The organism is Brucella pseudintermedia (assembly GCF_008932435.1).
GTDB classification, from domain to species: Bacteria; Pseudomonadota; Alphaproteobacteria; order Rhizobiales; family Rhizobiaceae; genus Brucella; species Brucella pseudintermedia.
Genome location: NZ_WBWE01000002.1, coordinates 173,015 through 285,951, shown reverse-complemented (window position 1 = coordinate 285,951; position 112,937 = coordinate 173,015). Strand labels below are relative to the sequence as shown.

The window sequence follows — 112,937 nt, the reverse complement described above, 5'->3', positions numbered from 1 at the left end:
TGCTGCGCTATATGTCGGAAGCCTACAATATGCTCGTTGAAGGCGTTCCTGCCGCGATGATCGAAAATGCCGCCCGCATGGCCGGCATGCCGGTCGGTCCGCTGGCGCTCAACGACGAAACGGCCATCGACCTGTCGCAGAAAATCCTGAAAGCAACGCTTGCCGATCTGGGCGAGAAGGCTGTCGATCTGCGCCATGTGGAACTGGTGGACAGGCTTGTCAACGAGTTCGACCGCAAGGGCCGCAAGAACGGCAAGGGCTTCTACGACTATCCGGCAAAGCCTGCCAAGAAGCATCTGTGGCCGGGCCTGAAAGACCTCTATCCGCAGCAGAACCCGGACAAGATCGACGTGAAGGAGCTTAAAGAGCGCTTCCTCGTCACCATCGCTCTGGAAGCTGCCCGCGTGATGGAAGAAGGCATCGTCACCGATCCGCGTGAAGCCGATGTCGGCTCCATCCTCGCCTTCGGTTTCGCGCCTTATACGGGCGGCACGCTTTCCTATATCGACGGCATGGGCGCGAAGAAATTCGTCAAGCTCGCCAAGGAATTGCAGAAGAAATACGGCCAGCAGTTCAAGGCGCCGAAGCTTCTGCTCGACATGGCCGAGAACGGTGAAAGCTTCTATCAGCGCTTCAACCCGTACAAGACGGAAACGAAGAAGGCAGCTTAAGCGCAATTCTTCGCAAGAACATGGGGCGCGGCATGTTTCATGCCGCGCTTTTGTTTGCGCTTCCCGGCACTGCTGAATTGCACCCCACGCGAATAAGAAAATTTTCCCTGTCAATTCAGCCGTCTTGCGCAATTCGCGCTTTTTCGATAGGTTGAAGCTGAAGATGGGACAGAAAATTAGGTTTAAAATCCTTTAAAGCATATCTCCTGACGGGGCTGTTCAGGAAGATATGTCGGAACCTGCGTGGCGGATCATGACTATGTTTTCTCACGAGAGCGTGTGGGCGGCCATTGATGCTTTGGCCGAACGCCATTCCCTCAGCGCGTCCGGCTTGGCGCGCCGTGCGGGGCTGGACCCCACGACCTTCAACAAATCCAAACGCTATGCCGCCGATGGACGCGCGCGCTGGCCTTCGACGGAATCACTCGCCAAGGTGATGGAGGCAACCGGTTCGACCTTCGATGAATTCACACGGCTCATTCAGGGTGAAAACCGCACGCCGCAATTCGGAGACTATACGCAGGACATGCAGTCGATCCCGCTGCTTGGCATGGCCGAAGCGGGGGCGGGCGGCTATTTCGACGATGCCGGTTTTCCGGCAGGGCAGGGCTGGGACATCGTGGAATTTCCCGCCAGCACGGGAGAAGGCGTGTATGCGCTGGAGGTTTCGGGCGACTCCATGTTGCCCCTTTACCGCGATGGCGATACGCTGATCGTTGCACCCAATGCCGCCATTCGCCGGGGCGATCGGGTGGTGGTGCGAACGAAGGACGGAGAAGTGATGGCCAAGATCCTGCACCGCCAGACACCGCGAACAATTGAGCTTCATTCGCTCAATCCCGAACATCCGAACCGCATTTTCGAGTCGAGGGATATCGAATGGGTCGCCCGCATTTTGTGGGCGAGCCAGTAATGGCGCAATCGCAGGACAGAAGCCATGCGCGCGCCGTTTTCGGCGGACTGGCGGGACTGACAGGCACGGTTCTGGTCGCGGCCTTCGTGGCGCCGTTCTATGGCGCGCTGGACCGTCCGGTTGTCGTCATCGATTCCGGTGACGCACAGACGAAGTCCGGTACAGGCAACGGCATCGTCGTCGAACAGTTCGACTATAACGAGCCGGGAACCTCGCCTGAAACCGGCAATACGCCGGAGGGAACGCCATCGCAACAGGGGCAGACTGGTCCCACCGATAGTCAGGCGTCGAAGCCGGGCCAACCAAACGATCAGGCTGATGATGGAGATATGGAACGCGAAGCGCCGCGCCCGCCGCTGAGCGATCTCGGCCTTGCTTCCACACCCAAACCGCCGGAGCCACCGGCACCGGCCACGCCTGTCGATGCGGGCGAGCAGATGCAGCTTTTGCAGCGTCCTGTCGCCGTGGCCGCAGGTCGACTGGAAAGCCAGGGCCGCACGATCGAGTTGCAAGGCATTGAAATCGTGCCCGTTGAACAAACCTGCCAGACCGCTTCCGGCGAAAGCTGGCCGTGCGGCATGCAGGCGCGCACTGCCTTCCGGCAGTGGCTGCGTTCCCGCGCTATCATGTGCCGCCTGCCCGAAAATGACAGCGGTGCGGCGGTCGCGACCGAATGCACGCTTGGCAATGAAGATGCCGCCGCGTGGCTGGTCACCAATGGCTGGGCAAAGGCTGTCCCCGGCAGCGCCTATGAGGAGGCAGGCCGCAAGGCCGTGGAAGCACGCCTTGGGATTTTCGGCGACAAGCCTGATACGTCTCTGCCCAATCCGGAACCCGGCAGCAGCGATATGATGGATAATCCTTCGCCGCTGGCCCCGGAACCGGAACCGCAGCCGTCTTCGCCGTCCCCGCAGCCGCTGGACGGTTTTCCACCCGCGCCACCCGCACAATAGAACGAGACGAACTTGCGCATTTCCAATGATTTAAGCAAAACAGGAAATGCTCCAAGTCAAACCATTGTCCCGCTCAGGCGGCAACCGAGCCTTATCCTACCGTGTCGAAAGGTCGGGCTTGAGCTTTCTGGACCCTCGTCCTTCGACAGGCTCAGGGATGATGCGACGCTTCGCTCTGCGCGTCGGTGAGGCTGTGCAAGACAATAAGGGCGGCTCGAAGCCGCCCTTATTTTTAATTTCATTGCTCAGGGGCAGAGCGTGCCTTACGCCAGTTCGCCAGCCAGCGCCTTTTTGATCAGTGCGCGGGTTTCATCGATGCCGTAAAGCGCGACGAATGAGCCGAAACGTGGTCCGCGCTCCTGACCGATCAGCACTTCATAGAGCATCTGGAAGAAGGAAACCGAAACGCCGGGGCCACCTTCCGGGCTCTTCTTGCTGTGGTCCTGATAGCGCTCGATGGCGCGGGCGACATCGAGAATAGCGTTCTGGATGTCATTGCCATCGGTGCCAGAAGGCAGGGTTGCAAGCTTCGCATCCAGCGCTTCGAGTGCGCCGCGTTCCACATCGTCCGGTGCGCGGAACTGCTTGGTCGGCTTCACGAAATCGTTGAAGTAACGGATCGCATAGCCGACGAGCGCGTCGAGTTCGGGATTGTTTTCCGGCGTGACGCCCGGCACGTGCCGCGAGATGAAGCCCCACAGTACAGAGGGATTTTCGGCATTCGATGCACTGACCAGATTGAGCATCAGCGCAAAAGTGACCGGCAGGTTCACCTTCGGCGGATTGCCGTAATGAATGTGCCAGACCGGATTGTTCAGCCGATCCTTCCATTCCTGACGCTCAAAGGCCGAAAGATAGCTGAAATATTCGTCCACTGCCTTCGGGATGACATCGAAATAGAGCCGCTTGGCGGTCTTCGGCTTCTGGAAATTGTAAAGCGCAAGGCTTTCGGTCGGCGCATAGGCCAGCCATTCGTCGATGGAAATGCCGTTGCCCTTGGACTTGGAAATCTTCTGGCCAAGCTGGTCTAGGAACAGTTCATAGACGAAATGTTCGGGCGCGCGCCCGCCGAGGATTTCGCAGATGCGGTCATAAACGCCCGCATTGGTCTGATGATCCTTGCCGAACATTTCGAAATCGACGCCAAGCGCCGCCCAGCGCATGCCGAAATCCGGCTTCCATTGCAGCTTCACATTGCCGCCCGTGACGGACAGGGTGGTCTCAACGCCGTCCTCATCGTCAAAGGTGATTGTGCCAGCCTTGGCATCCACGCGCTTCATCGGCACGTAAAGCACGCGGCCGGACTTGGGCGAAATCGGCAGGAACGGGCTGTAGGTCGCCTGGCGCTCTTCGCCCAATGTCGGCAGCATTACTTTCATGATGTCGTCATAGCGCTCGACGGCCTTGAGCAGCACGGCATCGAACTTGCCCGACTTGTAATAGTCGGTGGCACTCGCAAATTCGTAGTCGAAGCCGAAAGTGTCGAGGAACCGGCACAGCATGGCGTTGTTATGGTCGGCAAAGCTCTTGTAATCGCCGCCGAACGGGTTCGGGACGGCGGAAAGCGGCATTTGCAGATAGGGTTCGAGGGCTGCCCTGTCCGGCACATTGTCCGGGATCTTGCGCATGCCGTCGAGATCGTCGGAAAAGCAGATGAGGCGTGTCTTGACCTTGTCTTCGGTCAGGACGCGGAACGCATGGCGCACCATGGAGGTGCGCGCCACTTCGCCAAACGTGCCGATATGCGGCAGGCCGGACGGGCCATAGCCGGTCTCGAAGATCACCGTTTCGGGCAGGCCGGTCTTCTCGTAGCGCTTGAGGATTTTCTTCGCTTCTTCAAAGGGCCATGCTTTCGCTTCCGCAGCCGCCGCGGTCAGTTCCGGGGTCAGCGTGATTTCGGGAAGGCGGTGCGAAGTCATGATTTGATCCTGATATCCTGTGAAGGGCTTTATTCTTTGAAAACGATGCGCGAAATGCGCGCCCCTGCTCTATGGCGCGGCAACCCCGTGCCGTCAACGGTCAGCGCCGAATTTCCTTGCGTAACCGCGTGAGGCTTCCTAATTTTCCCGTCAATTCCAATGAAATGATGATTCCGATCATGCTGTACAGGAGTAGCCCGATGAAAAAGATCACGCCGCAGGATGCGCTCGTCTACATCATGATCACAACTTCTGCGGCAGACACGACAATGACCGATGCCGAACTGTCGTCCATTGGCAATGTCGTTTCCCGCCTGCCGGTCTTTCACGGTTTTGACAAGGAGCGCCTGCCGAAACTCGCCAGCGACTGCTATGCGCTTCTGGCGGATGAGGACGGGCTGGAAAAAATCCTCGATCTCGCGCATGACGCATTGCCGGAGCGCCTCTATGACACGGCCTATGCGCTGGCCGTCGAGGTGGCTGCCGCTGATCTGCATGTGGAGCAGGAAGAGCTTGAATTCCTCCAGATGCTGCGTGACCGCTGGACGCTGGATGAACTGACCGTTGCCGCCATCGAGCGCAGCGCCCGCGTGCGCTTCCGCAAGCTCGATCCTGCTGTCTAGAACAACATTCCTGCTTCCGGACATGCAAAACGGGCGGAAAATCCGCCCGTTTCTATTTGTTCGGGAAAATCAGCACACGACGGGGAGCAGTCGTGCCTTGCGCCTTTCCAAGGCCGCACGCATGATGCGCGCAGCTTCTGCGAATGTAGGCGTTTCCTTCCAGTGTTCGGCATGAATGATACCGGTCGGAACGATATCTTTCAGCGCTTCCAGCGTGTGGCGCGGCACCATATCGGTGCAGTTCCACAGGCGGCGGAAAACGACGCTGATCCGTGTCACCTTGCCGTTGACCTGAACGGACGGCTCGGTCGTTTCGAGTGTCCAATTCTCATAGGCATCGACTGCATCCTGAAATGCATGATGCAGATAGATCGGTGCGTGACCGTCATGAAGCGGGGGCAGCAAACTCGACATTTCTGTTTCCTCTCTTCCAATATGGTTCAATTTTGGAACGCATCCCGAAATGTGTGAAACGGTGTTCGGAACAGGACGCGCGGTAAAATGCACTTCAAACAAGAGTCATGAATTGCTCTTCAGCGGTCTATGTGTGCCGTGCGAAAGGGAAGTTCACGAAGTACGACAACACATAATTAACCATGATCTACGGAGGGAACCCCGTTTGACAAGAGGCGATTTTCTTTAATTCAGATTTTAACGGAAAAATAATTCAAACGCATAGGTTGAATTACTGCAAAGGCAAGCTAGCCAATCTTTGAAATATTATTTTTACTTGACGGTTACAAATGCCGGAAAGCGAAGTGTTTTTCGGCATTTATTGTCACCGTAACAGATTTTGATCCTGTCATTTGAAGGTGACTGATATAGAAATGCGAACTAACCGACATGAGATCGCGAGGCACGGGATATGGCGCAACTGGTTCTGTCGCGCAGGGCTTTTCTGGCGGGATCGACCGCTTTGGCTGCTGTTGCCGTCTGGCCGCGAGGGTCGAAGGCGGCAAGTCATGCGCAGAAAGGCGGGCGGCTGGTCGTGGCCGCGGATTCAGAGCCGCGCAATCTCAATCCGGCTATCGTGGCATCCAACGGCGTCTTCTTCGTCGCAAGCAAGGTGATCGAGCCTCTGGCGGAAGCGTCCTTCGAGGGCGAAAACGGTCTCGCTCCGCGGCTTGCCACAGGCTGGGAGGGTTCCGCTGACGGGCTGACGGCGACGTTCCACTTACGCGATGGCGTCAAATGGCATGACGGCAAGCCATTCACATCGGCGGATGTGGCCTTTTCGGCGATGGAAGTCTGGAAACCGCTGCAAAATCTTGGCCGTGTCGTGTTCAAGGCGCTGGACAAGGTGGAAACGCCGGATGATCTCACGGCTATCTTCCATTTCTCCGAGCCAACGCCTTTCCAGCTTGTTCGCAATGCCCTGCCGGCGCTGACCGCGGTGCTGCCGAAACACGTTTTTGCAGGCACCGACATCATGGCCAATCCGGCCAATGAAAAGCTCGTTGGCACAGGCCCGTTCAAATATGCCGAGCACAAGACCGGCGAATATTACCGGCTGGCGCGCAACGACGATTATTGGGGCGAAGGCGAGCCCCATCTGGACGAGATCATCTATCGTGTACTGCCGGATCGGGCGGCAGCGGCGGGTGCGCTGGAGGCGGAAGAGATCGACCTCGCCGCCTTTTCCGCCGTGCCGCTTGCCGATCTGGACCGCATCTCGAAAGTTCCGGGCCTTACCGTCATCTCCAAGGGCTATGAGGCGCTGACCTATCAGCTGGTGGTGGAGATCAACCATCGCCGCAAGGAGCTGGCGGACCTGAAGGTCAGGCAGGCAATCGCGCACGCCATCGACCGCGATTTTGTGGTGAAGACGATTTTCCTTGGCTATGCCAAGTCCTCGACCGGTCCCGTGCCGCGCTATGACAGCCAGTTCTATACCGATGACGTGCCGTCCTATCCGTTCGACGTCGCAAAGGCGAATGCGCTGCTGGACGAGGCCGGTTACAAGCGAGGCAAGGACGGCACGCGCTTCACGCTCAGGCTTCTTCCTGCGCCTTATTTCAACGAAACCAAGCAGTTCGGCGATTATCTGCGGCAGGCGCTTGCCGCCATCGGCATCGATGCGCGCATCGTCAACAATGATTCCGCTGCGCATCAGAAGGCGGTTTATACCGACCATGATTTCGATCTGGCCATCGCGCCCACGGTTTATCGCGGCGATCCGGCCATATCGACCACAATTCTGGTGGAAAGCGGCATCCCCGCAGGCGTGCCGTTCTCCAATCAGGGCGGCTATGCCAATGGGGAACTGGACGCGCTGATCGCCAAAGCGGCGCGTGAGATCGATGAGAAAAAGCGCACGGCGCTCTATCATCAGTTCCAGCAGATGGTGGAGGCGGATTTGCCGCTCATCAATGTCGCGGAATGGGGTTTCATCACGGTTGCCAGCGACCGGGTGAAGAATGTTTCCAACAATCCGCGCTGGGCTGTTTCCAATTGGGCGGATACCTGGCTGGAACAGTGACGAACCTCCCGGATTGATTGTATCCTGCCATTGTGAAACAGATTCTGGCCCTTTTCCGCAAACGACTGGCCGGCAGCATTATCGTGCTGCTGATTGTCATTGTCGGCTGCTTTTTCATGTTGGAAAGCGCGCCGGGCGATGCCGTCGACGCCTATGCCGTGACATTCGGCGGCGATGCGGCGACGATTGCGGAAATGCGGGCGCGCTGGGGGCTGGATCAGTCGGTCTGGCATCGGCTCGGGGCCTATCTGGCCGCGCTTGCGCAGGGTAATCTCGGCTGGTCCGTCAGTTTCAACCGGCCCATTCTTGATATTATACTGGAACGTCTGCCCAACACGCTGCTTCTGATGGGCGCGGCGACAGCCTTGTCTTTTGCCGTGGGGTCTCTCCTCGGTATCGTTGCCGGTGCCAGACCCGGAAGCTTTCGCGACCGGTTCCTTTCCGTGGCATCGCTGGTCCTTTATGCGATCCCCGGTTTCTGGCTGGCGCTCGTGCTGGTCATCCTGTTTTCGATCCGGCTGCGCTGGCTGCCGTCGAGCGGCATTGAAACAATCGCCTCCGGCAAGCACGGGCTGGCGCGGGCAGGCGACATTGCCGTTCATCTGGTGCTGCCGGTCGTTTCGCTGGCGGTCATCTATCTGGCGCTTTACCTGCGGGTGATGCGCGCCGCCATGGCCGATATATGGCGCATGGATTTCGTGCGGGCCTTGCGGGCAAGGGGTATTTCGCATTCGCGCATTGTCCTGCGCCATGTGGCGCGCAATGCATTTCTGCCGCTTGTGACCGTGCTTGGCTTGCAGGCCGCATCCATGCTCGGCGGCAGCGTGGTGATCGAAAGCGTCTTCGCGGTGCCGGGGCTGGGACGGCTGGCGCAGGAGGCCGTCGCAAGCCGCGACACGCCGCTTCTGCTCGGTGTTATTCTGGCCAGCGCTATCATGGTGATCGTGGTCAATTTCCTGATCGACCTGATCTATCTCTGGCTCGACCCGCGTATCGCGACCGGAGGCGGCAGGGCGTGAGTCACTCGAAACGTTATTTTAGAACGGGTGAAGGTATAACGGGCGCAATCCTGCTGGCCCTGCTTGTGCTCGCGGCACTTATCGCGCCTCTACTCTTTCCCGGCGATCCGTTAAGCATTGTCTCGACGCCGCTGGTACAACCTTTTGAAAATACCGACTTTATTTTCGGAACAGACCGGCTTGGACGCGATGTCTTGTCCGGGATTTTCTATGGTGCGCGCACCTCGCTTCTCGTCGGGCTGGCTGCGGCCCTGGCTTCGATCATTCTCGGCAGCATCGTCGGAACGCTGGCCGGTTTTGCGGGCGGTATCGTCGATGAAGTGCTGATGCGTATCACCGAAGCCTTCCAGACCGTTCCGGGTTTCCTGCTGGCGCTGGCTCTGGTCAGCATTGCCGGGCCGTCGCTGCCGGTGCTGATCGCCGCAATCGCCCTTTCAAGCTGGACGCAGGCGGCGCGCCTCACACGCGGGCAGGTGCTTTCCATCCGCGAAAGCGACTATGTGGCGTCAGCCCGCGTCATCGGCATGCATCCCATGGAAATCGCTTTTCGCCAGATTTTACCCAATGCCCTGCCGCCGGTGCTGGCGCTGGCGCCTGTCATCGTCGCTTCAGCCATTTTGATCGAAGCGGCCTTGTCCTTTCTGGGCCTCAGCGATCTCAACCGCGTGAGCTGGGGCGGCATGATCGCCGAAGGGCGCGCGGTCCTGCGGTCCGCGCCATGGCTTTCCATCCTGCCGGGGCTGGCGCTGGCATTGACTGTCGTTGGCGTCTATCTGACGGGCGAAGGGCTGACGAATAGTCTGTCGCGGCGCGAGGTGCAGTCATGAGCAGCCTTGTCCGCCTTGAAAAACTCTCCGTATCCTACGGCAGCGAACCCGCGCTGGAGAATATCGATCTCGATATAGGGAAGGGCGAAACGCTGGCGATCATTGGTGAAAGCGGCTCGGGCAAAAGCACGCTGGCGCTGGCCTTGGCCTCGCTCCTGCCGGGCAATGCACGCCTGTCGGGCAACTTCCACTGGGCGGATGGCAAGCCGAGACCGGGGCGCGACATAGGCTTCGTGTTTCAGGACCCGGCATCGAGCTTCGATCCGCTGATGACGGTCGGCGCGCAGCTTGTCGAGACTATTCGCGCCCATGCGAACATCGACAGGCTGGCGGCGAAAACCAAAGCAATAAGCCTTTTGCAGCGTGTCCATATTCCGCAGCCGGAGGCCAGCTTCGCACGCTATCCGCATCAGTTTTCCGGCGGGCAGAAGCAACGCATCGCGATTGCGCTCGCCATTGCCGCCAGTCCGCGCCTGCTGATCGCGGACGAGCCGACAAGCGCGCTCGATACGATTGTCCAGAAGGAGATTGTCTCGCTCCTGCGCGAATTGGTGCGCGAAGACGGCATGACGCTGATCTTCATCACCCATGACATCGCTTTGGCATCGGGACTGGCCGACCGCATTGCTGTTTTCCGTCGGGGAAAGCTGGTGGAACTCGGCCCGGCACGAAATATCGTCTCCAACCCGCAAACGGATTATACAAAAGCGCTCATTGCCGCTGTGCCGGTGCTGGAGGCGGCCCATGGCTGAGCCGCTTTTGAAAGCTGACGATCTCATCCTGCGCTATGGCGACACCCCCGCGCTCAATGGCGTCAGCCTCGCGATTGAGCGCGGCGAAACGCTGGCGCTGGTGGGGCCGTCAGGCAGCGGCAAGTCCACGCTGGCGCGCGCGGTTTTGCGGCTTCACCCGCTTGAAAGCGGCGCAATCCGCTTTGAAGGCAGCGACTGGCTGGCGCTCAACGGTGCCGAACTTCGCAAGGCACGGGCGCGCATGCAAATGGTGTTTCAGGACCCGCTTTCAGCCTTCAATCCGCGTGCGAGCGTTCATGATCTTTTGCGCGAGCCGCTGCGCATTCACGGGCTGAAGCGCGATATTGCTAGCCTTCTGCAAACGGTCGGGCTCGATCCGGCGCTGGCGCGGCGCGGCGTTCATGAGATTTCCGGCGGGCAGCGCCAGCGTGTGGCGATTGCACGCGCGCTTGCAACCAAGCCGTCGCTGGTCGTGCTGGACGAGGCGGTTTCGGCGCTCGATGTCACTGTGCGCAGCGCCATTCTCAACCTGTTGCGGGACCTACAGAAAACCGAGCGGACGGCCTATCTCTTCATCACGCACGATCTGGCGGTTGCGGCACAGATGGCGGATCGCATCGCGGTGATGGAGCGCGGGCGGATTGTCGAATGCCGCCCCACGCAGGAATTGATAACGGCACCGCAAGCGCCTGTCACACAGGCGCTGATCGAAGCGGTGCCGCGTCTGTTTGTTTAAGCCTTGCCCAGTTCCACCGAACGCTTGCGGGCAGCTTCCACGGCTTCCGCAACCAGCGTCTTGAGGCGGTCGCCGCCCATCAAAACCTCAAGCGCCGCCGCCGTGGTGCCGTTCGGGCTTGTCACCTGTTCGCGCAGTTTTGACGGCGTGTCGGTGCTGGCATCTGCCAGAGCGCCAGCGCCCATCACCGTTTGCATGGCAAGCAGTGCCGCCGTTTCACGCGGCAGGCCAGCCGTCACACCGGCCTCAGTCAGCGCCTCGATGAAGTGGAACACATAGGCCGGGCCGGAACCTGAAACGGCAGTCACGGCATCCATCAGCGCTTCATCGTTCACGCTTGCGACCTTGCCGGATGTTTCAAGCAGGCGCGCGATAAAAGCTTCGTCTTCATCGCTTACATTGGCGTTCTTGTAGGTAACGAGCATTCCCTTGCCGATGGCGGCGGGCGTGTTGGGCATGCAGCGCAGCACGGCTGCGTCCTGACCGAGTTGGCTTTCAAAAAGCGCGACCGGAATGCCTGCTGCGACGCTGACGAAAGTGGCAGCGGATGCAAAACGCTTATAGGCAGGCAGAACCTGTGCCATGACCTGCGGCTTGACGGCCACGAGAACCATGCGCGGCTTCAGATCGCCGGGCAGGGCGTCAGCATCGGCAAAGGCATGGACGCCAGCGCCAGCAGCGCGATCGCGAAGCGCTTCCGTCGGCTCCACGACGTAAACGTCCTTCGCCTTGAGGATGCCGCTATCGAGCCAGCCCTTGAGCATGGCGAAGCCCATATTGCCGCAACCGACCAGAATTACCGTGTCATGCATATTGATCGTTCCACCCTTGGAGTTCGTTTGGAGCATGGTATAGCGCCGCCTCGCCGCGCTGTGCAAGCATATGCGGCCTATCCACGTGTTTCTAAGGTTAAATCATTGATCCACCAGCCTGTATCGCGCAGTATGAGCCGGAATTGAGTGGATTTTCGGAGGGGACGAATGGACGCGGCTTTGACAACGGGCGTGCCGCCAGCCGAAGCTTTTGGCCATGTCCGCATCATCATAGGCATGATCCTCGGCCTGTGCGTTTCCCGCCTTCTGACGGGGCTGGCGCGGTTCATCCAGCATCCCGGCAAGCAGAGGATTTATCCCGTCCATCTGGCGTGGGTCGGTTTCATCCTGCTTTCGGTCATTCATTTCTGGTGGTTCGAGTTCGGCTTGCGAACCATTCAGCTCTGGACTTTCGAGAAATATCTCTTCGTGATCTTTTATGCCGGCCTTTATTTCCTGCTCTGCACGCTGCTCTTTCCCGACAGCATGGAGGAATATACCGGCTACCGCGATTACTTCATTTCCCGGCGCAAGTGGTTCTTCGGCATTCTGGCCTTGGTCTATGTGGCCGACTTCATCGATACGCTGTTGAAAGGCGCCGATCACTACCGGGTTTACGGGATCGAATATCCCATTCAGGTTGCCTGCTTCATCCTGTTCAGCCTGATCGCCGTGTTATGGGACAACAGGCGCTATCATGCGGTTTTTGCGGCCGTTGCGCTGGTTTACCAGATCACGTTCACCCTGCGCCACTTCGCGACCTTGAGTTAGAGCATTTTCGAGCCAAAAGTGTGAAACGTCTACGCGGGGAAATCAGTTCATTGGACTGATTTCTTATCCCGCTTCGATGCGTTGGATAATGCGGCAAAACAAATGGATAGAGCGGCTCTGTTTTCACCGGAACCGCTTTACGACTGTCGCTCTGCATTGCGCCGGGTTTCACCGTCCACGATTTCGCGGAACTGGCGCAGCAGCGGGTGGCGGGCGGTCTGCCTGACGCCGTAGCCCAGATTGAAAGCATAGTCGAAATCCGGCGGGTTCAGCCCGATATTGTGCTGCAGCATGGTCTCAAGCTTGTCGAAGCCCTTGGCGAATATCGCTTCCGGTGAACTGCCTTCGTTATAGTCCGCCCAAAGCTCCATGATTTCGTTACGCAGATCATCCGGCAGCGGCGCGCACAGTGTCAGGAGATCGGCTCTTTCACGCGCGGCGCGCCCGTCATCGGCGGATTGATGGATGGCAGGTACGTCGCCGGAAATCGCCTCGCCCAGATCGTGGACGATGCACATCTTGATGAGTTTCAGCCGGTCGCAATCGCCCAGTTCCCGGTCGAACAGCGACACCAGCAGGCAAAGCCGCCAGCTATGTTCGGCGGTACTTTCCGGTCGGCCTTGGGAGGTATGACCGGAACGTAACGTGCTTTTCAGCCGTTCCGCATTCTGGATAAATCGGATGATGCCGCTAAGCCGGTCTGGATCGATGGCGTATTCCGCTTCGGCGTTCACGCTGGCCTCCTGATTTATCTGCGTGAATCAACGCATATAATTGCAATTTTAACGGTTTATTTGCCATGATAAATATTAATCTGGATCAATAACTTCGGTGCAAGCGGGACGGAACGATGGTGGAGAAGGACACAAGGGCAAGACGTACGGCTGCCCGCCCGCTGCTGGCCTATGCGCCGGAATTTCTTGAGCCGGTTCCCTCGTCCCGCCTTTTCCAGAATGACGAAGAGCGCGAACATCAAAGGCGCCGCGAGGAATTGCTTCGCCGCAAGCAGGAACTGTTGGAAGCCGGATACGCGGGCGCGATTGATCCGAAGGCCGATATGCAAAGCCGGATGCACGCCGTGCGTGACGCATTGCAGGCCAATCTCGACAGCGCGGCGGCGAGCGCGCAACCTGCGGCGGATGCTTCCGCGAAGCCTGAAAGCGAGCCGGTGAAATTGCCTCGCCGGAAGCGGCGTTGGGGGCTTCTGGCCGGTTTCACGCTACTGGGCGGAATTGTTGCAACAACATATGCCTTTCTCGTGCCGCCCCAATATGCGGCGACGGCTTCCATGCAGGTTTTTCCGCCCGAACGGCGCAGCGAAATTGCCTCGAATGTTGTTCTGGAACGTGCTGCGCAGTTGGCGCGCATAACGCGCGCGGAGGATCTGGGCCGGCCTTCACTTCAGGAGGAATTGCGCGCCCGCCTCAACAGGTTGCTGCCTGAGGATTTGCAAAGGCCAGCGTCAAAGGCCTCCGGTGTTGATTTGCTGCGCCAGCGCCTCGATTTCACGCAGGCGCTCGACAGCGGCACGGTGAATGTCGAGGCTACAGCAGACAGGCCGGAAACGGCGGCGCTTCTGGCCAATGCGGTTGCGCAGGCGTTTCGCGATCATCTGCAAGGCGGCGCTCCATTGAGCGCGGCTGAAGGCGATCTTCCGGCGCGCCTGCAAAGTCTGGAGGCGGATGCCGAAGCGGCGCGACAGGCGGCAACGGCCTTTCGTGTCAGCCGCGACTTTGGCAATGACGACAACAAGGCCGCCCTTCAACGCGAGTTTGCCTACAGCAAGGCCGAGACAGCGCGGATCGCCGCGGAGGCAAACCGCCTGAATGGAGCGAATGCCGCGAGCCTTGTCCGCGAAGGCGTGCCGGAAAGCATGCGTTCCGGTCCACTTGGCGCGCTGGTGGAGCGCTATCGCGCCGCAGGGCAGGGGACCGAAGCAAAGCAAATCGAGGCGGAGATCGACAAGGAGATTTCCAGCCAGCGCAGCGCCTTGCAGGCCGATCTTAAGAATGCGGTCGAACGCGAGCAGAAAGCCGCCGCCGCCATTGCCGGTTTCGGCTCCGCACCCGCGACGGATGAAGACAAGGCCCGCCTGCAAATGCTTGAGCGCGATGCAGCGGCAAAGCAGGCGCTGTTTGAAGATTTGCAGATGCGCGCGGCGCGGGGTGAGCCTGCCTCGACCGGCTCGGCGGCGACAGTGCGGATTGTCGCGCCTGCCATTGCTGAACCGCACCCGCGCAGTCTCCCGCCGCAATGGATCATCGCTGTCGGATTTGGGGGCGGTTTCCTTCTGGGTCTCCTTTCCATGGCGCTGGCCGGTCGCGAGCCCCGCCCGTCATCAAAGGCGGAGGCCGAGCCGGAAGAGGTTCTCGAAACCTATGGCGAGACCCGTCTTGCCGCCGTGATCCGCGAAGCCAATGCGCGCTGGGAAGCCGAGAATGACGGTGCCAGCCGACCCCGGGAAAATTCGGCCATCGGTCGCGCCATCGATGAGGTGCGTTCATCCCGCGCCTCGCGGCTCTGACATCTGAAATTTCATAAAATCCTGCCAGAAATCCTGCATTGTCGCGCATTCGCCAATTGTCATCGGGCGTCATGACGCTTATGGGCATGTGTGCGGAAAATATGTCGTGTATCTCCCAGACAATCACGAAAGAACGGAGCGCTCGCTATGGCCCAATTGATTGATGGCAAGAAGCTCGCCGAGGATGTGGTTTCCACGGTGAAGACCGAAACCGAAAAGCTCGTGGCCGCAACCGGCATCGTGCCCGGCATTGCAGTGGTGATTGTCGGCGAAGACCCGGCAAGCCAGGTCTATGTCGCCTCCAAGAGCCGCAAGGCCAAGGAGTGCGGCTTTCACTCCGTTCAGCATGATCTGCCGGAAACGGCATCGGAGCGGGAACTTCTCGACCTGATCGAGAGCCTGAACAACGATCCCGCCATCCATGGCATTCTGGTGCAGTTGCCGCTGCCCAAGCACATTGATGCAGGCCGGGTGATCCAGACCATCTCGCCAGACAAGGATGTCGACGGCTTCCATTTCATCAATGTCGGAAAGCTCGGCACCGGCGAGGTTGAAACGGCTTTCGTTCCCTGCACGCCAGCAGGCGCGATGATCATGATCGAGCGCGTCCATGGCCGCGATCTTTCGGGGCTCAATGCTGTGGTGATCGGGCGTTCCAACATTGTCGGCAAGCCGATGTTCAATCTTCTGCTCGCCGCTAATGCGACGGTTACGGTTGCTCACAGCCGCACGAAGGACCTGCCCGCAATTGCCCGCACGGCGGACATTCTGGTGGCAGCGGTCGGGCGTCCGCAAATGATCAAGGGCGATTGGGTCAAGCCGGGCGCAACGGTGATCGATGTCGGTGTCAATCGCATTCCGGCACCGGAACGGGGCGAAGGCAAGACGCGGCTGGTTGGCGATGTCGATTTCGCGGAAGCCGAAAAGGTCGCCGGAGCAATCACGCCGGTCCCAGGTGGCGTCGGTCCGATGACCATTGCCCTGCTGATGGCAAACACGCTCACCTCGGCTTGCCGCACTGCTGGCGTGAAAAAGCCAGTTTTTTGACACAATTGAGCTGCGCTTTTTGCGCAGTTTCATTCCGGTTTTGATGGTTTGAAGGGCAAAACAGCTAAAATCGCTGTTTTGCCTTAATTTTATTCGGGCGTTTTCAGAATACCGAAGCGCCTTCGTCAGCCCGCCCGGCGATCTGGCGGAAGGCGCGGAACAATTCGCGTCCCATGCCATGTTCATTGCCGGAAAGATCAGGGCGATCCTCGCCGCGATCGTTCAGCAGGGCGATATTGGCCAAAACCTCCAGCGTACCATTGACGGCATCGAGGCGGATAACATCGCCATCGCGGATTTTTCCGATGACACCGCCATCGAGCGCTTCCGGCGTGACATGGATGGCGGAAGGCACCTTGCCGGATGCCCCCGACAGACGGCCGTCAGTGACAAGGGCAACGCGCTGGCCGCGATCCTGCAAGATGCCGAGGACGGTCATCAGCTTGTGCAGTTCCGGCATGCCATTGGCTTTCGGACCCTGATAGCGGACCACGGCGATGAAATCGCCGGTCAGTTCGCCAGCCTTGAACGCGGCCTGCATTTCCGCCTGATCGTTGAAGACCTTGGCGGGTGCCTCAATGACCTGACGCTCCGGCTTCACGGCGGAAACCTTGATGATCGCATTGCCGATATTGCCGGTCAGAACCTTGATGCCGCCGGTCGGCTGGAACGGCGCATGGATCTTGGCCAGAACCTTGTCGTCGCCGCTTTTTTCCGGCACCGGCTCACGCAAGACATTGCCGTCAGCGCCAAGCTTCGGTTCGATGGCATAAGGCCGCAGGCCTTCGCCCCAGACGGTGCGCACATCCTCATGCAGAATGCCGCCATCGAGCAATTCACGGATCAGGAAACCCATGCCGCCAGCGGCATGAAAATGGTTCACATCGGCAAGGCCGTTCGGATAGACACGCGCCAGAAGCGGCACCACATCCGAAATCTCCGAAATATCATGCCATGTCAGCTTGATGCCGGCGGCAGCGGCCATGGCGATCAGATGGATGGTATGGTTGGTGGAACCGCCGGTCGCATTGAGACCGATGACGCCATTGACGAAGGAACGCTCGTCCAGCATTTCGCCGACCGGCGTATATTCATTGCCGCAGGCGGTGATGGCCAGCGCGCGCTTGGCCGCCTCGCGGGTCAGCGCATCGCGCAGCGGCGTGCCCGGATTGATGAAGGATGCGCCCGGCAGGTGCAGCCCCATGATTTCCATCAGCATCTGGTTGGAATTGGCCGTGCCGTAGAAAGTACAGGTGCCGGGACCGTGATAGGATTTGGACTCCGATTCCAGCAGTTCGGCGCGCCCGACCTTGCCTTCCGCATAAAGCTGGCGGGTCTTGGCCTTTTCGTCATTGGGCAAGCCGCTGGTCATCGGTCCGGCAGGCACGAACACGGCGGGCAGGTGGCCGAAGGTCAAGGCACCGATGATGAGGCCCGGCACGATCTTGTCGCAGACGCCGAGATAGACGGCGGCATCGAACATATCGTGCGACAGGCCGACAGCGGTTGCCATCGCGATGACTTCGCGGGAGAACAGCGACAGTTCCATGCCCGCGAACCCTTGCGTCACGCCATCGCACATGGCGGGCACGCCGCCTGCAACCTGCGCCACGCCGCCCGCTTCGCGCGCCGCCTGCTTGATGAGCTGCGGAAAGGTTTCAAACGGCTGATGCGCCGACAGCATGTCATTATAGGCAGTGATGATGCCGAGGTTCGGAACTTCGTCGCCAGTCAGCGCTGCCTTGTCATGCGGGCCGCAGGCGGCAAAGCCATGGGCGAGATTGGCGCAGCCAAGGACGGCGCGTTTCGGCTTGTTTGAAGCTGCCTCGCGAACCCGACTGAGATAGGCCTCTCTGGTCGGCTTGGAACGTTCGCGAATGCGTGCGGTGATTTCCTGTATGCGTTTATGTGCGGACTGCATGGGCATGGGTATCACCTGTGCCAATCTGGCCTGTTGGAAATGCTCTATCTCTTTGTTTTTACGCGCATCTTGTCCGAAAACCGTTTCACGCTCTTCGGGATGCGCCTCAGCTTGTCCAATAAAGCTGGACGGGGGTGCGGGCATGATGGAAGACAGCCCGAACTGGCATTTCATTCTCGTCATCGCCGGAAAGCGCCTTTTCCAGCGTTGACTGCTTGGCGGCGCCTTCGATGTGCAGCACCAGCATGTCGGCTCCTGCGATGAGCGGCAGGGTCAGCGTCAGGCGCTTTTCACCGGCGCTCTCGGCATGGATCGGCAGCACGAGCGCGCGCGTTGCCGGATCGATCGCCTGATCGAGCCGGTCGGCATCGGGAAAGAAGGATGCGGTATGACCGTCATTGCCCATGCCGAGCACCACCACATCAAAAGGCTGGCGCAGCGCATCGATGCGGCTGGCGGCGGCAAGCGCCGCCGTTTCAACCGTCGCCGCCGGATTGTAGAGGCCGACAAACCGGGCGACGCCCGCATGGTCGCGCAGAAGATGCTCGCGCACCAGCCTTTCGTTGGAACGGTCGCTTTCGACCGGCACGAAACGCTCGTCCACGAGGGTGATCGTGACGAGGTTCCAGTCGATCATCTTGCGGGAAAGCACCTCGAACAGCTTGAGCGGCGTGGTGCCGCCGGAGACGGCGAGGGTGGCCTGACCCCGCTCGGCGATGGCGGCATTCAGCTTGTTCGCAATGGCTTCGGAGAGCGCCTGCGCCAGTTCCGTTCCGCTGGTGAAATCATGCCGTTCGATGCTCATTCCATTCCTTTCCATGCAAAAACTAGAGGCTCTCGTGCCATGTGCGCCCGTCACGCTCGATAAGCGCGATGGAGGACGAGGGGCCCCATGTTCCTGCTGTGTAACCCTGAACGGGCTGGCTGTTCAAATCCCATCCCTGAAGGATCGGATCGACCCAGCGCCATGCGGCTTCCACTTCGTCGCGGCGCATGAAAAGCGTCTGGTTGCCGCGAACGACGTCCATGATGAGGCGTTCATAGGCATCCGGATTGCGTTCGCTGAAGGATTCGGCAAAGGTCATGTCCAGCGGCACGTGGCGCAGGCGCATGCCACCCGGACCCGGATCCTTGATCATCAGCCATTGCTTCACGCCTTCATCGGGCTGGAGGCGGATGACGAGCTGGTTGGCCATCACCTTGCCGGCGCTTTCACCGAAGATGGAATGCGGGATCGGCTTGAAGGTAACGACGATTTCCGAAACGCGCGTGGCAAGCCGCTTGCCGGTGCGCAGGTAGAACGGCACGCCCGCCCAGCGCCAGTTGGCGATTTCCGCCTTCAGCGCCACAAAGGTTTCGGTATTGCTGGTGTCGCTTTCCAGATCTTCCAGATAACCGCGTACCGGACCGCCTGCGGAGGCTCCGGCGCGATACTGGCCGCGCACCGTCACGTCCTCGACATTGAGATTGGTGATCGGCTTCAGGGAGCGCAGAACCTTGACCTTTTCGTCATGGACGGCGTCGGCTTCAATCGATGAAGGCGGCTCCATTGCAACGAGGCAAAGAAGCTGGAGAATATGGTTCTGCACCATATCGCGCAGCGCGCCCGCCTTGTCGTAATAGCCTGCGCGCCCTTCCAGGCCGACGGCTTCGGCGACGGTGATCTGCACATGGTCGATATGGGCGGAGTTCCACAGCGGCTCATAAAGCGCATTGGCAAAGCGCAGCGCCATCAGGTTCTGCACGGTTTCCTTGCCCAGATAATGGTCGATGCGGAAAATCTGGTCCTCGCGGAAAACGCTGCCCAGCGTATCGTTGAGCGCCATGGCGGATTCCAGATCGCGGCCAATCGGCTTTTCCACGATGATGCGCGTGTCGCGGGTGATGAGACCATGCGCCTTCAGGCGCGTGGCGATGTCACCGAAAAGCGTCGGGCTGACGGCGAGATAGAAAGCGCGGATTTTTTCCGGCTTCTTGCCGATCAGGGTCTTGAGCGCATCCCAGCCTTCTTCGGACTTGGCATCGACAGCCACATAGCTGAGGCGGGCGAGAAAGCTGTCGACTTCCTTCTCGTCGACTTCCTCTGGCTTCACATGCTCATGGATGGCATTGCGTGCAAACTGTCGGTATTCGTCATCCGTCATGGCGCTGCGCGATGCGCCGATGATGCGCGTCGGGTCGGTGAGCTGGCCTGCACGCTGACGCTGATATAGCGCCGGGATGAGCTTGCGCTCGGCAAGATCGCCGGAACCGCCGAACACGATGCAGTCGAAGGGCTCTACCGGAATTGTCTGGCTGGTCATCTATCGCTCTCTCTTCTTGCGCAAATCAGTCTGCCTGCGGGCAGCATGCGATTTTAACGCTGCCCTTGTCTATTATCTAATCGATTTAAATTCAACAGTCGCAATGCCGCAATCGCACGAAATTGAAGCAATCCAAGACAATATTCCCGGATTGGGAACATTTGGCTTGTTCCCATTCTGGGAATAGACTATCTTGCGCTTCATGCAGATCATCGCTCGCAAAACCCTGAGGGACTTCTGGATCAGGCATCCACAAGCCGAGACACCTTTGGTTGTTTGGTTTTCTCTTGTGAGCAAGGCGCATTGGACCGGCCCAGCCGACATCAAGAAGATGTTTGGTTCGACAGTTGATTTCGTAGCGGACAATCGTGTCATCTTTGATATCGCCGGGAACAAATATCGCCTGATCGTTCATGTCGCTTATCCATTCGGGCGCGTGCTCGTGAAATTTGTCGGCACGCACAAGGAATATGAGCGCATCAATCCGGAGACAGTGTGATGGAAAATATTCGTCCGATCAAAACTGAAGCTGATTATGAATGGGCGCTGGCGGAAATTGCCGGATATTTTGACAAGTTGCCGGAAGCCGGCTCGCCGGAAGCCGATCGGTTTGACGTGTTGTCGGCGCTCGTTGAAACCTATGAACGCGAACAGTTTCCGATCCCGCTGGCGGGGCCGATAGAAACGATCACGGCATATATGCAGATGCATGGGCTGAATCAGTCCGCTTTTGCAGGGGTGATAGGATCGCGGTCCCGGGCATCGGAAATTCTCAATCGGCGCAGGGCGCTCAATATGGACATGGCCTATAAGATCAATCGTGCGTGGGGTATCCCCGCCGAGATATTGCTCCAGCCTTATCATCTTGCCAGCTCGCGCACAGATGCCGCCTAAGCGCGCAGGCGCGTGCCGCTTTTTGACAGACTCTGAGATCGAATTGCACTCGACGGAAGGGTGACAAAGCAGATAGAGCTGCCAGCTCGAATGAGCGGAATTGAATCGGATTTCTGGGTTTCGGAGCCAGCCCCAATTACGAATAGATTTACGAGATTATGCCAAAGGAGAATGACATGAAGAGGCTGCAAGACAAGGTCGCAATCATCACCGGTGCCGGTTCGGGCTTCGGTTCAGGCATGGCGCGCCGTTTTGCAGCCGAAGGCGCCAGGGTCGTTCTCGCAGATGTGAATGTGAAGCGTGTCGAGGACGAGCTTGCCGATATCGGCAAGAACAGCCTTTCCGTGCAGGCCGATGTTTCGCGCAAGGACGACATGGAGCGCGTGGCGCGCACGGCCTTCGAGGCGTTCGGCCGCATCGACATCATGGTCAACAATGCCGGTTTCACGCATCGCAACATGCCTCTGACGGAAGTGACGGAGGACAGTTTCGATCTGATCGCCGCGGTGAATATGAAGGCGCTTTATTATTCCAGCCAGATCGTTGTGCCGATCATGGAGCATCAGGGCGGCGGCGTCATCATCAATACGGCTTCGGCAACTGCGCTGCGCCCTCGCAAGGGGCTTGTCTGGTACAGCGCCTCCAAGGGATGGATCATCAGCGCGACCAAGGCGATGGCGCTGGAACTGGCGGAGAAGAATATCCGCGTCAACTGCATTTGCCCCGCCGAAAGCGACGGAGAGGCATTGAAGCTGTTTCTGGCGGAGGACACGCCGGAGGCGCGCGCAGCGCTGAAACGCACCATTCCGCTCGACCGTTTTTCGACGCCGGCGGATGTGGCGGAAGCCGCACTCTGGCTGGCCTCCGACGCCGCCTCCATGGTGACGGGGACGGCGCTCAATGTCGATGGCGGTTATTCGATCTAGCCATCGGCTTCGGCAAGGAAGTCATCAAATATGGCTTCCAGCCGCCTGTGCCGTTCGGCTGCCATAAGCTTTCCGGTTTCCGTCTTGAAACCGGAGGCGAGGCTGAACAGCTTGGTGCGGAAATGATCGAGCGCGAAGCGCTTGTCGTCCAGCGGACGGTTTTCGGCATGGGGATCGCGCCAGTCGTAAAGCGCGCTGCCCATGCGGCCCGCAATGTAGAAACAGCGTGCCGCGCCAATGACGCCTATCGCGTCGAGACGGTCGGCGTCCTGCAATATCTTCGCTTCCGTCGTGACAGGCTCGATATTGGCCGAAAAGCTGTGCGCCTCGATGACATGTGCGGCAAGGCCGATGCTCTCTTCATTCCAGCCAAGGCTGTGTAGCAGCATTGATGCCTTCTCCGCCGCCAGACGCGAAGCGCGATTTCTGTCAGGCGAGTTTTTCTCCACGCTCACGCAATCGTGCAACAGGGCGGCGGCGCACAGCACTTCCGCGTCGCCGCCTTCCCGACGCTGGATTGCGGCTGCATTTTTCCAGACGCGGGCAAGGTGAGAAAGGTCATGCGATCCATCCTCACCGTGTTCAAGCGCATGGGGCAGAAGCCTTTCCGCAAGCATTTCGAAAGGCGCGAAAATATGGGCTGTCATGCTGGTTCCACCATGGCGTTGGGGATTCGGACGATGACGGAAACTACGGGTTCTTGCGCAGGATGGTCCAGTTATAAATTGCGCCGAGCGCCATGATCAGGCATGTGCCGAGGAACACGGAACGCATGCCGAAGTGGCCGCCGACGAAGCCGCCTGCCACTGGCCCGGCAACCTGCCCGACATATTGGGCCGAGACGGAAAGCCCAAGCACGCCGCCCGCCACGCGGTCGGGGACGTTGTGTCTTATGACGCTGCTGATGCAGGGCAGAAGCCCGCCCAGCGCCAGCCCCATCAGAAAGCGCAGGCCGATCAGTTGCCAAGCTTGCGTCACAAAAGCCTGCGGGATCAAAAGCAGTGCGGAAACCGAAAGCGCCCCGATGATGACGCGTGTGTGGCCGATGCGGTCGGCAAGGCGGCCCAATCGCGAGGATGACAGGATGCTGCCGAGCGCTGCCGCAGCCATCACCACGCCGGAAATCAGCGTCACTTTCGTCTGGTCGTCCATCAACTGGATAACGTAGACGGTGATGATCGGCTCTATCGACATATTGGCGAAAAGCAGCAGCATCCCCGTCACCAGCATGGCGATGACCGGTTTCCGGTTGGGAATAGCGCTCCAGATCGATTCCGCCTTCTGTTCCTGCGTCGGCTTTGGCGGCTTGCGTTCTTCGCGAATGAGGAAAGTCGTGGCCAGAAATGTGAGAAAGATCACGCCGCCCGCCAGCCAGAAGGTTGCGCGGATGCCGATCAGCGGCGGCAAGGCGCCGCCGAGCAGCGGGCCCGCCAGATTGCCCGCCATGATGCCCGCCGAAAGCGCGCCCAGCGCCCAGCCGGTCTTGTCCTTCGGCGTCTGCGTGGCGACGAGGATCATCGATCCGGACGAATAGCCGCCCGCAATGCCCACAAACAGGCGCAACGCCACCAGTTGCCACACGCTCGTCACCATGCCGATCAGCGACATGGCGATGGCCATGCCGAGGCTGGCGCGGATCAGCATGAGCTTGCGCCCGTAACGATCGCCGAGCTTGCCCCAGAGCGGCGCGACGAAGGCTGCTGCCAGAAAGGTCGCGCCATAGGCGATGCCCGACCACTGCACGATGGCCGCGTGATCGACGACGCCAAGCTGTTCCACATAAAGCGGGAGGAAGGGCAGGAGCAGCGACATGGCAATGAGCGTCGTGAACGAACCAATGAGGCAGATCAAAAGGTTCTGCTTCCAGTAGCGTTCGGGGCTGTCCTGGGCCGTTTCATTTCCGGCAGCGGCTTGGGCGGTACTCATATCATGTCTCGCGGTTGCAATGTATTCCGTTTTGGGATACCAAATTGGTATGCATGAGTGCGCCTGTTGACGCCGCTTGTCAATCGGGGTGCGGGTTTAAAACGGAGAATGGTCGCCAATGTCACAGATGAGGCAGGTTGAAACGCAGCTTCGCGACATGATCCTCGGGCTGGAACTGGGACCGGGCGAGCGTTTGACCGAGCGCTGGATCGAGGCGCAGTTTGCCGCCTCGCGCACCCCGATCCGGGCCGCACTTCTGCGGCTGGAGGCGGAAGGACTGATTTGCCGCGAAGGGCGCGGCTGGACGGTTTCGCCGATCAATCTTGGTGAAATCGAGCAGATCGGCGTCTACCGCGAGGCGCTGGAAATCGCCGCTTTGAAGCTCACCTGCGCGCTTGAGGATCGCAGCGGCGTGGAGCCGATCACGGCCATGCTGGACAGTTGCGATGCCGACACCTCACGCGAGGAATGGCACCGTATCGGCATGGATTTTCATATTGAACTGGCGCGGCTTTCCGGCAATGAGTTTCTCAGCCGTGGCGTGCGCGATGCCATGCAGCGCCTCTCACGGGCGCGCTGGCTGGAGGTGCGCGACGAGGCGGCGCTTGCCCGCGCGTGGGGCGAACACCGCGCCATTCTCGACGCGGTGCGCGAAGGAGACGCCGACAAGGCGACGGGTCTGATGAGCGCGCATCTGGACGGTAGCCGCAGCCGTCTGGTCAGCAATCTGCACGAGGATCGGCGCGGCCTCAAGGCGCGCGGCTTTGCCGTCATCAGCGCGTGATATGATCGTCACCATTCGGGCAGCTTATGCCCGTCCCGCGAATAATATTGCGTGCGCCCATCGCCGATGCCAATATCGCGCAGGAGATATTCCGGCGAATGCTCGGTGATGACGAGGTGGGTGCGCTTGCGTGAAAACAGGCGGGCGAACAGCGTGCTCCAGCCGCTTTTCGGGCCATGGCCGGCTGGCAACACGGTAGCGGCCGCGCAGGCAGAATCGAGCTTTTTCATGATCTTACCTATCGGATGAAGCGGCCGTGGGAGCCAGCCGCTCGTTAAACTCTGCCTATAGCTATGCGCCTGAAAACCTTTGTTTTCCAATTGAACATCGATTAGTGTGCATAAGGAGGACTTATGCATCATGACGACAGCGCTTCCCCCTTTATCGGCCATTCGCGTTTTTGAATCCGCTGCCCGCCATGCAAGTTTCACCCGCGCGGCGGCGGAGCTGGGCATGACGCAGGCTGCCGTCAGCTATCAGATCAAATTGTTGGAGGAGCGTGTCGGCGCGCCCCTGTTTCTGCGTTTGCCGCGACAGGTGGAACTGACCGAACTTGGCAAGCAGCTTGCCCCCGCGATCACGGAGGCATTCGAGACGATGCGCAATGCCTTTGCCAGCCTGCGGGAGGATGCAGAGGGTACGCTGTCGATCAGCGTTCTCGCCACTTTTGCCGCCAACTGGTTGGCGCATCGGCTTGGCTCGTTCCAGATGCGGCACCCGTCGCTCGCGGTCAGGCTCGACACGTCCGACAGCGTGATCGATTTCGCGACGACCAATGTGGACATCGCGATCAGAAGCGGCTTCGGCAAATGGCCGGGTCTGGAAGCGCATCAGCTCATCAAGGCGAGTTTCACGCCGATGTTGAGCCCGGCTCTGGCTGCGACCATCGGTGGAGTGAAGGAGCCTGCCGACCTGCTGCGGCTCAAGATCATCGACGCAAGCGATCCCTGGTGGAAGATCTGGTTCAAGGCGGCGGGGATCGAAAACCCGCAATTAAAGGGCAACACGCAGAACCGGCTGGGCGCGCAGCATATTGAAGGGCGGGCGACGGTCGCGGGGCAAGGTGTCGGCATCCTCACGCCCGCTTTCCACCAGATGGAAATCGCCACCGGCCAGCTCATCCAGCCTTTCGACATTCTTGGCGACGATGGCCGCGCTTACTGGCTGGTCTATCCGAAATCCCGTCGCAACACGCCAAAGATCCGCGCATTCAGGGAATGGATATTGAGCGAACTCGACTGCGGATAGCGTTTAAGAAATGCATTTGATTTTGCAATGCGCTCAAAATTTTTTTCCGCCGCATGTCACATTCGGCAATTTTGTCTCGTCATGTCTGTCGAAACCCCTTGAACCGAAAGGACGATAATCATGACCGCTTTGTTCAACCCGTTCAACGCTGCGCCTGCGACGATGAATTCCTGGATGACCGCTTCGATGGCAATCGCCTCCAGTTTGGAAACGAGCCTGATCGAACTTGTCAAAATCCGCTCATCCCAGATCAACGCCTGCGCCAATTGCATCAATATGCACACGGTCGAGGCACGCTCGAAGGGCGAGACCGAACAGCGCATCTATTTGCTGTCGGCCTGGCGGGAAGCGCCGTGCTATTCCGAGCGCGAACGTGCGGCGCTGGGATGGGTCGACGCGCTCACCCGCCTATCGCAAGGCCACGACCTGGAAGAAGCGCGCAGCGCCATGCAGGCACATTTCACGGAAGAGGAGCAGGTGAACCTTACGCTGATGATCAACATCATCAATGGATGGAACCGCATTGCGGTCGGCTTCGACCTTTGGTTCGACCCGCAAACCAAACAAGTTGTGGCAAAGGCAGCCGCATGATGGTCGACATATCCCCGCAAGGCGATGCAGCCGAAAGCTTCGATCCGCTGCGCCCGAAACTGATCCGCGTTGCCTATCGCATGTTGGGTTCGGTCGCCGATGCGGAGGATATGGTGCAGGAAGCGTTCATCCGATGGATGAACGCCGACCGCAGCGCGGTGCGCGAGCCGGAAGCTTTTTTGCGCCGCGTTGTTACGCGCCTGTGCCTCGATTTTCTGAAATCCGGGCGCAACCGGCGCGAAACCTATTTCGGGCCATGGATTCCCGATCCGGTGGTCGAAGAGGAAGCGGATGATGACGTCACGCTGCCGCTCATGCTGGCGCTGGAACGTCTGTCGCCGCTGGAGCGCGCCGCGTTCCTGCTGCACGATGTCTTCGGGCTGGATTTCGACGAGATAGCAAGGACCATCCAGCGGGATGCGGCCGCCTGCCGCCAGCTTGCGGCGCGTGCGCGAAAGCATGTGCGCGAGGAGCGTCCTCGCTTTCAGGTCGATAGGCAACGCGGGCTCGAGCTGGCACAGGCTTTTTTCACGGCGTCGCGCAGCGGTGACATGAAGCTGCTCGGCACCATGCTCGCCGCAGATGTGCACATGCACGCCGATGGCGGCGGCAAGCGTCCGGCTTTCCCGAAGCCCGTGTTCGGTTTCAGCGAGGTGATGAAAATTCACGAGAAGCTGGCGGACTATTTTCGCGGCAACCAGTCGACGCTGCTGCGCACGGTTTTCATCAACGGCTTGCCCGGCTTCATAACGCGCGAGGCCGATGGAGAAATCCAGACGACGGCTCTCGATATGGAAGATGGCCGGATTGTCGGGATCTATGTCGTGCGCAATCCCGACAAGCTGAAGCATCTGAATTGAGCATTGTCTGACCGGATTTTGCTTGGATAAATGACGATTTGGAGTGCCCATCCGGTGAATTGGATCGGCACTCCAAATTTCCGTGTTGCGCGCAACCTTAAAAACCGTTCAGGCTTGTCGGGTTGCGCTCCACGTGATCGAGCATTTCAGAGGGTCCACGTCCCGGCAAGCCGGGGCGCTCCACTCTTTAACTTACCTTTTTGAGCGTGCTCGTATCCTTGTGCGCAAAAGGTTTTCCATAAACATTCAAATTCGTCGTTTGACTATATTGAAGTTTGTCTTTGGAGAAATCCATGTCTATGGAGAATTTCAACGTATTGTCATTGTTCAGCATGTAGTTGGATTCCGCGATGCCTTGATCTTTTGTTTCAAGCGTCATCACATCGCCGGCTTTTCCTTCCGCTACAACGCATACGGCTCTTGGGATGCAAAAAGAATTGTACACCACGTCATTCTTTTTATCATAAATCAAATATCCCCTTTGATCATGAAACTTGGCGCCATCCTTTTTGCGAAATACTTCCTGCTTGTAATAAAGTGCAGTCAGGGATTGATCGCTGGCATTCGTGGCACCTGCGGCCGGTTCGAATGTGAAAACTTCATAGTAGGGTTCCACGGCCACGCCGCCCTTGCCAACGGGGGATTGCGCCTGGCCGGGGGCCACGTCGACGCCGCCAGTTTCTTCCGTCTTCCACGTGCCGACGAGCTTTGCCAATGGGCCAAGATCCAGGCCGTCTACTATTGTGCCGCTTGTTGGGGCGGGGGCCATATCTTCAGCATATGAAGGTAGAGTTGAAGCTGAAAAAGACACAGCTAATAAAGCAACAGAAAGTCTAAACATTGTTTTTCCTCAAATAGGCGTAGTTCTAAATAATTTTCTTAACGATATAAATATTAGTTCTGTGATATACGGTGCCGTTCACTTAGAAATATTCTAATAAAATGTCAACAGGACGCGAATTGACTATTTCGTGAGCGTTCGGGTGCCGATCTGGTCGAAAAAGATCGGCAATCCTTGTTTTGACGCCCATTTCAAAAGACGCACGGGCCTGCAGATTCACCCGATCAGGTAGCGGCAAAGACCTGCGGCGCCGATGCCGATCAGGACGGTTGGCAGCATGGAAAAGCGCGTTGCGGCGAAGATCGTGATTGCAAGCGCGATGAGGTCGGCTGGCTTGTCCGAAACGAAATCGGGCGCGATGACCGAGATCAGAACACAGCCCGGTGCTGCTTCCATCACCGCCGTTGCCCGTTTGCCAAGCGTGCGGTTGCGCAGCAGCACATAGCCGCCAATGCGGGTGAGATAGGTGACGCTTGCCATCAAAACGATGGTGAGAACGGCGAGTGGGTCGATCATTCTTCACCTGCCAGCAGATAGGCTGCAACGAGACCGGACAAGGCACCGGCGGCGACATACCAGGCCCCGGGAACAGTGAGATAGGTGAGCGCGGCGACCACAAGGCTGACCAGCCACGGGCGCGCTGCCGCAAAACCTTTCCACATGCCCGCCAGCAGAACGAGAAACACCGCCGGAAACGCCATGTCGAAACCGTAGGGCCGCAGGTCCCCCATCATCGGGCCGAAGGCAGCGCCAAGCGTGGTGAAAACCACCCAGGCGAGGTAGAAAGGTATGGCGACGCCCGCATAGAAGGTGAGGCTCATCGCAGGATTGACGCCTTTCGACTGGCGGCGTTTCGCATCGGCAAGTCCGAGCGCCCAGCTTTCATCGCACATCAGAAACAGGCTCGCGAAAGCCTTGCGCTTGGGCAGGTGGCGGATGAACGGTGCCAGAGCGGCGCCCATCAGCAGGTGGCGGCTGTTGACCAGAAAGGTGATCGCAACGATGAGGAGGACATGCGGCGGCGAGGTCCAGAGCTGGATGGCCGCGAATTCCGACCCGCCTGCAAAGTTCAGCCCGGTCATCAGCGGCACTTCCACGATGCTGAGGCCCTTTTGCGCGGCCTGCGCGCCCAGAACCAGCGCATAGGGAATGATGCCAAGCAGAACCGGAAGACCGGCAGCGGCCCCGCGACGGAATTCCGAGCCGCGCCCGGATCTGCTCTTTTGAGGCGCATAGGCCTGTGAAATATCCATAAAATTTCCGTTGGCTGGCCGGTAGTCGGCTGCCCCTTTCCAGAGCATTTCCAGCAAAAGTGCGAAGCGGTTTTGCGTTGGATAATGCGATAAAACAAAAGGTTAGAGCCGTTCCGGCGACTCCGTTTTAACCGGAACCGCTCCAAGTCTCTTGCCCGTTTGCTTGAGAAGTTTCGCAAGTATAACCAATCTCTTACGCAATTTGGTTGCGAATTAGGCCTGCTTGCTTCAATCTTTGGCAGAAAATGCCAGAGATACCGCTATAAATGGAATTGAGCGCCAATGAAGCTGGATGAGATCGACAAACGGATTCTGCGCGTGCTGCAACGCGATGGCCGCATCGCCAATAATGACCTAGCACGCGAGGTCGGCCTGTCGCCTTCACCCTGCTTGCGACGGGTGAAGCTGCTGGAGGAGGCGGGCGTGATCGACCGCTATGTCGCGGTGCTGAACCCGGCCAAGGTCGGCAAGGGGCTGACCTTTTTCACCCGCATCCGGCTGGACCAGCAGGACGAGGAAACGCTGCAGACCTTCGCCAAGGAAATCTTGAAGCTGCCGCAGGTGCTCGAATGCTATTTCATGCTTGGCGACTACGATGCGATGATCCGGGTGGTTGCGGCGGATATCGAGGATTACCGCCGCTTCCAGTCGGAATATCTAAGCCGCATCAAGGGCGTCCAGAACCTGAAGACCGACGTGCCGAGCCAGACGGTCAAGCAGACTTCCGAAATGCCCCTGTAGCCTCGTCTGCTGTCCGGTTTTTCGCAATGACCGGATCGGGCTGCGCCAGTTCCTCATTGACCTGATCTGCCAGCGCGAAGAAACGTCTTCGCATCTTTGAGGCATAGGGATTGGCGTGCTCGATGGCCTGAAACACTTCCGGCGCATCGTAGCGCACCATGTCGACCGCCTGCATCAGAAGATCGAAGCTTTTTGTCGTCATGCGGGTGGGCAATGGTTCCATCCGCACCAGAACCCTTGCGATAAGATGTGTCAGGCCCTGCGCCATCGCCGCTTCACGGTCATGGTCTTCCGGTGTCGTCATGATGACATTGAGGGAAAGGTGCTTTTTCAGGAAGGCTGCAACCCGGTGGAACCGCGTGCCGCGCACCGGGCAGACGGCGATTTTCAGCCCGGCAATGCCGTCGCGCGCACTCTGCGGACCGAAAAGCGGATGGGTGGCGACAATATCGACATGCACGGGCAGGCCGCGCCGCATGATATCGGCAGGCCCGACTTTCACCGAACCGACATCGAGAACAAGCGCGCCGGGGCGCACGTGCGGCGCAATCGCCTCCACGACGCTTTCGAGCGTTGCGACCGGCGTTGCGAGGATAACGATATCGCACCGGGCGGCCTGTTCCATCGAGGCCGGGGTGACGCCATGGATATGCGCCGTCTGTTCAAGGTTCGCGGCGGGATCATAGGCATAGAACTGGAAATACGGGTTCAGATAGCGGGCGATAAGCTGCCCGAACGCACCAAAGCCGATAATGCCAATTTTCGTATGCTGATTTCTGTCGCGAGACATGGACTGACCTCTTAAGGGCCGCATGGCCAGAGGCGCTGTCCTTGAAACTCAACCGCTGGCGATGCAGCGGTTGAACTATGACAAAGCAAACCCGCCGCTATGTGAGCGGGGCGTAATAAGACCGGGTGCTGATGAGTGCTTTGTTCATGCCGTCTTGCTATTCCTGCCTTGAACGGATGTCAACACCGTCTATTTCAGATAGGCGCGAACCACATCGACAAGCTCGCCCGCGCCTTCGTCGCGCTCCTTCTGCGGAAGGGCGCCATCGGCCACATGCATCAGAATGTGATCTTCGATCACTTCCGCCATCAGCCCGTTGACCGCGCCGCGAACGCCCGCGATCACCTGCATAACCTCAGCGCAGCCCTTCTCGTCCTCGAGCATCCGTTCCACGCCCTCAAGCTGGCCGCGAATGCGGCGCACGCGGTTGATGAGCTTCTGCTTTTCACGGATCGTGTGGGTCATGGATGCTCCTGAAATCTGGACGGTCAGGCGGTTCGCGGTTCCACCTCCACCGTCACATGCGACAAATCATGGATGGCTGCAAGCTTGTTCCGGTAATAGGACGGCGCTTGCGGCTGTTCCGCGATGATGGAAACGATGGCGCCGTGATGGCCCGGCCCAAGCTGCCAGACATGCAGGTCGGCTATTTCGCCGCCCTCGCGGACGATGATTTCGGCTATCTCCTGCGGCAGGTCCTCGTCTTCCGGCAGATAGTCGAGCAGGGTGGAGCCGGTGTCCTTTATCAGGCCCCATGACCAGTTTGCGATCACCAGCGCGCCGACGATGCCTATCGCCGGATCAAGCCAGAGCCAGCCGTAAAGACTGCCCAGCAGAAGCGCCGCAATGGCAAGCACCGATGTCAGCGCATCGGCGAGCACATGCATATAGGCGGCGCGCAGGTTCTGGTCATGGCTGTGATCATGGTGGTGGTGGTCGTGATGGTGCGAATGATCGTCCCTGAGAAGCCAGGCACAGACCAGATTGACGATCAAACCGATGACGGCGACCAGAATGGCTTCGTGAAAGTCGATGTCGACCGGCGCGCTGAAGCGCCAGAAGCTTTCCCAGCCGATCAGAAGCGCGATCAGCGCCAGAACGATGGCGCTGGCAAAACCCGCCAGATCGCCGAGCTTGCCGGTGCCGAAGGTAAAGCGCGCATTATGCGCGTGCCTGCGCGCATAGAGATAGGCCAGCGCCGCGATCAGCATCGCCGCCGCATGGGTGGACATATGCCAGCCATCGGCGGTCAGCGCCATGGAGCCGTAGAGATTTCCGGCGGTGATCTCGATTATCATCATCGTCACCGTGATGGCGATCACCATCCAGGTCCGCTTTTCGTTGCGCTGGTGATTTTCTCCCAGAAAGAAATGATCGTGCCGGGATGACAGTCGATGCCCGTTATGATCCGGATGGTGATGTGTGCTCATGAAACGATCCTCTATTAGAATAGAGGGGTATACTATTTTCAGATGCGCGGCAAATCACACTTTTGCAAGCTCGTTTAGCCTCGATCAGCAGGAACGACCGTGCGCAATGTCTTTGAACGGCAGAAATACTCACCTTTCGAGGTAAGGCTTACGCCTATTCGGGAAGCCCGATGGACTGATTGCCGGAATCTGTTCGGAGCCGGCATCAGCTAAGATTGCCGACATCGGAGCGCATCCCGAAAAGTGTGAAACGGTTTTCGGAAAAGATGCGCGTCAAAATAAACACTAGAGCGCCAACTGATCCAATCAGATCGAAACGCGCTCTAACGTGGGGCAAAGTATCGAAGCGCCGCAAATCCGGCAACGCGGAACGACGCTTCAGATTTTGAAGCTGCGCATCGTGCTTTGCCAGAATCCACGCTGATTTTCGGGCCGATGCCGTAACGATAAAAGCGGAGGGATTCATGTCTTCAGAAAAGAACGGGCATTCGCCGCGCAGTCGGGCGCGACGGCATTTTCTGGGCCTCACGGCTGCCACCGCCGCCAGGGCCGCGGCGCTGGGCGTGTTTGCTTCAGCAATGTGGACACGCCCGTCACAAGCGCTCGGCACGAAATGGTGGCATGGCGGCGGACATGGCGGTCACGGCGGCGGAGCCAATTGCCTCCTGAAAGGAACGCTGATCGAAACACCCGGCGGCCCGGTGGCGGTGGAGGCTTTGTCGGTTGGCGATCTCGTGACCACGGTTCGAGGCGACGCCCGTCCGGTCAAATGGGTCGGCTGGCAGAGCCACAGAAAGGGCGGCGCAGAATGGAGCGAGAGCGTGATGCCGATCCGCGTCAAGCGCCATGCCATCGACGGTAAAACCCCGCAGCGCGACCTTTATCTTTCGCCCAACCATGCGCTGCTCATCGATGGCGTGCTGATCCGCGTGAAGGATCTGGTCAACGGCCAGAGCATAGCGCGCGTGTCGATGGACAAGCCGATCGACTATTACAACATCGTTCTCGACGGTCATGATGCCGTGCTGGCAGAAGGGGCTGCCGTCGAGACTTATTTGATGCGCGGCGACAGCTACAAGAGCTTCACCAATTTTGCCGAGTATCGGGAACTTTATCCGGAGGAAGCCAATATCATCATGCAGCCCTGTGCGCCGCTGATGGGCTATGAAGGCGCCCGTCAGCACATACATGCGCTGTTGTGCATGAGCGGCATTCTTCCCGTGCGGGACGTGGTTGAGGAAACCTATCAGCGTCTGGCCGCGAAGGCAGGTGCAAGCGTAGCGTAGAACATGAAGCACCGGACGATGATAAGAATGGCGGGGTGCAGACTGCACCTCGCCTTTTTCATGAAAGAAGGCTGACCTAAATTCTGTCCATCAATGCATACCATGACAGGGCAAGGAACAGGAGCGGCGAGCGGAAGGTGCGACCACCGGGGAAGGCGGGAATGCGCAGTTCCTCGAACAGTTTCAGCCTGTCGCGATTGCCTGTCAGCGTTTCCGCGTAAAGCGTGCCCATGTAGTTGGCCAGCATGACCCCATGGCCGGAATAGCCGCCTGCGGAAATGACGCCGGGCATGACCTCGCGCACAAAAGGCTGGCGCGGCATGGTGATGCCAACCGAACCGCCCCATGCATGGGTGATCTCGACCTTGTCCAGCGCCGGGTAAATTTCGGCGATCTGACGGCGGATATGCGTGCTGATGTCGCGCGGATTGTCGGCGGTATAGGCCTCACGCCCGCCGAACAGCAGCCTGCCGTCTTTTGAGCGGCGGAAATAGCGCACCACAAAGCGGGAATCGTCGACGGATTCACCGCCCGGAATAACCGGGCTGTCGTCGCCCAGCGGCACCGTTGCGCCGATGAAGGAGCGGATCGGCATGACATGCGATGCGCTGAGCGGCTCCAGCAGCCCGCCATAAGCATTGACGGCGATGAAGGCGTTTTTCGCGACGATGGTTCCGCGATTGGTTTCGACCTCGACCCGCCCGCTTGCCGTGCTGATTTTGGTGGCTCTTGTGTCTTCAAACAGCTTCGCCCCCGCTGCATGGGCGGCTTTTGCCGTCCCGACGAGCAATTTCAGCGGATGAATATGGCCGGTGCCTGCATCATAGACACCGCCATGATAGCGCTGCGAACCGAGCAGGCGCGCCGTTTCCTCACGATCGAGCAGGCGCAGGTGCGGATAGTTGAAGCGGCTTGCCATCAGCTCGACATGACGCTCATAGGACTTCAGATAGCGCGGCTTGTGCACGACTGAAATCTGGCCGGGCACATATTCCATGTCGATCCCGTGCTCGTCCGCAAAAGCGAGAAGGTGAGCCTTGGCTTCTTCCGCCACGTCGAACAGCGCCTTGGCGCGCTCGAAGCCATATTCGGCTTCCAGCTCCTCGGCCCATGTGCGCTGGCCGGTGCCGAACTGCCCGCCATTGCGGCCCGATGCGCCATCACCGAACCGGGCGCCATCGATCAGAACCACATCTGCGCCTTGCCTTGCCAGATGATAGGCCGCTGAAAGCCCCGTATATCCGCCGCCGATGACGACGATATCGGCCTGCCGCGACCCATCCATTTCGGGATATTGCGGGCGGTCCGGAACGGTCGCCTCGTACCAGGAATAGCCGGGCGAGATTGGGGACTGGTAGGGCATTGGCGATTCCGTTTCAAGGGAGTAGGGAATAGGGGAGTAGGTCAGGTTTCCGATAGTTTACGGATCAGAAGTCGTAACAGCTTTCCGACGCTTTCACTCTTGGTCATTATGGGTTCCATTTTTTCGCTTCTGATGAAGCCCAACCTTTCAGCAATGAGCAAGTGAGTTTCCATTTCTTTCAAGGAACCTTGAGCGATACGCAGAAACTGCTGATAGGAACCGCGCGTATCGCGGCCATATCCCTCCGCGATATTGGCCGGAATAGAAACGGCAGCACGCCGAACCTGACTGGTAAGGCCATAAGCCTCTTCTTTCGGCCAGGTTTCAGTCGATTGGTATATAGCCGTCACGAGCTCCATTGCTTGCTGCCACACAAGTATATCGCGATAAGAATTGATTGCCACAGCCACGCCCCCGCATATCTGCTTACTCCCTTACTCCCTTACTCCCTTACTCCCTTAAACGTTCAACAACAAAAACTCGCGTTCCCACGGGCTGATCACTTCCATGAAGGTTTCGAACTCGGCGCGTTTGATGGCGGCATAGGTGGTGACGAAGGAGTTGCCGAAGAGGTTGCGCAGTTCGGCGTCTTCCTCGAAAAGCTCCACCGCGTCGATCAGGCCGCGGGGCAGCTCGACTTCCTTTGTGTTGACGCTGGTGGTCGCGGGCTGTTCCGGCTCGATCTTGTTCACAAGGCCGATCAGCCCGCAGGCAAGCGACGCAGCAAGGGCAAGGTAGGGGTTGGCGTCGGAAGAGGGGATGCGGTTTTCCACGCGGCGTCCATTTGGGTCGGAGCGCGGCACGCGGAACGCAGTCGTGCGGTTGTCATAGCCCCATTTGACGTTGACGGGCGCAGAAGCGTCCGGCGTCAGGCGTCGGTAAGAGTTGACGTAAGGGGCGAACATGACGAGCGCATTCGGCACATGGCGCTGCATGCCGCCGATGAAATTGCGGAAGGCTTCGCTTTCGCCGCCATCCTCATTGGTGAAGATGTTGCGCCCGGTCTTCTTGTCCACGATGGACTGATGGATATGCATCGCCGATCCCGGCTGGCCCTGAATGGGCTTCGCCATGAAGGTGGCATACATATCGTGTTTCAGCGCCGCCTCGCGGATCGTGCGCTTGAACATGAACACCTGATCGGCCAGTTCCACCGGGTCGCCATGGCGCAGGTTGATTTCAAGCTGGCCCGCGCCTTCCTCATGGATCAGCGTGTCGATCTCGAGGCCCTGACCTTCGGAGAAGTGGTAGATATCGTCGATCAGTTCGTCGAATTCGTTAACGCCCGCGATCGAATAGCCCTGACCGCCGCCGATGGCGCGGCCCGACCGGCCGACGGGCGGTGTCAGCGGATAATCGGGGTCGGGATTCTTGCGCACCAGATAGAATTCGATTTCCGGCGCCACGACCGGCTTCAATCCGCGCTTGTTATAGGCGGCAACCACATTGCGCAGCACATTGCGCGGAGTGAATTCGACCGCGCGCCCGTCCTGATATACGAGATCGCAGATGACCTGCGCCGTCGGATCGGATTCCCACGGCACAGCCGAAAGGGTCGAGAGATCCGGCATCAGCTTCAGGTCGCCGTCATCTTCCGGATAGTGGAAGCCGTAGCCGTCTTCCGGATAATCGCCGGAAATCGTCGTCATGAAGACGGCGGAAGGCAATGCCAGCGAGGTATTGGAGGTGAATTTCTTCGACGGCATCATCTTGCCGCGGGCCACCCCCGCCTGATCGGGGGTAATGCATTCGATGTCTTCGATGTCGCGCCAGGCAAGCCATTCGGTCGCCTGCTTCCAGTTCTTCACACCGCGAAGAGATTTGACATAGGCAGGCGTACGGCGACGCGGCGCGCGCGTAACCTTCTTTTCCGTCGTATCAGCAGACATCCATCACCAGAAAATGATTTCGATAACGGCATGATAGCTGTGACCGGTCACAATGACAAATGGGACAAATAGGCTGGCCAAGCTTTTGTGTGCGCCATCGCAGAAAGCGCACACAAAGAAAATCCATCTATCAGAGGCCGAAATGGCCCTTGAGCGCGGGCACGTTCGCGACCAGTTGGTCAATCAGTTGCGGGTCGTGATCGCGCACATAGTTGATCACCTGTCCGCCTGCTTCGGTGATCTGGTCGCTGGAAAGGCCGCTCGAGCGAAGCGTGGCCGCAGCCTTCAGAAGCGCGCTCATCTTTTCGCCAGCCACATTGTCCATCAGGCCCGACAGCGCGCCCATGATGCCGCCGGTGCTGTTGGCAAGCACGTCGTGGGCGCTGGCGAGTTGCTGCGCATCCGGCAGGAGCGCGAAAATCTTGTTGCCGATTTCCGGAGCGCTGTGCTGCAGCACCGAAAATACCGAACCGGCAAGCTTCTCGGCAAGCTGCGGATCGATGTTGATCTTTGTGGCGATACTGTCGATGAGTGATTGAATTGACATGATTGGTCTCGTGTTTCTCGCCCCGCAAGGCAGCTTTACCGATGCCCCGGAAAGAATGCGGTCCTTCCGGGGCATCGGGCAGGATCACGATGGGCCGTCCCGCGTCAATGCTCAAAGCGCGGCTTTGTCAGGATTGGATGAATTTTCCGTCAAGAATTGCCTACGGGCCAGCGGCGGTGGCGCTGCCAGCCCGAAGCCTACGCCGGGTTTAAAAAACCCCCGACTGGCGGGGCCAGCCGGGGAGGTCAGTTGAGGAAATCCGACCATAAAACGAGTGGTATATCAAGTCCGTTCATCGCGTAACTTTGTGTTCGGACATTCTGTCGCTGCCAAATACCGAAGTGTGTGAACATGGCGGCGACGGCGATGGTCGAAGGCATCATGATTGCTGGTTGGTGACGATAACGGGGATGAGCAAGTCTCCCCAGTTGCCGTCGCCGCCCCCGTGCTGCCGAAGGCACACAAAATGAATGAACATGGCGGCGACGGCGATGGTTGAGAGCATCACGATTGCTGGTTGGTGACGATGACCGGGATCAAGAGATCGCCCCAGTTGCCGTCGCCGACCCCGTGCTGCCGAAGGCACACAAAATGAATGAACATGGCGGCGACGGCGATAGTCGAAGGCATCATGACTGCTGGTTGGTGACGATGACGGGGATCAAGAGATCGCCCCAGTTGCCGTCGCCGCCATGATGCCGGGCCGAGCGGACCAGTTCCACGGAGACGCCTGCCTCGACCGCCTTCATGACGGTGTAGTTGAGGCGATGCAGATCGTTGGCGAGCATGCGGATAACGGTCTGCTGATCCGTGGTCATGCTTGAAGATTGTTCTTCTGCTCTTTCCTTGACGCGTGCTGGCGAATTCATGGAACTGTTCCTCCTTTTATTTGTCTTTCGACTGCTACTCGGCAGCCGGTCTGAACTGTGCTGTTTCAGTCGATTCCTTCATGGCGGTGGTCGAAGACTGGCCGCCGGTGATTGCGAGCGACACGGCATCGAAATAGCCGGTGCCGACTTCGCGCTGGTGCTTGGTCGCGGTGTAGCCGTTGGCTTCGGCTGCAAATTCCGCCTCTTGCAGCTCGGAATAGGCCGCCATCTGCCGATCCTTGTAACCGCGCGCCAGTTCGAACATGCCGTAGTTGAGCTGGTGGAAACCGGCCAGCGTGATGAACTGGAACTTGTAGCCCATCGCGCCCAGCTCACGCTGGAACTTGGCAATCGTCGCGTCGTCGAGATTCTTCTTCCAGTTGAACGACGGCGAGCAGTTATAGGCGAGCTTCTTGCCCGGATGCGCCTTGTGCACGGCTTCCGCAAAGCGGCGGGCCTGTTCGAGATCGGGCTTGGATGTTTCCATCCAGATCAGATCGCAATAGGGCGCATAGGCAATCGCGCGGGCGATGCACGGCTCGATGCCGTTCTTCACCTGATAGAAGCCTTCCGCCGTGCGGCCCGCATCGTAATCGACGAAGGGCTGGTCGCGCTCGTCGATATCCGAGGTCAGAAGCTTGGCGGCTTCCGCATCCGTGCGGGCGATGATCAGCGTCGGCGTGCCCATGATGTCGGCTGCCAGACGCGCCGCATTGAGGTTGCGGATATGCGCCGCAGTCGGGATCAGGACCTTGCCGCCAAGATGGCCGCACTTCTTTTCCGAAGCGAGCTGGTCTTCATAGTGAACGCCGGCGGCGCCTGCCTCGATGAAGGCCTTCATGATTTCAAATGCGTTGAGCGGCCCGCCAAAGCCCGCTTCCGCATCGGCAACGATGGGGGCAAACCAGGTGTCGACCGAAAGTCCCTTGCCTTCGGCGGTTTCGATCTGGTCGGCGCGCTGCAAGGTCCTGTTGATGCGCTTGGCCAGTTCCGGGGCGGCATTGGCCGGATAGAGCGACTGGTCTGGATACATAGCCGAAGCCGTATTGGCGTCGGCAGCAACCTGCCAGCCGGAGAGGTAGATCGCCTTCAAGCCGGCGCGAACCATCTGCATGGCCTGATTGCCGGAAAGCGCGCCAAGCGCATTGACGAAATCTTCCTCGTGGATCAGCTGCCAGAGGCGGTTGGCTCCCATCTCGGCCAGCGAATATTTGATCTCCACCGAACCGCGCAGCCTTTTTACGTCCTCGGCTGTATGCGCACGCTGGATGCCGTCAAAGCGGCCCTTTGGTGCCGAAGGAATAAGGCTGTAAAAATCTGTCATTTCGGTGTCTCCTCACACTTTGAACTGGTTCGGAAGAGCAATTTGTCTGCGCTCTTTCTGTGACCAGATTTACAATTGCGATTAGATAGTGGCCAGAAAAACTAACAAAACCGCCGAATAATTGAGGTAATCCTGTCGAGGTTTTGACCAGGTGGCGCTGTAAATTTGTAAATCTTGTCAATGTTCGGATTTGCCGCTACTTTGTCATGAGTTGTAAAGATCGGGAGGGTGAGTTGAGCGAACGCAAGATATTTGCCGGGCCGCGCATCAGGCGCATCCGTAACGAACGCGCTTTGACCCAGACGGCCATGGCTGAGGCGCTCGGCATCTCGCCATCCTATCTGAACCTGATCGAGCGCAACCAGCGGCCCTTGACGGTGCAGCTACTTTTAAAGCTTGCCAGCGTCTATAAGCTCGACCTCGACAGCCTTCAGGCCGAAAGCGGCTCCACGATCGCGGGTCTGAAGGAAGTGTTTTCCGATCCGCTTCTGACCGGCGAATTGCCCGGCGATCAGGAACTGGTCGAAATCGGCGAGGCGGCACCCAATGCCGCTGTCGGCATCATGAAGCTTTACCGCGCCTATCGAGAGCAACAGCAGCGCCTGTCCGACCTGTCGCAATTGCTCTCGCATGAGGGAAGCGGGGCGGAACTCTCCGCCACGCGACTGCCGCTCGATGAAGTGCGCGATGTGATGGCGCGCCGGCCTAACCATTATCCGCGCATCGAGGAAGAGGCCGAGAGCTTTTACACGCTGCTCAAGCCGGATGGCGAGTTGGCGACTGCATTGAAGGACTGGCTGCGCCGCGAGCATGGCATCACGGTTCGTTCGCTGCCGGTTGCCACAATGCCGAACTGGCGCAGGCGCTATGACCGGCATTCGCAGCGACTTTTCATTTCCGAGCGCCTGTCGCCTTTCGATCAGTTGCAGGAAATTGCCATGGAGGCAGCACTTGTCCGCATGCAGGTGGTGATCGGCGCGGAAACGGAAGGGCTGAAATTGTCATCGGGCGAAGCAAAACGCATCGCCCGGTTCGAACTGGCGCGTTATGCGGCGCAGGCCTTGATGATGCCCTATCGCCAGTTTCGCGATGCGGCGGTGCGGGCGCGTTACGATGTCGATGTGCTGCGCACGCGCTTCGGTGTTTCTTTCCAGCAGGCGGCAAACCGGCTCACGACCTTGCAGCGGCAGGGCGCAAGCGCGCTGCCCTTCTTCGTGATGGAAATCGACCATGCGGGTAACCGGCTGCGTGTCGCGGGCGCGGAAGGCTTTCCGGTTCGCTTCGGCGGGCAGTGCCCGAAACTGCCGGTCTATGCGGCTTTTGCGCAGGCCGGTCAGGTGTTGGTTGAGCCGGTGGAATTGCCGGATGGCTCCGCTTTCCTGACTATCGCCCGCACGCTGGAAGGGCCGCAGGGCGCGTTCAGCGAGCGCCCGCGCCGCACGGCGCTGCTGCTTGGCTGCGCGCTGGAGGCGGGGGGCGACACGGTTTACGGCGCCTCGCTGTCAAAGGCGGGCAACACGGAAATCGGTCCGGCCTGTCGCCTGTGCGAACGGCAAGGCTGCATCACCCGCGCCGAACCACCGCTGACGCGCCCGCTGGGGCTGGACGAGATGGTGGCGGGGCTTTCCGCCTTCGACTTCCAGTAGGGCGCGATATTTCGGTTTCTGGCCTGCACATGGCGTGGCCCATCGCTCCTCGGGAGCCTCCGAGTAGCAATTTTTATGTTCGTCCCGTCATGAGCCTGTTGACGAACGCTGTGCAATCTAAAAAAGTGCAATAAAGAAACAGTATATCCACCTTGAACCTGCACCGGAATTTATCGTGCAGATTGGAGCATATGATGGGGATCAAATCCTTCCTTCTGGCAACGACTGTCGTGACGGGCTTTGTCGCAGCCGCCACATTTTCCGCGAGCGCGCAGGAGCGGGTGGTCAATATCTACAACTGGTCGGATTATATCGACCCCCAGATTCTTGAAGATTTCAAAAAAGAGACCGGCATCAACTTTGTCTATGACAATTATGACTCCAACGAAATTCTGGAAACCAAGCTTCTGGCCGGCGGCAGCGGCTATGACGTTGTAGTGCCATCGGGCGAATTTCTCGGACGCCAGATTCCGGCCGGCGTATTCCTGAAACTCGACAAGGACAAGCTGCCGAACCTCAAGAACATGTGGGACGAAATCTCCACCCGCGCGGCAACCTACGATCCGGGCAACGAATATTCCGTCAACTATATGTGGGGCACGACGGGCATCGGCTACAACAAGGCCAAGATCAAGGAAGCGCTCGGCACCGACACGATTGACTCCTGGGCCGTTCTTTTCGATCCGGAACAGTCGGCGAAGCTCAAGGATTGCGGCATCTATCTGCTTGATTCTGCCAGCGAAATGCTGCGCCCGGCATTGAATTATCTGGGTCTCGACCCGAATTCGCCGTCGCCGGACGATCTGCAGAAGGCGCAGGATCTCTATCTCAAGATCCGCCCGAACATCCGCAAGTTCCACTCGTCGGAATATATCAACGCGCTGGCCAATGGCGATATCTGCATGGCCGTCGGCTATTCGGGCGACATCTTCCAGGCGCGCGACCGCGCCGAAAAGGCAAAGCAGGGCGTCGAGATCGGCTATTCGATCCCGAAGGAAGGCGCGCTGATCTGGTTCGACCAGATGGCAATCCCGGCCGATGCCAAGCACGTGCCGGAAGCGCTTGAATTCATAAACTACATGATGCGCCCGGAAGTGGCGGCCAAGGCTTCGAACTATGTCTTCTATGCCAATGGCAACAAGGCGTCGCAGGAATTCATCGACAAGGAAATCCTTGACGATCCGGAAATCTATCCGACCGAGGAAGTCATGAAGAAGCTGTTCGTGCCCACGCCTTACGATACCAAGACCCAGCGCGTGGTGACCCGCGCCTGGACCAAGATCGTCACAGGCCAGTAACACCTGCCGAGGGCAGGCCCGGTGAAATCGTGAAGAGCGGCTCGCTGTTTATCAGGGGGCCGCTTTCAATCTTGTAACAGCATATCGATGCAGGTTCCGGCAGGCTTATAGGGGAACGGAATGGAATCTTTTGGCAGTTTTCGCCGCAAGTTTGCGCCTTGGAACGATCCGGCAGCCAAGCCCTTCATTTCTTTTGAGAATGTGACAAAGATCTTCGGCGACTTCACTGCCGTTGACGACCTGTCGCTCAATGTTTTCAATCGCGAGTTCTTCGCGCTGCTGGGCGCTTCGGGCTGCGGCAAGACCACGCTGATGCGGATGCTGGCGGGCTTCGAGGAGCCGACCTCCGGCCGCATCACGCTCGACGGTCAGGACATGCGCGGCATCCCGCCCTATAAGCGCCCCGTCAACATGATGTTCCAGTCCTATGCGCTGTTTCCGCATATGACGGTGGAGAAGAATATCGCCTTCGGCCTGAAGCAGGACGGCATGGCGAAATCGGAAATCGATGCGCGCGTAGCTGAAATGCTGAAACTCGTGAAGCTGGAGCAATATGGCAAGCGCAAGCCGCACCAGCTTTCCGGAGGCCAGCGCCAGCGCGTGGCGCTTGCCCGTTCGGTGGCCAAGCGCCCGAAGGTGCTGCTGCTGGACGAACCGCTTGGCGCGCTGGACAAGAAGCTGCGCGAGGAAACCCAGTTCGAGCTAATGGATTTGCAGGTCAAGCTCGGCATGACCTTCATGGTCGTCACCCACGATCAGGAAGAAGCCATGACCATGTCCGACCGTATCGCGGTGATGGACAAGGGACGCATCAAGCAGGTGGCGACGCCAGCCGAGGTATATGAAGCGCCGCGCTCCAAATTCGTGGCCGACTTCATCGGCAATGTGAACATCATTGAAGGCGAGGTGGTGAAAGCCGCCAACGGCGAGGCTGAGATCGCCACGGAAAAATTCGGCTTCCACATTCAGACCGAGACCCGCGAAGAGCTGACGCCCGGCCAGAAGGTCTGGTATGCGGTGCGCCCGGAAAAGACGCGGATCACGCGCGAAAAGCCGGAGGACGCGTCAGTCAATGCGGTGGAAGGCGAGCTTTGGGATATCGCCTATTTCGGCGACATGACGGTGTTTCATGTGCGGCTGGACAATGGCCGCACAATCAAGGCCGCAAGCCTCAATGCCGTGCGCAGGACCGAAAATCCGCTGACCTATGACGAGCGCGTCTGGGTTTCCTTCGATACCGACGCCGGTCTGGTGCTCACAGCGTGAGGATTGCCCCATGCAGAAGCTGATTGCTTCCATTGCCAGCCGTCTCGTCATCGCGGTGCCGTATCTCTGGCTGCTGGTATTCTTCCTCGTCCCGTTCTTCATCGTCTTCAAGATTTCGCTGTCGGAAGTCGCGATGGCGGTGCCAGCCTATGCGCCGACTTTTGATCTCGCGCAAGGATTTGCGGCGACATGGGAAAAAATCAAACAGCTTTCGTTCGCCAATTATCTGTGGCTGCTGGATGATCCGCTTTATTACAAAGCCTATCTGTCGAGTGTCCGCATAGCGGCGATTTCTACCTTTCTGACATTGCTGGTGGCCTATCCGATGGCCTATGGCATGGCGCGTGCGCCGGCAACGATCCGTCCGACGCTCCTGATGCTGGTGATCCTGCCGTTCTGGACGTCGTTTCTGATCCGCGTCTATGCTTGGATCGGGATTTTGAAGCCGGAAGGCCTGCTCAACCAGTTTCTGATGTGGCTCAATATCATCGATACGCCGCTCAACATTCTCAATACCGATACGGCCATCTTCATTGGTATCGTCTATTCCTATCTGCCATTCATGGTTCTGCCGATCTATTCCTCGCTGGAAAAGATGGACTATTCGCTTATCGAAGCGGCGCAGGATCTCGGCTGCACACCGTTTGCGGCCTTCTGGAAAATCACGTTCCCGCTGTCGCTGGCTGGCGTGCTGGCTGGTTGCTTCCTCGTGTTCATTCCGGCTGTGGGCGAATTCGTGATCCCGGATCTTCTCGGCGGGTCGCAGACCCTGATGATCGGCAAGACGATCTGGAGCGAGTTCTTCTCCAATCGCGACTGGCCGGTCTCGTCGGCGGTGGCCGTGGTGCTGCTGATCCTGCTGATCGTTCCCATCGTGATCTTCCAGCAGGTGCAGGCGCGGGCACAGGAAAAGGAAAAATAGGATGCAGAACAACTGGTCCCGCTTCAATATTGCATCGGTGGCTCTGGGCTTTGCGTTCCTCTATTTGCCCATCGTGCTTCTCGTTATCTATTCGTTCAACGAATCCCGGCTGGTCACGGTCTGGGCGGGTTTCTCGACCAAATGGTATGTGGAGCTTTTTCGCAATCAGGCGCTGATGGATGCCGCGTGGGTGACGATCCGTGTCGGCCTTCTGTCGGCAACGATTGCCACTGTCCTGGGTACGCTCGCAGCGCTGGCGCTGACGCGCTACACGCGCTTTCGCGGGCGCATCCTGTTTTCCGGCATGGTCTATGCCCCGCTCGTCATGCCCGATGTCATCACCGGCCTTTCGCTGCTTCTGTTGTTCGTCGCGATGAATTTCGACCGCGGCTTCTGGACGGTGACGCTCGCGCATATCACCTTTTCGATGTGTTTCGTAGCGGTCGTCGTGCAGTCACGTCTGGTGAGCTTCGACCGCTCGCTGGAGGAAGCGGCGATGGACCTCGGCGCACCGCCTGTCACGACTTTCATGAAAGTGACGTTGCCGGTGATCCTTCCCGCCGTGGTTTCCGGCTGGATGCTGGCTTTCACCCTGTCGCTCGACGATCTGGTGATCGCAAGCTTCACCTCCGGCCCGGGGGCGACGACGCTGCCGATGAAAATCTACAGTCAGGTGCGCCTTGGCGTCACGCCGGAAATCAACGCGATCTGTACGATCCTGATTGCGCTGGTCACCACGGGCGTCATCGTCGCATCCATCGTCAACAAGCGCCGCGAAGTGCAGCGCCGCCGAGATGAGCAGGCGGCATTCCGTCTGGGGTAAAGGGGAAGGGGTTTACTGCCCCGTTCCCATGGATGATGGCGAGATAAACGGCCTGTCCCACGAGCCGCCCACGAAGAAATTGAGCGGCGGCTTTGCGGGCGGGGCTTCGGCAGGCGACTGACCGTTCTGATCACCCGTGCCGCCTTCCTGCTGCTGTTGCGGCTGGCCGTTCGGAAAGACAACCTCACCGCTCAGCGCCAGGCTGCGATCCACAAATGGCACGATGCCTGCCAGCGTCAGCGTTCCGTCGGAGGTGTCGAGACGCGCATTTTCAAGCGTCGCCACACCATCGGAAAGATTGGCCTTCACATCCAGACGATTGAAGGCAAGCGCCACATTTTCCTTGCGTTCAAGCGCGAAAAAACGCTGGCTTTGCGCCTTGGAGAGAAAATCCTGCACGGCAAAACCCTGCATCTGGCCGTTGTTGAGCTGGATGGAAACGTTGCCCTGCGCGCTGGTCAGAAGGCCGGACCAACGATTGACCGGGCCTTTCATGAACAGGGAAACATTGCCCTTGCCGCTCACGAAGGGCTTCTCGAAGCCCATTGCGGTGAAGAATTGGGCGCTGTCGATATCCGAAGCGTTGAAGCGCAATTCGCCGCTCGCGCTTTTCAGGTCGCGTACGATCTGCACATTGGCCTGCATGATGCCGTTGAAGGCCTTGGCGTCGCCGATGTCGAAGATAGCGCGGCCGCCGCGTATCTGCACGGCAGCCGCCACGCCCGTCATATTAACCGGCCCCGCCGTGGCGTTCTGCGCGGAAAGACGCAGATCGACTTCGGCACGATCGATGAAGCTCGTGTCGACCAGTTCCCGGTCTGGATTGTCACGCTCGCTCGGCGAACGCGCGGCGCTGTCGGGAAGCGGAATGAAGGCTGAAAACAGGCGGCGAAGATCCAGCTTGTCGAAAGCCAGAGTGCCCGTCACCGCCGGTTGCGCCTGTTCCAGCCCGATTTCGATCACGCCCTTGGCAGGGCTGTCATTGGCGGTCATCTCCACGTCAGCGAATTTGAGCCGTTTCGGTGTCGCGGTGATGGCGGATTCCAGCGAAAACGCGCCGATCTCCGCGCTGCCCGCGACAGGCGGGAGGCTAAGCCAGCGCACTGCGCCGCTGAGTGACGGGGTTTTGCCGGTCAGGGCACCCTCGAAAAACCGGTCCTTGGAGATATTGGCCTTGCCCTGAAAAGTCAGGCTCAATGGATTGGAGGTGAGGCTTGCGGTCACATCCGATGTGCCGCCCGCCAGGAGCGGCAGCGCCTGCGCGGCGGTCAGGCTGAACTGCGAAGTCTCGTCACGCCATCTGGCACTGCCTTTCAGCGTCGCGGCGCTGGACGTACGCGGCCATTCCAATGTTGCGCTGACATTGGTTATCTGCTCGTCGCTGGTGATTTCCGGTTCGCTGCCCGGTCGGTTGAAGGCAATCGTTCCGTCGCGAACCACGACGCGACCAAAAGGCTGCGAAGCCTGCTGCGCGGCGAGCGCATTGCCGCCGGAACCGCTTTGCTGCAATGCCCGCTGCGCGCGGATCGCGGTGCCAAGGCGTCCGTTGGAATTGGCGATGGCGTCGAGGAGCTGCGAGAAATTCGCGACCGGCCCGTCGAGGTTGACGTGCGGCCGGACGATCTGCGTTTCGGAAAACGAGATATGTCCCATGATGGCGTCAAGCGGCGAAAGTTCCACATCGATACGGTCGGCGCTCATGAGCGGCTTCTGGCCCTGATCGGTGAGCTTGCTGAGCGTCACGCCGTTCAGGGAGGCGCGCAGAACAGGGAATACTTTCAGGCGAGGCGCTTGCTTGAGTTCAACGCTGTAACCAGTCCAGGCGCTGATTTCCTGAGCAACGCGGATACGGATGGCATCGGTGGACACGATGAAAGGCACCACAGCCAGCAAGGTTGCTGCAGCCGCGGCGCAGAGAATGACGAGCGCAATTATGAGGCGCGTAAATCGGGGCCAGCGCATCAACCATCCAATCAGTGAAACAAGGTTACGGTGTAAACTAGAGTATTTTTCAGTCAAATGGAAAGATGGGATGCCGCATAAATGCGGCGAAAACAAAGAGATAGGGTGCGCTTTGAAGGGTTGTGGCGCCCGAGAAGGGCGGCAAACGCCGAATGGTTAATCAATTGCTGCGCGGAAAATTAACCCTGATTTTACAGAGGCTACCAAGATGTAAACCCGAAACCAAGAATTTAAGCCCTTGTTAACCGGCTTCACGCGATAAGGAATGCAACACCTGAGTGATGATCGAGCTGCCGTTTCCGGTGCTCCGTTGCGAATTGCTTTTGTGTCCTTTTGTCTCTGAGATTCCGATAGCGCCGGTTCGTCCGGCGCTTTTTTTTGCCCACGCAGGGGCATGGGAATCTTCCGGAGGGAAGGTCAGTCAGCCAGAACGCGGGTGGGCGGAAAGGCGATCTCGACCACCGTTCCGTGGCCCGGCGTGGAATCGATGGCAAATTGCGCCCGATTTGCTTCCACCATGGCTTTGGTCAGCGGCAGGCCCAGGCCGGTGCCTTCGCTGCGCCAGTCCCTGGCGCTTTCAGCCTTGCGGCGTTCCAGCGCGTTGACCTGCCGGAAGGGTTTCAGAGCCTGCTCGACCTCGGATTTGGTCATGCCGATGCCGGTATCGCGCACCCGCATCACGACATCGCCGTTCAATTCGTAGCTTGTCGACACGATTACCTGACCGCCCGGCGCGGTGAAGCGCACCGCGTTGGACAGAAGGTTCAGTGCAACCTGCTTGATCGAGCGCGCATCGGCAACAATGTCGGGCAGGTTGGACTGGAAACTGGAGCGGATGATGACGCGCTCGCGGTTGGCCTGCGGCTGCATCAGCGCTATGGCTTCCGCAATGGCATCGTTGAGCGACACCGCTTCAAACTGCATGTCGAGAGCGCCGGCTTCGATCTTCGAGATGTCGAGCAGGTCATTGACCAGCGCCAGCACATGATTGCCGGAACGATTGATGTCGCGCAGATAATCCCGATAACGGTCATTGCCGATAGGACCGAACTTCTCGTCAGCCATCAGTTCCGAAAAGCCGATGATCGCATTGAGCGGCGTGCGGATTTCGTGGCTGATGCGCGCCAGAAATTCGGTCTTCTGGCTCGAGGCTCGCTCGGCCTCCTTGCGTGCATTGGTCAGTTCTTCTTCGGTGCGCTTCCACTGCGTGATGTCACGCAGCACGGCGCAGAACCCGCGCGTATGCGGCAGTTTGCCGATGGTCATGAACAGCGGAATGAACCCGCCCTTTGCTTCACGGCCAATCACCTCGCGCCCATCGTTGAGAACGCTCAGCACGCCGTTGCCGGAAAGACCGTGCAGATAGTCCATCGCCGCGCGCTGGCTTTCGATGGCAAACAGCATGGAGAAGAACTTGCCTTCCGTCTCCTCGCGATCATAGCCGAAAAGGGCCGAGGCCGAATGGTTCATGGAGCGGATGCGGCCTTCCGGGTCGATGAGGACAACGCCGTCGGTCGCCGTGTCGAGAATGGTCTTCAGTTCCTCGACATGATCGGCAAGCGCCTGCTTCTCGTCGTCCGTATCCATCGCAACCGGCGTTTCAGCCGGAGCGGCGGTTTCGGCCAAGGCCGGTGCGGCCGGTGTCGCCGCAGGCATCAGGCTTAGCATGAGTGCACGGCCATCACGCCAGGCAATGGCATTGAGGTGTGCATCGACAGGTTCTTCGCTGCCATCGGCGCGGCGCAGAACCATGCCCTGTCGTGTTTCGCCATCGTCGCTTTCGCTGTTGAACAGCACATCGACGCCGCCCGCGCCGCGAATATCGCCAAGCGATTCATAGCCGGTCAAATCGAGCAGCGCCTGATTGACGTAATGAATCTCATCGCCCGAATGGATGATGACCGGCACAGGCAGGTTGGCCAGCAGGGCGGTTTCATCGGCAGGGATTGCTGTGGGTGCCGGAAGTGCCGCTTCTTCCACGGTAGGCTCGACCGGCTTCGGGGTTTCGACAACAGCCTCTTCCGCTATCGCGCTCGCTTCGCTTTCGGCACGTGAACTTGCAAGACCCTGCTTGCGCAGACGGTCGGCGATTTCGCGAAAGGCATTGCGTTCGGTTTTGGTCAGTCCGCCTTCGGGGCGCTCTTCGCGCTCCCGTTCCTTCAGGATGCGCGCCTGATCCGCAGCCACCTTCTCCTGCGCGCAGGCGTTCAGCAGGCTGATGACCTTGTCGGATTCGCGACGGCCCGGCGTCGGCGCAATATCGAGCGGCGGCTTGGGCAAGGTTGCGGCAGGCCTGTCGTCATTGGCAACTTCTTCGCCCAGCGCCAGAATATCGTCATCTTCGACAGGGATCGCCGTTTCAACGGTCTCGCTGGCGGGCTTGCGCGTTTGCGGGATGCCGCCTGCAAGCACCAGGCCGATTTTTTCGGGGTCCTTTTCCGCATCCGCCGGGCGGACCACGCCGAAGCCGCGAAAGCCGGTGAATTCCCGGTCACGGGAATAGACGGGCAGGGCGGCAAGCTCCACCGGCACACGCAGGTCCGTGCCTTCGACCGGCCACATCAGGCGTTTTCCCGACCACGTATCGCGCTTGTCGAGGAGGGCGGCAATGCTGCCATCGGGATCGAAGCCGAAGACATTGGCGACATCGGCAAAGCGGCGTCCGACGACATCGGCTGCATTCGGCCCGATCGTCGCTGCAAGATCCGGGGATACTTCGCTGAATGCGCCATCCGGCCCGACCTTCCAGATGAAGCGCGCGGGCGGCGCATCCTGATCGAACACAAAATTTCGGGATTTCGGCTGATCGGCGGGAGCCTCTTCGCGCATATCGACATGCGCGCTCTCCACGGGCTCGGGAAGCATCTCTTCCAGTATTTCCTCCGCCTCGCCCGGCAGCGCAACTGGCGTTGACTGTTGGGCTTCAGGCGCATCGCCGATGATGCAGAGAAGATGCATGGGGCGCGTATCGGTCAGCCGCGCGATAGCTCCCGGCACAGAATGGTTTCCGGCGCGGATGCGGCGCTTGACGATACGGTCAGCCGCGTCGGCGGCTTCGATGACGAGGTCTTCCAGTGTGGCGGAAGAAATTTCAAGCGCGGCAAAACGCGGGCTCGCTGCAATCACGCGGCTGTCCGCGTCGATCAGGGCGACATGCGTGCTTTCATCGCTGAGACCGGAAATAATTGCGTCCGCTTCGCCATCCTTGCCATCGGCGGTCAGCAGCAGGCCGGACACGCCGTCGGGAAGTGCGATATGCGAAACGCTGAAACGGGTAAGGTCCGATCGCAGGCCCCCGCCAAGACGAATGGAAATGGTGCGGGTTTCACCGTCCGTATTGCTGTTCGATGAGGCAATTTGCCGGCGTGTGGCAATGGGCAGATCAAGGCTGCTGCCAATCAAGTCTTCGACGCGCTCGAAGCCGAAAAGCTTTGCGCCGGGACCATTGACCCAGAGCACCGCCGACAGGTCATGCGTCAGCACGAGCTGCGCATCGCCCTTTGCAAAGCCCTCGCGGATAGAATCCAGCGCGGCAATATCGATGAAGGGGTATGATCCTGACATACCAGTCCTTACCTGTTCTTTCGACCGCCCGCAGTGCTCGTTAACGCCCTGTTAATAAGCCTCTTGTGGGCGCGGGTCCACATTGCCATTGGATATGGGCCGCATTTTCTATTTCATTAGTTAATACCGGAAAGGCAATTTTACAGGCCCAAGCCAATATCCCGGTTGTGCACAGCCGGTCACCTATAATGGTTACCAGCCCGTGACCTTTATCAGCGCGATTTGACATAGAAACCCGCAATTGGGAATTTCTCAAAAAATAGAGCTATAATCACTTGCAATATGGATCGATTCTCCGTATGTGACCCCCTGTCGGCGACGCCAGAGCGTCACGCAGCCGACACAAAGGTACGCGGTCGTAGCTCAGTTGGTTAGAGCGCAGGATTGTGGCTCCTGAGGTCGTTGGTTCAACTCCAACCGACCGTACCATTGCCTCCACATATTTACCGATGTCGAGAAGCGCTGACGCAAGATTTGCGTGGCGGCTCGTTACATTGGAACCAATTTCCCATCCTTCCATTCGGCTTATAGCGGCGAACCTTAACGCCGCTCAAACCAACAGGAGGATTTGATCCATGAAACAGGTCAACCCGACTGAAGCAAGGCAAGGGCGCGAAGGCAAGCCCATTCTCATGGTTTTGCTGGTTAGCATCGTGGCGGCGCTCGCCGTCTGGATCTTGGTTGAAATCTATGGGGCTGCCATTTCTCCCGACCAGAACACGCCTAATGGCGAGAATTCCCTGCCGCCGGCCGCGACAGAAACGGTTCCTCCGGCTTCGGCGGAATGAGCCGCAAGCCAATGATCATAGCGGAACCAAACTCTGCCATGCCCGTTATCGGGCATGGATCAATTCTGGGCTGAATTCACGCACGACAATGCAATCAGTTTGCCGGTGGTTCTGGCGCGGATGTTGCTGGCAACGCTGCTCGGCTCCATCATCGGTCTCGAACGTGAATGGCGCAGGCGCCCCGCCGGGCTAAAGACCCATATGCTGGTCTGTCTCGCCTCAGCCACCTTCACGATTGTGTCGCTGGAACTGGTCAATGTGCCTGTGTTCGACGATCAAAATATACGGATGGACCCTTCGCGGCTGGTGGAAGCAATCACGAGTGGCGTGGCCTTTCTGGCGGCTGGCTTCATCATTTTCGCGCGCGGAAAAATAATGGGTATCACGACCGGCGCGGGCATGTGGCTTGCTGCCGCAGTCGGTCTCGCCAGCGGTCTCGGCCTCTGGCATATCGCAATCATGGCCACATTTATCGCCGTCGCGGTTCTGGTCGTAGTGGGAAAGATGGAAAACTCGGTCGGCCCGGACAACAGCAAGGTTGGAAACAAAAACGAGGACCAGTCCTCCTGAGCGGCCGTCGCAGCGGTGGCATGGCTTATTGCTGAAAACGGGATCATTCCGTGCCGAATGATCCCGAACTGGTTCAGCTTCGCAGAATTTCGCGATCAGTTGCTTGCGGCTTCGAAGCCTTCAACCACTTTCTCGACGATTTCGTCTTTTTTCCTGTCGAAAAGATCACGATGACCGGCATGTGCAACCCAAGTGATGGAAACGTCCATCCCCAATGCCTTGACCCGCTCGGCATAATCCTGCGTATCGCTTGGCGGAACAATGGTATCCTCGAGCCCCTGGAAAATCGAAACAGGCGCGTCGATTCTTGCGGAACCGGCATTGTTGCGTTTCAGGGCTTCAACCCAATCCTTATGATCCGTAATATTATCGGTGACCGCAGGGTCCTGGCTTTGCGCCAGTGCGCCCAGCACACCCACCACGCAGGTTGACTGCGCGGCCTCGAGAAGTTTGTGGCCTTCGGCGGCAAAAAGAGTTTTGTCGAGATTGTAGGCGTCGATGTAGCTTTGCCCGACAAGCAGCGTGTAGGGCACCTTGGCCTTGAAGAAGGCATTTATCGTCGCGTCAGGCCTGAGAACAGTCGAAGCAGGAGCCAGGGCTACGAGCGAGCGAATTTTATTCTCAGGGGCGTAAGTTGCGGCGATTTCGCCTGCAAACAGCGCGGCGGCTCCGCCTTGGGACCAGCCGACCAGCGAAACGTCTTTGCCGATATTCGCTTCACTGATGGAGCGCGCCGCACGCAGCATATTATGTACGTCACGCGCCGAATCCACGCCCGCGAGATAACGGTGAACGGCGTCGGAACCAAGCCCGGCATAATCCGGCGCGACAATCGCATATCCCCTTGCAAGCCAGTCCTGAAGAAATGGAATGCCGATGTCGATGGCATACTCGCCGCGTTGCACGAATTCCTGAACCGGATTTGGCGCAAGCGATGGAGCGCAGCCACGCGCCGCCCCTGTTGTGCCATGCAGCCAGGACACCACCGGATAGGGTGTGGCGCCGTCTGTCTGCTTCGGCGCGATGACCAGACCGCTTGCCGGAACGTGCGTTCCATCCCAGCGCTCCGAAACGTAGAGCACGCGCCAGGCCGATGCGCCAGCGGGAGCCTCTAGCGGTTCCTGACGAATAATGCTGCCAACCGGTAAAGAGGAGAAATTTTCCGGCGTTTCATAAAACGCCGTTACAGGAAATGGCGGCACTTTCGCCAGCGAGAGATCGAAACCTTCCAGTTTTTGCGCCGCAGCTAAATTAGAATATGAAAATGCCACTGCGGATGCAAGAAGTACAGCATATCTGGTCTTCATTTATTAATTTCCCATTTGCTAATATTTTGTTTAATATTGTTTTATTCAAATTTAGTAGCAGCTTATCTTTTTTTAGGCAATTGCCATATTCATAATAAAACAATAAAGCGGTCCCGGTATATTCGGGGCCGCTTTTTCTCTTCGTTTATTTATTTCCCAATCTTATGGGAGAGGGGCCGGATAGAAGATCAAGTCCCGGCAAGTGCCTCGGCGATGCTGTCCTTCAAGGCGAGGCGCTGCTTGCGCAGATTCGTTTCTTCCTCCTGGCTTACGGGAGCGATCTTTGTTTCCGCCCGGTGGATGCGATCGTTCACTGAATCATATTCTTCCAGAATGCGGGCAAAACGGGAATCCTTTGCCTTCAGGGCATGGATGGCTTCGAGTTGGCCGGGAAACTCTTCACCGAGCGTGTGGGGGGTATTCGACATTCCAAGGCTCCTTCCTTTGGGTTGAAAAGAGCTTCGCAAGCCCGCGAGCGGGCGGCATTGATCGCAATCAAGTTGGGTGGAAGGGAACATGTCGAAACTGCATGGCTGTCATGCAAATGTTGGTCTTCTAAGTCACGGGACTTATCACCATTTCATGGGTGCGGACCGATGAAGTGTCCGTGATGGAGAGAAAAATGTTTACCCGCTTCAATAATCGTTTCGGTCGTGCATTCGCGCAATTCGGCAGCGCCGTTCGTGCTTCTGCGGCTGTGCGCGCTGGTCAGAAGCCTGCTGCCCATGACCTTGAGACGCTTGGCATCGACGTCGATCAGTTCCGTCGCATTCAGGGTTGAACGGCCAAGTAAGCGTAAGTGTATATGAGTAAAAAAAGCCCGGCTTTGCCGGGCTTTTGTCGTTTAATCCTCATCGGTTGCCATCTGGCTCAGCAATTCACCCTTGCCGCGCTGGCGCATGATCATTGGCACGACCACGGCGGCAATCGCCAGCGCGATCAGCACAATCGATACCCAGGAATGCACCAGCGCCATCGGGTTGCCCTGGCTGATCTGCAAGGCCTGACGCAGGCTCTTTTCTGCCATCGGTCCGAGGATGAGGCCAACCACCACCGGTGCGATGGGGTAATGGAAGCGCCGCAACACATAACCCAGCACGCCGAATGCCAGAAGCAGGCCAAGCTCGAATGAAACCGGCAGGCCGAACAGCATGGAGGTGGAGGCATTCGCTCCGATTGTTCCAAGCGTGGCGAAAACCAGAATGCCCGCATAGAGCCAGTGGCGTGGGATAGTGAGCATCTTCACCCACAGGCCGATGAGGGGCAGGTTCAAGACCAGCAGCATCAGATTGGCGACGAGAAGGCTCGCCACCAGGCCCCAAACCAATGTGGCATTGGTCACGAACAGGAGCGGGCCGGGCTGCAGGCCGAATTGCTGGAAACCGGCAAGCATGATAGCCGCAGTCGCGGTTGTCGGCAGGCCGAGCGTCAGGAGCGGCACGAGCGTACCGGCAGCCGAGGCGTTGTTGGCCGCTTCCGGTCCCGCAACGCCTTCGATGGCGCCTTTGCCGAATTCTTCGGGATGTTTCGAGAATTGCCGTTCCGCCGAATAGGAAAGGAAGCTCGACACATCTGCACCGCCCGCTGGCATGGCTCCAATCGGAAAGCCGATGGCGGTGCCGCGCAGCCACGGCATCCACGAGCGTTTCCAGTCGTTCTTCGTCATCCAGACGGAACCCTTGACGGCGATGACTTCATCTTCTGGCCGAAGTTTTTTCGATACGACAGCCAGCGTTTCCCCAATGGCGAAAAGCGCGACGGCGAGCGTTGTGACATTGATGCCATCGAGCAGGTTCGGGGTTCCCATGACGAGACGCGCCTGACCGGTCAACTGGTCGATGCCGATCAGTCCGAGCGCAAGGCCGATGAAGAGGGAGGTCAGTCCGCGGAGCGTGGAATCGCCGAAGGCCGCTGAAACCGTCATGAAGGCGAGCAGCATGAGCGCGAAATATTCGGACGGTCCGAAGGACAGGGCGAATTTCACGACCCACGGCGCGACGAAAGCGAGCGCCAGCGTGGCGATCAGACCCGCAATGAACGAGCCTATGGCTGCGGTTGCAAGTGCGGGGCCGCCGCGTCCGGCGCGTGCCATCTTGTTACCCTCCAATGCGGTAACGATGGAGGCACTTTCGCCCGGGGTGTTGAGCAGGATCGACGTGGTCGAGCCGCCATACATGCCGCCGTAATAAATGCCCGCGAACATGATGAGCGAGCCGGAAGGGTCGAGCTTATAGGTGACGGGCAGGAGCAGCGCGACCGTGAGTGCCGGGCCGATACCGGGCAGCACGCCGACGGCTGTGCCAAGCGTGACGCCAATCAGCGCATAAAGAAGGTTCGACGGTTCAAGCGCCACCAGAAGTCCGTTGGCGAGAAGTGCGACAGTATCCATGAAAGCGCTCCGTCGCTAAACGAATTGTTCGAGCCAGCCGGACGGCAACGATAGCTGCAGGCCGCGCGCAAAGATGAACCAGATCACGAAAGCGAAGACGATGCCCACGGGAACGCTGATCCAGAATTTGCGATAGCCGAAGCCACGTGCGGTTGCTGCGAAAAGCAGGCCGGTGGACAGGGAAAAGCCGATGGTCTTCATTGTCAGCATCTGGACGGCAAGACCGCCGATGATCCAGGCCATCGGGGCGATTTCCTGATGCTCACGTTCGGGAAAATCGCCGCGAAGCGCTTCGAACACGGTCCAGATCGCAAGGCCGAACAATCCGGCTGCAATGACATAGGGAACGGTTTTCGGGCCGACCGGCGAATAGCTCGTCACGTCGTTTCCATAGGTTGTCGACCAGGCGATGGCGATGGCGACAGCTGCAAGAACAAGGGCGATGACAAGAGCGGCGAAATCTGGCGCCGCCCTTTCGGGGCGGCGCTCTTCGTGCTGGTTCGATCCTGTCATTTGACGAGGCCGATTTCCTTGAGGATGGTCTCAGTCGCCGCGACGTCCTTGGCAAGCTGTTCCTTGAACGCCGGACCGGCGAGATAAGTATCCGCCCAGCCCTTGTCCTTGAGTGCCTTCTGCCAGGATTCCGACTTCACCATCTTCTCGATATCGGCATTGATGGCGGCTTCCTGTTCAGCAGTGATGCCGGGAGCGGCACCCACCATGCGCCAGTTCTGGATCGAAACGTCCACGCCGCCTTCCTTGAAGGTCGGTGCGTCGATGCCTTCGACGCGCTCGTCGCTGGAAATGCCGATGATGCGCAGCGTACCTGCCTTGATCTGGGCTTCGAATTCACCGTAGCCCGAAATGCCGACCGTTACCTGATTGCCGAGAATGGCCGCAAGCGCCTCGCCGCCGCCGGAGAAAGCGATGTAGTTGACCTTGGTGGGGTCGACGCCCGCCGCCTTGGCAAAGAGGCCAGCCGTGATGTGATCGGTGCCGCCGGCAGAGCCGCCGCCCCACGAAACCGAGCCCGGATCGGCTTTCAGCTTCGCGGCAAGATCGCCAAGGTTCTGGATCTCGGAGGAAGCAGGAACGACGATAGCTTCGTATTCGCCGGTAAGGCGCGCGATCGGCGTGATCTGTTCCAGCGTAACCGGCGATTTGTTGGTCAGGATCGCGCCAACCATGACATATCCGCCGACGATCAGCTGGCTGGGATCGCCTTTGTTCTGGTTCACGAACTGCGCAAGGCCAATGGTGCCGCCCGCGCCGGGAACGTTGATGACCTGCACGCTGCCGGAAATTTTTTCGTCCTGAAGTGCGCTCTGCATCGTGCGCGCCGTCTGGTCCCAGCCGCCGCCCGGAGCAGCAGGCGCAAGCACCTTGTAGTCTTCTGCGGAAGCAGAGCCTGCCATAGCCAACGCCGCCACCGACGTCAGGGCCAGAATAAATCTACGCATATGTCCTCCCAAATGGAATATAAGCCGCCCTTCGGCGGACCTCCCCAAGTCCCGCTCTCCTAGCGGGAGCAAACTAAATGGAGATTAGCGAAAACAAATTCAATAGGCCAGCAGATGCGATAATAAATTGGCTGCAGTTTTATGGGAAACGCTTTCGGAATTCTTGAAAACCGCACGCCGGAAATAGGCGTCGAGACCTGCTTGACGGCGAGCGCGGGCCGACGTAATAGTATAACGACGGTTCCCCGACCGAGAGCGAAGGGGATTAATAGGGAACACGGTGAGGACGACCCGAAAAGGGGCCAAGACCGTGGCTGCCCCCGCAACTGTAAGCGGATTGCCGTTCATCCTCGTGGCGTTGAAAGCGTCATGCCACTGCGCCGGAGAAGCGCGGGAAGGCAGATGAACAGCAGATATTCGTGAGCCAGGAGACCTGCCGTCTAGTGTTGTCCATTGTCACGGGCGGGGATGCCCGGAGCAGGAGCCGGTTATGACAGATTTCGGCGTCGCAGGACGCTTCTTCCCATCATCATCGCATGTTTTCGACATGTCCCCGGATATGCCTGTCCGTCTTCCGCGCCGGATTTTTTCCGCCGCCTGACTGGGCTCGTTTCTCATATCATTTTCGGGGATTCCTATGAAAACTTTCGGCAATATGCCGTTTCGTGCCGCCCTATGCGCGGTCGCATTTCTGGCAGGCGGTCTGGCTGCGCAGGCAACAGAAACGCAATATCCGCTGACGCTGAAAAACTGCGGCCGTGACGTCACCTTCAAGCAGGCGCCAAGCCGCGCCGTCGCGGTTGGCCAGAGCAGCGCGGAAATTCTCTATAGCCTCGGTCTGGGCGACAAGGTAGTCGGCACCGCTGTCTGGTTCGGCCCTGTTCTCGAGGGCTTCGAGGAGGTCAATGCCAGAGTAAAGCGGCTCGCCGATAACGATCCGAGTTTTGAAAGCGTTCTGGCGGAAAAGCCGGAAATCGTGACGGCGGATTTTCAATGGCATGTCGGCCCCACCGGTATTGTGGCGAAGCCCGAACAGTTCGAGGAACTGGGTATTGCGGCCTATACGTCGCCGTCCGATTGTGTTGGCAAGGATAATTCCGGCGGCGGCGACGGCGTTCGCACGGCAGCATTCAGGATGGACATTGTCTATCAGGAAATCACCGAACTGGCGGAAATCTTCAATGTGCAGGATCGCGGCCAGAAACTCGTCGCCGACTTGAAAGCCCGCGAGGTAGCGGCTCGCAAGAAGATTGCTTCCGCTGATGGAAAACTGTCGGCTGTCGTCTGGTTTTCCAGCGCGCAGGTCGATGCTGACCCTTACGTCGCGGGCAAGTTCGGCGCACCCGCCTATATTCTTTCGGCGCTCGGCATCAGAAATGTGATCGACAGCGAAGAAGAGTGGCCGACGGTCGGTTGGGAAACGATTGCAAAGTCCGCTCCGTCGATGATCGTGGCTGCAAAGCTGGATCGCCGTCGCTATCCGGCTGACGATATTGCCGTCAAGCACCAGTTCCTTGACAGCGATGCGGTCACGAAGCTGATGCCTGCGGTGAAGGACAAGCATGTCTTCGATATGGACGCGCAATCGATGAGTACTTCGCTTCGCGTGATCGAAGGCATCGAAACGCTTGCCGCCGATATTGCAAACTCGGATTTGAACAAGTGACGGCGCGGGCCGCGACCGCGGGCTTCAGGCAAAAGGGAAGGACACGCTCCGGCGTGTTCTTTCTGGCCTTTTCTCTTGTCCTCCTGCTTCTTGCCCTTTGGCTCGGTGCCGCGATAGGCGAAACGGCGATACCGCTCGAAGTGGTTGCGAAAACCGTGGCCAACCGGGTGTGGAACGCCGGATATGCGCTTGAGCCTATCGATGAAGGGATCGTCTGGAGCTATCGCCTCAGCCGTGCCGTCATCGCCGCATGTTGCGGCGCTTCGCTCGCAATATCCGGCGTCATCCTGCAGTCGCTGCTGCGAAATTCGCTTGCCGATCCTTATATTCTGGGCATTTCGGCTGGCGCTTCGACGGGCGCCGTCGGCGTCGCCATTCTCGGCATCGGGGCAGGCGTACTGACGCTTTCGCTCGGCGCATTCATCGGGGCGATTATTGCTTTCGGCCTCGTGTCTCTGCTGGCACTACGGGCGGGGCGGGGCAGCGGCGCGATCATCCTTGCAGGCATTGCCGGTTCGCAGCTTTTCAACGCGCTGACCTCGTTCATTGTCACCAAGGCGGCAAATGCCGAACAGGCGCGCGGCATCATGTTCTGGCTTTTAGGCAATCTTTCCGGCGTGCGCTGGCCAGACGTCACACTTGCTCTGCCTGCCTGTTTGATCGGCCTTGCCATCTGCCTGTGGCATGCGCACGCGCTGGATGCCTTTACCTTCGGAACGGAATCCGCAGCTTCGCTCGGCATCCCAGTGCGTCGCGTCTATGCTGTGCTGATCGGCGTCAGCGCCATGATGACGGCGGTCATGGTTTCCATCGTCGGCTCGGTCGGCTTTATCGGTCTCGTCATCCCTCATGCAGCGCGAATGGTGGCTGGCGTGCGGCACGGCAGGCTTCTTCCTGCGGCGGCCCTGATAGGTGCAATCTTCATGATCGTCGCCGATATCCTGTCGCGCGTCATTATTCCGGGGCAGGTTCTTCCGATCGGCGTCATCACCGCGCTATTCGGTGCGCCCGCCTTCGCCCTGTTGCTCGGACAAAGGAGGGCTGCGTCATGATTCTCTCAGCCCACAATGTCGGCTGGTCCGCAGGCAATGTCGAGATTTTGCGCAATGTTTCGCTGGACGTGGCGGAAGGAGAATTTCTTGGCATCATCGGGCCGAATGGGTCGGGAAAGACCAGTTTCCTGTCGTTGCTATCCGGCGTGCGCCGGTGCCGCGTCGGCGAAGTGAACCTTTGCGGCGCGCCCATCGGCAGTTTCAGCCGTCGCGAGATCGCGCGCCAACTGGCGCTGGTCGAGCAGCAGGCGGGCACCACGGAACGCATCACGGCGCGTCAGGCGGTTGAACTGGGGCGGACGCCTTACCTGGGCGCGCTGTCGCCGTGGTCGGCGGAAGACGAGGCAATTGTTGGTCAGGCATTGGCCAATGTCGACATGGCTCATCTGGCCGATCGTTACTGGCACACGCTGTCGGGCGGGGAGCGGCAGCGTCTGCACATCGCCCGCGCACTGGCGCAGGAGCCGCGGATTTTGCTTCTGGACGAGCCGACGAACCATCTCGATATCGGGCATCAGATCGGACTGCTCGATCTTGTCAGCCGACAGAAGTTGACGGTCGTTGCTGCCATGCACGACCTGAACCACGCCGCGATGTTCTGCGACCGCATCGCGGTCATGGACAAGGGAAATCTCGTCGCATTGGGCACGCCGCGCGAGGTGTTGCGGGCAGAGCGCATCGCTCAGGTCTTCGGTGTCGAAGTTGACATCGAGCACACCGGCATCGATGGCTGCCATATCCGTTATCGGGCGCCGGCCCGGTGTTCTCCGGAACTCCGATATTCAGCCTGATCGCTGGCGGGACAGTCGTCGCCCGCCAATATTGCGCTTCGTGCAGGTTTCCTAATAAATATGGTAATAAATAGGATTATAAAACAGTAATAACTAATGTAGATAATATTAAATTATAGCTAACATCATGAAAAGTTGCACTTTTTATTCAGTTTAATCACAGTAATTTGACCTGTTTTTGTTGACGAACTGTTTCCATTGCGTTGACGATGAGGGTATAAGGCTTTCAGCGCATCAGGAAATGTACTCGTATGCACGGCCTCGGCCTGCCTGCAGAGTGCATGGCAGAAGGACAGAAGAGATCATACTTTGATTTGTTCCGTCATTCACGGTCCTGATATGCGGGTCGTTCCGGCCTTCGGGCGGAAAGATCCGTTTTTGATCAAGAATCATTATTGGTGCGCCCACATCGTGGGGTGCGGCAAATACTATATTTCAATAAATTACTTTATTTATAAAGAGCGGCGGCTTTCCGTTTTGGAAAGCCGCCGTTATTTTATTTTATCACGGATATTGGGCACCGGTGACGGTGAGATAGACCGCATAGAGGGACTTCGTGGCGGCGATGAAAAGCCGGTTGCGGCGCGGACCGCCGAAAGTCACGTTGGCGACCGTCTGCGGGGTCCTGATCTTGCCGAGCAGCGTGCCTTCCGGGGAGAAACAGTGCACGCCATCGCCGGCGCTGGTCCACAGATTGCCGCCCGTATCGAAACGGAAACCGTCCGGCAAGCCATTATCGATGGTGCAGAACACCGCGCCGCCGGTGACGCGTTTGCCACCGTCCACAATGTCGAAGACGCGGATATGGCGCGGGGCTTTCTCGTCATGGCTATAGGCGCTATCGGCGACATAGAGCCGGGTTTCGTCAGGCGAGAAGGCGAGGCCGTTCGGCTGGTGAAAATCGGTGACGACTGCATCAAGCTCGCCGGTTGCCGGGTCAAGGCGATAGACATTGCGCGTCGGCTGTTCCGGGTCGGCCTTGTAGCCCTCATAGTCCGCCATGATGCCGTAGGTCGGATCGGTGAACCAGACGGTTCCGTCCGAGCGCACGATCACGTCATTGGGTGCGTTCAGCCTCTTGCCTCGGTAGCTGTCGGCGAGCACAGTGATGCTGCCATCCGGTTCTGTGCGAGTGACGCGGCGACCGCCGTGCTCACAGGTAACGAGGCGCCCTTCACGGTCGCGAGTGTTGCCATTCGCGAAATTGGAGGGCTGGCGAAAGACGGACACGCCGCCTTCAGGCACCCAGCGCAGAATGCGCTGGTTGGGGATGTCGCTCCACAAAAGGCAGTTCTGGTCACCGAACCACACCGGACCTTCCGCCCAGCGACAGCCGCTATAAAGCTCGTCCAGGTCGGCGCTCGGCACGATCATCTGCTTGAAGCGTTCGTCGTGGATTTCGTAAATCGAAACAGTCTGTAGCAAGGAAAATTACTCCGGAAAATCAGCGTTCGGCCCCGCGGCCGCTGGCAAGGATAATCACCGCAATGATCGTAAGCCCGGTCAGCACAAGGCGGACACCGGCGCCGAAACCATAGGTATTGAGCATCGAGACGATGAGGAACATGAAGAGGGCGGCTCCCCAGATGCCGGGGATATTGGAATCGCCGCCAGCAACCGCGGTGCCGCCGATGATGACGACAGCGATCGACATCAACAGATACTCCGCACCCATGTTCAGCGCCGCGCCGCCCGAGAAACAGGCGAGCAGGAAGCCGCAGAGCGAAGCCAGCACCGCGCAAAGCAGATAGGTGACGAAGCGTGTGCCGTCGACGGGTACGCCTGCCATGCGTGCGGCAAACGGATTTTGACCGATCGCCGAAATCCAGCGACCATAAATGCTCCTTTTCAAAAGCACCCAGCCAATGACCGACAGGAACAGCGCCACAATGGCGACATTGGGAATGCCGAGCGTGGAGGATGTGGCGAACTGCGCCAGGCTTTCCGGCGGTTTCACGCGCAGGCCGCGATTGCTCCAGATGGCGGTGGACTGGATCAGGAAGCTCATCGACAGTGTGGCGATGATGGGAGGGATACGCAGAAGCTTGATCAGCGCATAATTGCAGATGCCGATGGCAAGCCCGATCAGCAGCGCCACGGCAAGCCCGGCGAGGATCATGCCGTCCTGCGTATCCATCAATTTCAGCGCCAGCGTTGCGGCGAGCGTCATGTTGGCAGGCACAGACAGATCGATATTGCCGGGACCAAGCGTGATGACGAACATCTGTCCCAGCCCGACGATTACCGAGAAGGATGCGAAGGTAAAGGCTGCGTGGGACAGCCCGTGTGCGCCTGCGCCTCCGGTAAAAATAATGGTGATGATCCACACCGCAGCGGTCGCAATAAACGACCATATCCACGGACGTCTGGTGAGAATGGCGAGGCCGTTCATTGCTTTTTCTCCCTCTTTTCGAGGCGGTTGAGGAAGAGGCGCAAGGCCAGCACCACGATAAGAATGCCGCCCTGCGCGCCAATCTGCCAGTCCGGCGAAATGCGCATGAAGGAGAGGAACGAACCTGCAAGGGTCAGCGTTAGCGCGCCTATGACAGCACCAATGGGCGAGACGCGCCCGCCGACGAACTCACCGCCGCCGAGAATAACGCCTGCGATGGACAGAAGTGTATAACGTAACGCGATATTGGCATCGGCCGATGTGGTGAGGCCGACCAGTGCAATTCCTGCCAACACCGCGAAAAAGGCAGCCAGTGCATAGGTTCCGGCGCGGATCATGGTGACAGACCAGCCCGCGCGCTCAATGGAGCGGGTGTTGCCGCCCGCGCCGCGCATCAGCACACCGAAGGTGGAGCGCATCACGATGAAATGCGTGACGAGCGCAATCAGAATGCTGGCGACAATGGCCATCGGCATGAGTGGAGGCTTGGCGGTCATGATCCAGCGCGCCCAGTCGGGAGCCTGTCCGCCGGGCGAGGGCAACAGGAGCACCGCGAACCCGCCCCAGACAAAGCTCATGCCCAGCGTGACCACGATGGAAGGCAGGTTGCGCAGATGGATCAGCGCGCCAAGCGCGGCATAAGCCGCGATAGCCGCGACAAGAATCAGCACGCCGATGACGGGAGTGGTGTTGAGGTAGGTCGCGGCAACGCAGACCACGAAACTCACAAAGGTTCCCATCGAAAGATCGAGGTCGTTGACGGCCATGATCAGCATCTGGGCGATGGTTGCCAGTGCGATGGGAACAGCCAGATTGAACAGCAGATTCAGCCCGGTATAGCTCATGGCCCGGGGCTGCATGTAGAAGACGGCGGCCAGAAGCAGGACCAGCGAGAACACCGGCGTCAGCAGGCGGATAGTGGAAGAGGAGAGGCGCATTATTCGTGCCCTCCCTCGAATGATGCGGCAAGCACGTTCTTTTCCGTAATGTCTTCGCCGGTCAGTTCCGCAACGATAGCGCCGTCGCGGAAAACATAGACCCGGTCGCAAAGTTCGATTTCGTCCATTTCAGTGGAATACCAGACGAAGGTGCGTCCGTTTTCCGCCTCATGGCGCAGGATTTCATAGACTTCCTGCTTGGTGCCGACATCGACGCCACGCATCGGGTCATCCATGAGGATCGCATGGGCGCTGGTTGCCAGAGCGCGGGCGAAAAGCACTTTCTGCTGATTGCCGCCCGACAGCGAGAGGATGCGGTTGCCCATATCCGGCGTTTTTATCTGGATGCGCTCCTTCCATTCTCCGCCGAGCGCGTCTTCCCGTGTCCGGTCGACGAGCTTGAGCGACGATAGCCGGTCGAGCGAACTGACCGTAAGATTGTGCAGGATGCTCCACAGCGGGAATGTGCCGTTCAGGCTGCGGTCACCAGCCACGAAAGCGATTTCGCAATTGCGGGCCGGAACCCAGTTTGGCCGCCGGGCATAGTAAAGATCGAGCAGCATTCTGGTCTGCCCGTGTCCGGCCAGCCCGGCGAGGCCGATGACTTCCCCCTTGAAAGCCTGAAACGGCTTTATGTCGGCGGCGCGCTTTGCGAAAGACAGAACGGGTGAGCCGGTCGCGTCGGTCTGTGCGATGCGGCGCGCCGCCCTTTCGCGCTCCACGCTGCCCATGGCTTCAACGAGGCTGCGATTGGTAAATTCGCTCGCCGCGCGATTGGCGACGACCTTACCGTCCTTCATCACGACGATGCGGTCGGAGGTGGAGAGAATTTCGCCCAGCATGTGCGAAATGAGGATGACGGAGCCGCCCGTGCCGACGAAACGGCGCACATAGGCCATCAGCTGCGCGGCAATGCCTGCATCAAGCGATGAGGTCGGCTCATCGAGAATGACCAGTTTCGGCGCCGTTCCTGGCGCGGTAAAGTTGATGGCGATTTCCACCATCTGCCGCTCGGCAATCGACAGCTCGTCAAGGGTCGCGCCGCTGTCGATCCTATGTCCAGGGAAAATCTCGTCGAGCTTCGCAGAAATCAACCCGACGGCCTTGCCGCGCCAGTTCGCGCCTTCAAGGTCGCGCTGCATGATGCGGACATTTTCGGCAATCGTCAGGTTCGGGAACAGCGACAGTTCCTGAAACACGCAGCGCACGCCGTGCTTGCGCGCCATTGCCACGCCATGTCCCGCTTCGCCGTGATAGGATACGTTGCCCTCATGCGGCGACAGCCCGCCATTGATGACATTGACGATGGTGGATTTGCCCGCGCCATTGTGCCCGACGAGCCCGACACACTCACCTTCACGGATCACGAGTTCGGCGCCATCCAGTGCCTTCACAGCACCGAACTGCACGCGAATATTGCGCGCGGCGACGACCTCCCGTTTCTCTGCTGTTTCTGTCATATGTTCAACTGACTGCTCGAAAGGCTGAATAAGGTGACGGAAAGGGGCGGGAACGAAGCCCGCCCCAATCGTCCAATGACGCAAGGACGCGGCTTATTTCGCGGCGTCGATGACCTTCTGCGCGTCTTCAAGCGAATATTCGACATTCGCGACGCCACCCTTCTGGGTGTTGGCTAGGTCCTTTTCGAGCGATTCCTGGCTGACGCTGAGGAACGGAACGACGAGGTCCTTCTTCACCTCCTTGCCGTCAAGGATCTGCTGGGCAACCCAGAAAGCAAGCGTGGATACGCCGGGTGCAATCGAAACCGACATGGTTTCATACCCGTTGGCGTCCTTTTGGCTCTTCCACCACTGCAATTCATCTTCACGGTTGCCCATGATGATGATCGGCGTTTCGCGCTTGGCAGCGGCGAAAGCCTGCGCGGCGCCGTAACCGTCACCGCCTTGCGTCACCACCGCATCCACTTTCGGCAGGCTTGGGAGAATGCCCGCGACGGCACGCTGTGCCACGTCTGCGGCCCAGTCACCATTGACGGAACCGACGATCTTGAATTTCGGATGCTTCTTCACGCCTTCTTCGATGCCTGCATGGATGTTGTCATCGACGGAAACACCGGCAAGGCCACGAATTTCGAGCAGGTTGCCGCCATCCGGGAGGCGCTTGGCAAGATAGTCGATCTGGCTTTCACCCATCGCCTTGAAATCGACCGCGATGCGCCATGCACAAGGCTCGGTCACGATGCCGTCGAAGGAAACGACCGTAATGCCCGCGTCGCAGGCTTCCTTGATTGCGCCGTTCAACGCGGTCGGCGAGGCGGCATTGATGACGATGGCGTCATAGCCTTGCAGGATCATGTTCTGAATCTGCGCGGCCTGTTCGGTCGCCTGGTTTTCAGCCGTCGTGAACGGATCAGCAGCAGCAACAACGCCAGCCTTCACGGCTTCCTTTGTAATCTTGTCCCAGCTTTCCAGCATGGCCTGACGCCACGAATTGCCCGCATAATTGTTCGAGAATGCAATCTTCTTCGATGATGTGTCAGCCGATGCGCCGCCTGCGGCCAGAACACCTGCCAGTGCTGCGGATGCGAAAAGGATTTTTGCGAGTTTCATTCATTCCTCCCAGTTGCCAGTATGCGACCCGCAGCGCCCCGGCACTTCGGATCGTCTGAATTGATTATGGCGCGAGCCTCCCGCACCGCCGCTCCTCAACGGCACCAGTCCGCGCCTGATGCGATTTACACTCTTGTATCGCGGGCAATTTTCTGGTGAAGCGAGGATGAAAGAAGAGGAGCCTTCTGTGAAGGCCGAATGAAGCAACTGACTTGCGGGTTCCCGCAGTAAAATTGCGGGAACCCGCAAGACGCGCCGAGGCTGTCGCGGCGTATTATAGCTTATGAGCAGTTTGCGTTCCGGAGGAGAGACGCTTGCTTGAACTCGCGCCCCAAAGGTTGCTCGACCACTATCTGAATATTTCCAGATTGCTGGCGGGACAACTCGACTTCGATTCCATCATCCGGGCGGTGGCGGCAGAGATCACGCATATCGTGCCCTATGATCATCTGGACGTCTGCATCAAGACGCTGGATGGAAAGTTTCATATCGCCTATGAGAGCGGCATATCGACGGACTGGAGCCGCAATCCGCCCGCGCCGCTTTCCGGCAGTCCTATCCGGACAGTGCTTTCCGGCGAGGCCGATCATCTTTTGACCGACGATGCGCGCGCCGATCCGCGCTTCCATTTTGCGGGCGCCTTCTCCCGTCCCATCATAGAGCATGATCTCAAGGGTCGCCTGCATGTGCCGCTGAAGGCGCAAGGCGATATTATCGGCGCGCTCAGCTGTTCCAGTCTCACCCCTGCCTGCTACACCATGCGCGACGTGGAAAACGCCCAGTCGATTGCCGATCTGCTCACCCCCTATTTCTTTGCGATCCGTGCGGCCGAGCAGGCCAAGCGTTCCGCCATCGTGGAAGCGGAAGCGCGGGCGCGCGAGGAAGGCCTGCGTTTCGGCGCTTTGAAACTGACAGAAGCGCTGGAGATTGAGCGCCACCGCATCGGCATGGACCTGCACGACCAGACGCTGGCCGATCTGACACGGCTGGCGCGCCACGTCGAACGGCTTACCCATGCGCCAGACCTTTCAGGCGAGCAGCTTGAACCGCTGTTTCGCGGCCTCCAGCATTGCATGCACGATCTCCGACAAATTATTGAAGAAGCGAAGCCTTCAATTCTCCAGCTTTTCGGTTTCGTGCAGGCGACGGAAAACCATCTGGGCCGTTCGGTGCGCGACAGCGGGTCAACCATCGAATGGACGCTCGACGATCACAGCGACGGCATGGCTGACCGGCTGGAGGAAACGGTTGCAACCTCGCTGTTCCGCATCGTGCAGGAGGCGATCAACAATGCGATACGCCATGCTCATGCAAGTCGGTTGCGCGTCACGCTCCGCAACAAGGGCGGTCGGCTGCATGTCGAAGTCGCGGACAACGGCATAGGCATGGATCGCCAGATGCAGCGTCCCGATGTCGGGCACGGCATCGATAATATGCGCACGCGGGCGCGGTTGATTTCTGCAAGTTTCGCTATCAGGAAAAACGGGGAAGGCGGCGGCACCAGTGTGACGATCCACCTGCCTGCGGAAATTTGCCGGGAGGGCGGAGAATAAAATGCATGTCTTGATCGTGGAAGATGATCCGTTGCACCGCGCCTATCTTGGCGAGGCCGTGCGCGCGGCCTTGCCTGAATGCAGCGACGTGCTGGAAGCCGACAATGGGTCTGCCGGCGAGAAACTGGCGCGCCAGCACAGGGCAGCGCATATCGTCATGGATTTGCAGATGAACGGACGCAACGGTATCGAGGCGGCGCGCACCATCTGGAAGGAAAATCCTGAAACGCGCATCCTGTTCTGGTCGAACTATGCCGATGAAGCCTATGTGCGCGGCGTGTCGCGCATCGTGCCCGAAGGGGCGGCTTATGGCTACGTGCTGAAATCGGCGTCCGACGACAAGCTACGGCTGGCATTGCGCAGCATCTTCGTCGAGGCACAATGCGTCATCGATCGCGAGGTGCGCGGCCTGCAGCAAAAGAGCCTTGGCCATGCCAGCGGTTTCAGCGAAAGCGAATACGAAATTCTGGTCGATATAGCGTTGGGCCTGACGGATCGCGTTATTGCACGCCGCCGCAATCTGTCTCTCAGAAGCGTTCAGAACAGATTGCAGCAACTCTATGAAAAACTTGGCGTCTACCAGGAGAAGGGTGAACCCGACGAAGGACGTTTCAACCTCCGGGCCCGTGCAGTCACAGTGGCACTTCTACGCAAACTTTTGAACTATAGCGCGCTGGAACGCGCCGAAGTCGAGCTCAATGAGTGGCTTACCGCATCGGCCCGGAAATCGGACTCGATTTTCGGAAAGCACGATGCGTAGTTTCAGGCGATGACAGCCGCCTTCAGACGAGACTGCTTGAGATCAAGGCCGAGTTCAGCCGCGCGGGCGATGACCGGCGCGAAGCGCCGCCGCTTCTTTTCCTCATGGTTGGAAGCAATGTCGGCAATGCGGTGCCTGAGGAAAGGGTTGAGAAACCGTTCCCGTACCGAATCCACATAAGCTGACGCCTGTTCGCCAAGACCGTCTGCGGCAAATATCGGCAGCACTTCTTCGCGCCAGACCGCTTCCAGTTCGCTCCGGATCGTCTCATCCTGCATGGCTTCCAGCACGATCTCGTCTTTCGGGCGGCCGCCCTTGAGCCAATGTTCTGCGATGAATGTATGGCCAAGGTTGAGCAGGTAGAGTTTCAGATGCTCATAGCGCGCCAGATCGTCGGTGACGACAATATCCTTGTGTTCGCAAGGGAGCTTCAGGCCGTCTGCATTCTCGATTGCCCAGAGCGCATAGGGTTCGGCAACGGCGCCGATGGGTTCGATGGGTTCTGAAACGATGCGGTCAACAAGGCTGTTGGCGAAGATGCAGCGCGCTTCGAGCCATTGCACGAAACTGTCCGGCAGTTTCCAGTCTTGAGCCAGATTTACAAGGATCGCACGAAGCTTGTCGCCATTGCGCGAGATCAGCTCGCAGGGAAATATCGACAGCGGCGCATCGGGATTGTGCTGCCAGCGATGATGCAGCAGCACCAGCAGCTTGGCTGGAAAGCTTTTCGGCAAAGCTTCCGGATTGGCAAGAAGCGAGCTGTCATCGCTTCTGTCGAGCTCGAAACCCTTGTCGCCGGTGTTGGAGAGGATCACATCGACGCTGGCGCCAAGGTCGAGAATCGCAGCCCAGTCATGATGCGCGGAGTAGGCCGCGGTGACGCCCTTCGCCTGATATTCATTCTCGAATGGCTTGCCGTCGACCAGTCCACGGATCATGACGGGATAGCTGCGGCTTTCGTTCAAAGCCGCGATCCGCTGGCTGCTCTGCGGGTTGGAAGTGGTCTGCACGACGGCGATTGTCCCGATGGCTTTGCCATTGGCAAGCGCTTCCGAAACAAAGAAATCGGCATGAGCCAACAGAAAACGGCTGGTGCCGAACTGCAGGATCGCTGGCTTATTGTGCATGACCTTCTCCCATAAATCAGTGGTTTTAACTAAGCGATGCGCGGCAAATTGGTCAAGCCAGTGACACTATTTATCAGCCAAAGGATTCGAGTGCAGATGTGGAAATGTGCGATTTTCCGCAGTTCATCGGGGTTTTAAGCATATTGCGCTTCATTCTCCTTCGAAATATGGTAAGGCCAATTCGAGGAGAGGCGAATTGGGAGCACAATGAGCGACTTTACGGCAACCGCGGAACCGCGCAGGCTTTATCAGCAGATTGCAGATCGGGTGAGAAATCTCATTCAGGACGGCCAGTTTCCTGCTGGCAGCAGGCTGCCGGCTGAACGCGAGCTGGCACAGCAGCTCGGCGTGTCGCGGCCTTCGCTGCGCGAGGCGCTGATTGCACTCGAAATCGCCGGCAATGTCGAAATCCGCATGGGTTCCGGCATCTATGTTACGGCGGAGTCGGAAAAGCGTTCATTTTCCCATGGAACTTCCATCGGCGAGAGCCCGCTTGAAATCATGCAGGCACGCGAAATGGTCGAAGGCAGCGTGGTGGTGACGGCCTGCGCGCGCATGACGCCTGAAAGACTGGCTGAACTGCGCGCGACGATTGACGCGATGAAAGTGAATGTCGATGCCGGGCGCAAGGCGATTGAACTCGACAGGCAGTTTCATCTGCTCATAGCCGAGCAGTCGGGCAATTCGGTTCTGGCGCGCATCGTGCGCGACCTTTTCGACGAGCGGCATAGTCCGCTGACGTCGCATATCAGGACGCGCTTCGAGGATAACGATACATGGGCTCTGGCTTTGGCCGAGCACGAAGCCATCTATGCAGCCCTGGAGGCAAGAGATCCGCTTCAGGCGCAAGCAGCCATGCGAACGCATCTGGACCGATCCAAGCAGCGTTGGATGGATAACGAACCCAGCGAGTGATTAGCCGGGGCGATTTGGGAGTGAGGTCAGACACATGAATGATTCCGTTGCTACAGCGGTTGCGCCGGTAATTTTGCTGCATCCTTCGGATGATGTTGCGGTGGCGCGCGTTTCGGTTCGCGCGGGCGATCCGATCGGACTTGACGGGATCAAGGCCCGGGAACTGATCGGGCGCGGCCACAAGGTTGCCGTTCGCGACATTCCGGAGGGCAAGGAAGTCCTGAAATACGGGCAGGTGATCGGCGTTGCGACGAAGGACATCGCGCAGGGCGAGCATGTGCATCTGCAGAACCTCGCCATGCTGCCTTCCGAACACGAGCACCAGTTCTCCATCGACATTGAAGAACGCGGCATGCTGCCGGAGGCGGAGCGCCGTCATTTCATGGGCTTCGACCGGGGCGCTGGCGGCGTCGGCACGCGCAATTTCATCGGCGTGATTTCGTCGGTCAATTGCTCGGCAACGGTGTCGCGTTACATTGCCGATTATTTCAACCGGATGGGCGGTCTCGACGGTTTCGACAATGTGGATGGCGTCGTGGCGCTGACGCATGGCAGCGGCTGCGCGCTCAACACCAAGTCGGAAGGCTATCGCCTTTTGACCCGCACTATTCAGGGCTATGCCAAGCATCCGAATTTCGGCGGCATATTGCTGATCGGGCTTGGCTGCGAAACCAACCAGATTGCGCCAATTCTCGAGCATTATCGCATGGAAGAAGGCTCGCGCCTGCGCACCATGACGATCCAGCAGCATGGCGGCACGCGCAAGACCATTGATCATGCGATTGCCGAGATCAAGGAAATGCTGCCGCTGGTCAATTCGGCGGTCCGCACCAAGCAGCCCCTGTCGAAGCTGAAAGTGGCGCTGGAATGCGGCGGCTCGGACGGTTATTCCGGTATTTCCGCCAATCCGGCATTGGGCTATGCCTCGGACCTTATCGTGCGCAATGGCGGCACGACCGTCCTGTCGGAGACGCCGGAGATCTATGGTGCCGAACATCTTCTGACGCGCCGCGCGGTAACGCCTGCGGTGGCGGAAAAGCTGTTGCAGCGCATCGACTGGTGGCGCGACTACACGGCGCGCAACGGCGACGAACTCAACAACAATCCGTCGCACGGCAACAAGCTTGGCGGACTCACCACCATTCTGGAAAAGTCGCTCGGCGCGGTTGCCAAGGGTGGCTCCATGCCGCTCAAGGCGGTCTACGAATTTGCTGAAACCGTCACCGAACCGGGTTTCGTGTTCATGGACACACCGGGTTATGACCCCGTTGCCGTGACCGGACAGGTGGCCGGCGGCTGCAATGTGATCTGCTTCACTACGGGTCGCGGTTCGGTATCCGGCTTCAAGCCTTCCCCCTGCATCAAGATCGCCACGAATTCCGAAATGTACGAACACATGAAGGAAGACATGGACATCAATTGCGGCGGCATCGTCACCGGCGACGAGACCATCGAGCAGTCCGGTACGCGCATCTTCGAACATATCATCGCGGTCGCATCCGGCGAGAAGACGCTGAGCGAAGTCTACGACTATGGCGACAACGAATTCGTGCCGTGGCAGGTCGGCGCCGTAACCTGATCCCTTTCTTCAACGACGACTGACAGGAATAATTCGATGGTCAAAGCTCTGCGTATCGAGAGCGAAAACGTCACCCGTTTTGCAGAAATCGACGAAGCGCCTTTGCTGGCAGGTCACGTGCGTGTGCGCGTGCGCCATGTGGGGCTCTGCGGCAGCGACCTGAACACTTTCAAGGGGCTTAATCCTCTGGTCCAGCTGCCGCGCATACCGGGGCATGAAATTGGCGGCGAGATCATGGAGGCCGGAGAGGGCGTCGGCGCCGCTTACGCCAAGGGCAAGCGGGTGATCGTTCTGCCCTATACCAATTGCGGCGAATGTTCATCCTGCCGCAAGGGGCGGCTCAATGCGTGCCGTTATAACAAGACGCTTGGCGTGCAGCAAAATGGCGGTCTGGCCGACCAGATCGTGCTGCCTGCCGAAAAGCTGATCCTCAACGATACGCTGGAGCCGCGTCATCTGGCGCTGGTCGAGCCGCTTTCGGTTGGCTTTCACGCCGTCGAGCGCGGGCGCGTGCAGGCAGGAGATACGGTTGCTGTTCTTGGTTGCGGCATGATCGGCATGGGCGTGCTGCTCGGTGCAGTCGCGCGCGGCGCCAAGGTCATCGCCATCGATCCAAGTGCTGAAAAGCGTGAGCTGGCGCTGCAGTTCGGCGCAACGCACGCGCTGCCGGGCGGTGAGGATGTTGTCGCCAAGGTGCAGGAATTGACCAACGATGACGGCGTGGATGTTGCTTTTGAAGCGGTCGGCCTGCCGATCACCTTCACGCAGGCTGTCGATATGGCCGGCTTTGCGGGCCGGGTGGTTTATGTCGGCTATTCCAAGGCGCCCGTCACCTATCAGACGCAGTTCTTCAACCTGAAGGAACTCGACATCATGGGATCGCGCAATGCGACGCTCGACGATTTCGAGGCCGTCATAACGCATCTGGAAAAGCTCGGCACAGATGCCGACAAGCTGATCTCCAAGGTATTTCCGTTCGATGAAGCTGAAGCAGCGCTTCCCTATTGGGACGGCGACCGCAACGTTTTGAAGATCATCATCGAGCGCGACTGAAATCGAAGCAAATGTTCGGACCGGATAAACGGTACCGGACGCTAGTGGAGGAAACCGGCCACAAGGCCATTGTTTATTGACCCTATACGGGAGGATACTGATGAAGAAACTCGTTACCGGCATGATCGCCGCCAGCATGTTGCTGGCAGGAAGCATGGCTGCATATGCTGCCAATGTGTCGATCAAGGTTGCCTATGAAAACAACCCCGGCGAGCCTTTCGATGAGGTAATGCATTACTGGAAGGACGACCTTGCCAAGCGCAGCAATGGCGAGATCACACTCGAACTTTATCCAAGCTCGCAGCTCGGCTCCAAGAAGGATGTGACCGAACAGGCTATGATGGGCCTCAATGTCGTGACGATTTCCGACGTTGGCTTTCTGGCCGAATATGACCCGGACCTCGGCGTTCTCTACGGCCCGTTCCTGACCGACGATCCGGCGCAGCTTTTCAAGGTCTATGACGGCCCCTGGTTCAAGGAGAAGAGCGAAGAGCTGAAGAAGAAGGGCATTCACATCGTAATGCCGAACTATCTTTACGGCATTCGCCAGATCATTTCCAAGAAGCCGATCCGCACCCCCGAAGACCTGAAGGGCATGAAGATCCGCGTGCCGAACAATGTCATGCAGATCAAGACCTTCGAGGCCATGGGCGCCACCCCGACCCCGATGCCGCTCGGCGAAACCTTCCCGGCGCTGGCGCAGGGTGTGATCGACGGCGTCGAAAACCCGATTTCGGTTCTCTACGGCCAGAAGTTCCAGGAAGAAGCCAAATATCTGAGCAAGGTCGGCTATCTGACCAACGTGGCGCTCATCGTCGGCGGCGAAGCATTCTTCTCCACGCTGCCTGAAGAACAGCTGAAGATGATCCACGAGTCCGCTTATGATGCGGGTCTCTACAGCCAGAAGCTGACGATCGAAAAAGACAATGAAATGATCGAAAAGATGAAGGAAGCCGGTGTCGAAGTCATCGATGTCGACCGCGCTCCTTTCAAGGCTCTTGCTGAAAAGGTCTACACCCAGTTCCCGGAATGGTCGCCCGGTCTTTATGACAAGATCAAAGCCGAACTGAACTGATCCATCCTTATTCGGATATCGCCATGTCGCGGCTTTGCCGCGGCGTGGTCTGCTCATGGAATTCAATCCGATGAAACTGTTTGAAAAACTGATCGAATGGCTGGCTGCCGTGCCGCTGTTCATCCTGCTCGCGATGTTCAACATCGCCGTTGTCATGCGCTACTGGATGCATCAGCCGCTGCAATGGACCGAGGAAATGGCCGGCCTGTTGATGATCTGGATCGTGATGCTCGGCAGCATCGCCGCAGAACGCAGCAACCAGCATCTTGCCATCCCGATGCTCGTGGATCTGCTGTCGGAAAAGCTGCGCGAGATCATCAATGCTGTCGTTTCGATCCTGTCGGGACTGTTCTTGCTCTACGTGTCCTATGCCGGTTACAAGCTTTCGGTGGCGGCCCAGTTTAAAGTGACGGACGTGCTGCGGGTTTCCTATTACTGGATCGATATCGCCGTTCCGGTCGGCTTCGTCATTATCGCTCTTTATATGTTTGCAGGCGCATTCAAATCCTTGCGCGCCGCTTTTGCGGGAGGCAAGGCATGAACCTTACGACCATCGTTCTCATCATGCTGGCGCTGATCGCGCTCAATATGCGCCTTTATGTGGCCATCCTGATTGCGGTCTTCACCTATTTCACCTTTTTCAACCAGATGCCGATAGCGATTGCCGTTCAGCGCTTCATCAGCCCGGCTCAGAACACGTCGTTGCTTGCAATTCCGTTCTTCATCATGCTCGGTACGGTGATGTCGCATACAGGCATTGCCGAGCGCCTGATCAAGGTTGCGGAAATTCTGGTTGGCCGCATGCGCGGCGGCATGGCCCTCACCAACATCATGGTTTCCACCCTGATGGGCGGCGTCAGCGCATCCAATCTGGCGGACAGCGCTATGCTCACCCGCATGATGGTGCCGGAAATGGTCAAGCGTGGCTATGACAAGGCATTTTCCTGCGCGGTGACGGCTGCCGGTTCGCTGATCACGCCGATCATTCCTCCGGGCATCGCGCTCATCATCTATGGTCTGATTGCGGATGTTTCCATTGGCAAGATGTTCATGGCGGGTGTTGTTCCGGGCATTCTGGGCGCCGTCATCCTGATGATCGCGGCCTATATCACGTCGGTAAAGCGTGGCTACAAGCCGAGCCGTGAAAAGCGAATGAGCGGTGCTGAAGTCGTCTCGACGCTTGCCTCGGCATGGCCAGCCGTCCTGTTGCTGTTCGCGATCATCGGCGGCATTCGTATGAACATCTTCACGCCGACGGAAGCCGGTGCGGTTGCGGTAACGCTGGTTCTGATTATCGGCTTCGTGATCTATCGCGAAATGCGTATCTCGCATGTGGTGGATTCGCTGATCGAAACGGCGAAATCGACTGCCTCCGTCATGCTGGTCATCATGGCGTCGTCAGCGCTCGCATGGGTGTTTTCGCTCGAACAGGCCGGCCAGTCGCTGATGCAGCTGATCTCGTCTTTCACCAGCAATCCTTATGCGTTCCTGCTGGCAGTCAACGTGATCCTGCTGATCCTCGGGGCGCTCATCGAGGGCACGGCCCTGATGATCGTTCTGGTGCCGCTCCTGATGCCAACGGTAAAGGCTTTGGGTATCGATCCGGTCCATTTCGGTATCGTCGTCATTGTCAATCTTTCGATTGGCACGCTGACGCCGCCGGTGGGCACGGTCATGCTGATGGTCTGCAATATCGCCAAGGTGAGGGTGGGGGATTTCACCCGCCAGGCATTCAGCATGTATATGGCGCTGTTTATCCTGCTGGCGCTGGTTACTTATGTGCCGATTATATCGACCTACTTGGCTTACTAACAACGAAAGCGCGGGCGTTCCCCGCGCTTTTTCATTTGTTCACCACGGGTTCTCGACACGCGGCCAGATGGCACGGCTGAGCTTGCGATAAGTGGTGATGCGGGGATTGCTCGGATAGGAGCTGGGCGCAGCGACGTAGACGATCTCGGCTGCGATCGGCGCAAAGCCCGCGTGGAAATGATTGGTGGATTTGACGACCAGTATATCCTTCTTCAACGGGTCTATGCCAATATTTGAAAAAATATCCGGCTGGAAAGTCTGTGTCCGGTTGGTGTTGAGAATGATGTCGATTGCGGTGTCTTCTTCTGCCGCATCACCGCACGTGGAAAGTTAAGATAATCAGGAGATAGCATGAGAGATGCGCTTAACCCCTTTGCGGGCGACAGGGACCGTGAGCAGATTTGGGAAATGCTCGTGCGACGCGATATCGAGGCTTTCGTATCGCAGGACTGGTCGCTGGTGGCCGATGATTTCGACGAGGTGCGCTTCCTCGGCATTCATGCGCATAATGATCGCGATCCCGACAAATGGGATGCAGGGTTTCCGACGCTCGCAAGCTATCGTGATGAATGGCTGCGTCAGGCGGCGGAAAGTGCGGCGGTTGAATATGCCGAATCTCTGGCTGACGGAATCTTCCGCGCGACTGACCTGAGCGTGATCGATATTACAGGCGAGGTCGCCGTGGCGCGGAAAAAATTCGACGGAACGATTGCAAAAAAGGACGGCACCGTTGACCGCCTCAACTGGCAGACGCTCTATTTCTGCCGCCGCGAAGATGCGCGCTGGAAGATCACCGGCTTTGTCGGGTACATGGCTTATCGCTAAAAATCGGGCCTGCGCGATCCGTCTATAAGGGTGCAGGCCGTCCGATGTGCGCCGTTTTATGTATAGACTAGATGAGTCCGGTTCACAGTATAATCACACTATTTTTCTGCAATTATAGTCATTTTTCTCCCGAATTATACTAATTCGGATGATGTCGCAGCTGATGGCATATTTGTCGCAGGCCGTTCCGGTAATTGATTGGAACAGGACTACTATTGTCTTCAGGCTGGTCGATTGCCTCCTGTTTTGGGTGGCGATGGACGATCCTCAAAATCCTTAGTGCGACCCTTCAAAATAAACATTCAAGGGGACGGTCGCCGGACGGCTCATTTGGATGAAATCGCGGCAGTGGGTGGACATGTCGGGAAATGACCTATATAGAATCAAGAAATCTATCGATAATCATTCCATGCGGCCCGTTCGCGGAGCGCAGATACTGCGTGAGGAATCTGCGCTGGAATGAAGTTTTATCATTGTTAAAAAGGAGATTAAGTCCGCCAGCACAGCGGGGTTAGACTTGATGCATGGTATTTTATACAAGGAAGAAAGTATGAAGTCGCCGGCTGAGACTAAGATAAGCTTGAAAGGCATTTTTAAAGTCTTCGGCGATGATCCGGAGCGTGCAATGCAGGAGTTGCGCGCAGGTAAATCAAAAACCCAGATTCACAGCGAACTCGGCGCAACAATCGGCGTCGATAATGCGACCTTCGATATCTACGAAGGCGAAGTATTCGTTATTATGGGCCTTTCCGGCTCGGGCAAATCGACGCTTTTGCGTCTGCTCAATCGCCTGATCGAACCGACTGCCGGTTCCATTGAAGTGGATGGCCGCGATGTCGTAAAAATGACCAAGCGCGAGCTGATCGATCTTCGCCGCCGCGATATGAGCATGGTGTTTCAATCCTTTGCGCTTCTGCCCAATCGTTCGGTCCTGAACAACGCAGCCTTCGGCCTTGAAGTGGCCGGAATGGGCGAGGCGGAACGCCACCAGAAAGCACTGAAGGCGCTCGCAGCCGTCGGATTGGAGCCATATGCCCACAGCATGCCGGACCAGCTGTCCGGCGGTATGAAACAGCGCGTCGGACTGGCGCGGGCCTTGGCGAGCGAGCCCACCATTCTTCTGATGGACGAAGCGTTTTCCGCCCTCGACCCGCTGATCCGCACGGAAATGCAGGACGAACTGAAGCGTCTTCAGGCGGAGCACAGCCGGACGATCATTTTCGTCAGCCACGACCTGGACGAAGCCATGCGTATCGGCGACCGTATCTGCATCATGCAACACGGCAAGGTGGTGCAGGTCGGAACGCCGAACGAAATCGTGTCCGCACCGGCCAATGATTATGTTCGTTCCTTCTTTCGCAATGTGGATGTGTCTCGCGTTTTCAAGGCCGCGGATGTGGCGCGCGAGGACGAACTCATCGTTTTCGAACCCGAACAGCTTGCAACAGCGCTTGAACGGTTCGATGCGAGCGGCAAGACATTCGGTGTGCTGATCGATGCCGACCGCACCTATCGCGGAATGGTCAGTCGTGACGCGCTGGCAAAGGGGTCCGCGACGCAAGGTGGGGAGAGGCTGGACGCCGTCTCGGCTATTGAGGCGGAAGCGCCGCTTTCCGGATTGTTGACGCAAGTGGCGGAAAGCCCCTGGCCAGTCCCGGTTACGGACCGCCAGAACCGCTATGTCGGTGCCATCAGTAAATCGGCATTGCTCGAAACGCTTGGCCGCGCGGGTTGATCCCCGCACGCCAACGGACTTTTGCCTGATGAGGGCAGAATAGGTCCAATCCAGAAGAAATACGGAAATGGACGGTAAAATATGGATTTGAATTTCAGTGTCGGCGAATGGGCGGATGTTGTGGTCAACTACATTCTTGACCACTTTACGCCCGCGCTCGATATGATCGCGGCCACCATCGGTTTTGTTACCGACAGTATTCAAAATGCTCTGCTCGCTGTGCCGCCTATCGGCGGCGTTGCAGTTCTAACACTGCTATCGCTGTGGCGCGTGGGGTGGAAATTTGCGGTTTTCACCGCTCTTGCGCTGGGCCTCATCATCCACATGGATTTGTGGATTGGCACTATGGAAAGCCTCTCTCTGGTGCTGGCTTCGACAGTTATCGCTGTCGTAATCGGCATTCCGCTCGGTATCGCAATGGCCCGCAGCGACACGGTCGCTTCGATTGTGCGTCCAGTTCTCGACCTCATGCAAACCATGCCCGCTTTCGTTTATCTCATTCCGGCTGCAATGTTTTTCGGCCTCGGTGCTGTGCCCGGGACGATTGCAACGGTGATCTTTGCCATGCCGCCAGTCGTGCGCCTTACCAATCTCGGCATCCGTCAGGTGCACTCGGAATTTGTGGAAGCAGGTCTCGCCTTCGGCTGCACGTCGCGGCAGCTTTTGTTCAAGGTGCAGCTTCCAAACGCCCTGCCTTCGATCATGGCTGGCATCAACCAGACGATCATGCTCTCGCTTTCGATGGTGGTCATTGCATCGATGATCGGCGCGGGCGGCCTCGGCAATACGGTCCTGACCGGCATCCAGCGCCTCAATGTGGGCCTCGGCTTCGAGGGCGGCCTTGCCGTGGTCATCCTGGCGGTCATTCTCGACCGCATTACCCAGAGCTTCGGCAAGGGCGGGGCCGGATTTTTCAAGCGGCTCGCATCTCTAAGGAAGGCGGCGGACACCCAGTCCGCCTCATCCTTTCGCAAGCAGGAAGCATGAAGCAGACAAAAATAACCAAGAATAATAACGGGAACTGATACCAATCGAAAAGGAGAAGCTATGTTAGGCAAACTAACCAAATTCGGTCTGGCGGCAGTTGTGGCGGGAACGATGACCATGGGCGCAGCATTTGCGCAGGACAGCAAGCCGGTTAAAATCGGCTGGGCACCATGGTCGGATGCTGAGTTCGTCACAAAACTTGCCAAGAAGCTGATCGAAGACAATCTCGGCCAGAAGGTCGAGCTGGTTCAGACGGACGTGGCCCCACTCTATCAGGGCGTGAGCCGTGGCGATATTGATGCCATGATGATGGCCTGGCTGCCGGAAACCCACGCTGACTACTACAAGCGCATCGAGGACAAGGTCGAAAACCTCGGTCCGCTCTATGAAGGTGCGAAGCTTGGCTGGATCGTTCCGGCTTACATCCCCGAAAGCGAAATCAGTTCCATCGAGGACCTGAAGAAACCGGAAGTTCGCGAAAAGCTGAAGGGTGAAATTCAGGGCATTGATCCGGGCGCGGGCCTCACGCGCCTGTCACAGGAAGCAATCAAGAAATACGGGCTGGACTACAAGCTCAATATTTCGAGTGAAGCGGCGATGCTGACCACGGTCGACCGCGCCACACGTTCCGACGGCTGGTTCGTGGCGACTTCCTGGAGCCCGCACTGGATGTTCGGCAAGTACAAGCTGCGTTATATTGCCGATCCTGAAGGCGCGCTTGGCGGCGCGGAACACATCGACGCCATCGCACGCAAGGGCTTCAAGGAAGAGAACCCGAAAGTGGCTTCGCTCCTCACCAAGATGAGCCTTCCGATCAGCGAGCTAGAGGCTGCAATGTTCGATGCGCAGGAAACATCCTATGAAAAGGCCGTCGACAAATATATCGCGGACCATCCTGACCGCATCAAGGAATGGCTGGCAGAATAAAGCCCAAGCAAAAGCCCCGGGATACCGGGGCTTTTCACATTCTATCCCCTCCGGGCAATCAGAATACCTGATATCACGATGATGCCGCCGAGGGCCTGCAACAGGCCGATGGGCTCTGACAGGATAGTCCAGGCAAGAAATGCCGCGATGACGGGCTGCAGAAGCAGGGTGAGCGAGGAGAAGGACGCGGGGAGATAGGCAAGCGCATAAGCGATCATGCTCTGGCCCGCGGCGTGCGTTACCCAGGCTAGCCCAGCAAGGATCAGCCATCCGTAAAGCGTGACGGGCAGGATCTGGCCTTCCATGAAATAGGCGATTGGCAATGAAAACACGGCGGCAATTGCGCTGCTCCATAGCATGATGCGCATCGTGGTGAAGCGGCTTCTCAAGCGGCCCATTGACAGGATATAGCCAGCATAGAAGACCGCGGCCAGAAGCGCCATCGCATCGCCGGAAGATTGGGACTGGAGAAGCTCGCCCGGTCCGCCTTTCAGCACCACGACACCGATGACAGCGACGGCAAGCCCGACCATAAAGGAGGTGCTCACGCGTGACTTGAAAAGCAGCCACGCGCCGAGCGTCACGAAAATTGGCGCCATATTGGCAAGCAGCGTTGCATTAGCGACGGAAGTCATGTGGAGCGACAAATGCCAGGCACCCAGATCGCAGGCGATGAACAGGCCGGGCAGGGCAAGACGCAGACAATCGGATAGAGTAAGTGACGCGGCATCCTTTTCGCCACGCCGTTCGCGACCATCCATGAACAGAAGCGGTAGAACCGCAAGCGCAAGACGCCAGAAGCCGGTGGCCAGCGGACCAACCTCGGACAGCCGTACAAAAATCGGCGAACTGCCAATAGCAATGCCGCCAACGATCAGGGCGGTCATCGCCAGACGTTGCGCATTTGTAGGCGTGGGGCTCGCGGCGGTAGTATGCGACATTTTCAAACTCGAAGTTATGCCGACACGTCGCTTCCACTCGCGCAATGCGGTCAGTGTAGGAGCGGCATTCGGCTTTTGACGGAACTGTTATGGAGAGAACGTGCACATTTCTTCCAATAACTTGTTCTGACTGTTATTTTACCAATTGCGAGAGGGTAAGATTTCGGAAAATTTTGCCCGCGACATATGGCGCAGGTTTGCTTAGTCCTGTTTTGGAGAAGCGTCCAGCTCTTGCATCAAAACGACACTCAAAATTCATCACATTTCGGTTCTGCACAACGCAACGGGAATGAAAAAAGCGCCCCGGAAGGCGCTTTTTCAAATTGTCAGCGATAATAAGGAGAGTAGCACTGTTTGCGCGGCCCATTATAGGGTTGGAATGTATTGTCTGAGGAGCGATAGGACTTATAGCGGTTATAGCACCATTGCACATGTGCGTTTGACAGTCTCGGCGCCCGATAAACGGGGCGTGGCTGGTTTATTGCGCCGCCAATGATCGCGCCAGCGCCGAATGCCGCGAGCGGATACCACCATCCGTCGTTGTGGCGACGGTAACCGTGGCGGTAATGCCGGTAACCGCGATGCCCGTTCCAATATCCGGGCCGGTTAGGCCGATGACCGCGATAATGGCGCGGTGGACGGCGATGATCGCGCACCTGCTCGATAGTCTGGTCAATGACTGGGCGTTCCAGGTTCATAGGTGCGGCCACTGTCGGTGCAACTGATGTCGCTCCGAAAATCATGGCCAATGCCCCGACACACGTTTGCTTGAATCTATTCATGTGCAACCCTCCTTATAAATGTAACGAAGTGGAACGATTGAGGCATGAATTTGTTCCCATTTTTCGCCCAGCCAAAAAACGGGATCAGGATTCTCGCAGATCTGAACTTGCGCAAAATGAAAGGGAGCAGGCTCCTCCCCAAGAACCTGCTCCCCGATGCATCGCCCCCCGCCGTAGGTGGTGCGATGCTTACCTCATGTGGCTTTGCCAAGCCTGAAATTTAGCGTTTCAGACTTTACCTTCGAGAGCCGCATTTAGCAACTTCAACGCGCGTTCTTTTGTCAGTTCAATCGGGTTGCCGCCAGCCGTAGGATCAACGATAGCCATATCAGCAATCAGGTCCTTTCGGGCTCCGTCCATTTCGAGCCCCTTGATGAACTCGGGCAGCGTGTGGGGGACACCGAGCTCGCTGCGCAAGTTCATGATGGCCGTCAGGAACCCGTCAAATCCGCCATCAATACCGAGATAATCGGCGAGCCTTTCGATACGCTTTTCGATAGCCGCCCGATTCTGAAGCAGGACATAGGGCATGAAGACCGCGTTGGTCATGCCGTGATGGGTGTCATAGAGGGCGCCAATCGGGTGTGACAGCGAATGGATTGCGCCGAGCCCTTTCTGAAAGGCGGTTGCACCCATGGCGGCAGCCGCCATCATGTTGGCGCGGGCTTCGACATTGCTGCCATCGGCATAAGCCTTCGGAAGATTTTCGAAAACGAGACGAATGCCCTCGACAGCGATGCCGTCCGCCATGGGGTGAAAGCCCGGCGCGCAATAGGCTTCAAGGCAGTGCGCCAGCGCATCCATGCCCGTGCCTGCCGTGATGAAGGGCGGCATTCCGGTCGAAAGTTCCGGGTCGGCAATGACCGTCACCGGCAGCATCTTCGGGTGGAAAATCACCTTCTTGGTGTGGGTGGTTTCATTGGTCAGAACACCTGCGCGGCCAACTTCCGAGCCGGTGCCTGCCGTTGTCGGCACCGCAATGATCGGCGCAATCGCATTGCTCTCAGCGCGGGTCCACCAGTCGCCTACGTCTTCGAAATCCCAGACGGGTCGGGTCTGTCCTGCCTGAAAGGCAATCAGCTTGCCGAGATCCAGTGCCGAGCCGCCGCCAAAGGCGATGACACCGTCATGCTTGCCGCTTTTGAAGACCTCGACGCCTGCATAAAGATTGCTTTCGACCGGGTTGGGCTTCACATCGGAAAACACTCCGTATTTCACGCCGGCTTCGTCCAGAATAGCGAGCGTGGACGCCACGACGGGAAGCTTCGCCAAACCCGGATCGGTGACGAAAAGCGGGCGCTCAATGCCTGCAGCTTTCAGGACGGCTGGAAGCTCCTTGATACGCCCCGGCCCGAAAAGCACGGTGGTCGGGAAGTTCCATTTCGCGGTCAAAGTGGTCATGTCGATTGCTTTCCGAATTATGATGGGCGGTCAGATTTTTTCACGCAGATGGAAGGATTTCGGTCGCGTGAGATTGCCGTAGCCGATGGCCGAGAGAGCAGCACCCTTGCCAGTGTCCTTCACGCCGGTCCAGACAAGTGCGGGATCGAGATAGTCGCAGCGGTTCATGAAAACCGTGCCCGTTTCGATGCGATCGCCGAGAACGGCGGCGCGGTCTGTGTCCGCCGTCCACAATGAAGCGGTGAGGCCGTAGATGCTGTCATTCATGAGCGCGAGGGCTTCCTCATCATTGCGCACTTTCATGATACCGACGATGGGGCCGAAACTTTCCTCACGCATGACGCTCATCTGGTGGTCGACATTGGTGAGAACTTCCGGCGCGACATAGGGAGAACCTGCGCGGTCATTCGCGACGCTCATATTCACATGTGCGTTTGCGCCCTTGCGCAGCGCCTCCGCTTTCTGTTCGCGGATGAGATCGGCGAAACGCGCCTGCGCCATGGGGCCAAGCGTGGTTCCCGCATCCAGCGGATTGCCGACGACATATTGCTTGGTCAAGTCGATGAAACCATCGACAAAGCGGTCATAGACAGCTTCATGCACATAGATGCGCTCGATCCCGCAGCAGCACTGGCCCGAATTGAAAAACGCGCCATCCACGAGATTGGCGACGGCATGATCCAGATTGGCGTCTGGCAGGACATAGGCTGGATCCTTGCCACCAAGCTCCAGCCCCAGCGTCATGAAGGTGCCGGCGGCAGCCCTCTCGATAGCGCGGCCACCGCCGACCGAGCCGGTAAAATTCACGTGGTCAATCGTGCCGGAGGCAAGCAGCTTTTCCGTCGATGCATGGTCGAGCACCACATTCTGGAAAACGCCTTTGGGCAGCCCGGCCTTCTCGAATGCTTTTGCAAAGCGTTCACCGGCCAGAAGCGTCTGCGTCGCATGTTTCAGGATAACCGTGTTTCCGGCCATTAACGCGGGGATGATCGTGTTGACGGCGGTGAGATAGGGATAGTTCCACGGCGCGATCACCATCACCACGCCGAGCGGAACATGTTTCACATAGCGGCGAAAGCCGTCCTTCTGTGCAGGCACGTAAGCCTTGAGGGACGCCTCGGCGATGTCGATCATATACTGGCCGCGTTCTTGAACGCCGCCGTTTTCGCCGCCATAGCGCGTGGGTCGACCCATCTGCCATGCGATTTCAGGAACGATTTCGTCCTGCATTCCGGCAAGGGCATCGAGGGCGGCCCGGCAATAACGTGCGCGTTCCGAGATGCTCAGTTGAGCCCATCCGGCCTGCGCATCGCGGGCAGCGGCCACGACGGAGGCGATTGCGGCCTCGTTCAAAAAAGGGCGCTCGGCATAAACAGAGCCGTCTATAGGGGAGATGATTTTGGCTGTGCCGCTCATCCGCAATTTCCTTTGAAGTCTGGCATTACATCAATAGCGCTCGAAACCGCGGTGCAGTTCCCAGTCTGTCACGCGCCGGTCGTACTCGATCTGCTCCCAATGAGCGGTATGGACATAGTGGTTGACCACTGGCTCTCCGAACGCCTCCTTGAGAAAGGCGGAGTTCTTGAGAGCTTGGGCGGCTTCACGCAATGTATAGGGAATTTCCTTGAGTTTCACGGCGCTATAGGCATCGCCCACGAAGGGTTCTTCCAGTTCCAGCTGCTCGTCTATTCCTTTCAGGCCAGCTGCGATAAGCGCTGCGAAGGCCAGATATGGATTGAGATCGGCACCGCCGATGCGACACTCAATGCGGATGCCCTTCGTGCCTTCGCCACAGAGACGGAAACCTGCGGTACGATTATCCTGGCTCCACATGATCTTCGTTGGCGCAAAGGTGCCCGCCTGAAAACGCTTGTAGGAGTTGATGTAAGGCGCCAGGAAATAGGTGTAGTCGGTGGCATATTTGAGCTGCCCGGCCACCCAAGAGCGCATAAGCGGCGTCATGGTGTAGGGCGCTTTCGGATCAAAGAAGAGCGGCTCCTTGCCGTCGGCACTCCAGATGGAATTATGTACGTGGCTCGAACTTCCGGCCTTGCTGTAATCATACTTGGCCATGAAGGTAATGCATTTGCCGTGCGCCTCGGCGATTTCCTTCATCGCGTTTTTCATGATGACATGGCGATCCGCCATTTCGAGCGCTTCGGCGTAACGCACATTCAGCTCTTCCTGGCCCGGACCCCATTCACCCTTTGAGTTTTCAACCGGAATGCCAGCCGCCGCGAGGTGGTTGCGCATTGCACGTAGAACCGGTTCTTCCTTGGTGGTCAGGTGGATCACATAGTCCTGCACGTAAGGGGAGGCCGTTTCCATATCCTGCCAGTGCTTGGCGCGGGCCGTCTTGTAGGTCTCGTCGAAGAGATAGAATTCGAGCTCGGATGCGAAATAAGCGCGATAGCCGCGCTCGTGCAGGCGGGCGAGCTGCTTTTTGAGGATGGCGCGCGGAGAATGCGCAAGATCCTGATGGTTGTGATGATCGAGCACGTCGCAAAGCACGATGGCAGTCTTTTCCAGCCATGTAGCGACCCGCAAGGTCGAAAGGTCCGGCTTGATGACAAAGTCACCGTAGCCCTTATCCCATCCGGCAGCCTCATAGCCCGGCACCGGCTCCATATCGATATCGTCGGCAAGGAGATAGTTGCAGCCATGGGTCTCATCGTAACCGGATTCCACGAAAAACTGTCCGTAGAAGCGTTTGCCGATCAGGCGTCCCTGCATATCCACAAAACATGCGAGAACGGTGTCAATTTCGTCATTTGCAACGGCTTTTTTCAATGCATCGAAAGTCAATTGTCCGGCCATTTATGCTCGCTCCAGAACGGAAAAGTGATGGACGCGACGCATTGCGCCGCGTCCAAAATTTCAGGCATAACGATAGGGTGCGCCCGCATCGCGCATGGTCTTCTGGTATTTCTTAAGGATTTCGACCACTTTTGCTGTCCGTGCGCTCTTGGCGGCGATCTCGTCCCAGAACTGCATGGCTGCATCTTCCACTTGCTTCCATTCCGCTTCAGGGATGCTCGTGAGTTCCAGCTTCCCGCCCGTGGTTCGATAATGAGCCTCGCCCCACCAATACCAGTGCTGGCGGTAGTAATGCGATGAATCCATTGCCAGCCTGAACAACTGCTTGAGATGATCCGGCACGGCATTCCACTTTTCCGTATTGGCAAAATAGGACCCGGCCCATGCACCGCTGATATTATTGGTGAGGTAGTATTTGTTGATGTCGGCCCAGCCGACCGTATATACTTCCGTCGCGCCGGACCAGCACACGCCGTCCAGCTCGCCGGTCTGGATCGCCACTTCGATATCCTCCCATGGCAGAGTCACCGGAACGACCCCGAATTTCGTCAGGAAGCGTCCGCCAGTCGGGAAGGTGAAGACGCGCAGCCCCTGCAGATCCTGCAGGCTGCGGATCGGCTTGGTTGTCGCAAAATTGCAGGGGTCCCAGGAACCGGCACTAAGCCAGGTTACGCCCGGAATTTCCTTATATGCTTCTTCCCAGATTTCATTGAGCCCGTACCAGTTGAACAAGGCTGGCACATCGAGGCTGTAGCGCGATGCGAAGGGGAAATAAGCTCCGAACACCGCCACGTCGACGGGCGAGGCCATGGAGTCGTCGTCGCTTTGCGCGGCATCGATTGTGCCGGACTGAACGGCTCGAAACAACTCGCCCTGCGGAACAAGCTGGTCGGCCGTATAAAGCTCGATTACCATTTCGCCATTCGCGGCTTTGTTGAACGCATCTATTGACGGCTTGATGACGTGCTCGGCAAGGGCCGGGCCTGCATAGGTTTGCAGCCTCCATTTGATCGGGCTCTGTGCCCTGACATAAGGCGTTGCAAGTGTGCTTGCACCCAAGGCACCGACGGTTGTCAGCCCGGCTCTCTTGAGAAAATCGCGTTTGTTAAGCTTGCTGTTCTCACTCATGCCCATTCTCCCACTCTTGTTTGAGTTCACCCTTTAGTTGTTCCGGTCTGGCCGTTTTGGGCTCTTGTCACCGGCTTATGCGCATTCTCCCTTAAGTGTTGTCATCGTCCTGTGTACCAGTTGGGCAACCACATCGCGATCTGCGGAAAGATCATCAGGATGATAATGGTCAGCACCATGAGGAAGAAGAACGGTACGATCGAACGATAGATGTCGATCAGTGTAATTTCCTTCGGTGCCAAGGCCCGCATCATGAAGAGATTGTAACCGAAGGGCGGCGTGATATATGCGATCTGGCAGGTGATGGTATAGAGAACGCCGAACCAGATGGCGTTGAAGCCGAGGCTCTTGACCAGCGGTATGTATAGCGGTGCGACGATGACCAGCATGGCGGTATCATCGAGGAACATGCCCAGTATGATGAACGAAAACAGCATCAGTACCAGGATTGTCCAGGGCGAGAGATCGAAGGTGTTGAGCAGTATGTTTTCGATGGCTTTCACCGCCCCGAGGCCGTCATAGACCGAAGAAAAGCACAGCGCTGCCAGAATGATCCAGAGGAACATGCAGGTGACGGTCAGACTGTTGCGCGTCGTGGTTTCCCACACAGTTTTGTTCAAGCGTCCAGTAAAAAGCGCGGCAAGCGTTGCAAGCAAGGCTCCGACGGCGGAGCTCTCGACAAGGCTGGTAACGCCGGTGAGGAACAAGCCCATCATCGCGCCGAAAACCACAAGCGGCAATATTCCTGCACGCAGGGTGACGAAACGGTCGCGCCACGTGATCTTATCCAGCTCTTCCTGCGGCAATGTTGGCCCGAGTTCGGGCTGGATGCGGCAGCGTATATAGATATAGATCGCAAAGAGCGCGGCCATGAGAAGGCCGGGGCCGATGCCAGCGAGCCACAGCTGCAAAACCGGCTGTCGGGCGATCATCGCATAGAGAACGAGCACGACGCTCGGTGGAATGAGGATGCCGAGGGAGCTGCCCGCCTGGATGACGCCCGTTACCATCACCTTATTGTAGCCGCGCTTCAGCAATTCGGGCAGCGCTACAGTTGCGCCGATTGCCATGCCCGCGACGCTGAGGCCGTTCATGCAGGAAATGATGACCATAAGGCCAATGGTGCCGAGCGCCAGACCCCCACGAATGCCGCCGAACCAGACGTGAAACATGCGATAGAGATTGCTGGCAATGCCCGATTCCGAGAGCATGTAGCCCATGAACACGAAGAACGGCACAGTGATAAGCGGATACCAGTTCAGCACGGCGAAGGTGGCATTATACGGCATCTCGAACGAGCCTTTGCCCCAAAGCAGGAGCGCTGCGAGCGAGCCGACGAAACCGATCACGCCGAACACGCGCTGCCCGGTCATGAGCAGCACCATCATGGTTGCAAACATGAAAAGCGTAATGAATTCAGAGCTCATATGTGATGTCCTTCCTCAATGGCAGGACCCGCGATTGTGCTGATCGGCTTTCCGCGCAGGGAGGCCCAGTCCTTGAAGAAATTGGAAACGCATTGCAGCAGCAGCAGGAAAATACCGACGGTCATGATGAGCTTGATTGGCCAGAGAAGCGGTGCCCAGGCGGTATAGTTCTTCTGGTTGTAAACGATGGCGTAATTGGTCGCCGAAATTCCGCCCGTCACCATCACGCCCAGATAGAAAATGATGAACAGGATGGTGATCATGTCCGTGATCATTTTTCTTCGCGGTGAAAGGCGATCGAAGAAAAGGTCCATGCGCACATGCGCGCCTTGCTGCATGGCATAAGCCCCGCCGAGCAGGTAATAGGCGGAAAGCAGGAACTGGGACATTTCCAGCACCCAGTTCACCGGAATGCCCAGCACCACGCGCGAAAAAGTGGAATAGAGGAGACAGGCGCCGAGCACGAAGAACAGATACATCGCAAAGCGCCCGACATAGTAATTCATCGCATCGATATATTTGACGAACAGTCTGATCGGCTTCGGCATTTCCGGCTCCTTCAGGCTCTCTGTTCCATGTCGTGAGGACCAATTGCTTTCGCGGCGTCCTTCAATAGGGTCGCGAGCTTTTCGGCCCATACGCTCTGCGCTGAACTATCGGCAATCTCGTTGTTACGGAGTTCGATCATCACACAGGGCGCATTGCGCGGACGCGCGTGCCGCTCCAACGTGTAATAGACACGATCCGCTGGCGAATAGGGCTCGTTCACGCCTACGTTCAGGGTACCGTCCTTGCGCAGGGCAGCGATCAGTGGCTTGCCAATCCGATCGTCTTCATCGTGGATGATGCCGATCTGCCAGGGGCGGGCCACGCCCCGATAAACGGGCGTGAAGGAATGGATCGTCACGATCCACGATGGCAACCCGCGTTGCGTGCGCTCTGAAATGGTCTGTTCAATAGCGGTATGGAAGGGACGGTGGGAGAGATCGATACGCGCCATACGCTCTATCGAGTTGAGCGCGTGGTTTCCGGGCACCACAGTCGTCTCGCTGATCTCCGGAATAAGATCAGAGGCATCAAGCGGGCGGTTGCAGTCGATCAGCAGCCGCGAAAGCTGGCTTTCGACAAGCGGCGCGTTGAGAAGCGTAGCGAGAAGTCTCGCAACCTCCGCTGCGCCCGGGTCCCAGGCGATATGTGCCCGTAACGCATCGGTGTCGAGTCCGAGTCCATCGAAAGTCTCTGGAATGAAGTTGGATGCGTGCTCGCAGACAAGAAGATAGGGGCTTCCCCCATCCTTGTTGAAGACAGAAACAGGCTCGCACGAAACCGTGCGATGTTCTCGCTCGTTCGTCATTCCGTTTGTTCCCCGCGCTGTAACTTATGTTACGTTTTTTCCGATTATGCGCTATTGCGGATTATTTGATACGTCCTATGATTATTTGTCAAACACAATTTCGCCCAAATCTGAAAAGGGCATTCGCGAACGGAAAGTACTTAGCCTGTGCATGCAAGCGTTGCGGAACTGATCAATGAGCGGATTGACACGATGCCAGCGGGCGAGCGAAGCGCCGCGCAGACGCTGATCGCCAATTATCCAATACTGGGCCTGAAAACCGTGGCGGAATTTTCCGCCTTGGCTGGTGTCAGCTCCCCGACGATCCTACGCTTCGTGAACAGGCTCGGATTTCAGAATTATCCCGATTTTCAGGCGCGACTGCAGGACGAACTTGCGGCGCAACTGCAATCGCCGCACCATCGCAATGAACTGCCGGGGCGCGGGCCGGATGCGGCCTATCCGGCGGTGGAACATACGCTGGAAAATATTCGCGAAAGCTTCCGGCACCTTGGCGAGAAGCAACTGAGGCAGGCGGTTTCGGCTTTGACTGGCGCCAGGGGAAATGTATATCTGATCGGTGGGCGCTTCACCGATCCCATTGCGCAATATATGGCTGCACACATGACGGTCATTCGTCCCCATGTCTTTCATCTTGGCGGGCAGGAAAGCGTCTGGCGTGACCGCCTTCTCGATATGGGAAAGCGTGATGTTCTGGTGGTTTTCGATATTCGCCGCTATCAGGACAGCCTTTTGCAGCTTGCCGAGAAGGCGCGGTCACGGGGCGTCGAGGTTGTTCTCGTCACTGACCAGTGGCTTTCGCCGATAGCACGCGTGGCCCGTCATGTTCTGGCCGGGCGTACAGCCGTGCCGTCCGCATGGGATTCCTCGGCTGCACTCTTTGTTCTGGCCGAAACGGTCATTCGCGAAATGACCCGAATGCTGGAAAAGGACAGCGCTGCCCGCATTGCGGAACTCGAAGGGCTGCGCTGACGAAAATCGTTAAGGGCGCGTGTTATTCCAGCCCACAGGCCCGCAGAAAAAGTGCAGAAACTTCTTTCTCGATCCTTTCGAGATCAAGCGGTTCATCCTTTTGGAGTTCCATCATGCTGCGCACTTGCGCTTCAAAATCGGCATAATGCTGGGTCACAGCCCATATATGCATCTGAAACAGCAGCGGATCGACAGGCCTGATGCGGCCGTCGTCCACCCATGACTGGATGAGTTTCACCGCATTATGGGTTGCAAAGACGTGTTTTTTCCAATGGCGGCTTAGATAGGGCGCGCCATTGGCAATCTCGGTGGTGAAAAGGCGAGAGGCCTTGGGGTTCTTCTGGCTATATTCGAGCTTGGCCCGGATATATTGCCGGATCACCTTGGCGGGATCGTCTTCGGTATTGGCGCCGAGGAATATTTCTTCCCACTCGTCGAGGATATACACGATGATATCCTCGTAGAGTTCTTCCTTGCTGGAAATATAGTAGTGCAACTGCGGCTTGGTGAGACCGGCGCGGTGCGCAATGCCTTGCGTGGATGCCCCGGCAAGGCCTTTCTCGGCAAACTCGTCGATCGCGGCAGCCCGTATAGCGCCGAGAATGCGCCGCCTGCGGTCGAGAACCTTGTCTCGTCCGGTTGGCTCCGTGTTGTCATTCTCGTCGTTGTTCATCCGTGCCTGCCGCGATTAAGGAGGGACTTATTGGCTCAACTTCTTCTTAATGTCGAGGCCTACGCCCTTGTTTACAAAGGCATCCGTCGCGACCTTGCTGATGTCGAGTTCGTCACCGCTGACGATGCCAGCCTTGCGCGCGAGTTCGTAAAACGCCTTCACACGGTTCATGTCAATTGCGCCGATGCCTTTCTCGGCTGCGTCGCCGCTGTCGATGAGCTGGAGGCTTTTGATCCGCTCCAATTCCGCATCGAGCGTTTCCTTGCTCATGTCGGGATTATCTTTCAGGATCAATTCATAGGCCTTGTTGCGGTCGCCGTAGAGAAAATTGGTCCAGCCCTCGATTGAAGCGCTGACAAAACGCTGCACCAGATCGGGGTTCTTTTCGATCAGCTCCTGCCGGGTTTCAATCGTGTTGCCATAAGTGCTGTAGCCATAATCGGCCAGAAGGTAGGTCGTAACCTTTGCCCCTTCCTTTTCGGCGTAGAGCGGTTCGGCGGTGGCATAGGCTTGCTGCACCACCTTCTTGTCGTTCAGGAACTGCGCCAGGCTGTAGCCATAGGGGCGAAGCTGTTCTTCCTTGAAGCCGAATTCCTTCACCAGCCACGGCCAGAACGAGAATTGCGCATCTTTCGACAGCAGGATCGTTTCGGCATTGGTCAGATCCTTGAAGTCCTTGTATTCGCCTTCATGGACCATCAACGCCTGCGGATCTTTTTGGTAGAACGCAGCAACAACCGTTGTCGGCACGCCGTTGGCAACATTGTTGAACGACAGGAGCAGGTTGCCCGTCAGCAGGAAATCGAGACGGCCTGCGGCAAGCATCGGGCGATTGTTGACCTGCGGTCCGCCCATTTCGATTTGCACATCGAGACCGTATTTCTCATAGGTACCATCGGCGACGGCTTGATAGAAACCGCCGTGACCGGCTTGCGCCAGCCAGTTGGTGCCAAGCGTCACCTTGTCGAGCGCATGGGCCATTTGTGCGGAAAGGCCCACGGAGAGTGCGGCCAGTGCCGCAACGAGAGTTTTTTTCATATTGGTTCCCCTTGCTTCAAGCAGTCAAAGCCATGTCGGCAGTCCAGCCGCGCGTTTTACCTGGATTGAGCAGGCCATACGGGTCGGCAAGTTTCTTGAACTCGATCTGGACGCCGTCGATCTCCTTCATGCCGCCATCCTCAATGGTGTAGGCATGAGGATCGTAGATGTCGCAGCCGTCGACCTGCTCCAGTTCCTTGATCAGGCGATACATCTCGTCACGGCCTTCAAAGCGGACAAGCGGAAGCGCGAAAATCTGCACTTCGCCTTCGAGACGAGCCATTTCGTGATGCATATATTGTGTTTCGCCGTAGCGCGCGATCTGGCGCGTCACCACATCAACGTCGAATGGACGCGGATAGGCGACCTGGAGATAGGTCCAGCCTTCCTCGGCCTTCAGCGCCTGCAAGGTCGTATGGTTCCAGCCACATTCGTACGCAGGCTGAAGACCGTTCTTGTGCAATTCGTCCAGCGTCATGGCGAAGGAAACCTTGCCGCCAAATTCGGTGACGAGTGCTTCGAAACGGGCCATTTCTTCCGGCGCGATCATGGCGAAAACCGCATCCTTGTCGGAAGGAAAGAGTTCGCCGAACTTGGTGTAGAAACGCGCAAAACGGCGGTCGACCGTGGTCAGAAGATAGCAGTCGAGATTATCTTCCAGTGCCTTGAGGCAGAAGTTGAGCGTTGCCTCGTAACTGTCGAACAAGGCTGCAGTATGTATCCAGTCGGTCGATTTGGTGAGGCCGATTTCCAGTTCCAGAATGATGCCGTTGGTCCCATAGGCATGCTGGACTTTATGAATGTCGCGTCCGGTCAGTTCAATGATCTTCGGTTCCGGTTCGACGGTCAGGACCTTGACAGAATAAACGTTGCCATCGTCGCGCAGCATCCCGTGGCGCAGCGAGCCAATGCCGCCGGAACCGCCGGAGAAAAAGCCGCCAATCGTGGCGATGCGGCGGGTGGACGGATACATCAGCAATTCCTGTCCGGTCTCACGAACCGCATCGTCAAGGCGCGAAATGCGCGCGCCGCCTTCCACACGAACCTTGCCGGGTTCGATTGCGATAATGCGGTCGATCTTGGTCATATCCAGGATAATGCCGCCTTCAAGGGGAACGCACTGACCGTAATTGCCTGTGCCGCCACCGCGAACCGTAATCGGAATGCGAAGTTTCGCAGCAGCAGCAGCAACGCGGCGTACTTCATCCTGATCCTTCGGTATGACGACGAGATCGCCGACATAATGGCCAATGTCCTCCGTCAGGATGGGGCTATACCAGAAATAATCCCGAGAGCGCAGTTCGACCTGCTTGGGGTCATCATAAATGCGGATTCCATCGATTTCGGCGCGAAATGCGGCCCAGTCATAGATGCGCTGTGGTGCGGCAGAATTCATGGGGTTCTCCGATTAAATTTTTGTACCGTTGCGCCAGACGACGCGGCGGGCCTGCGGGCGGCTGATGAGATCGTTGAGGTCTTCGGCATCGTGCCAGATGAAATCGGCCAAGCCGCCAGCCTGCAGGTCGTGCATGCGCTCGCTGCCAATAAGTCGGGCGGGCAGGGTGGTGATGCTGTCGAGCCATTCCTGTGGTTCGACATGGCAGACCGGCGCTGCAAGACGCAGTATGGCGAGCGGATCGTAATCGCCATAAGGATAGAATGCATCGCGAACATTGTCGGAGCCGAGCATCACATCCATGCCGGCTGCGCGCGCTTCCTTAAGAGGCGCAACACCGCGCAGGCGCGGAGATTTCCCCCCGATCCGATCCTGTAGATAAAGATTGGATGTTGGCAGCGAAACGAGCGCGGTGCCTGCATCGGCGGCGGCATCAAGGATGCGCTGCAGTTCGTCCGGCCCGCGCAGCGACAGCGAGCAGGTATGGCCGCACAAGACCCGACCAGCCATGCCATGGCGCGCGGTCGCCGATACGATCAGAGAGAAGCCGTCCGCTTCTACATCCAGCCCCTCATCGACATGAAAGTCGAGGTCGAGGTCATGCTTCACGGCAAGCCGGAACATCTCCTCAATCTTGGCTTCAAGATCAGCGTTGCGATAGAAGAATGCGCCGAACACGCCGCCATCATTTGCAACGCGGGCTGCAATTTGCGGACCAGCATCAAGCACAAGATCGCCATGGACAAGCGCTGCAAGCTGGAGGTCGATCCGGTCTTTCCATTCCTGACGCAGTTCGTTGAGAACTGGCCATGCGGCGGGTGCTTCCGGCGTCGTCCAGTCAACATGACTGCGCATCGCGCCGACGCCTTGTTCAAACGCAGCTTGCAGGCCCTGGATTGCGCGGGCGCGAATATCTGCCTCGCTCCAGTTCTTCCGGTCTGCGTCCATCAGATTGATCGCGTCGAACAGGCAATCCACTCTGACGTTGCCATTTTTCGCAATGCGCCGGATCGTGAAGGTTTTGTCGAGATGAACATGGATATCTGCGAAAAGCGGCGTGATAAGTCCGCCCCCCACTGCCTGCGACGGCGCGAGCGATGCGATGCGATTGCCTTCGATCTTGATGTCGTAGTGCCCGGCGCGACCGGCTATGGCTACCCCTTCCAACATTCTAGCGTTCCCGGCGAATTTCGCTTTCGTGCCAGCGCCCGAGGACGAGACGCGACAGCCAGCTTGTCACGAGAAAGATCACGATGCCCAATAGCGACACGAGAAAAAGGGCCGCAAACATGCGCGGAATTTCGTTGCGGAAGCTCGATTCCAGAATGCGTGAGGCAAGACCTGTGCTCTGGCCTGCCGTGCCGGCAACGAACTCGGCGACAACTGCGCCGATCAGCGACAGGCCGCCAGCAATTTTCAGCGCCGCCATGAAATAAGGCAATGCGCTTGGTGCGAGCAGATAGCGCAGACGCTGCCATGGCGAGGCGCGGTAGAGCCTGAAAAGATCACGCAGATTGTGGTCGGCGCTGCGCAATCCGATCACCGTGTTGGACAGGATCGGGAAGAACGCCACGATCCAGGCGCATATCAGCAAGGCTGAAAACGTATCACGCACATAGATGAGGATCAGCGGCGCAATTGCGATGACTGGCGTGACCTGAAGAATAACGGCGAAGGGAAAGAACGCCATTTCTATCGGGCGGGACAAGGCGAAAATCATGCCGAGCAGAATGCCACCTATAATTGCGCAGCCGAGGGATATCAGGGTCAGCTTGATCGTGAACCACATGGACGCCATCAACGATGGCCCATCCTTTATAAGCGTCTGTGCAACCAGCGAAGGCGCAGGGATTAGGTAATGCGGCACCTGATAATAGCGGACGAGACCCTCCCATATGCCAAGGGCAATTATGATCGCCAGCGTCGGCATGACAATGCGCAAGGTGCGTTCGCGCCGGGCGAGGCGATCCTGTTCGGCATTCAGGACAGGGAGCTCTGTTTGCGTCGGTTTCATCGTCCTGCCCTCAGTGATCGATATCTTCGGAGGAAAGCGTCGCGGTCAGCGCGTCGGATACCTTGGCGCAATATTTCGCGTAGGCATCGGTCGTGCGGTAGTTTTCAGCACGCGGGTAAGGCCCGATGATCGGTATGTCAGCCACCACGCGGCCCGGCCTGGCTGCCATCACCACCACGCGGTTGGACAGATAAACTGACTCATAAACGCTATGGGTGACGAAAATCACGGTCAGGCTGTGTTCCTGCCAAAGACGCAGCACATCATTGTTGAGCTTGAAGCGCGTCATCTCATCCAGAGCTGCAAAAGGCTCGTCCATCAAGAGAAGACGCGGACGTGTAACCAGCGCACGAGCGATGGAAACGCGCATTTTCATCCCGCCGGACAGCTCCCGCGGAAATGCGTTGGCAAAGCGTGACAGGCCAACCTGTGCGAGCGCTTCTTCGACGCGCGGGGTCGCTTCTTTGCGGGCAATGCCGGACAGGCGCAGCGGCAAATAAACATTGTCGAAAACGCTGGCCCACGGCATCAGGGTCGGTTCCTGAAATACGAAACCGATATCCTGTGCACCGAGGGGACCCTTGCCGGGAGCATGGCCGTTGATACGGATATTGCCAGCGGAAATCGATTCTAGCCCGGCGATCATGCGCAGCGCCGTGCTCTTGCCGCAGCCGGACGGACCAAGAAAGCTGACGAACTGGCCTTGTTCGATCCTGAGCGACATGTCGCTCACGGCCATCACGCCAGTGCCATATTGCTTGTAGACGCCGTCTATTTCGATCAGGGAGGATGGAGCTTGCGAGTTGGGGGCCACGCTCATTGTCCTTACCAGGCTGTCTTGTTGTCGAGCCAAGAAAGGGGCGCTCGTTCAATTTCCGCGAGAACCTCAACCAGGCGCTCGGCGGCAAAGTCGATAGTCGCTCGACCCTTTTCTGCGGTCGCGAGCGTCGCATCACCAGCGGCGCCATATGGATTGATATCCTGAATCTGCCAGGCGGGCTTGGCGCCGCCGCTCAGCGAGAGATGCTTGAAGTCGCTTGCAAAAGTTTCCGTAAGCGTCCGGAAATCCTGTGCTTTCGACATGTCGACCAGATCGGGATGCATCTCCAGCATCACCGAGGTTTCCATGTCGCCTGCATGGATGCCGTGCTTCAGATCGTGTTCGCTGTACACGCCTTCAGGCATTCCAAGGCCGAACCAGTTGATGCTTACCACCATCATATTATGACGGATGCGAAGCTCTCGCGCGACAATATCCATGACGCTGATCTGGCCGCCATGGCTGTTGAGCAGCGCCATCTTGCGGACACCGCTTGCTGCCACGCAAGCACCTATCTCGCACCACATGCGAATGGTCGTTTCGGCCGAAAACGTCAATGTGCCGGGGTAAAGGCTGTGCTCATTGCTCTTGCCGATGGCTTGCGTCGGCAGGAAAAGCACGCGGCTTGTTTCCGGCAGGCGGGCGATGGTTTCCTTGACCATGCCGTCAACGATAGCAGCGTCGACGGCGAGCGGAAGGTGCGGTCCATGCTGCTCGATTGCGCCAACGGGCAGAACTGCCACGAGCTTCTCGCGCTCGAGGCGGGAGAATGCCTCGCTCGTATAATCGGACCAATATCGTTTCAAGACTGCAACTCCTACACGCTCGGGCCAGGGCGTTAGAGCGGTTCCTGTTTAACGGACTCGTCGGAACCACTCTATCTATTTGTTTTCTCGCATTTCCGAACGCAAAACCGTTTCCCACTTTTGCTGAAAATGCTGAGAGCGCTTCCCTGAAAGTGTGAACGGTTTTCGGAACAAGATGCGCGTCAAACCAGATTTAGCACATCCTACTAAACAATCTGACCGATCGGTCAAACTAATTGTTTTAAATATTCGGATTGCGTGCAATTAAGGTGTGAATCCGTGGCTATTTGGCCACGTGATAGGCCGCGCCAGGTTTATGATGTGCGGAAATTTTCGGAGGTCCTATGGACGACAGATGCATTATCATAGGGGCTGGTCATGCTGGCTCGCAGGCTGCGGTCAGTCTTCGGCAGGAAGGCTATGCGGGCCAAATCATTCTCATCAATGACGAAACCGATATTCCCTACCATAAGCCACCGTTGTCCAAGTCCTACCTGAAGGCGCCCGAAGGCGGCGGTCTGGTTCTGCGTCCGGAGTCGGCCTATCGCGACAACAATATCGAGATGATGTTTGGGCGTCGCGTCGATGCCGTATCTCTGGCAGGCAAAACGGTCAGGCTCGATGACGGGCAGGTCCTGAACTGGTCCGAATTGATCTTCGCGACCGGTGCGCGTGCCCGCATTCCCGATGTGCCGGGCGTCGAGCTTGACGGTGTTTTCACGCTGCGCCGGATGGAAGATGCCCGCCGCATTGCGGCAGCAATGCCCAATGTTGAGAATGTGGTCATTATCGGCGGCGGTTTCATTGGCCTCGAAATGGCTCATAGCGCAATCGCGCTTGGCAAAAAGACGGTTCTGATCGAGGCTGCGCCTCGCGTGCTGGGGCGTTCGGTTGCAACGCACATCTCCGCCCATGTGGAGGCGCGCAGCCGCGCCGCCAGTATCACGGTTTTGACGGGTCTCGGCGTGATGGCCATTGAGGGTGAAAATGGCCGTGTGACGGGCGTGAAAGCGGCTGACGGAACCATATTCCCGGCGGATATGGTTGTGATGGGTACGGGTGCGATGCCAAACGTGGAGCTTGCTGTAACGGCTGGGCTTGCGGTCGACAATGGCATTGTTGTGGATGAGAATCTACGCACGTCCGCGAGCCACGTCTACGCTATAGGCGATTGCGTGAGCTACGATCATTTTCACGCCGGTCGTCGGGTACGGCTCGAGTCAGTACAGAACGCGACAGACCAGGCAAAGCATGTGGCGCGCACCATTGTCGGACGCGAAACGCCATTTCGAGAGATTGCCTGGTTCTGGTCCGATCAGGGCGATATGAAATTGCAGACAGCAGGCCTTTCCTTCGATGCTGACCGGCATGTGCTTTCGGGAAACCCGGAAGAAAATGCGTTCTCCATCTTTCATTTCGCCGGTGACAGGCTTGTGGCTGTCGATTCCATCAATCGCCCCGCGGATCATATGATCGCGCGCCGCCTGCTGGCGGCGGGGATCAATCCGACCGAGGCTGATATTGCCGCTGGGGCTGCACGGCTGAAAGAAATGCTGGCCGCTGCGCCGAAAGCTTGAGGATATACGATGAGCACTTTGAAACATCTGTTGCCCCAGGATATGGCGGCTCCCTTTGCCGCCTATAGCCACGGTGTGAAAGTAAAGACTGGCGCGGAAATGATCTTCTGCTCCGGCCAGCTGGGTATCGCGCCGGATGGCAATGTTCCGCAGGACGTGGGAGCGCAGGCGGAACTGTGCTTTGAGAATATTCGGCGCATCCTGCGCGACGGCGGCATGGACCTTGCCGATGTAGTGCGCATCAACGCCTACGTCACGGATCGAGCCTATATGCGCCCCTATATGGATGTCCGCGACAGGCTGTTTCCGCAGCCCGCGCCAGCCTCGACGCTGATGATCGTTTCCGGTTTCACGCGGGAGGAGTTCAAGGTCGAGATCGAGGTGGTCGCCGCGCGGTAATTTCCAAACGAAAACACCCGCCGCGGGAGGAAGCGGCGGGTGTTTTATGGGGAAGACCGGACTTGGGAGGAGAATATCCGGTCTTGCATCACCGAGGGAATGGGAGGAGGAGAAAACACCCCGGTGATATTCTGGAAACTGTAGGACCGCGCATTTATGGGGACTCGCAATCCTTGAAAGAAGGCCGATGCCTTCCGGTGCGCTATTAGCGAGCAGCGGCCTTGCGTGCGACGAACGGGATTTCCGAAGGCAGGATGCCGAGGTCGTTCAGTTCACGTGGGCTCAGGCGGCTCAGTTCGTTTACGGTGTTACGGTAACGGCGCCAGTTGTTGTACGAGCGGATCAGGTTCATTTCTCTCACCTAGTAAAATCTTATCTCTTTGTTGCAAACAGCATATAGGCTCGAAGCATTTCGAATTGGAGAGACAGATTTGCATAGCTGCAATGCGTTAAAGCTTGTCAGTTGCACGTCTTTTGCGCAGCTTGGTCATTATACGATCACAATCTCATGTCCTGGTGGGAAATCCGCCGGATTCAGGCTGCTTCGGTGGCTAACCGGTTAAAATTTCTTTAAAATTTTGGCGACCAGAAAGTTGCCCCACAAATTCGCGCAGGCTGGCTGCGTTTGAAAGCGCATCGCGCCAATAAATTGAGCGATCTCCTCCCTGCTGCGACGGCTCTGTATAATGAAGTATAAAACTGAAACTCCGTCGGCTTTCAATTTTGTCGCAAAAGTCCGGGAAATCGTCGGTTAGAGACAACAATTCCACATGACTTGCGCGCCGGATTGAGTTAAGGGAGTTTCGTCGGGTGTCGGGACGCCATATCATGTGACGTTCTTGCACTGTCTGTCTGCGGGAGAGCGCCAACCGGCCGCCGAAGGGGAAATCGCCCGAAATCTCTCAGGTACAAGGAACCGCAGACGGGTAAGACAACTCTGGAAAGTCAGGGGCAACCCTGCGCCGAAGGTGTAAGTATGGCGTTAGCCATGCGAGTCTCTCAGGCCTGAGACAGAGGGGCACGAAGCACCCGCATTTTGCGGAGGCACACGTGCGACTCTGGAGTTGTTATGGGCGATACCGCACATTTGAATACCCTGCCTTTGCAGGATCTGCATGAACAGGCTGGCGCGCGCTTCGGCGGATTTGCCGGCTGGAACATGCCGATCACCTATCCGCTGGGCGTCATGAAGGAACATCTTCATACGCGTGAACATGCGGGCCTTTTCGATATTTCTCATATGAAACTGATCGAAGTTTCGGGGACGGATGCCGCCGCACTTCTAGCCGAGACCTGCCCGCTCGATCCGACGATCCTGAAGACGGGTCAGTCGAAATATACTTTCTTCCTCAATGATAGTGGCGGCGTGCTGGACGATTTGATCGTCACGCGCCTTAGTGAAGACCGCTTCATGGTCGTCGCCAATGCGGGCAATGCCGATGCCGATATCGAGCATCTGAACGAAGCTGCTTCCGGCAAGAACGTAACCGTCAATCCGCTCGACCGCGTATTCCTTGCCCTGCAGGGACCGGAAGCGGAAGCTGTCATCAATGACGCCGGTCTCAAAGGTGCCGAGCTTGCCTTCATGAGCGGTTTCGAGCCGAAGCAGGGCTGGTTTATGACCCGTTCGGGCTATACCGGCGAGGATGGTTTCGAAATCGGCTTGCCAGCCGATGAAGCCCGTGCGCTCGCAACGAAACTACTCGCCGATGAGCGCGTCGAATGGATCGGCCTTGCGGCCCGCGATTCCCTGCGCCTCGAAGCCGGTCTCTGCCTCCACGGTCAGGACATCACACCGGAAACCGATCCGGTTTCGGCAGGTCTTACCTGGGCGATCAGCAAAGCTGTGCGAGAAAAGGCTGCATTCAACGGCGCGAAGGCCGTGCTGGACGCAATCGCCAAGGGCGCATCTGCCAAGCGCGTTGGCCTGAAGCCGGAAGGCCGCCAGCCGGTCCGCGCAGGCGCTGGCCTTTTTGATGAATCCGGTCGCCAGATCGGCACCGTTACTTCGGGTGGTTTTGGTCCATCGGCAGGTTTTCCTGTCGCGATGGGCTATGTTGAGGCAAGCCTCGCTGCCCCCGGCACACGCGTTTTCGCTGACGTTCGCGGCAACAAGGTTCCCGTTGACGTTTCGGCGCTTCCCTTCACACCGCATCGCTATCGCAAAGGATGATTTCCATGGCCAATATCCTGTTCACCGAAGATCACGAGTGGATCAGCGTCGAAAACGGCGTTGCCACTGTCGGCATTACGATCCACGCACAGGAACAACTGGGTGACCTCGTTTTCGTCGAACTGCCGGACGTCGGCCGCACGGCAACCAAGGGCGAGGGCATTGTGGTTGTGGAATCGGTCAAGGCCGCTTCCGACGTTTATGCGCCGGTCAATGGCGAAGTGGTCGAAGTCAACGAAGCCGTCGCAAGCGATCCGGCTCTTATCAATCAGGCTGCGGAAGGCGAGGGCTGGCTGTTCAAGCTGAAGCTTTCCGATGAAAGCCAGCTTTCCGGTCTCCTCGACAAGGCCGGTTACGACAAACTGGTAGGATAACGCGATGACCCAGCAGGTTCTTCCCTTCGTTGCCCGTCATATCGGGCCAAGACTGGAAGACGAGCGCGCCATGCTGGCCGCGCTCGGCCTTCCTTCCATGGAAACTCTCATCGCGCAGGCAGTTCCGGCATCCATTCGCCTCAACCGTGCGCTTGATCTGCCGGCGCCGCTTAGCGAAGCCGACGCGCTTGCCGAACTGAACGCCATCATGGGCCGCAATGTGGTGAAGAAGAGCTTCATCGGTGCAGGCTATCATGGTGTGCATACGCCGCCGGTCATCCAGCGCAACCTGTTTGAAAATCCGGCCTGGTACACGGCCTATACGCCGTACCAGTCGGAAATCAGCCAGGGCCGTCTCGAGCTTCTGTTCCACTTCCAGACATTGGTTGCCGAACTGACCGGCTTGCCGGTTGCCTGCGCCTCGCTGCTTGATGAAGCGACTGCTGTTGCGGAAGCTGTCGGCGTTGCTTGTCGCCATCACCGCGACAAGCGCAGCCGTGTGCTGCTAGCAGGCGAACTGCATCCGCAGACGGTCGATGTTGTCAACACCCGCGCCGAACCGCTCGGCTGGCAGATCGAAACCGGCAGCACTGTCGACGATAATACTGCCGCCATCGTCGTGCCGTGGCCGGATACGCGCGGCGTCTATGGCGATTTCAGCAAGGTCATTGCCGATGCCAAGGCCAAGGGGGCACTGGTTATCGCTGTTGCCGATCCGTTGGCGCTGACCATCATGGAAGCTCCAGCAAGCTGGGGTGCCGATATGGCCGTTGGCTCCATGCAGCGTTACGGCGTGCCGATGGGTTTTGGTGGTCCACACGCAGCATATTTGGCTGTGTCTGAACCGCTGACCCGCATCATCCCGGGCCGCATTGTCGGCCAGTCGACCGATGCGCACGGCCGCCCCGCCTACCGTTTGGCGCTCCAGACCCGCGAACAGCATATCCGCCGCGACAAAGCGACGTCGAACATTTGCACCGCGCAGGCATTGCTCGCCAATATGGCCGCATCTTATGCCATCTGGCACGGTCCGGCGGGCTTGCAGGCCATTGCAACGCGTGTTGCTGGCCTTGCTTCGCGCTTCGCCGCTGGGCTTAAGGCTGCTGGCGTCGAGATTGCAGGCGATAGCCTGTTCGATACGGTTACGGTCAAGGTCGCTGGCAAGGCTGCGAAGATCGCTGACGAAGCCGATAAGGGCGGCCGTCTGCTCCGCATTATCGACGCGGATACGGTTGGCGTAACCTTTGATGAAACCTCGACCGAGGAAGATCTTGCAGCGCTCGCCGTTCTGTTCGGCGCTAAGCCGGTTGACGGCGACGAGCTCCTCGTTCCGGGCGAGGGGCGTGGTGAAGGCTTCCTCACGCAGGAAGTATTCCACGCGCATCGTTCAGAAACGGAGATGATGCGCTTCCTGCGCCGTCTCGCTGACAAGGATCTGGCGCTTGATCGCGCGATGATTCCGCTCGGTTCCTGCACCATGAAGCTCAATGCGGCAGCAGAAATGATGCCGGTGAGCTGGAACACGGTTGCAAATCTGCATCCATTCGCGCCAGCCGAACAGACGCAGGGCTACGCCAGGATGACTGCTAACGTGGAAGCATGGCTTTGCGAAGTCACCGGCTTTGCGGGCGTTTCGCTGCAACCAAATGCCGGTAGCCAGGGCGAATATGCGGGCCTGCTGGCGATCCGCCACTATCACCAGTCGCGGGGCGAGGGGCATCGCAATATCTGCCTTATCCCATCGTCTGCGCATGGCACTAATCCGGCCAGCGCCTCGATGGCAGGCATGAGCGTCGTCGTGGTCAATTGTCGCCCGGACGGCGACATCGATATCGATGATCTCAAGGCCAAGGCCGAAAAGCACCGCGATAACCTCGCGGCCTTCATGATCACCTATCCGTCGACCTATGGCGTGTTCGAAGAAGGCATCAAGGCTTTCTGCGAAATTGTGCATGAAAACGGCGGCCAGGTTTATTTCGACGGTGCAAACCTCAATGCACTCGTTGGCCTTGCGCGCCCGTGTGACATCGGCGCTGACGTTTGCCATATGAACCTGCACAAGACCTTCTGCATTCCGCATGGCGGCGGCGGTCCCGGTGTTGGTCCGATTGGTGTTGCCAAGCATCTGGTGCCGTACTTGCCGGGCCATGTCGACCTTGGGTCCAAGCACGCCGTTTCGGCAGCTCCGTTCGGCAGCGCATCCATTCTGGTCATTACGTGGATGTATATCCGCATGATGGGCGGTGCTGGTCTGAAGAAGGCGACCGAAGCAGCGATCCTCAACGCCAACTACATCGCGCATCGCCTGAAGGACGCCTATCCGATCCTTTATACCGGCGCGCATGATCGTGTGGCGCATGAGTGCATCGTGGATACGCGCGTTTTGAAGGACAGCGCGGGCGTGACCGTGGAAGACGTGGCCAAGCGCCTTATCGACTATGGTTTCCATGCTCCAACCATGTCCTGGCCGGTTGCCGGTACGCTGATGATCGAGCCGACGGAGTCTGAACCGAAGTCAGAAATCGACCGTCTTTGCGATGCGATGATTGCCATCGCAGCCGAAGCGAAAAAGGTTGCCGATGGTGTCTGGCCTGCGGATGATAATCCGCTTGCCAATGCACCGCATACGGCAGGCGATACGCTGGCAACGGAATGGACGCATCCTTACACGCGTGAGGAGGCAGTATTCCCGGCGAGCGCGATCAATGGCGAATTCGATGCGACGGCAAAATATTGGCCACCGGTCAGCCGTGTGGACAATGTCGGCGGCGATCGGAACTTGATCTGCTCCTGTCCGCCGGTCGCAGCCTACGGTTGATCGTGCCGGATTGTTTTGAAGTCAGGGCGCCGCGGAAACGCGGCGCCTTTTCTAATACGAAAGATGTTTAGATATCTAACGCATGATTTTCCGACGCCTCCATTTTAACTGGAACCAGTCCATCCATCTGAATTCTAGGCAAAAAAAAGCCGGACTAGGAAGTCCGGCTAAGTTATGAAGGTGCCACTTGGGCAAACCTCCAGAGGGGAACACTTACCGCGCGCAATGGGAGGAGGCACAGCGGTAAGTGACTGTGATATGTATCACCTTGCTCCAATCTTCAACCCCTGAAACGCGAAATTTTTGACCATTTCGGAAATTTCTGAAACTTTTCCGATTTAGACCGTCCGGATGGGTTCATTGGTCAATATTCGTGTTCTTCGGAGGATATGCCGTGCTCCAAATCGAAACAATCTTTCCTCGGCATTGAGTGCCTGCGGCGCAAACCGCCTGGCTGCCCGCTATCTGCGGCGGTTGGACAGAGATGGCTTCGGTGCATTTTCAATGAGTTATGCATTAATCTTCGAAGTAGACGGGTCATTTCTTCTCCGGGCGGTTTATAAGCTTTTGAAATAATTAGAACAATTCTAAAACATTCCTGCGTCAGTCAACTTCATTTAACTTGCAGCGCTGACGGCGCGGATATAAAAGGTGACCAAATGACGAAGGCTTCATGCCGGGTTTAGAGAGAAGCGACCAAGGGGCAGGCCGATTTCTCTGTCTTTTGGATAGTCGGAATGCTGGTACCTTTTTTAATCATGTTCCGCGAAGGCGTGGAAGCTGCGCTGATTGTCGGAATTATTGCCACTTATCTGCATCAGACCGGGCGCAGCGCCTGGATGCCTGTGGTCTGGATTGGCATTCTGCTGGCTTTGGCCATGTCGCTCGCCGTGGGCGCCATCCTGCAGCTTCTGAGTGCGGAGTTTCCCCAAAAAGCACAGGAGCTTTTCGAGGCCATTATCGGTCTGATTGCGGTGTTCGTCCTGACCTCCATGGTGTTCTGGATGCGCAAGGCGGCCCGCTCTATCAAGGCAGAGCTGCATCATTCCATTGACGCGGCATTTCAAACGCCGACGCATAAGGGTTTTGGTCTTATTGTCATGGTTTTCCTAGCGGTGGCGCGTGAGGGGCTTGAATCCGTTTTCTTTTTGCTGGCTGCTTTCCAGCAGAGCGAAGGGCCGGCGGCCCCGCTCGGCGCGCTGCTCGGCGTGTTGCTCGCGGCGGCAGTTGGATACGGTATTTTCAAGGGCGGCCTGAAGCTGAACCTTCGCCGCTTCTTTCGCTGGACCGGGGTATTCATCCTGATCATCGCGGCGGGCATTCTCGCCAATTCGGTTATGGCGCTGCATGAGGCAGGTATCTGGAACCACTTCCAGGCGGTCGTTTTCGATGCGAGCGACATTCTCCCGCTGGACAGCACGCTTGGCTCGGTTCTGGCTGGCGTTTTCGGGTATATCGCAACGCCAACGGTCAGCGAAGTGGTTGCCTATGTGGCTTTCCTCGTTCCGGCACTCATTCTGTTTCTTATGCCGGCAAGCGGATCAGTGACCGCAAGCCAGGTCAAGACAAGCGCACAATAAAAGAGATTTTTATGACGAATCCGAAGCCCACCGAACCGATGTCGCGCAATCTGGTCCGCATAGGACTGGCCTTCGCGGTACTGCTGCTGCTCGCTACCGGTGCTGCATTCTATTATGCATCCCGCATATCGGACAAAGCGCGCCACGCAGCAACTGGCGACAAGATACAAGTCGCGATCAACGCCAAAAGCTGCGAGCCGAACGAATTAACCGTTCCGGCCGGGCGCTCCGTTTTTGAAATCATCAACCAATCGGACCGCACGGTCGAATGGGAAATCCTTGATGGTGTGATGGTTTTGGAGGAACGCGAAAATATTGCGCCGGGCTTCAAGCAGACCATCACCGCGAAGCTGACGCCGGGTGAATATCAGATCACCTGTGGGCTTTTGTCCAACCCTCGGGGCAAGCTGACTGTAACAGCGACTGCCGCCAGCGAGTCGGAAAAGGGCAAACTGCCCCTTACGGCTTTTATCGGCGCTCTGGCTGAATATCAGATTTATCTCACCGCGGAGGTCGCAGAATTCCAGAAAGCTGTGGCGGCGCTTTCCGCAGCAATAGCAGGCGGTAATCTGGAAGCCGCACAAGCCGCCTATGGTCCGGCGCGCGCAGCCTATGCGCGCATAGCACCTGTTTCTGAAGCGTTCTCCGATCTCGACACAGCCATCAATGCCCGTGCCGATTATTTTGAAAAGCGGGAGCAGGACCCAAGCTTTGGAGGTTTGCACCGTATCGAATATGGCCTGTTCGCACAGAAATCGGTTGATGGGCTAGGGCCTGTTGCTGGCAAGCTTGAGCAAGATGCCAATGCATTGAACGAACGCATCCGCGGGCTTCGCATTTCCCCTGACCGCATGATGGCGGGCACTGCTTCCGCGCTGAACCGTTTTGCCTCGACTGCGTCGGAAGACGGTGAAGACCGCTATGCGCATACTGATCTGCAGGCTTTGTCGGGTCTTGTCGAAGGCTCGATCAAGACTACCGATGTCCTGCGGCCCGTTGTCGAAAAGGTTGATCCGAAAGCTTTTGACGGCATCGACAAGGATGCAGCCTCGATCAAGGCGACGCTTGATGCAGGCAATGGGGACAACGGCTTTAAGGCGTATGACGCCCTGTCGCCTGAGGAAAGGACGAAATTTAAGGAAGGTGCGGCCCAACTGGCTGCACAATTTACGAAACTCCGCGATCAGCTGGGAATAGATTAATGACCAGAAAATTTTTCAAAACCAATAAGATGACCTCTGAAGAACCTGTTTCCGCCAGTCGGCGCGCGCTGTTGCTTGGGGCTGGTGCCGCCGGTGTCGCCGGAACAGTCGGAAGCGTGCTCACGCCCCAGGCTGCACAAGCGGTTTCTTCCGAAAATGTGACCAATGCGCCAGAAAGCGAAAAGCTTCATGAAAGCCAGCCATTTTACGGAAAGCACCAGCCGGGTATCGTTACGCCACGTCCCGCTGCGGGTCTCGTCGCTTCTTTCGATGTGCTGGCGCGGGACCGTTCCGAACTTGAGCGGATGTTCCGTCTGCTCACCGAGAGGGCTGAATTTTTGATGAAAGGCGGAATGCCGCCGGAACTCGATGCGAAATTTCCTCCGGCGGATTCCGGCATTCTCGGTCCGGTCGTCACGCCCGACAATCTCACCGTTACGGTTGCGCTTGGTTCGTCCCTGTTCGATGACCGTTTTGGACTCAAACCTTTAAAGCCGAAGCTTCTGCAGCGCATGACCAGTTTTCCCAACGATGCCTTGCAAAAGGACATCTGCCATGGGGACCTTGTAATTCAGTTTTGTTCAAATACGCCGGACACGAACATTCACGCACTGCGCGACATCATGAAGAACATGCCCGACCTTCTGATGGTGCGCTGGAAACAGGAGGGAACTGTTCCTGTGCAGCCGCCGCATTCGCCAAAGGCGAAAGAAAGCGCGCGAAATTTTCTGGGCTTTCGCGATGGGTCTGCCAATCCCGATTCGTCCGACGACGCATTGATGAACCGGATCGTTTGGGTGGGTGAAAAGAATGCGGAGCCGGATTGGGCGACCAATGGCAGCTATATGGCCGTGCGCATCATCCGCAACTTTGTCGAACGCTGGGATCGTACGCCGCTGCAGGAACAGGAAGCCATTTTCGGACGGCGCAAGGATAGCGGAGCGCCATTCGACGGAAAAACCGAGGCCGACGTTCCTAATTACGCGAAGGACGGCGACGGCAAGATCACGCCGCTCGACTCGCATATCCGTTTGGCAAATCCGCGCGATGCAAATGCCGAGCAGCATCTGATTTTGCGCCGTCCTTTCAATTATTCCAACGGTGTGAGCAAATCCGGCCAGCTTGATATGGGGCTGCTTTTCATCGCCTATCAGGCCGATCTGGAAAAGGGCTTCATCACGGTTCAGAACCGGCTTAACGGCGAGCCGCTGGAGGAATATCTCAAACCGATTGGAGGCGGATATTTCTTCGCGCTGCCGGGCGTTCAGGACCATAAGGACTACTACGCACGTGCGCTTTTGGAAGCCAGCGGCCCGCAAAATGCCCGCGGGTAAGAAACCGTCATAACATCCTGAGTTTATGAGCATTTTTCGGAATGCGCCCCACGTGGAGAGGCAAAATATGAAATATCGTCTGCCATTGCTTGCATCGGCATGTGCCGTTGCCCTTACGCTCAGCTTCGGCGCTGCTAAGGCTGAAGTTTCACCGCTGGACCTCGTTCAGCCGATCGCTGATTACAAAGTCTATGTGCAGGAGAACCTCGACGTTCTCGTAAAGGACACCAAAGCGTTCACCGATGCGGTAAAGGCAGGCGATCTGGAAAAGGCCAAGGAGCTTTATCCCTCCACCCGTGTTTCCTACGAAAAGATTGAGCCAATTGCGGAGCTTTTCGCTGATCTCGACGCTTCGATCGACAGTCGCGCGGACGATCATGAAAATGGTGAGAAGTCGGAAGACTTCACCGGCTTCCACCGCATCGAATACGGCCTGTTCGCGCAGAATTCTACCGAAGGTCTCGCCCCAGTTGCGGATAAGCTCTATGCGGACGTGCTGGAACTTCAGAAGCGTGTGAAGGACCTCACCGTGCCGCCAGAAAAGGTGGTTGGCGGTGCTGCTGCTTTGCTTGAAGAAGTGGCGGCTACCAAGATTTCCGGTGAGGAGGACCGTTACAGCCATACTGACCTTTGGGATTTCAAGGCCAACGTCGATGGCGCCCAGAAGATCGTTGAGCTTTTCAAGCCATTGCTGGAGAAGGAAAATCCAGACCTGGTGAAGAAGGTGGAAGCCAACTTCAAGACGGTCGATGATATTCTCGCCAAATACAAGAAGGGTGAAGGCTACGAGTCCTACGACAAGCTGTCGGAAGATGATCGCAAGGCGCTGGCCGGGCCGGTGACCACGCTCGCCGAAGATCTTTCCACCCTGCGCGGCACGCTAGGTCTGAATTAACAACGAAAATTGAAATGGCGGGGTGGCCCGCCATTTCATGCGCTCATGCGGAGTTTGATTTCTGCATTCAACAGGACGCGCTGGGTTGTGGGCAGTTCCAGCCGATCGTCTGGTGTTTCACCCAGTGTCCGAAACAAGAGTTCAATCGCCAGCCGTCCGATCTCGTTATAATCCTGAGCCACCGTTGTGAGCGGGGGGCAGGTATATTCCGACAGCGGATTATTATCGTGACCCGCGACACGAACGTCACAATCCTTCAGCCTGCCGATTTTAAGACCGGCCTGCCAGAGCGCGCTGGTGACGCCGAAGGCGATGCGGTCGTTTGAGCATAGAACGGTGCTCGTCGGAAGCCGGCCTTTTTCGCGCAGAATTCGTGCGGTCTGCTCAAACGCATAACGTTCGAAATCCCAGCTGCGGCTTTGTTCGAGATCGATAATGCGCGGCTCATAACCGAGCTTTTCCATTGCCAGACGATAGGCTTCCTGCCGCTTGACTGCGTTGTTGTTAACCATTGGCATGGAAAAATAGCATGGCTCACTGCCTGAGCGGCATAGGTAATCGACAATCAGATGGAAGGATTTGAGATTATCGGTCCCGACAAAGGGCGAAGTACTGTCGAGCGGAGAGTCGACATAGACGATAGGTACATCTTCGGCGAGACGCGCCAGCGTTGAATGCTGCGAAGCTTCACCGAGCGGCGCGATAATGGCGCCGGCGACATTGAGAGAGCGCAAGGTTTCGATTGCCTGCTTCTCAAGTTCGGGCTTGCCATCGGAAGACAGAACAATCGCCAGATAGCCGCGTTGTTCTGCCAGCGATTGCAATCGTTTTGTCATCGCCATGTAGAAGTGGTCGAGCTGGTTGGGAATGATGATACCCAGAATAGTCGTGCGACGCCGATTGAGGTTCACTGCGAAAAGATTGGGACGAAAACCGGACTGCTTGATCGCGGCTTCTATCAGTTCCCGCGTCTTGGGCCGGACGGACGAGGGATCGCTGAAATATTTCGACACCGTCGGACGTGAAAGCCCCACGAATTCCGAAAAATCCTCCATGGTGCGTATCGTCTTGCGCACGTCTCTATGTCCTGTTCGTAAATCGTCGTAGGTTGGCCGCACCCGGCAAAGCTGCTTTTGGCGAAGCGGCCATGTAAAATGGAACGCGCTGATTTCTCAGGACAGAATCTGAGTCCGATTGCTGCTTCGTCAATGATTTCAGGATGTTCCTCCAGCTCCGTTCGCCTTTATTCTCCAACAGGCGATATCTGGTCAAACTGTCAAAGGCCGCGCGGGACGTCAAGCCGACAAATGTCATTGCCGAGAATGATGCGATGACTATCCATCTATGCTAAAACAGTAACTCGTGAATTTGTCAGGTGGAAATGCCCGTGCTTTCGACCGTATTGTTCATGCAGCGGTCATTTCTCCTCGCA

General features: G+C 58.0%; 108 protein-coding genes, 1 tRNA gene, 1 pseudogene and 2 riboswitches (1 of these 112 cut by a window edge). Of the genes and pseudogenes, 55 read left to right on the top strand and 55 right to left on the bottom strand.

What is annotated here, in order from left to right; all coding sequences use genetic code 11:
• The 3 genes from F9K78_RS03885 to F9K78_RS03875 all read left to right on the top strand — a co-directional run.
• A protein-coding gene (locus F9K78_RS03885; protein ID WP_121982026.1) for a 3-hydroxyacyl-CoA dehydrogenase NAD-binding domain-containing protein crosses the window boundary here: on the top strand, nt 1–671 show its final stretch. 1,546 nt of this gene lie to the left of the window's left edge; 671 of the gene's 2,217 nt are visible here — the last part of the coding sequence; its start codon lies off the left edge, out of view; the stop codon is at nt 669–671.
• 259 nt (nt 672–930) lie between these two features.
• A complete protein-coding gene (locus tag F9K78_RS03880) occupies nt 931–1,584 on the top strand; it encodes a S24 family peptidase (protein WP_121982025.1) in 654 nt (217 codons plus the stop codon).
• A complete protein-coding gene (locus tag F9K78_RS03875; RefSeq protein WP_121982024.1) occupies nt 1,584–2,537 on the top strand; it encodes a thermonuclease family protein in 954 nt (317 codons plus the stop codon). Before F9K78_RS03880 ends, F9K78_RS03875 begins: the two co-directional genes overlap by 1 nt.
• A gap of 263 nt (nt 2,538–2,800) precedes the next feature.
• Here the strand turns inward: F9K78_RS03875 and F9K78_RS03870 are convergent, their stop codons facing one another.
• Nucleotides 2,801–4,456, bottom strand: coding sequence for a lysine--tRNA ligase (locus tag F9K78_RS03870; RefSeq protein ID WP_121982023.1), 1,656 nt, complete (start codon nt 4,454–4,456; stop codon nt 2,801–2,803).
• Nucleotides 4,457–4,656: 200 nt separating this feature from the next.
• Between F9K78_RS03870 and F9K78_RS03865 the strand changes: the two genes are divergently transcribed.
• A complete protein-coding gene (locus tag F9K78_RS03865) occupies nt 4,657–5,079 on the top strand; it encodes a tellurite resistance TerB family protein (protein WP_121982022.1) in 423 nt (140 codons plus the stop codon).
• Nucleotides 5,080–5,148: 69 nt separating this feature from the next.
• Here the strand turns inward: F9K78_RS03865 and F9K78_RS03860 are convergent, their stop codons facing one another.
• Complete coding sequence (locus tag F9K78_RS03860; RefSeq protein WP_121982021.1) at nt 5,149–5,493, bottom strand: BRA0787 family protein; 345 nt, start codon at nt 5,491–5,493, stop codon at nt 5,149–5,151.
• A 451-nt stretch (nt 5,494–5,944) separates the two neighbouring features.
• Between F9K78_RS03860 and F9K78_RS03855 the strand changes: the two genes are divergently transcribed.
• Genes F9K78_RS03855 through F9K78_RS03835 form a run of 5 tightly spaced genes read left to right on the top strand, consistent with a single transcriptional unit; the run spans nt 5,945 to nt 10,892 of the window.
• Nucleotides 5,945–7,558 carry an ABC transporter substrate-binding protein gene (locus tag F9K78_RS03855; RefSeq protein ID WP_121982020.1) on the top strand — a complete coding sequence of 538 codons (1,614 nt, stop codon included), beginning with the start codon at nt 5,945–5,947 and terminating at the stop codon, nt 7,556–7,558.
• A gap of 17 nt (nt 7,559–7,575) precedes the next feature.
• Nucleotides 7,576–8,577 (top strand): ABC transporter permease, encoded by a 1,002-nt coding sequence (locus F9K78_RS03850; protein WP_121982019.1) that lies wholly within the window; start codon nt 7,576–7,578, stop codon nt 8,575–8,577.
• A complete protein-coding gene (locus F9K78_RS03845; RefSeq protein WP_121985266.1) occupies nt 8,574–9,404 on the top strand; it encodes an ABC transporter permease in 831 nt (276 codons plus the stop codon). The genes F9K78_RS03850 and F9K78_RS03845 overlap by 4 nt, the downstream gene beginning before the upstream one ends.
• A complete protein-coding gene (locus tag F9K78_RS03840; RefSeq protein ID WP_151682049.1) occupies nt 9,401–10,156 on the top strand; it encodes an ABC transporter ATP-binding protein in 756 nt (251 codons plus the stop codon). The genes F9K78_RS03845 and F9K78_RS03840 overlap by 4 nt, the downstream gene beginning before the upstream one ends.
• Entirely contained in the window at nt 10,149–10,892 is a 744-nt protein-coding gene (locus tag F9K78_RS03835; RefSeq protein ID WP_121982016.1) for an ABC transporter ATP-binding protein, read from the top strand. The genes F9K78_RS03840 and F9K78_RS03835 overlap by 8 nt, the downstream gene beginning before the upstream one ends.
• Here F9K78_RS03835 and proC read toward each other — a convergent pair.
• Nucleotides 10,889–11,704, bottom strand: a complete 816-nt coding sequence (proC, locus tag F9K78_RS03830; RefSeq protein ID WP_121982052.1) for a pyrroline-5-carboxylate reductase — start codon at nt 11,702–11,704, stop codon at nt 10,889–10,891. The genes F9K78_RS03835 and proC overlap by 4 nt on opposite strands.
• A gap of 168 nt (nt 11,705–11,872) precedes the next feature.
• Between proC and F9K78_RS03825 the strand changes: the two genes are divergently transcribed.
• Nucleotides 11,873–12,475: a hypothetical protein gene (locus F9K78_RS03825; protein ID WP_121982015.1), complete on the top strand. Its 603-nt coding sequence runs from the start codon at nt 11,873–11,875 to the stop codon at nt 12,473–12,475.
• Between the two features lie 137 nt (nt 12,476–12,612).
• Here the strand turns inward: F9K78_RS03825 and F9K78_RS03815 are convergent, their stop codons facing one another.
• Nucleotides 12,613–13,209, bottom strand: coding sequence for an HD domain-containing protein (locus tag F9K78_RS03815; RefSeq protein ID WP_121982013.1), 597 nt, complete (start codon nt 13,207–13,209; stop codon nt 12,613–12,615).
• 116 nt (nt 13,210–13,325) lie between these two features.
• On the opposite strand from F9K78_RS03815, the gene F9K78_RS03810 reads away from it, so the two are divergent.
• Together F9K78_RS03810 and folD are read left to right on the top strand one after the other, a co-directional pair.
• Complete coding sequence (locus tag F9K78_RS03810; protein ID WP_121982012.1) at nt 13,326–14,999, top strand: GumC domain-containing protein; 1,674 nt, start codon at nt 13,326–13,328, stop codon at nt 14,997–14,999.
• A 147-nt stretch (nt 15,000–15,146) separates the two neighbouring features.
• Nucleotides 15,147–16,046 (top strand): bifunctional methylenetetrahydrofolate dehydrogenase/methenyltetrahydrofolate cyclohydrolase FolD, encoded by a 900-nt coding sequence (gene folD, locus F9K78_RS03805; RefSeq protein ID WP_121982011.1) that lies wholly within the window; start codon nt 15,147–15,149, stop codon nt 16,044–16,046.
• Nucleotides 16,047–16,149: 103 nt separating this feature from the next.
• Here folD and edd read toward each other — a convergent pair whose 3' ends face one another.
• The 3 genes from edd to zwf form a co-directional block, all read right to left on the bottom strand.
• The gene (gene edd / locus F9K78_RS03800; protein WP_121982010.1) at nt 16,150–17,973 is read right to left on the bottom strand and encodes a phosphogluconate dehydratase; all 1,824 of its coding nucleotides are present in this window, start codon (nt 17,971–17,973) and stop codon (nt 16,150–16,152) included.
• A 100-nt stretch (nt 17,974–18,073) separates the two neighbouring features.
• Nucleotides 18,074–18,772, bottom strand: a complete 699-nt coding sequence (gene pgl / locus F9K78_RS03795; protein WP_121985267.1) for a 6-phosphogluconolactonase — start codon at nt 18,770–18,772, stop codon at nt 18,074–18,076.
• Nucleotides 18,773–18,794: 22 nt separating this feature from the next.
• Nucleotides 18,795–20,270 carry a glucose-6-phosphate dehydrogenase gene (zwf, locus tag F9K78_RS03790; RefSeq protein ID WP_121982008.1) on the bottom strand — a complete coding sequence of 492 codons (1,476 nt, stop codon included), beginning with the start codon at nt 20,268–20,270 and terminating at the stop codon, nt 18,795–18,797.
• Between the two features lie 202 nt (nt 20,271–20,472).
• On the opposite strand from zwf, the gene F9K78_RS03785 reads away from it, so the two are divergent.
• The 3 genes from F9K78_RS03785 to F9K78_RS03775 all read left to right on the top strand — a co-directional run bounded on the left by F9K78_RS03785 (nt 20,473) and on the right by F9K78_RS03775 (nt 22,090).
• Nucleotides 20,473–20,769: a type II toxin-antitoxin system HigB family toxin gene (locus F9K78_RS03785; RefSeq protein WP_121982051.1), complete on the top strand. Its 297-nt coding sequence runs from the start codon at nt 20,473–20,475 to the stop codon at nt 20,767–20,769.
• On the top strand, nt 20,769–21,164 hold the full coding sequence (locus F9K78_RS03780; RefSeq protein ID WP_121982007.1) for a helix-turn-helix domain-containing protein: 396 nt from the start codon (nt 20,769–20,771) through the stop codon (nt 21,162–21,164). The genes F9K78_RS03785 and F9K78_RS03780 overlap by 1 nt, the downstream gene beginning before the upstream one ends.
• Nucleotides 21,165–21,340: 176 nt before the next feature.
• Nucleotides 21,341–22,090 (top strand): SDR family oxidoreductase, encoded by a 750-nt coding sequence (locus F9K78_RS03775; protein WP_121982006.1) that lies wholly within the window; start codon nt 21,341–21,343, stop codon nt 22,088–22,090.
• Here F9K78_RS03775 and F9K78_RS03770 read toward each other — a convergent pair.
• Entirely contained in the window at nt 22,087–22,737 is a 651-nt protein-coding gene (locus tag F9K78_RS03770) for an HD domain-containing protein (RefSeq protein ID WP_121982005.1), read from the bottom strand. The genes F9K78_RS03775 and F9K78_RS03770 overlap by 4 nt on opposite strands.
• 43 nt (nt 22,738–22,780) lie before the next feature.
• The gene (locus F9K78_RS03765) at nt 22,781–24,016 is read right to left on the bottom strand and encodes a multidrug efflux MFS transporter (protein ID WP_121985269.1); all 1,236 of its coding nucleotides are present in this window, start codon (nt 24,014–24,016) and stop codon (nt 22,781–22,783) included.
• Between the two features lie 118 nt (nt 24,017–24,134).
• On the opposite strand from F9K78_RS03765, the gene F9K78_RS03760 reads away from it, so the two are divergent.
• A complete protein-coding gene (locus F9K78_RS03760; protein ID WP_121982003.1) occupies nt 24,135–24,800 on the top strand; it encodes a GntR family transcriptional regulator in 666 nt (221 codons plus the stop codon).
• A gap of 8 nt (nt 24,801–24,808) precedes the next feature.
• Here F9K78_RS03760 and F9K78_RS03755 read toward each other — a convergent pair whose 3' ends face one another.
• Nucleotides 24,809–25,030, bottom strand: coding sequence for a hypothetical protein (locus F9K78_RS03755; protein WP_121982002.1), 222 nt, complete (start codon nt 25,028–25,030; stop codon nt 24,809–24,811).
• Nucleotides 25,031–25,160: 130 nt separating this feature from the next.
• Here F9K78_RS03755 and gcvA point away from each other — a divergent pair, with 130 nt between their 5' ends.
• The 3 genes from gcvA (at nt 25,161) to F9K78_RS03740 (ending at nt 27,499) form a co-directional block, all read left to right on the top strand.
• Nucleotides 25,161–26,048, top strand: coding sequence for a transcriptional regulator GcvA (gene gcvA, locus F9K78_RS03750; RefSeq protein WP_121982001.1), 888 nt, complete (start codon nt 25,161–25,163; stop codon nt 26,046–26,048).
• Between the two features lie 120 nt (nt 26,049–26,168).
• Nucleotides 26,169–26,639: a carboxymuconolactone decarboxylase family protein gene (locus F9K78_RS03745; RefSeq protein ID WP_121982000.1), complete on the top strand. Its 471-nt coding sequence runs from the start codon at nt 26,169–26,171 to the stop codon at nt 26,637–26,639.
• The gene (locus F9K78_RS03740) at nt 26,639–27,499 is read left to right on the top strand and encodes a sigma-70 family RNA polymerase sigma factor (protein ID WP_121982050.1); all 861 of its coding nucleotides are present in this window, start codon (nt 26,639–26,641) and stop codon (nt 27,497–27,499) included. The genes F9K78_RS03745 and F9K78_RS03740 overlap by 1 nt, the downstream gene beginning before the upstream one ends.
• A gap of 187 nt (nt 27,500–27,686) precedes the next feature.
• Here the strand turns inward: F9K78_RS03740 and F9K78_RS03735 are convergent, their stop codons facing one another.
• The 3 genes from F9K78_RS03735 to F9K78_RS03725 all read right to left on the bottom strand — a co-directional run bounded on the left by F9K78_RS03735 (nt 27,687) and on the right by F9K78_RS03725 (nt 29,593).
• Nucleotides 27,687–28,340, bottom strand: a complete 654-nt coding sequence (locus F9K78_RS03735; RefSeq protein WP_121981999.1) for a heme-binding beta-barrel domain-containing protein — start codon at nt 28,338–28,340, stop codon at nt 27,687–27,689.
• A 216-nt stretch (nt 28,341–28,556) separates the two neighbouring features.
• Complete coding sequence (locus F9K78_RS03730) at nt 28,557–28,856, bottom strand: AzlD family protein (protein ID WP_121981998.1); 300 nt, start codon at nt 28,854–28,856, stop codon at nt 28,557–28,559.
• A complete protein-coding gene (locus F9K78_RS03725; RefSeq protein WP_121981997.1) occupies nt 28,853–29,593 on the bottom strand; it encodes an AzlC family ABC transporter permease in 741 nt (246 codons plus the stop codon). The genes F9K78_RS03730 and F9K78_RS03725 overlap by 4 nt, the downstream gene beginning before the upstream one ends.
• 282 nt (nt 29,594–29,875) lie before the next feature.
• On the opposite strand from F9K78_RS03725, the gene F9K78_RS03720 reads away from it, so the two are divergent.
• On the top strand, nt 29,876–30,334 hold the full coding sequence (locus F9K78_RS03720; protein WP_006473061.1) for an Lrp/AsnC family transcriptional regulator: 459 nt from the start codon (nt 29,876–29,878) through the stop codon (nt 30,332–30,334).
• Here F9K78_RS03720 and F9K78_RS03715 read toward each other — a convergent pair.
• The 3 genes from F9K78_RS03715 to dmeF all read right to left on the bottom strand — a co-directional run bounded on the left by F9K78_RS03715 (nt 30,306) and on the right by dmeF (nt 32,554).
• Complete coding sequence (locus tag F9K78_RS03715; protein WP_121981996.1) at nt 30,306–31,124, bottom strand: prephenate dehydrogenase/arogenate dehydrogenase family protein; 819 nt, start codon at nt 31,122–31,124, stop codon at nt 30,306–30,308. The two genes, F9K78_RS03720 and F9K78_RS03715, sit on opposite strands and share 29 nt — an antisense overlap.
• A 189-nt stretch (nt 31,125–31,313) precedes the next feature.
• Nucleotides 31,314–31,589, bottom strand: coding sequence for a metal/formaldehyde-sensitive transcriptional repressor (locus tag F9K78_RS03710; RefSeq protein ID WP_021587391.1), 276 nt, complete (start codon nt 31,587–31,589; stop codon nt 31,314–31,316).
• Nucleotides 31,590–31,612: 23 nt separating this feature from the next.
• A complete protein-coding gene (gene dmeF, locus F9K78_RS03705) occupies nt 31,613–32,554 on the bottom strand; it encodes a CDF family Co(II)/Ni(II) efflux transporter DmeF (RefSeq protein ID WP_121981995.1) in 942 nt (313 codons plus the stop codon).
• Nucleotides 32,555–33,018: 464 nt separating this feature from the next.
• Here dmeF and F9K78_RS03695 point away from each other — a divergent pair, with 464 nt between their 5' ends.
• Nucleotides 33,019–33,840, top strand: coding sequence for a Hint domain-containing protein (locus F9K78_RS03695; protein ID WP_121981994.1), 822 nt, complete (start codon nt 33,019–33,021; stop codon nt 33,838–33,840).
• 76 nt (nt 33,841–33,916) lie between these two features.
• On the opposite strand, the gene F9K78_RS03690 is transcribed toward F9K78_RS03695, so the two are convergent.
• From F9K78_RS03690 to aceA, 7 genes are all read right to left on the bottom strand, one after another.
• Nucleotides 33,917–35,203 carry an NAD(P)/FAD-dependent oxidoreductase gene (locus F9K78_RS03690; RefSeq protein WP_121981993.1) on the bottom strand — a complete coding sequence of 429 codons (1,287 nt, stop codon included), beginning with the start codon at nt 35,201–35,203 and terminating at the stop codon, nt 33,917–33,919.
• A 41-nt stretch (nt 35,204–35,244) separates the two neighbouring features.
• Complete coding sequence (locus F9K78_RS03685) at nt 35,245–35,607, bottom strand: four helix bundle protein (RefSeq protein WP_121982049.1); 363 nt, start codon at nt 35,605–35,607, stop codon at nt 35,245–35,247.
• 54 nt (nt 35,608–35,661) lie between these two features.
• Nucleotides 35,662–37,092: a glutamine synthetase family protein gene (locus F9K78_RS03680; RefSeq protein ID WP_121985270.1), complete on the bottom strand. Its 1,431-nt coding sequence runs from the start codon at nt 37,090–37,092 to the stop codon at nt 35,662–35,664.
• A 130-nt stretch (nt 37,093–37,222) separates the two neighbouring features.
• Nucleotides 37,223–37,639 (bottom strand): DUF2267 domain-containing protein, encoded by a 417-nt coding sequence (locus F9K78_RS03675; protein ID WP_121981991.1) that lies wholly within the window; start codon nt 37,637–37,639, stop codon nt 37,223–37,225.
• A gap of 504 nt (nt 37,640–38,143) precedes the next feature.
• The gene (locus F9K78_RS22200; protein WP_268902996.1) at nt 38,144–38,269 is read right to left on the bottom strand and encodes a hypothetical protein; all 126 of its coding nucleotides are present in this window, start codon (nt 38,267–38,269) and stop codon (nt 38,144–38,146) included.
• On the bottom strand, nt 38,269–38,508 hold the full coding sequence (locus F9K78_RS03670) for an SMc00767 family acetate metabolism repressor (RefSeq protein ID WP_100650836.1): 240 nt from the start codon (nt 38,506–38,508) through the stop codon (nt 38,269–38,271). The genes F9K78_RS22200 and F9K78_RS03670 overlap by 1 nt, the downstream gene beginning before the upstream one ends.
• A gap of 34 nt (nt 38,509–38,542) precedes the next feature.
• Complete coding sequence (aceA, locus tag F9K78_RS03665) at nt 38,543–39,832, bottom strand: isocitrate lyase (protein WP_121981989.1); 1,290 nt, start codon at nt 39,830–39,832, stop codon at nt 38,543–38,545.
• 233 nt (nt 39,833–40,065) lie between these two features.
• Between aceA and F9K78_RS03660 the strand changes: the two genes are divergently transcribed.
• The 5 genes from F9K78_RS03660 (at nt 40,066) to F9K78_RS03640 (ending at nt 45,787) form a co-directional block, all read left to right on the top strand.
• Nucleotides 40,066–41,478 (top strand): helix-turn-helix domain-containing protein, encoded by a 1,413-nt coding sequence (locus tag F9K78_RS03660; RefSeq protein ID WP_121981988.1) that lies wholly within the window; start codon nt 40,066–40,068, stop codon nt 41,476–41,478.
• Between the two features lie 194 nt (nt 41,479–41,672).
• Nucleotides 41,673–42,776: a polyamine ABC transporter substrate-binding protein gene (locus tag F9K78_RS03655; protein ID WP_121982048.1), complete on the top strand. Its 1,104-nt coding sequence runs from the start codon at nt 41,673–41,675 to the stop codon at nt 42,774–42,776.
• A gap of 120 nt (nt 42,777–42,896) precedes the next feature.
• The gene (locus F9K78_RS03650; RefSeq protein ID WP_121981987.1) at nt 42,897–44,042 is read left to right on the top strand and encodes an ABC transporter ATP-binding protein; all 1,146 of its coding nucleotides are present in this window, start codon (nt 42,897–42,899) and stop codon (nt 44,040–44,042) included.
• 10 nt (nt 44,043–44,052) lie between these two features.
• Nucleotides 44,053–44,964 carry an ABC transporter permease subunit gene (locus F9K78_RS03645; protein ID WP_121981986.1) on the top strand — a complete coding sequence of 304 codons (912 nt, stop codon included), beginning with the start codon at nt 44,053–44,055 and terminating at the stop codon, nt 44,962–44,964.
• A gap of 1 nt (nt 44,965) precedes the next feature.
• Entirely contained in the window at nt 44,966–45,787 is an 822-nt protein-coding gene (locus tag F9K78_RS03640; RefSeq protein ID WP_121981985.1) for an ABC transporter permease, read from the top strand.
• Between the two features lie 12 nt (nt 45,788–45,799).
• On the opposite strand, the gene F9K78_RS03635 is transcribed toward F9K78_RS03640, so the two are convergent.
• Both F9K78_RS03635 and pdhS read right to left on the bottom strand, forming a co-directional pair.
• The gene (locus F9K78_RS03635) at nt 45,800–47,749 is read right to left on the bottom strand and encodes an AsmA family protein (protein WP_121981984.1); all 1,950 of its coding nucleotides are present in this window, start codon (nt 47,747–47,749) and stop codon (nt 45,800–45,802) included.
• A gap of 417 nt (nt 47,750–48,166) precedes the next feature.
• Complete coding sequence (gene pdhS, locus F9K78_RS03630) at nt 48,167–51,313, bottom strand: cell-division control histidine kinase PdhS (RefSeq protein WP_121981983.1); 3,147 nt, start codon at nt 51,311–51,313, stop codon at nt 48,167–48,169.
• A 352-nt stretch (nt 51,314–51,665) separates the two neighbouring features.
• Between pdhS and F9K78_RS03625 the strand changes: the two genes are divergently transcribed.
• The 3 genes from F9K78_RS03625 (at nt 51,666) to F9K78_RS03615 (ending at nt 52,671) form a co-directional block, all read left to right on the top strand.
• Nucleotides 51,666–51,742, top strand: a tRNA-His gene (locus F9K78_RS03625).
• 146 nt (nt 51,743–51,888) lie between these two features.
• Nucleotides 51,889–52,101 carry a hypothetical protein gene (locus F9K78_RS03620; protein WP_121981982.1) on the top strand — a complete coding sequence of 71 codons (213 nt, stop codon included), beginning with the start codon at nt 51,889–51,891 and terminating at the stop codon, nt 52,099–52,101.
• A gap of 54 nt (nt 52,102–52,155) precedes the next feature.
• The gene (locus F9K78_RS03615) at nt 52,156–52,671 is read left to right on the top strand and encodes an MgtC/SapB family protein (RefSeq protein WP_121981981.1); all 516 of its coding nucleotides are present in this window, start codon (nt 52,156–52,158) and stop codon (nt 52,669–52,671) included.
• A 95-nt stretch (nt 52,672–52,766) separates the two neighbouring features.
• On the opposite strand, the gene F9K78_RS03610 is transcribed toward F9K78_RS03615, so the two are convergent.
• On the bottom strand, nt 52,767–53,978 hold the full coding sequence (locus F9K78_RS03610) for an alpha/beta hydrolase family protein (RefSeq protein WP_121981980.1): 1,212 nt from the start codon (nt 53,976–53,978) through the stop codon (nt 52,767–52,769).
• 188 nt (nt 53,979–54,166) lie between these two features.
• Nucleotides 54,167–54,406, bottom strand: coding sequence for a YdcH family protein (locus tag F9K78_RS03605; RefSeq protein WP_121981979.1), 240 nt, complete (start codon nt 54,404–54,406; stop codon nt 54,167–54,169).
• Between the two features lie 194 nt (nt 54,407–54,600).
• Here F9K78_RS03605 and F9K78_RS21825 point away from each other — a divergent pair, with 194 nt between their 5' ends.
• A complete protein-coding gene (locus tag F9K78_RS21825) occupies nt 54,601–54,759 on the top strand; it encodes a hypothetical protein (RefSeq protein ID WP_162929768.1) in 159 nt (52 codons plus the stop codon).
• 63 nt (nt 54,760–54,822) lie between these two features.
• On the opposite strand, the gene F9K78_RS03600 is transcribed toward F9K78_RS21825, so the two are convergent.
• The 3 genes from F9K78_RS03600 to F9K78_RS03590 are packed head-to-tail and all read right to left on the bottom strand — an operon-like array spanning nt 54,823 to nt 57,827.
• Nucleotides 54,823–56,367 carry a tripartite tricarboxylate transporter permease gene (locus tag F9K78_RS03600; protein ID WP_006469180.1) on the bottom strand — a complete coding sequence of 515 codons (1,545 nt, stop codon included), beginning with the start codon at nt 56,365–56,367 and terminating at the stop codon, nt 54,823–54,825.
• Between the two features lie 15 nt (nt 56,368–56,382).
• Nucleotides 56,383–56,880, bottom strand: coding sequence for a tripartite tricarboxylate transporter TctB family protein (locus F9K78_RS03595; RefSeq protein WP_121981978.1), 498 nt, complete (start codon nt 56,878–56,880; stop codon nt 56,383–56,385).
• On the bottom strand, nt 56,877–57,827 hold the full coding sequence (locus F9K78_RS03590; RefSeq protein WP_121981977.1) for a Bug family tripartite tricarboxylate transporter substrate binding protein: 951 nt from the start codon (nt 57,825–57,827) through the stop codon (nt 56,877–56,879). The genes F9K78_RS03595 and F9K78_RS03590 overlap by 4 nt, the downstream gene beginning before the upstream one ends.
• A gap of 221 nt (nt 57,828–58,048) precedes the next feature.
• Nucleotides 58,049–58,282, top strand: a riboswitch (cobalamin riboswitch).
• 182 nt (nt 58,283–58,464) lie between these two features.
• Between F9K78_RS03590 and F9K78_RS03585 the strand changes: the two genes are divergently transcribed.
• Genes F9K78_RS03585 through F9K78_RS03575 form a run of 3 tightly spaced genes read left to right on the top strand, consistent with a single transcriptional unit; the run spans nt 58,465 to nt 61,336 of the window.
• Nucleotides 58,465–59,493, top strand: a complete 1,029-nt coding sequence (locus F9K78_RS03585) for an ABC transporter substrate-binding protein (protein ID WP_121981976.1) — start codon at nt 58,465–58,467, stop codon at nt 59,491–59,493.
• Nucleotides 59,490–60,545 carry a FecCD family ABC transporter permease gene (locus tag F9K78_RS03580; RefSeq protein WP_121981975.1) on the top strand — a complete coding sequence of 352 codons (1,056 nt, stop codon included), beginning with the start codon at nt 59,490–59,492 and terminating at the stop codon, nt 60,543–60,545. Before F9K78_RS03585 ends, F9K78_RS03580 begins: the two co-directional genes overlap by 4 nt.
• Nucleotides 60,542–61,336, top strand: coding sequence for an ABC transporter ATP-binding protein (locus F9K78_RS03575; protein WP_121981974.1), 795 nt, complete (start codon nt 60,542–60,544; stop codon nt 61,334–61,336). Before F9K78_RS03580 ends, F9K78_RS03575 begins: the two co-directional genes overlap by 4 nt.
• Before the next feature lie 504 nt (nt 61,337–61,840).
• Here the strand turns inward: F9K78_RS03575 and F9K78_RS03570 are convergent.
• From F9K78_RS03570 to F9K78_RS03550, 5 genes are all read right to left on the bottom strand, one after another.
• The gene (locus tag F9K78_RS03570; protein ID WP_121982047.1) at nt 61,841–62,710 is read right to left on the bottom strand and encodes an SMP-30/gluconolactonase/LRE family protein; all 870 of its coding nucleotides are present in this window, start codon (nt 62,708–62,710) and stop codon (nt 61,841–61,843) included.
• A 70-nt stretch (nt 62,711–62,780) separates the two neighbouring features.
• Nucleotides 62,781–63,728, bottom strand: coding sequence for an ABC transporter permease (locus tag F9K78_RS03565; RefSeq protein WP_121981973.1), 948 nt, complete (start codon nt 63,726–63,728; stop codon nt 62,781–62,783).
• Nucleotides 63,725–64,666: an ABC transporter permease gene (locus F9K78_RS03560; RefSeq protein WP_121981972.1), complete on the bottom strand. Its 942-nt coding sequence runs from the start codon at nt 64,664–64,666 to the stop codon at nt 63,725–63,727. Before F9K78_RS03560 ends, F9K78_RS03565 begins: the two co-directional genes overlap by 4 nt.
• A complete protein-coding gene (locus F9K78_RS03555; protein ID WP_121981971.1) occupies nt 64,666–66,126 on the bottom strand; it encodes an ATP-binding cassette domain-containing protein in 1,461 nt (486 codons plus the stop codon). The genes F9K78_RS03560 and F9K78_RS03555 overlap by 1 nt, the downstream gene beginning before the upstream one ends.
• Before the next feature lie 93 nt (nt 66,127–66,219).
• Entirely contained in the window at nt 66,220–67,236 is a 1,017-nt protein-coding gene (locus F9K78_RS03550; protein WP_121985271.1) for an ABC transporter substrate-binding protein, read from the bottom strand.
• Between the two features lie 314 nt (nt 67,237–67,550).
• On the opposite strand from F9K78_RS03550, the gene F9K78_RS03545 reads away from it, so the two are divergent.
• Both F9K78_RS03545 and F9K78_RS03540 read left to right on the top strand, forming a co-directional pair.
• Nucleotides 67,551–68,789: a GAF domain-containing sensor histidine kinase gene (locus F9K78_RS03545; protein WP_121981969.1), complete on the top strand. Its 1,239-nt coding sequence runs from the start codon at nt 67,551–67,553 to the stop codon at nt 68,787–68,789.
• Nucleotide 68,790: 1 nt separating this feature from the next.
• Complete coding sequence (locus F9K78_RS03540; protein WP_121981968.1) at nt 68,791–69,549, top strand: response regulator transcription factor; 759 nt, start codon at nt 68,791–68,793, stop codon at nt 69,547–69,549.
• 2 nt (nt 69,550–69,551) lie between these two features.
• Here F9K78_RS03540 and F9K78_RS03535 read toward each other — a convergent pair whose 3' ends face one another.
• Complete coding sequence (locus F9K78_RS03535; RefSeq protein ID WP_121985272.1) at nt 69,552–70,676, bottom strand: mannitol dehydrogenase family protein; 1,125 nt, start codon at nt 70,674–70,676, stop codon at nt 69,552–69,554.
• Nucleotides 70,677–70,883: 207 nt separating this feature from the next.
• On the opposite strand from F9K78_RS03535, the gene F9K78_RS03530 reads away from it, so the two are divergent.
• The 6 genes from F9K78_RS03530 (at nt 70,884) to F9K78_RS03505 (ending at nt 77,110) form a co-directional block, all read left to right on the top strand.
• Nucleotides 70,884–71,591, top strand: a complete 708-nt coding sequence (locus F9K78_RS03530; RefSeq protein WP_121981966.1) for a FadR/GntR family transcriptional regulator — start codon at nt 70,884–70,886, stop codon at nt 71,589–71,591.
• 34 nt (nt 71,592–71,625) lie between these two features.
• Complete coding sequence (locus F9K78_RS03525; RefSeq protein WP_121981965.1) at nt 71,626–73,170, top strand: UxaA family hydrolase; 1,545 nt, start codon at nt 71,626–71,628, stop codon at nt 73,168–73,170.
• 36 nt (nt 73,171–73,206) lie between these two features.
• Nucleotides 73,207–74,223 (top strand): zinc-binding alcohol dehydrogenase family protein, encoded by a 1,017-nt coding sequence (locus F9K78_RS03520; RefSeq protein WP_121981964.1) that lies wholly within the window; start codon nt 73,207–73,209, stop codon nt 74,221–74,223.
• A gap of 100 nt (nt 74,224–74,323) precedes the next feature.
• Complete coding sequence (locus F9K78_RS03515) at nt 74,324–75,298, top strand: C4-dicarboxylate TRAP transporter substrate-binding protein (RefSeq protein ID WP_121981963.1); 975 nt, start codon at nt 74,324–74,326, stop codon at nt 75,296–75,298.
• A gap of 70 nt (nt 75,299–75,368) precedes the next feature.
• Nucleotides 75,369–75,839: a TRAP transporter small permease gene (locus F9K78_RS03510; RefSeq protein WP_174813345.1), complete on the top strand. Its 471-nt coding sequence runs from the start codon at nt 75,369–75,371 to the stop codon at nt 75,837–75,839.
• Nucleotides 75,836–77,110, top strand: coding sequence for a TRAP transporter large permease (locus F9K78_RS03505; protein ID WP_121981961.1), 1,275 nt, complete (start codon nt 75,836–75,838; stop codon nt 77,108–77,110). Before F9K78_RS03510 ends, F9K78_RS03505 begins: the two co-directional genes overlap by 4 nt.
• 39 nt (nt 77,111–77,149) lie before the next feature.
• On the opposite strand, the pseudogene F9K78_RS03500 reads toward F9K78_RS03505, so the two are convergent.
• Nucleotides 77,150–77,413, bottom strand: a pseudogene (locus tag F9K78_RS03500) (MlrC C-terminal domain-containing protein); the annotation flags it as partial.
• Between the two features lie 48 nt (nt 77,414–77,461).
• Here F9K78_RS03500 and F9K78_RS03495 point away from each other — a divergent pair.
• The 4 genes from F9K78_RS03495 (at nt 77,462) to F9K78_RS03480 (ending at nt 81,584) form a co-directional block, all read left to right on the top strand.
• The gene (locus F9K78_RS03495) at nt 77,462–77,935 is read left to right on the top strand and encodes a hypothetical protein (RefSeq protein ID WP_121981960.1); all 474 of its coding nucleotides are present in this window, start codon (nt 77,462–77,464) and stop codon (nt 77,933–77,935) included.
• Nucleotides 77,936–78,485: 550 nt separating this feature from the next.
• On the top strand, nt 78,486–79,670 hold the full coding sequence (gene proV / locus F9K78_RS03490; RefSeq protein WP_121981959.1) for a glycine betaine/L-proline ABC transporter ATP-binding protein ProV: 1,185 nt from the start codon (nt 78,486–78,488) through the stop codon (nt 79,668–79,670).
• Nucleotides 79,671–79,751: 81 nt separating this feature from the next.
• Nucleotides 79,752–80,657 carry an ABC transporter permease gene (locus tag F9K78_RS03485; RefSeq protein WP_121981958.1) on the top strand — a complete coding sequence of 302 codons (906 nt, stop codon included), beginning with the start codon at nt 79,752–79,754 and terminating at the stop codon, nt 80,655–80,657.
• Nucleotides 80,658–80,717: 60 nt separating this feature from the next.
• Complete coding sequence (locus F9K78_RS03480; RefSeq protein WP_121981957.1) at nt 80,718–81,584, top strand: glycine betaine ABC transporter substrate-binding protein; 867 nt, start codon at nt 80,718–80,720, stop codon at nt 81,582–81,584.
• A 41-nt stretch (nt 81,585–81,625) separates the two neighbouring features.
• Here F9K78_RS03480 and F9K78_RS03475 read toward each other — a convergent pair whose 3' ends face one another.
• From F9K78_RS03475 to F9K78_RS03435, 9 genes are all read right to left on the bottom strand, one after another.
• On the bottom strand, nt 81,626–82,525 hold the full coding sequence (locus F9K78_RS03475) for a DMT family transporter (protein ID WP_121981956.1): 900 nt from the start codon (nt 82,523–82,525) through the stop codon (nt 81,626–81,628).
• Between the two features lie 326 nt (nt 82,526–82,851).
• Nucleotides 82,852–83,307: a BA14K family protein gene (locus tag F9K78_RS03470; protein WP_121981955.1), complete on the bottom strand. Its 456-nt coding sequence runs from the start codon at nt 83,305–83,307 to the stop codon at nt 82,852–82,854.
• A 228-nt stretch (nt 83,308–83,535) separates the two neighbouring features.
• Entirely contained in the window at nt 83,536–84,708 is a 1,173-nt protein-coding gene (locus F9K78_RS03465) for an iron-containing alcohol dehydrogenase (RefSeq protein WP_121981953.1), read from the bottom strand.
• A gap of 30 nt (nt 84,709–84,738) precedes the next feature.
• Nucleotides 84,739–86,124: an aldehyde dehydrogenase family protein gene (locus tag F9K78_RS03460; protein ID WP_121981952.1), complete on the bottom strand. Its 1,386-nt coding sequence runs from the start codon at nt 86,122–86,124 to the stop codon at nt 84,739–84,741.
• A 30-nt stretch (nt 86,125–86,154) separates the two neighbouring features.
• Nucleotides 86,155–87,525, bottom strand: a complete 1,371-nt coding sequence (locus F9K78_RS03455; protein ID WP_121981951.1) for a glutamine synthetase family protein — start codon at nt 87,523–87,525, stop codon at nt 86,155–86,157.
• A gap of 60 nt (nt 87,526–87,585) precedes the next feature.
• Nucleotides 87,586–88,653 (bottom strand): TRAP transporter substrate-binding protein, encoded by a 1,068-nt coding sequence (locus F9K78_RS03450; RefSeq protein WP_121981950.1) that lies wholly within the window; start codon nt 88,651–88,653, stop codon nt 87,586–87,588.
• Nucleotides 88,654–88,754: 101 nt separating this feature from the next.
• On the bottom strand, nt 88,755–90,080 hold the full coding sequence (locus F9K78_RS03445) for a TRAP transporter large permease (RefSeq protein WP_121981949.1): 1,326 nt from the start codon (nt 90,078–90,080) through the stop codon (nt 88,755–88,757).
• A complete protein-coding gene (locus tag F9K78_RS03440; protein ID WP_121981948.1) occupies nt 90,077–90,628 on the bottom strand; it encodes a TRAP transporter small permease subunit in 552 nt (183 codons plus the stop codon). The genes F9K78_RS03445 and F9K78_RS03440 overlap by 4 nt, the downstream gene beginning before the upstream one ends.
• An 11-nt stretch (nt 90,629–90,639) precedes the next feature.
• Complete coding sequence (locus tag F9K78_RS03435; RefSeq protein ID WP_121981947.1) at nt 90,640–91,434, bottom strand: N-formylglutamate amidohydrolase; 795 nt, start codon at nt 91,432–91,434, stop codon at nt 90,640–90,642.
• Nucleotides 91,435–91,626: 192 nt separating this feature from the next.
• Here F9K78_RS03435 and F9K78_RS03430 point away from each other — a divergent pair, with 192 nt between their 5' ends.
• On the top strand, nt 91,627–92,406 hold the full coding sequence (locus F9K78_RS03430; protein ID WP_235925383.1) for a MurR/RpiR family transcriptional regulator: 780 nt from the start codon (nt 91,627–91,629) through the stop codon (nt 92,404–92,406).
• A gap of 22 nt (nt 92,407–92,428) precedes the next feature.
• On the opposite strand, the gene F9K78_RS03425 is transcribed toward F9K78_RS03430, so the two are convergent.
• From F9K78_RS03425 to F9K78_RS03395, 7 genes are read right to left on the bottom strand one after another with little or no spacing between them, the layout of a single operon-like run.
• Nucleotides 92,429–93,079 carry a TetR family transcriptional regulator C-terminal domain-containing protein gene (locus F9K78_RS03425; RefSeq protein ID WP_121981945.1) on the bottom strand — a complete coding sequence of 217 codons (651 nt, stop codon included), beginning with the start codon at nt 93,077–93,079 and terminating at the stop codon, nt 92,429–92,431.
• A gap of 27 nt (nt 93,080–93,106) precedes the next feature.
• A complete protein-coding gene (locus F9K78_RS03420; RefSeq protein WP_121981944.1) occupies nt 93,107–94,117 on the bottom strand; it encodes an ABC transporter substrate-binding protein in 1,011 nt (336 codons plus the stop codon).
• Between the two features lie 16 nt (nt 94,118–94,133).
• The gene (locus F9K78_RS03415) at nt 94,134–95,513 is read right to left on the bottom strand and encodes an FAD-binding oxidoreductase (protein ID WP_121981943.1); all 1,380 of its coding nucleotides are present in this window, start codon (nt 95,511–95,513) and stop codon (nt 94,134–94,136) included.
• A 12-nt stretch (nt 95,514–95,525) separates the two neighbouring features.
• On the bottom strand, nt 95,526–96,683 hold the full coding sequence (locus F9K78_RS03410) for an amidohydrolase family protein (RefSeq protein ID WP_121981942.1): 1,158 nt from the start codon (nt 96,681–96,683) through the stop codon (nt 95,526–95,528).
• 1 nt (nt 96,684) lies between these two features.
• The gene (locus F9K78_RS03405; protein ID WP_121981941.1) at nt 96,685–97,527 is read right to left on the bottom strand and encodes an ABC transporter permease; all 843 of its coding nucleotides are present in this window, start codon (nt 97,525–97,527) and stop codon (nt 96,685–96,687) included.
• 10 nt (nt 97,528–97,537) lie between these two features.
• A complete protein-coding gene (locus tag F9K78_RS03400) occupies nt 97,538–98,347 on the bottom strand; it encodes an ABC transporter ATP-binding protein (RefSeq protein ID WP_121981940.1) in 810 nt (269 codons plus the stop codon).
• Between the two features lie 5 nt (nt 98,348–98,352).
• Nucleotides 98,353–99,153, bottom strand: coding sequence for a creatininase family protein (locus F9K78_RS03395; protein WP_121981939.1), 801 nt, complete (start codon nt 99,151–99,153; stop codon nt 98,353–98,355).
• Between the two features lie 344 nt (nt 99,154–99,497).
• Here F9K78_RS03395 and F9K78_RS03390 point away from each other — a divergent pair, with 344 nt between their 5' ends.
• Both F9K78_RS03390 and F9K78_RS03385 read left to right on the top strand, forming a co-directional pair.
• Complete coding sequence (locus tag F9K78_RS03390) at nt 99,498–100,730, top strand: NAD(P)/FAD-dependent oxidoreductase (RefSeq protein ID WP_121981938.1); 1,233 nt, start codon at nt 99,498–99,500, stop codon at nt 100,728–100,730.
• A 9-nt stretch (nt 100,731–100,739) separates the two neighbouring features.
• Nucleotides 100,740–101,129, top strand: coding sequence for a RidA family protein (locus F9K78_RS03385; protein WP_121981937.1), 390 nt, complete (start codon nt 100,740–100,742; stop codon nt 101,127–101,129).
• A gap of 205 nt (nt 101,130–101,334) precedes the next feature.
• Here F9K78_RS03385 and F9K78_RS03380 read toward each other — a convergent pair whose 3' ends face one another.
• Nucleotides 101,335–101,481 (bottom strand): DUF1127 domain-containing protein, encoded by a 147-nt coding sequence (locus F9K78_RS03380; RefSeq protein WP_002965914.1) that lies wholly within the window; start codon nt 101,479–101,481, stop codon nt 101,335–101,337.
• Between the two features lie 493 nt (nt 101,482–101,974).
• Nucleotides 101,975–102,058: riboswitch (glycine riboswitch) on the top strand.
• A gap of 140 nt (nt 102,059–102,198) precedes the next feature.
• Between F9K78_RS03380 and gcvT the strand changes: the two genes are divergently transcribed.
• The 7 genes from gcvT (at nt 102,199) to efeO (F9K78_RS03345) (ending at nt 111,505) form a co-directional block, all read left to right on the top strand.
• Complete coding sequence (gene gcvT / locus F9K78_RS03375; protein WP_121981936.1) at nt 102,199–103,302, top strand: glycine cleavage system aminomethyltransferase GcvT; 1,104 nt, start codon at nt 102,199–102,201, stop codon at nt 103,300–103,302.
• Nucleotides 103,303–103,307: 5 nt separating this feature from the next.
• Nucleotides 103,308–103,676, top strand: coding sequence for a glycine cleavage system protein GcvH (gene gcvH / locus F9K78_RS03370; RefSeq protein WP_121982046.1), 369 nt, complete (start codon nt 103,308–103,310; stop codon nt 103,674–103,676).
• A 4-nt stretch (nt 103,677–103,680) separates the two neighbouring features.
• On the top strand, nt 103,681–106,494 hold the full coding sequence (gene gcvP / locus F9K78_RS03365) for an aminomethyl-transferring glycine dehydrogenase (protein ID WP_121985274.1): 2,814 nt from the start codon (nt 103,681–103,683) through the stop codon (nt 106,492–106,494).
• A gap of 737 nt (nt 106,495–107,231) precedes the next feature.
• Nucleotides 107,232–108,074, top strand: coding sequence for an iron uptake transporter permease EfeU (efeU, locus tag F9K78_RS03360; RefSeq protein WP_121985275.1), 843 nt, complete (start codon nt 107,232–107,234; stop codon nt 108,072–108,074).
• Between the two features lie 11 nt (nt 108,075–108,085).
• Entirely contained in the window at nt 108,086–109,276 is a 1,191-nt protein-coding gene (gene efeO, locus F9K78_RS03355) for an iron uptake system protein EfeO (protein WP_121985276.1), read from the top strand.
• Entirely contained in the window at nt 109,276–110,610 is a 1,335-nt protein-coding gene (gene efeB, locus F9K78_RS03350; RefSeq protein WP_121981932.1) for an iron uptake transporter deferrochelatase/peroxidase subunit, read from the top strand. The genes efeO (F9K78_RS03355) and efeB overlap by 1 nt, the downstream gene beginning before the upstream one ends.
• A gap of 67 nt (nt 110,611–110,677) precedes the next feature.
• Complete coding sequence (gene efeO / locus F9K78_RS03345; RefSeq protein WP_121981931.1) at nt 110,678–111,505, top strand: iron uptake system protein EfeO; 828 nt, start codon at nt 110,678–110,680, stop codon at nt 111,503–111,505.
• A 35-nt stretch (nt 111,506–111,540) separates the two neighbouring features.
• Here the strand turns inward: efeO (F9K78_RS03345) and F9K78_RS03340 are convergent, their stop codons facing one another.
• Nucleotides 111,541–112,560 (bottom strand): LacI family DNA-binding transcriptional regulator, encoded by a 1,020-nt coding sequence (locus F9K78_RS03340; protein WP_121985393.1) that lies wholly within the window; start codon nt 112,558–112,560, stop codon nt 111,541–111,543.
• Nucleotides 112,561–112,937: the final 377 nt, after the last annotated feature.

Bases quoted from the DNA above. Each gene is read 5' to 3' on its own strand.
- F9K78_RS03775 (WP_121982006.1), top strand. From the start codon at position 21,341: ATGAAGAGGCTGCAAGACAAGGTCGCAATCATCACCGGTGCCGGTTCG.
- gcvT (WP_121981936.1), top strand. From the start codon at position 102,199: ATGGGCGATACCGCACATTTGAATACCCTGCCTTTGCAGGATCTGCAT.
- F9K78_RS03755 (WP_121982002.1), bottom strand. From the start codon at position 25,030: ATGAAAAAGCTCGATTCTGCCTGCGCGGCCGCTACCGTGTTGCCAGCC.
- F9K78_RS03785 (WP_121982051.1), top strand. From the start codon at position 20,473: ATGCAGATCATCGCTCGCAAAACCCTGAGGGACTTCTGGATCAGGCAT.
- gcvP (WP_121985274.1), top strand. From the start codon at position 103,681: ATGACCCAGCAGGTTCTTCCCTTCGTTGCCCGTCATATCGGGCCAAGA.
- F9K78_RS03875 (WP_121982024.1), top strand. From the start codon at position 1,584: ATGGCGCAATCGCAGGACAGAAGCCATGCGCGCGCCGTTTTCGGCGGA.
- F9K78_RS03405 (WP_121981941.1), bottom strand. From the start codon at position 97,527: ATGAAACCGACGCAAACAGAGCTCCCTGTCCTGAATGCCGAACAGGAT.
- F9K78_RS03540 (WP_121981968.1), top strand. From the start codon at position 68,791: ATGCATGTCTTGATCGTGGAAGATGATCCGTTGCACCGCGCCTATCTT.
- F9K78_RS03480 (WP_121981957.1), top strand. From the start codon at position 80,718: ATGTTAGGCAAACTAACCAAATTCGGTCTGGCGGCAGTTGTGGCGGGA.
- F9K78_RS03595 (WP_121981978.1), bottom strand. From the start codon at position 56,880: ATGACAGGATCGAACCAGCACGAAGAGCGCCGCCCCGAAAGGGCGGCG.
- efeU (WP_121985275.1), top strand. From the start codon at position 107,232: ATGCTGGTACCTTTTTTAATCATGTTCCGCGAAGGCGTGGAAGCTGCG.
- F9K78_RS03495 (WP_121981960.1), top strand. From the start codon at position 77,462: ATGAGAGATGCGCTTAACCCCTTTGCGGGCGACAGGGACCGTGAGCAG.
- F9K78_RS03725 (WP_121981997.1), bottom strand. From the start codon at position 29,593: ATGGATATTTCACAGGCCTATGCGCCTCAAAAGAGCAGATCCGGGCGC.
- F9K78_RS03445 (WP_121981949.1), bottom strand. From the start codon at position 90,080: ATGAGCTCTGAATTCATTACGCTTTTCATGTTTGCAACCATGATGGTG.
- F9K78_RS03575 (WP_121981974.1), top strand. From the start codon at position 60,542: ATGATTCTCTCAGCCCACAATGTCGGCTGGTCCGCAGGCAATGTCGAG.
- F9K78_RS03565 (WP_121981973.1), bottom strand. From the start codon at position 63,728: ATGAACGGCCTCGCCATTCTCACCAGACGTCCGTGGATATGGTCGTTT.
- zwf (WP_121982008.1), bottom strand. From the start codon at position 20,270: ATGACCAGCCAGACAATTCCGGTAGAGCCCTTCGACTGCATCGTGTTC.
- F9K78_RS03425 (WP_121981945.1), bottom strand. From the start codon at position 93,079: ATGAACAACGACGAGAATGACAACACGGAGCCAACCGGACGAGACAAG.
- F9K78_RS03435 (WP_121981947.1), bottom strand. From the start codon at position 91,434: ATGACGAACGAGCGAGAACATCGCACGGTTTCGTGCGAGCCTGTTTCT.
- F9K78_RS03385 (WP_121981937.1), top strand. From the start codon at position 100,740: ATGAGCACTTTGAAACATCTGTTGCCCCAGGATATGGCGGCTCCCTTT.
- F9K78_RS03710 (WP_021587391.1), bottom strand. From the start codon at position 31,589: ATGACCCACACGATCCGTGAAAAGCAGAAGCTCATCAACCGCGTGCGC.
- F9K78_RS03390 (WP_121981938.1), top strand. From the start codon at position 99,498: ATGGACGACAGATGCATTATCATAGGGGCTGGTCATGCTGGCTCGCAG.
- F9K78_RS03870 (WP_121982023.1), bottom strand. From the start codon at position 4,456: ATGACTTCGCACCGCCTTCCCGAAATCACGCTGACCCCGGAACTGACC.
- F9K78_RS03675 (WP_121981991.1), bottom strand. From the start codon at position 37,639: ATGTCAATTCAATCACTCATCGACAGTATCGCCACAAAGATCAACATC.
- F9K78_RS03770 (WP_121982005.1), bottom strand. From the start codon at position 22,737: ATGACAGCCCATATTTTCGCGCCTTTCGAAATGCTTGCGGAAAGGCTT.
- F9K78_RS03400 (WP_121981940.1), bottom strand. From the start codon at position 98,347: ATGAGCGTGGCCCCCAACTCGCAAGCTCCATCCTCCCTGATCGAAATA.
- F9K78_RS03735 (WP_121981999.1), bottom strand. From the start codon at position 28,340: ATGTTTAGACTTTCTGTTGCTTTATTAGCTGTGTCTTTTTCAGCTTCA.
- F9K78_RS03840 (WP_151682049.1), top strand. From the start codon at position 9,401: ATGAGCAGCCTTGTCCGCCTTGAAAAACTCTCCGTATCCTACGGCAGC.
- F9K78_RS22200 (WP_268902996.1), bottom strand. From the start codon at position 38,269: ATGCCTTCGACTATCGCCGTCGCCGCCATGTTCATTCATTTTGTGTGC.
- edd (WP_121982010.1), bottom strand. From the start codon at position 17,973: ATGCCCATGCAGTCCGCACATAAACGCATACAGGAAATCACCGCACGC.
- F9K78_RS03585 (WP_121981976.1), top strand. From the start codon at position 58,465: ATGAAAACTTTCGGCAATATGCCGTTTCGTGCCGCCCTATGCGCGGTC.
- F9K78_RS03880 (WP_121982025.1), top strand. From the start codon at position 931: ATGTTTTCTCACGAGAGCGTGTGGGCGGCCATTGATGCTTTGGCCGAA.
- efeB (WP_121981932.1), top strand. From the start codon at position 109,276: ATGACCAGAAAATTTTTCAAAACCAATAAGATGACCTCTGAAGAACCT.
- F9K78_RS03505 (WP_121981961.1), top strand. From the start codon at position 75,836: ATGAACCTTACGACCATCGTTCTCATCATGCTGGCGCTGATCGCGCTC.
- F9K78_RS03440 (WP_121981948.1), bottom strand. From the start codon at position 90,628: ATGCCGAAGCCGATCAGACTGTTCGTCAAATATATCGATGCGATGAAT.
- F9K78_RS03410 (WP_121981942.1), bottom strand. From the start codon at position 96,683: ATGTTGGAAGGGGTAGCCATAGCCGGTCGCGCCGGGCACTACGACATC.
- F9K78_RS03650 (WP_121981987.1), top strand. From the start codon at position 42,897: ATGGAATCTTTTGGCAGTTTTCGCCGCAAGTTTGCGCCTTGGAACGAT.
- F9K78_RS03855 (WP_121982020.1), top strand. From the start codon at position 5,945: ATGGCGCAACTGGTTCTGTCGCGCAGGGCTTTTCTGGCGGGATCGACC.
- F9K78_RS03670 (WP_100650836.1), bottom strand. From the start codon at position 38,508: ATGAATTCGCCAGCACGCGTCAAGGAAAGAGCAGAAGAACAATCTTCA.
- F9K78_RS03615 (WP_121981981.1), top strand. From the start codon at position 52,156: ATGGATCAATTCTGGGCTGAATTCACGCACGACAATGCAATCAGTTTG.
- pdhS (WP_121981983.1), bottom strand. From the start codon at position 51,313: ATGTCAGGATCATACCCCTTCATCGATATTGCCGCGCTGGATTCTATC.
- proV (WP_121981959.1), top strand. From the start codon at position 78,486: ATGAAGTCGCCGGCTGAGACTAAGATAAGCTTGAAAGGCATTTTTAAA.
- F9K78_RS03550 (WP_121985271.1), bottom strand. From the start codon at position 67,236: ATGAAACTCGCAAAAATCCTTTTCGCATCCGCAGCACTGGCAGGTGTT.
- F9K78_RS03715 (WP_121981996.1), bottom strand. From the start codon at position 31,124: ATGTCTCGCGACAGAAATCAGCATACGAAAATTGGCATTATCGGCTTT.
- gcvH (WP_121982046.1), top strand. From the start codon at position 103,308: ATGGCCAATATCCTGTTCACCGAAGATCACGAGTGGATCAGCGTCGAA.
- pgl (WP_121985267.1), bottom strand. From the start codon at position 18,772: ATGAGCATCGAACGGCATGATTTCACCAGCGGAACGGAACTGGCGCAG.
- gcvA (WP_121982001.1), top strand. From the start codon at position 25,161: ATGACGACAGCGCTTCCCCCTTTATCGGCCATTCGCGTTTTTGAATCC.
- efeO (WP_121985276.1), top strand. From the start codon at position 108,086: ATGACGAATCCGAAGCCCACCGAACCGATGTCGCGCAATCTGGTCCGC.
- F9K78_RS03455 (WP_121981951.1), bottom strand. From the start codon at position 87,525: ATGGCCGGACAATTGACTTTCGATGCATTGAAAAAAGCCGTTGCAAAT.
- F9K78_RS03690 (WP_121981993.1), bottom strand. From the start codon at position 35,203: ATGCCCTACCAGTCCCCAATCTCGCCCGGCTATTCCTGGTACGAGGCG.
- F9K78_RS03645 (WP_121981986.1), top strand. From the start codon at position 44,053: ATGCAGAAGCTGATTGCTTCCATTGCCAGCCGTCTCGTCATCGCGGTG.
- F9K78_RS03560 (WP_121981972.1), bottom strand. From the start codon at position 64,666: ATGCGCCTCTCCTCTTCCACTATCCGCCTGCTGACGCCGGTGTTCTCG.
- F9K78_RS03530 (WP_121981966.1), top strand. From the start codon at position 70,884: ATGAGCGACTTTACGGCAACCGCGGAACCGCGCAGGCTTTATCAGCAG.
- F9K78_RS03525 (WP_121981965.1), top strand. From the start codon at position 71,626: ATGAATGATTCCGTTGCTACAGCGGTTGCGCCGGTAATTTTGCTGCAT.
- aceA (WP_121981989.1), bottom strand. From the start codon at position 39,832: ATGACAGATTTTTACAGCCTTATTCCTTCGGCACCAAAGGGCCGCTTT.
- F9K78_RS03740 (WP_121982050.1), top strand. From the start codon at position 26,639: ATGGTCGACATATCCCCGCAAGGCGATGCAGCCGAAAGCTTCGATCCG.
- folD (WP_121982011.1), top strand. From the start codon at position 15,147: ATGGCCCAATTGATTGATGGCAAGAAGCTCGCCGAGGATGTGGTTTCC.
- F9K78_RS21825 (WP_162929768.1), top strand. From the start codon at position 54,601: ATGTTTACCCGCTTCAATAATCGTTTCGGTCGTGCATTCGCGCAATTC.
- F9K78_RS03450 (WP_121981950.1), bottom strand. From the start codon at position 88,653: ATGAGTGAGAACAGCAAGCTTAACAAACGCGATTTTCTCAAGAGAGCC.
- F9K78_RS03415 (WP_121981943.1), bottom strand. From the start codon at position 95,513: ATGAATTCTGCCGCACCACAGCGCATCTATGACTGGGCCGCATTTCGC.
- F9K78_RS03635 (WP_121981984.1), bottom strand. From the start codon at position 47,749: ATGCGCTGGCCCCGATTTACGCGCCTCATAATTGCGCTCGTCATTCTC.
- F9K78_RS03680 (WP_121985270.1), bottom strand. From the start codon at position 37,092: ATGTCTGCTGATACGACGGAAAAGAAGGTTACGCGCGCGCCGCGTCGC.
- F9K78_RS03640 (WP_121981985.1), top strand. From the start codon at position 44,966: ATGCAGAACAACTGGTCCCGCTTCAATATTGCATCGGTGGCTCTGGGC.
- F9K78_RS03695 (WP_121981994.1), top strand. From the start codon at position 33,019: ATGTCTTCAGAAAAGAACGGGCATTCGCCGCGCAGTCGGGCGCGACGG.
- F9K78_RS03610 (WP_121981980.1), bottom strand. From the start codon at position 53,978: ATGAAGACCAGATATGCTGTACTTCTTGCATCCGCAGTGGCATTTTCA.
- F9K78_RS03780 (WP_121982007.1), top strand. From the start codon at position 20,769: ATGGAAAATATTCGTCCGATCAAAACTGAAGCTGATTATGAATGGGCG.
- F9K78_RS03760 (WP_121982003.1), top strand. From the start codon at position 24,135: ATGTCACAGATGAGGCAGGTTGAAACGCAGCTTCGCGACATGATCCTC.
- F9K78_RS03720 (WP_006473061.1), top strand. From the start codon at position 29,876: ATGAAGCTGGATGAGATCGACAAACGGATTCTGCGCGTGCTGCAACGC.
- F9K78_RS03555 (WP_121981971.1), bottom strand. From the start codon at position 66,126: ATGACAGAAACAGCAGAGAAACGGGAGGTCGTCGCCGCGCGCAATATT.
- F9K78_RS03535 (WP_121985272.1), bottom strand. From the start codon at position 70,676: ATGCACAATAAGCCAGCGATCCTGCAGTTCGGCACCAGCCGTTTTCTG.
- F9K78_RS03475 (WP_121981956.1), bottom strand. From the start codon at position 82,525: ATGTCGCATACTACCGCCGCGAGCCCCACGCCTACAAATGCGCAACGT.
- F9K78_RS03590 (WP_121981977.1), bottom strand. From the start codon at position 57,827: ATGCGTAGATTTATTCTGGCCCTGACGTCGGTGGCGGCGTTGGCTATG.
- F9K78_RS03520 (WP_121981964.1), top strand. From the start codon at position 73,207: ATGGTCAAAGCTCTGCGTATCGAGAGCGAAAACGTCACCCGTTTTGCA.
- F9K78_RS03730 (WP_121981998.1), bottom strand. From the start codon at position 28,856: ATGATCGACCCACTCGCCGTTCTCACCATCGTTTTGATGGCAAGCGTC.
- F9K78_RS03515 (WP_121981963.1), top strand. From the start codon at position 74,324: ATGAAGAAACTCGTTACCGGCATGATCGCCGCCAGCATGTTGCTGGCA.
- proC (WP_121982052.1), bottom strand. From the start codon at position 11,704: ATGCATGACACGGTAATTCTGGTCGGTTGCGGCAATATGGGCTTCGCC.
- F9K78_RS03600 (WP_006469180.1), bottom strand. From the start codon at position 56,367: ATGGATACTGTCGCACTTCTCGCCAACGGACTTCTGGTGGCGCTTGAA.
- F9K78_RS03420 (WP_121981944.1), bottom strand. From the start codon at position 94,117: ATGAAAAAAACTCTCGTTGCGGCACTGGCCGCACTCTCCGTGGGCCTT.
- F9K78_RS03485 (WP_121981958.1), top strand. From the start codon at position 79,752: ATGGATTTGAATTTCAGTGTCGGCGAATGGGCGGATGTTGTGGTCAAC.
- F9K78_RS03865 (WP_121982022.1), top strand. From the start codon at position 4,657: ATGAAAAAGATCACGCCGCAGGATGCGCTCGTCTACATCATGATCACA.
- F9K78_RS03460 (WP_121981952.1), bottom strand. From the start codon at position 86,124: ATGAGCGGCACAGCCAAAATCATCTCCCCTATAGACGGCTCTGTTTAT.
- F9K78_RS03745 (WP_121982000.1), top strand. From the start codon at position 26,169: ATGACCGCTTTGTTCAACCCGTTCAACGCTGCGCCTGCGACGATGAAT.
- F9K78_RS03340 (WP_121985393.1), bottom strand. From the start codon at position 112,560: ATGGAGGATTTTTCGGAATTCGTGGGGCTTTCACGTCCGACGGTGTCG.
- efeO (WP_121981931.1), top strand. From the start codon at position 110,678: ATGAAATATCGTCTGCCATTGCTTGCATCGGCATGTGCCGTTGCCCTT.
- F9K78_RS03380 (WP_002965914.1), bottom strand. From the start codon at position 101,481: ATGAACCTGATCCGCTCGTACAACAACTGGCGCCGTTACCGTAACACC.
- F9K78_RS03605 (WP_121981979.1), bottom strand. From the start codon at position 54,406: ATGTCGAATACCCCCCACACGCTCGGTGAAGAGTTTCCCGGCCAACTC.
- F9K78_RS03810 (WP_121982012.1), top strand. From the start codon at position 13,326: ATGGTGGAGAAGGACACAAGGGCAAGACGTACGGCTGCCCGCCCGCTG.
- F9K78_RS03825 (WP_121982015.1), top strand. From the start codon at position 11,873: ATGGACGCGGCTTTGACAACGGGCGTGCCGCCAGCCGAAGCTTTTGGC.
- F9K78_RS03570 (WP_121982047.1), bottom strand. From the start codon at position 62,710: ATGATCGTGCCGAGCGCCGACCTGGACGAGCTTTATAGCGGCTGTCGC.
- F9K78_RS03765 (WP_121985269.1), bottom strand. From the start codon at position 24,016: ATGAGTACCGCCCAAGCCGCTGCCGGAAATGAAACGGCCCAGGACAGC.
- F9K78_RS03430 (WP_235925383.1), top strand. From the start codon at position 91,627: ATGCCAGCGGGCGAGCGAAGCGCCGCGCAGACGCTGATCGCCAATTAT.
- F9K78_RS03620 (WP_121981982.1), top strand. From the start codon at position 51,889: ATGAAACAGGTCAACCCGACTGAAGCAAGGCAAGGGCGCGAAGGCAAG.
- F9K78_RS03655 (WP_121982048.1), top strand. From the start codon at position 41,673: ATGGGGATCAAATCCTTCCTTCTGGCAACGACTGTCGTGACGGGCTTT.
- F9K78_RS03510 (WP_174813345.1), top strand. From the start codon at position 75,369: ATGAAACTGTTTGAAAAACTGATCGAATGGCTGGCTGCCGTGCCGCTG.
- F9K78_RS03470 (WP_121981955.1), bottom strand. From the start codon at position 83,307: ATGAATAGATTCAAGCAAACGTGTGTCGGGGCATTGGCCATGATTTTC.
- dmeF (WP_121981995.1), bottom strand. From the start codon at position 32,554: ATGAGCACACATCACCATCCGGATCATAACGGGCATCGACTGTCATCC.
- F9K78_RS03860 (WP_121982021.1), bottom strand. From the start codon at position 5,493: ATGTCGAGTTTGCTGCCCCCGCTTCATGACGGTCACGCACCGATCTAT.
- F9K78_RS03465 (WP_121981953.1), bottom strand. From the start codon at position 84,708: ATGACCACTTTGACCGCGAAATGGAACTTCCCGACCACCGTGCTTTTC.
- F9K78_RS03835 (WP_121982016.1), top strand. From the start codon at position 10,149: ATGGCTGAGCCGCTTTTGAAAGCTGACGATCTCATCCTGCGCTATGGC.